Annotated in this window: 93 protein-coding genes, 1 pseudogene and 1 riboswitch (2 of these 95 running past the window's edge); of the genes and pseudogenes, 27 read left to right on the top strand and 67 right to left on the bottom strand. The window is 72.0% G+C overall.

The features are described from left to right. The 15 genes from KV381_RS27215 to KV381_RS27150 all read right to left on the bottom strand — a co-directional run. Positions 1-2,285, bottom strand: the 5' portion of a protein-coding gene (locus tag KV381_RS27215; protein WP_218786606.1) for a glycoside hydrolase family 3 N-terminal domain-containing protein. Its footprint begins 817 nt before the window's first position; the window shows 2,285 of its 3,102 coding nt (coding positions 1-2,285); the start codon lies at positions 2,283-2,285; its stop codon lies beyond the left edge, outside the window. Between the two features lie 65 nt (positions 2,286-2,350). Beyond that, entirely contained in the window at positions 2,351-3,766 is a 1,416-nt protein-coding gene (locus KV381_RS27210) for a GH1 family beta-glucosidase (RefSeq protein WP_218786605.1), read from the bottom strand. A gap of 32 nt (positions 3,767-3,798) precedes the next feature. Beyond that, entirely contained in the window at positions 3,799-4,785 is a 987-nt protein-coding gene (locus KV381_RS27205; protein WP_030078892.1) for an ABC transporter ATP-binding protein, read from the bottom strand. Then, on the bottom strand, positions 4,782-5,786 hold the full coding sequence (locus KV381_RS27200) for an ABC transporter permease (protein WP_030078894.1): 1,005 nt from the start codon (positions 5,784-5,786) through the stop codon (positions 4,782-4,784). Before KV381_RS27200 ends, KV381_RS27205 begins: the two co-directional genes overlap by 4 nt. 6 nt (positions 5,787-5,792) lie before the next feature. Then, positions 5,793-6,773, bottom strand: coding sequence for an ABC transporter permease (locus KV381_RS27195; protein WP_030078896.1), 981 nt, complete (start codon positions 6,771-6,773; stop codon positions 5,793-5,795). Continuing rightward, positions 6,770-7,900: an ABC transporter ATP-binding protein gene (locus tag KV381_RS27190; RefSeq protein WP_256995161.1), complete on the bottom strand. Its 1,131-nt coding sequence runs from the start codon at positions 7,898-7,900 to the stop codon at positions 6,770-6,772. Before KV381_RS27190 ends, KV381_RS27195 begins: the two co-directional genes overlap by 4 nt. Before the next feature lie 37 nt (positions 7,901-7,937). Continuing rightward, the gene (locus KV381_RS27185) at positions 7,938-9,617 is read right to left on the bottom strand and encodes an ABC transporter substrate-binding protein (protein WP_030078900.1); all 1,680 of its coding nucleotides are present in this window, start codon (positions 9,615-9,617) and stop codon (positions 7,938-7,940) included. A gap of 90 nt (positions 9,618-9,707) precedes the next feature. After that, positions 9,708-10,682: a LacI family DNA-binding transcriptional regulator gene (locus tag KV381_RS27180; RefSeq protein WP_030078902.1), complete on the bottom strand. Its 975-nt coding sequence runs from the start codon at positions 10,680-10,682 to the stop codon at positions 9,708-9,710. A gap of 309 nt (positions 10,683-10,991) precedes the next feature. Continuing rightward, positions 10,992-12,599, bottom strand: a complete 1,608-nt coding sequence (gene cimA / locus KV381_RS27175) for a citramalate synthase (RefSeq protein WP_086779947.1) — start codon at positions 12,597-12,599, stop codon at positions 10,992-10,994. A 329-nt stretch (positions 12,600-12,928) separates the two neighbouring features. Then, the gene (locus KV381_RS27170; protein ID WP_218786604.1) at positions 12,929-13,567 is read right to left on the bottom strand and encodes a TetR/AcrR family transcriptional regulator; all 639 of its coding nucleotides are present in this window, start codon (positions 13,565-13,567) and stop codon (positions 12,929-12,931) included. After that, positions 13,564-14,607, bottom strand: a complete 1,044-nt coding sequence (locus tag KV381_RS27165) for an agmatine/peptidylarginine deiminase (RefSeq protein ID WP_218786603.1) — start codon at positions 14,605-14,607, stop codon at positions 13,564-13,566. The genes KV381_RS27170 and KV381_RS27165 overlap by 4 nt, the downstream gene beginning before the upstream one ends. Positions 14,608-14,779: 172 nt before the next feature. After that, a complete protein-coding gene (locus KV381_RS27160) occupies positions 14,780-15,883 on the bottom strand; it encodes a branched-chain amino acid aminotransferase (RefSeq protein WP_218786602.1) in 1,104 nt (367 codons plus the stop codon). 255 nt (positions 15,884-16,138) lie between these two features. Next, positions 16,139-17,182: a 3-isopropylmalate dehydrogenase gene (locus tag KV381_RS27155; protein WP_218786601.1), complete on the bottom strand. Its 1,044-nt coding sequence runs from the start codon at positions 17,180-17,182 to the stop codon at positions 16,139-16,141. Between the two features lie 115 nt (positions 17,183-17,297). After that, positions 17,298-17,426 (bottom strand): hypothetical protein, encoded by a 129-nt coding sequence (locus KV381_RS36695; RefSeq protein WP_086779275.1) that lies wholly within the window; start codon positions 17,424-17,426, stop codon positions 17,298-17,300. A gap of 233 nt (positions 17,427-17,659) precedes the next feature. Further along, positions 17,660-18,577 (bottom strand): LysR family transcriptional regulator, encoded by a 918-nt coding sequence (locus tag KV381_RS27150; protein ID WP_218786600.1) that lies wholly within the window; start codon positions 18,575-18,577, stop codon positions 17,660-17,662. A gap of 137 nt (positions 18,578-18,714) precedes the next feature. On the opposite strand from KV381_RS27150, the gene KV381_RS27145 reads away from it, so the two are divergent. After that, entirely contained in the window at positions 18,715-19,728 is a 1,014-nt protein-coding gene (locus tag KV381_RS27145; protein WP_030078917.1) for an NADP-dependent oxidoreductase, read from the top strand. A gap of 83 nt (positions 19,729-19,811) precedes the next feature. Here the strand turns inward: KV381_RS27145 and KV381_RS27140 are convergent, their stop codons facing one another. The 4 genes from KV381_RS27140 to KV381_RS27125 all read right to left on the bottom strand — a co-directional run bounded on the left by KV381_RS27140 (position 19,812) and on the right by KV381_RS27125 (position 24,436). Beyond that, positions 19,812-20,363, bottom strand: coding sequence for a GNAT family N-acetyltransferase (locus KV381_RS27140; RefSeq protein WP_030632746.1), 552 nt, complete (start codon positions 20,361-20,363; stop codon positions 19,812-19,814). Positions 20,364-20,524: 161 nt separating this feature from the next. Next, positions 20,525-21,589, bottom strand: coding sequence for a S1 family peptidase (locus KV381_RS27135; RefSeq protein ID WP_218786599.1), 1,065 nt, complete (start codon positions 21,587-21,589; stop codon positions 20,525-20,527). A gap of 235 nt (positions 21,590-21,824) precedes the next feature. Further along, positions 21,825-23,456: an L-glutamate gamma-semialdehyde dehydrogenase gene (pruA, locus tag KV381_RS27130; protein ID WP_218786598.1), complete on the bottom strand. Its 1,632-nt coding sequence runs from the start codon at positions 23,454-23,456 to the stop codon at positions 21,825-21,827. Positions 23,457-23,509: 53 nt separating this feature from the next. Further along, positions 23,510-24,436 carry a proline dehydrogenase family protein gene (locus KV381_RS27125; protein WP_218786597.1) on the bottom strand — a complete coding sequence of 309 codons (927 nt, stop codon included), beginning with the start codon at positions 24,434-24,436 and terminating at the stop codon, positions 23,510-23,512. 191 nt (positions 24,437-24,627) lie between these two features. On the opposite strand from KV381_RS27125, the gene KV381_RS27120 reads away from it, so the two are divergent. Next, complete coding sequence (locus KV381_RS27120) at positions 24,628-25,776, top strand: CdaR family transcriptional regulator (RefSeq protein WP_030078928.1); 1,149 nt, start codon at positions 24,628-24,630, stop codon at positions 25,774-25,776. A 15-nt stretch (positions 25,777-25,791) separates the two neighbouring features. On the opposite strand, the gene KV381_RS27115 is transcribed toward KV381_RS27120, so the two are convergent. Continuing rightward, on the bottom strand, positions 25,792-26,574 hold the full coding sequence (locus KV381_RS27115) for an isoprenyl transferase (RefSeq protein WP_030078930.1): 783 nt from the start codon (positions 26,572-26,574) through the stop codon (positions 25,792-25,794). Between the two features lie 305 nt (positions 26,575-26,879). Between KV381_RS27115 and KV381_RS27110 the strand changes: the two genes are divergently transcribed. Beyond that, positions 26,880-28,586 (top strand): SpoIIE family protein phosphatase, encoded by a 1,707-nt coding sequence (locus tag KV381_RS27110; protein WP_256995253.1) that lies wholly within the window; start codon positions 26,880-26,882, stop codon positions 28,584-28,586. On the opposite strand, the gene KV381_RS27105 is transcribed toward KV381_RS27110, so the two are convergent. The 9 genes from KV381_RS27105 to KV381_RS27065 all read right to left on the bottom strand — a co-directional run bounded on the left by KV381_RS27105 (position 28,540) and on the right by KV381_RS27065 (position 42,357). Then, the gene (locus KV381_RS27105; RefSeq protein ID WP_030078934.1) at positions 28,540-29,067 is read right to left on the bottom strand and encodes a hypothetical protein; all 528 of its coding nucleotides are present in this window, start codon (positions 29,065-29,067) and stop codon (positions 28,540-28,542) included. The genes KV381_RS27110 and KV381_RS27105 overlap by 47 nt on opposite strands. Further along, positions 29,064-29,762: a hypothetical protein gene (locus tag KV381_RS27100; RefSeq protein ID WP_218786595.1), complete on the bottom strand. Its 699-nt coding sequence runs from the start codon at positions 29,760-29,762 to the stop codon at positions 29,064-29,066. The genes KV381_RS27105 and KV381_RS27100 overlap by 4 nt, the downstream gene beginning before the upstream one ends. Positions 29,763-29,852: 90 nt before the next feature. Then, positions 29,853-32,357 (bottom strand): Tox-REase-5 domain-containing protein, encoded by a 2,505-nt coding sequence (locus tag KV381_RS27095; RefSeq protein WP_030632741.1) that lies wholly within the window; start codon positions 32,355-32,357, stop codon positions 29,853-29,855. A gap of 188 nt (positions 32,358-32,545) precedes the next feature. Next, a complete protein-coding gene (serA, locus tag KV381_RS27090) occupies positions 32,546-34,138 on the bottom strand; it encodes a phosphoglycerate dehydrogenase (RefSeq protein WP_030632739.1) in 1,593 nt (530 codons plus the stop codon). A 294-nt stretch (positions 34,139-34,432) separates the two neighbouring features. Beyond that, entirely contained in the window at positions 34,433-35,434 is a 1,002-nt protein-coding gene (gene ilvC, locus KV381_RS27085; protein ID WP_030078942.1) for a ketol-acid reductoisomerase, read from the bottom strand. A 118-nt stretch (positions 35,435-35,552) separates the two neighbouring features. Continuing rightward, positions 35,553-36,080 (bottom strand): acetolactate synthase small subunit, encoded by a 528-nt coding sequence (gene ilvN, locus KV381_RS27080; protein WP_006127785.1) that lies wholly within the window; start codon positions 36,078-36,080, stop codon positions 35,553-35,555. A 23-nt stretch (positions 36,081-36,103) separates the two neighbouring features. After that, positions 36,104-37,960 carry an acetolactate synthase large subunit gene (locus KV381_RS27075; protein WP_103536721.1) on the bottom strand — a complete coding sequence of 619 codons (1,857 nt, stop codon included), beginning with the start codon at positions 37,958-37,960 and terminating at the stop codon, positions 36,104-36,106. 218 nt (positions 37,961-38,178) lie between these two features. Next, the gene (locus tag KV381_RS27070) at positions 38,179-41,001 is read right to left on the bottom strand and encodes a bifunctional diguanylate cyclase/phosphodiesterase (RefSeq protein ID WP_218787309.1); all 2,823 of its coding nucleotides are present in this window, start codon (positions 40,999-41,001) and stop codon (positions 38,179-38,181) included. 408 nt (positions 41,002-41,409) lie between these two features. Further along, entirely contained in the window at positions 41,410-42,357 is a 948-nt protein-coding gene (locus KV381_RS27065) for a 2-hydroxyacid dehydrogenase (protein ID WP_030632730.1), read from the bottom strand. Between the two features lie 238 nt (positions 42,358-42,595). Here KV381_RS27065 and KV381_RS27060 point away from each other — a divergent pair, with 238 nt between their 5' ends. Beyond that, positions 42,596-43,477: an acetylxylan esterase gene (locus tag KV381_RS27060; protein ID WP_249627921.1), complete on the top strand. Its 882-nt coding sequence runs from the start codon at positions 42,596-42,598 to the stop codon at positions 43,475-43,477. Between the two features lie 24 nt (positions 43,478-43,501). Continuing rightward, positions 43,502-45,007, top strand: a complete 1,506-nt coding sequence (locus KV381_RS27055) for a carboxylesterase/lipase family protein (RefSeq protein WP_218786594.1) — start codon at positions 43,502-43,504, stop codon at positions 45,005-45,007. Between the two features lie 9 nt (positions 45,008-45,016). On the opposite strand, the gene KV381_RS27050 is transcribed toward KV381_RS27055, so the two are convergent. After that, complete coding sequence (locus KV381_RS27050; protein WP_103536778.1) at positions 45,017-46,135, bottom strand: CdaR family transcriptional regulator; 1,119 nt, start codon at positions 46,133-46,135, stop codon at positions 45,017-45,019. 234 nt (positions 46,136-46,369) lie between these two features. Here KV381_RS27050 and KV381_RS27045 point away from each other — a divergent pair, with 234 nt between their 5' ends. The 3 genes from KV381_RS27045 (at position 46,370) to KV381_RS27035 (ending at position 49,018) form a co-directional block, all read left to right on the top strand. Then, positions 46,370-47,326 carry an aldo/keto reductase gene (locus tag KV381_RS27045; RefSeq protein ID WP_030078958.1) on the top strand — a complete coding sequence of 319 codons (957 nt, stop codon included), beginning with the start codon at positions 46,370-46,372 and terminating at the stop codon, positions 47,324-47,326. A gap of 139 nt (positions 47,327-47,465) precedes the next feature. Then, the gene (locus KV381_RS27040; RefSeq protein ID WP_256995160.1) at positions 47,466-48,677 is read left to right on the top strand and encodes a sorbosone dehydrogenase family protein; all 1,212 of its coding nucleotides are present in this window, start codon (positions 47,466-47,468) and stop codon (positions 48,675-48,677) included. A gap of 38 nt (positions 48,678-48,715) precedes the next feature. Beyond that, complete coding sequence (locus KV381_RS27035; RefSeq protein ID WP_098026720.1) at positions 48,716-49,018, top strand: DUF6191 domain-containing protein; 303 nt, start codon at positions 48,716-48,718, stop codon at positions 49,016-49,018. Between the two features lie 27 nt (positions 49,019-49,045). On the opposite strand, the pseudogene KV381_RS27030 reads toward KV381_RS27035, so the two are convergent. The 16 genes and pseudogenes from KV381_RS27030 to KV381_RS26955 all read right to left on the bottom strand — a co-directional run bounded on the left by KV381_RS27030 (position 49,046) and on the right by KV381_RS26955 (position 70,872). Then, positions 49,046-52,196 (bottom strand): annotated as a pseudogene (locus KV381_RS27030) (AAA family ATPase). Positions 52,197-52,249: 53 nt separating this feature from the next. Then, on the bottom strand, positions 52,250-52,426 hold the full coding sequence (locus KV381_RS27025; protein ID WP_218786593.1) for a hypothetical protein: 177 nt from the start codon (positions 52,424-52,426) through the stop codon (positions 52,250-52,252). A 223-nt stretch (positions 52,427-52,649) separates the two neighbouring features. Beyond that, on the bottom strand, positions 52,650-53,408 hold the full coding sequence (locus KV381_RS27020) for a hypothetical protein (protein ID WP_218786592.1): 759 nt from the start codon (positions 53,406-53,408) through the stop codon (positions 52,650-52,652). A 59-nt stretch (positions 53,409-53,467) separates the two neighbouring features. After that, positions 53,468-54,025, bottom strand: a complete 558-nt coding sequence (locus KV381_RS27015; RefSeq protein ID WP_030078968.1) for a GNAT family N-acetyltransferase — start codon at positions 54,023-54,025, stop codon at positions 53,468-53,470. Then, positions 54,003-56,243, bottom strand: a complete 2,241-nt coding sequence (locus KV381_RS27010) for an MMPL family transporter (protein ID WP_030078970.1) — start codon at positions 56,241-56,243, stop codon at positions 54,003-54,005. Before KV381_RS27010 ends, KV381_RS27015 begins: the two co-directional genes overlap by 23 nt. Before the next feature lie 190 nt (positions 56,244-56,433). Then, entirely contained in the window at positions 56,434-58,536 is a 2,103-nt protein-coding gene (locus tag KV381_RS27005; RefSeq protein WP_030078972.1) for a phosphocholine-specific phospholipase C, read from the bottom strand. A gap of 134 nt (positions 58,537-58,670) precedes the next feature. Beyond that, on the bottom strand, positions 58,671-59,930 hold the full coding sequence (locus KV381_RS27000; RefSeq protein ID WP_030632713.1) for an SLC13 family permease: 1,260 nt from the start codon (positions 59,928-59,930) through the stop codon (positions 58,671-58,673). Positions 59,931-60,008: 78 nt separating this feature from the next. Further along, the gene (gene gatB / locus KV381_RS26995; RefSeq protein ID WP_218786591.1) at positions 60,009-61,517 is read right to left on the bottom strand and encodes an Asp-tRNA(Asn)/Glu-tRNA(Gln) amidotransferase subunit GatB; all 1,509 of its coding nucleotides are present in this window, start codon (positions 61,515-61,517) and stop codon (positions 60,009-60,011) included. Positions 61,518-61,533: 16 nt separating this feature from the next. After that, positions 61,534-61,767, bottom strand: a complete 234-nt coding sequence (locus tag KV381_RS26990) for a hypothetical protein (RefSeq protein ID WP_030078978.1) — start codon at positions 61,765-61,767, stop codon at positions 61,534-61,536. 5 nt (positions 61,768-61,772) lie between these two features. After that, a complete protein-coding gene (gene gatA, locus KV381_RS26985; RefSeq protein ID WP_218786590.1) occupies positions 61,773-63,275 on the bottom strand; it encodes an Asp-tRNA(Asn)/Glu-tRNA(Gln) amidotransferase subunit GatA in 1,503 nt (500 codons plus the stop codon). 5 nt (positions 63,276-63,280) lie between these two features. Beyond that, positions 63,281-63,577, bottom strand: a complete 297-nt coding sequence (gatC, locus tag KV381_RS26980) for an Asp-tRNA(Asn)/Glu-tRNA(Gln) amidotransferase subunit GatC (RefSeq protein WP_003966094.1) — start codon at positions 63,575-63,577, stop codon at positions 63,281-63,283. A gap of 116 nt (positions 63,578-63,693) precedes the next feature. Continuing rightward, the gene (locus KV381_RS26975) at positions 63,694-65,862 is read right to left on the bottom strand and encodes a bifunctional diguanylate cyclase/phosphodiesterase (RefSeq protein ID WP_030078987.1); all 2,169 of its coding nucleotides are present in this window, start codon (positions 65,860-65,862) and stop codon (positions 63,694-63,696) included. A gap of 360 nt (positions 65,863-66,222) precedes the next feature. Further along, positions 66,223-68,454 (bottom strand): NAD-dependent DNA ligase LigA, encoded by a 2,232-nt coding sequence (gene ligA / locus KV381_RS26970; protein ID WP_218786589.1) that lies wholly within the window; start codon positions 68,452-68,454, stop codon positions 66,223-66,225. 32 nt (positions 68,455-68,486) lie between these two features. Beyond that, positions 68,487-69,515, bottom strand: coding sequence for a methionine synthase (locus KV381_RS26965; protein ID WP_086779092.1), 1,029 nt, complete (start codon positions 69,513-69,515; stop codon positions 68,487-68,489). Positions 69,516-69,559: 44 nt separating this feature from the next. Then, positions 69,560-70,249 (bottom strand): SDR family oxidoreductase, encoded by a 690-nt coding sequence (locus KV381_RS26960; RefSeq protein ID WP_098026586.1) that lies wholly within the window; start codon positions 70,247-70,249, stop codon positions 69,560-69,562. An 83-nt stretch (positions 70,250-70,332) separates the two neighbouring features. Then, positions 70,333-70,872, bottom strand: a complete 540-nt coding sequence (locus KV381_RS26955; protein WP_193462449.1) for a TIGR00730 family Rossman fold protein — start codon at positions 70,870-70,872, stop codon at positions 70,333-70,335. A gap of 132 nt (positions 70,873-71,004) precedes the next feature. On the opposite strand from KV381_RS26955, the gene KV381_RS26950 reads away from it, so the two are divergent. Together KV381_RS26950 and KV381_RS26945 are read left to right on the top strand one after the other, a co-directional pair. Next, positions 71,005-71,340, top strand: a complete 336-nt coding sequence (locus tag KV381_RS26950; protein WP_030078998.1) for a DUF427 domain-containing protein — start codon at positions 71,005-71,007, stop codon at positions 71,338-71,340. Between the two features lie 75 nt (positions 71,341-71,415). After that, complete coding sequence (locus KV381_RS26945; protein WP_030078999.1) at positions 71,416-72,219, top strand: alpha/beta fold hydrolase; 804 nt, start codon at positions 71,416-71,418, stop codon at positions 72,217-72,219. 69 nt (positions 72,220-72,288) lie between these two features. Here the strand turns inward: KV381_RS26945 and mnmA are convergent, their stop codons facing one another. Next, positions 72,289-73,425 carry a tRNA 2-thiouridine(34) synthase MnmA gene (mnmA, locus tag KV381_RS26940; RefSeq protein WP_030632699.1) on the bottom strand — a complete coding sequence of 379 codons (1,137 nt, stop codon included), beginning with the start codon at positions 73,423-73,425 and terminating at the stop codon, positions 72,289-72,291. Positions 73,426-73,486: 61 nt separating this feature from the next. Here mnmA and KV381_RS26935 point away from each other — a divergent pair, with 61 nt between their 5' ends. Continuing rightward, positions 73,487-74,245, top strand: a complete 759-nt coding sequence (locus tag KV381_RS26935; protein ID WP_218786588.1) for an N-acetylmuramoyl-L-alanine amidase — start codon at positions 73,487-73,489, stop codon at positions 74,243-74,245. A 6-nt stretch (positions 74,246-74,251) separates the two neighbouring features. Here the strand turns inward: KV381_RS26935 and KV381_RS26930 are convergent, their stop codons facing one another. The 3 genes from KV381_RS26930 to KV381_RS26920 form a co-directional block, all read right to left on the bottom strand. Then, entirely contained in the window at positions 74,252-75,421 is a 1,170-nt protein-coding gene (locus KV381_RS26930) for a cysteine desulfurase family protein (RefSeq protein ID WP_030079002.1), read from the bottom strand. Positions 75,422-75,597: 176 nt separating this feature from the next. Continuing rightward, positions 75,598-75,969, bottom strand: a complete 372-nt coding sequence (locus KV381_RS26925) for a hypothetical protein (protein WP_030632695.1) — start codon at positions 75,967-75,969, stop codon at positions 75,598-75,600. 68 nt (positions 75,970-76,037) lie between these two features. Then, entirely contained in the window at positions 76,038-76,193 is a 156-nt protein-coding gene (locus KV381_RS26920; RefSeq protein ID WP_218786587.1) for a hypothetical protein, read from the bottom strand. Between the two features lie 138 nt (positions 76,194-76,331). On the opposite strand from KV381_RS26920, the gene KV381_RS26915 reads away from it, so the two are divergent. From KV381_RS26915 to KV381_RS26905, 3 genes are all read left to right on the top strand, one after another. Continuing rightward, positions 76,332-76,958 (top strand): TetR family transcriptional regulator, encoded by a 627-nt coding sequence (locus tag KV381_RS26915; protein WP_086779090.1) that lies wholly within the window; start codon positions 76,332-76,334, stop codon positions 76,956-76,958. A 104-nt stretch (positions 76,959-77,062) separates the two neighbouring features. Beyond that, a complete protein-coding gene (locus KV381_RS26910; protein WP_030632686.1) occupies positions 77,063-77,947 on the top strand; it encodes a DUF2268 domain-containing protein in 885 nt (294 codons plus the stop codon). 29 nt (positions 77,948-77,976) lie between these two features. Beyond that, positions 77,977-78,810, top strand: coding sequence for a MerR family transcriptional regulator (locus KV381_RS26905; RefSeq protein ID WP_218786586.1), 834 nt, complete (start codon positions 77,977-77,979; stop codon positions 78,808-78,810). Between the two features lie 228 nt (positions 78,811-79,038). Here KV381_RS26905 and KV381_RS26900 read toward each other — a convergent pair whose 3' ends face one another. From KV381_RS26900 to KV381_RS26870, 7 genes are all read right to left on the bottom strand, one after another. Beyond that, the gene (locus tag KV381_RS26900; RefSeq protein ID WP_030632683.1) at positions 79,039-79,920 is read right to left on the bottom strand and encodes a thioesterase family protein; all 882 of its coding nucleotides are present in this window, start codon (positions 79,918-79,920) and stop codon (positions 79,039-79,041) included. A gap of 95 nt (positions 79,921-80,015) precedes the next feature. After that, positions 80,016-80,687, bottom strand: coding sequence for a trimeric intracellular cation channel family protein (locus KV381_RS26895; RefSeq protein ID WP_030079015.1), 672 nt, complete (start codon positions 80,685-80,687; stop codon positions 80,016-80,018). An 18-nt stretch (positions 80,688-80,705) separates the two neighbouring features. Continuing rightward, positions 80,706-81,920: an ABC transporter ATP-binding protein gene (locus KV381_RS26890; protein ID WP_030632681.1), complete on the bottom strand. Its 1,215-nt coding sequence runs from the start codon at positions 81,918-81,920 to the stop codon at positions 80,706-80,708. Further along, complete coding sequence (locus KV381_RS26885; RefSeq protein WP_030632680.1) at positions 81,917-82,909, bottom strand: ABC transporter ATP-binding protein; 993 nt, start codon at positions 82,907-82,909, stop codon at positions 81,917-81,919. The genes KV381_RS26890 and KV381_RS26885 overlap by 4 nt, the downstream gene beginning before the upstream one ends. A 6-nt stretch (positions 82,910-82,915) precedes the next feature. Beyond that, complete coding sequence (locus tag KV381_RS26880; protein WP_032790142.1) at positions 82,916-83,878, bottom strand: ABC transporter permease; 963 nt, start codon at positions 83,876-83,878, stop codon at positions 82,916-82,918. 1 nt (position 83,879) lies between these two features. Continuing rightward, on the bottom strand, positions 83,880-84,884 hold the full coding sequence (locus KV381_RS26875) for an ABC transporter permease (protein ID WP_030079026.1): 1,005 nt from the start codon (positions 84,882-84,884) through the stop codon (positions 83,880-83,882). 85 nt (positions 84,885-84,969) lie between these two features. Beyond that, positions 84,970-86,640, bottom strand: coding sequence for an ABC transporter substrate-binding protein (locus KV381_RS26870; protein WP_030079027.1), 1,671 nt, complete (start codon positions 86,638-86,640; stop codon positions 84,970-84,972). Positions 86,641-86,964: 324 nt separating this feature from the next. Between KV381_RS26870 and KV381_RS26865 the strand changes: the two genes are divergently transcribed. Further along, positions 86,965-87,381: a hypothetical protein gene (locus tag KV381_RS26865; RefSeq protein WP_158688289.1), complete on the top strand. Its 417-nt coding sequence runs from the start codon at positions 86,965-86,967 to the stop codon at positions 87,379-87,381. Positions 87,382-87,406: 25 nt separating this feature from the next. On the opposite strand, the gene KV381_RS26860 is transcribed toward KV381_RS26865, so the two are convergent. The 3 genes from KV381_RS26860 to KV381_RS26850 all read right to left on the bottom strand — a co-directional run bounded on the left by KV381_RS26860 (position 87,407) and on the right by KV381_RS26850 (position 89,899). Then, positions 87,407-88,195 carry an enhanced serine sensitivity protein SseB C-terminal domain-containing protein gene (locus KV381_RS26860; protein ID WP_030079031.1) on the bottom strand — a complete coding sequence of 263 codons (789 nt, stop codon included), beginning with the start codon at positions 88,193-88,195 and terminating at the stop codon, positions 87,407-87,409. A gap of 167 nt (positions 88,196-88,362) precedes the next feature. Then, positions 88,363-89,133 (bottom strand): enhanced serine sensitivity protein SseB, encoded by a 771-nt coding sequence (locus KV381_RS26855; RefSeq protein ID WP_030632662.1) that lies wholly within the window; start codon positions 89,131-89,133, stop codon positions 88,363-88,365. 73 nt (positions 89,134-89,206) lie between these two features. After that, positions 89,207-89,899: an AAA family ATPase gene (locus KV381_RS26850; protein ID WP_030079035.1), complete on the bottom strand. Its 693-nt coding sequence runs from the start codon at positions 89,897-89,899 to the stop codon at positions 89,207-89,209. Positions 89,900-90,061: 162 nt separating this feature from the next. Further along, positions 90,062-90,159, top strand: a riboswitch (glycine riboswitch). Between the two features lie 176 nt (positions 90,160-90,335). Here KV381_RS26850 and gcvT point away from each other — a divergent pair. The 6 genes from gcvT (at position 90,336) to KV381_RS26820 (ending at position 98,887) form a co-directional block, all read left to right on the top strand. Beyond that, the gene (gcvT, locus tag KV381_RS26845; RefSeq protein ID WP_218786585.1) at positions 90,336-91,451 is read left to right on the top strand and encodes a glycine cleavage system aminomethyltransferase GcvT; all 1,116 of its coding nucleotides are present in this window, start codon (positions 90,336-90,338) and stop codon (positions 91,449-91,451) included. Positions 91,452-91,583: 132 nt separating this feature from the next. After that, complete coding sequence (gcvH, locus tag KV381_RS26840; protein WP_030079040.1) at positions 91,584-91,961, top strand: glycine cleavage system protein GcvH; 378 nt, start codon at positions 91,584-91,586, stop codon at positions 91,959-91,961. 19 nt (positions 91,962-91,980) lie between these two features. Beyond that, on the top strand, positions 91,981-93,240 hold the full coding sequence (gene glyA, locus KV381_RS26835) for a serine hydroxymethyltransferase (RefSeq protein WP_030632655.1): 1,260 nt from the start codon (positions 91,981-91,983) through the stop codon (positions 93,238-93,240). Between the two features lie 186 nt (positions 93,241-93,426). Then, positions 93,427-94,812, top strand: a complete 1,386-nt coding sequence (locus KV381_RS26830) for an L-serine ammonia-lyase (protein ID WP_030079043.1) — start codon at positions 93,427-93,429, stop codon at positions 94,810-94,812. A 411-nt stretch (positions 94,813-95,223) separates the two neighbouring features. After that, positions 95,224-95,619 (top strand): hypothetical protein, encoded by a 396-nt coding sequence (locus KV381_RS26825; RefSeq protein WP_030079045.1) that lies wholly within the window; start codon positions 95,224-95,226, stop codon positions 95,617-95,619. Between the two features lie 457 nt (positions 95,620-96,076). Continuing rightward, positions 96,077-98,887: a LuxR family transcriptional regulator gene (locus KV381_RS26820; RefSeq protein WP_218786584.1), complete on the top strand. Its 2,811-nt coding sequence runs from the start codon at positions 96,077-96,079 to the stop codon at positions 98,885-98,887. Here KV381_RS26820 and KV381_RS26815 read toward each other — a convergent pair. Further along, positions 98,875-99,204, bottom strand: coding sequence for a hypothetical protein (locus KV381_RS26815; RefSeq protein ID WP_030079049.1), 330 nt, complete (start codon positions 99,202-99,204; stop codon positions 98,875-98,877). The two genes, KV381_RS26820 and KV381_RS26815, sit on opposite strands and share 13 nt — an antisense overlap. Positions 99,205-99,352: 148 nt before the next feature. Between KV381_RS26815 and KV381_RS26810 the strand changes: the two genes are divergently transcribed. The 5 genes from KV381_RS26810 (at position 99,353) to KV381_RS26790 (ending at position 105,495) form a co-directional block, all read left to right on the top strand. Further along, complete coding sequence (locus tag KV381_RS26810; protein WP_143665566.1) at positions 99,353-99,550, top strand: hypothetical protein; 198 nt, start codon at positions 99,353-99,355, stop codon at positions 99,548-99,550. A gap of 80 nt (positions 99,551-99,630) precedes the next feature. Further along, positions 99,631-101,211, top strand: coding sequence for an ABC transporter substrate-binding protein (locus tag KV381_RS26805; RefSeq protein WP_218787306.1), 1,581 nt, complete (start codon positions 99,631-99,633; stop codon positions 101,209-101,211). A gap of 268 nt (positions 101,212-101,479) precedes the next feature. After that, complete coding sequence (locus tag KV381_RS26800; protein ID WP_247595083.1) at positions 101,480-102,601, top strand: S1 family peptidase; 1,122 nt, start codon at positions 101,480-101,482, stop codon at positions 102,599-102,601. Positions 102,602-102,749: 148 nt separating this feature from the next. Beyond that, entirely contained in the window at positions 102,750-104,189 is a 1,440-nt protein-coding gene (locus KV381_RS26795) for a basic amino acid/polyamine antiporter (protein WP_218786583.1), read from the top strand. 49 nt (positions 104,190-104,238) lie between these two features. After that, positions 104,239-105,495, top strand: coding sequence for an arginine deiminase (locus tag KV381_RS26790; RefSeq protein WP_218786582.1), 1,257 nt, complete (start codon positions 104,239-104,241; stop codon positions 105,493-105,495). Between the two features lie 27 nt (positions 105,496-105,522). Here the strand turns inward: KV381_RS26790 and KV381_RS26785 are convergent, their stop codons facing one another. The 6 genes from KV381_RS26785 to KV381_RS26760 form a co-directional block, all read right to left on the bottom strand. Continuing rightward, positions 105,523-107,193: an MDR family MFS transporter gene (locus KV381_RS26785; protein WP_063751836.1), complete on the bottom strand. Its 1,671-nt coding sequence runs from the start codon at positions 107,191-107,193 to the stop codon at positions 105,523-105,525. 169 nt (positions 107,194-107,362) lie between these two features. After that, positions 107,363-107,539 (bottom strand): hypothetical protein, encoded by a 177-nt coding sequence (locus KV381_RS26780; RefSeq protein WP_181007996.1) that lies wholly within the window; start codon positions 107,537-107,539, stop codon positions 107,363-107,365. After that, positions 107,503-109,626 (bottom strand): ATP-binding protein, encoded by a 2,124-nt coding sequence (locus KV381_RS26775; protein ID WP_030632632.1) that lies wholly within the window; start codon positions 109,624-109,626, stop codon positions 107,503-107,505. Before KV381_RS26775 ends, KV381_RS26780 begins: the two co-directional genes overlap by 37 nt. Further along, on the bottom strand, positions 109,623-110,333 hold the full coding sequence (locus KV381_RS26770) for a DUF4255 domain-containing protein (RefSeq protein WP_218786581.1): 711 nt from the start codon (positions 110,331-110,333) through the stop codon (positions 109,623-109,625). Before KV381_RS26770 ends, KV381_RS26775 begins: the two co-directional genes overlap by 4 nt. Continuing rightward, on the bottom strand, positions 110,330-113,581 hold the full coding sequence (locus KV381_RS26765; RefSeq protein ID WP_256995158.1) for a hypothetical protein: 3,252 nt from the start codon (positions 113,579-113,581) through the stop codon (positions 110,330-110,332). Before KV381_RS26765 ends, KV381_RS26770 begins: the two co-directional genes overlap by 4 nt. Before the next feature lie 207 nt (positions 113,582-113,788). Beyond that, positions 113,789-114,550, bottom strand: a complete 762-nt coding sequence (locus KV381_RS26760; RefSeq protein WP_030079068.1) for a LuxR C-terminal-related transcriptional regulator — start codon at positions 114,548-114,550, stop codon at positions 113,789-113,791. A gap of 250 nt (positions 114,551-114,800) precedes the next feature. On the opposite strand from KV381_RS26760, the gene KV381_RS26755 reads away from it, so the two are divergent. Continuing rightward, positions 114,801-115,343 carry the start of a hydrolytic protein gene (locus KV381_RS26755; protein ID WP_218787304.1) on the top strand. The gene runs 753 nt beyond the window's last position, so 543 of the gene's 1,296 nt are visible here — the first part of the coding sequence; the start codon lies at positions 114,801-114,803; its stop codon lies beyond the right edge, outside the window.

The following is a 115,343-nucleotide window of genomic DNA, read 5'->3' as shown; positions in this document are numbered from 1 at the left end:
TACACCTTCTGGTCCGGCTTGAGCGGCAGGACGGCCCCGTCGTTCTTCAGGAGCACCTGCGACTTCGCGGCCGCCTCACGGGCCACCGCACGGTGCTCGGCCGAGCCGACCTTGTCCAGGTGGGTGGTGTCCGCGTACGGCTTCTCGAAGAGGCCCAGGCGGAACTTCTGGGTGAGGATGCGGGCGACCGCGTCGTCGATCCGGGCCTCGCTGATCCGGCCCGCCGCCACCTCGTCCTTCAGCGTCTTCGTGAAGTCCTGGTACGCGGTCGGGACCATGATCATGTCGAGTCCGGCGTTGATCGACGTACGGACGTCGCTCGGGTAGTCGCCGGGGATCTGGTCGATGGCCTGCCAGTCGCTGATGACGAAGCCCTCGAAGCCCATCCGGTCCTTGAGGACCCCGTTGATCATCTCGGCGTTGGCGTGCATCTTCACCGGGCCCTGGTCGTCGCCCAGGATGTCGAGCGAGGAGTACGAGGGCATGACCGTGCCGACGCCCCGCTTCACCGACTCGGCGAACGGCGAGAGGTGTACCGCCTCCAGCTCCTGGCGGGTGACCTTGGTGATGCCCTGGTCGGTCGTGTACGAGCCGGTGGTGGCGGAGCCGTACTCGGTGCCGCCGTCGCCGACGAAGTGCTTGGCGCTGCCGAGCACCTTGTCGTTGCGGTGCAGGTCCTTGCCGGAGGGGCTGCCCTGCATGCCCTGGATGACCGTCTCCATGGCCTCGACCAGGGCCGGGTCCTCGCCGAAGGCCTCGTAGGAGCGGCCCCAGCGTTCGTCGCGGGTGACGCAGACGCACGGCGCGAAGTCCCACGGGACGCCGGTGGCGCGTACTTCCTTGGCGGTGACCGCGCCGGTCCGCTCGGCGCTCTTCGGGTCGCGGCCCGCGCCGATCCCGATGTTGTGCGGCATGATCGTCGCGCCGACGACGTTGTTGTGGCCGTGCACCGCGTCCACGCCGTAGATCAGCGGGATCTGGAAGCGGGTGGCCTGGGCGCGCAGCTGGTAGGAGTCGACCATCTTGGCCCAGGCGGCCGCGGTGTTGGGCGTGGGGACCGAGCCGCCGCCGGAGAGCAGCGAGCCGAGGTCGTAGGCGGCGATGTCACCGGGGGTGCGGAGCGCGTTGCGTTCGGCCTGGGTCATCTGGCCGGCCTTCTCGGCGGGCGAGAGGCGTCCCAGCAGGTCCGCGACGCGCTGCTTCACCGGCAACTTGGCGTTCTGGTACGGGAGTCCATGGGCGTCGATGACGACCTGCGGGTTCTCCCGGGGGGCCTTCGCGCCGGTGACGGTCAGCTCCAGCGGGATCGTCTTCGCCTCGGCGGGCTTCGACGCCTTCGCCGTGCGGACGGTGACCTTGTGGGTGGTGCCGGAGGCGGTGCCCGCGGGGAAGGTGTGGCTGCCGGTGACCGGGGTGTAGTCCTTCCCGGCCTCCGCCGTGCCGCCCTTGGTGGCGTACGCGACGGTCACCGGCTCCTCGGTGGGGACGGAGCCGGTGGTGGCGACGGAGAGCGTCAGCTCGGCGGTGGCGCCGTTCTTCACGGGGCGTACGGCCGTGTCGGTGATCACGCTCGCGGTGAGCGCCGGGTCCGCCTTGCCGTACAACTCGACGGCGTCCAGCGCGAATTCGCCGGGTCCGCCGCCGGGCAGGGTGAGGGCGTAGCCCCACACCTCGTTCAGGCCGAGGACCTGGTCGATGCCGCCGACGGGCTGGTAGTCGGCGCGGTAGACGAAGTCCGCGAACGGGATCTCGACCAGGTGCCAGCCCTCCCAGTCGTCGGTGAAGGAGGTGGTCCACAGCTCGGACGCGCCGCCGTTCGCACCGCCGTCCTTGATCTCGAAGTTGATCTTCTTGCCGGAGCCGGGCGGCAGCGGCGCGGTGTTCTGGCCGTACCACCAGAAGCGGATGCCCTGGTGGGCAGTCCAGTTCTGCGGCGGGGTGTCCACGGCGAACTCGTGGCTGAACCCGCCGTACGCGCTGATGTCGTACGAGCCTTCGAGGACCTTCTCGCCCTCGGGGGCGTCGGCGCGCTCGGCCAGCTTCAGCTGCGGGTGGTCGTCCGCGTCGCCGCCCCAGGTGAAGATCGCGTCGGCGGGCGGGTTGTTGCCGAGCGGCACCTCGCCCTCGAAGCGGTCGACGAGGACGGGGGCGGGTTCGTCGGCGGCCGCCGCGGGGCCGGTGGCCGAGCCGGCGAGCAGGGTGGCCAGCACGGCCGCGGCGGCGAAGGCGGCCGTCGCGGGTCTGGCTCTGCCCTTACGGGGGCGGAGGTGCGGGGTACGCGTCATCTGAGAGCGCTCTCATCTCGGGTCGGGGTTGCCTGACGTACGGGCGGATCAAGGGTGTCGGGAAGTTACGCGGTGTCGGCGTCGCGGGTGAGGCGGATCGTGTCGCGGTACCACTTGGCGCTGTCCTTCAGCGTGCGGAGCTGGGTGTCGTAGTCGACGCGGACGATGCCGAACCGCTTGTCGTAGCCGTAGGCCCACTCGAAGTTGTCCATCAGCGACCAGGCGAAGTAGCCCCGGACGTCGGCCCCTCGGTCGCGGGCGGCGACGACGGCGGCTATGTGGTCGGCGAGATAGGCCGTGCGGTCGGCGTCGGGGACCGAGCCGTCGGCGGCGACGGTGTCGTCGAAGGCCGCGCCGTTCTCCGTGATGACGGTCGGAAGGGCGTAGTCGCGCTCCAACCGCACCAGCAGGTCGGTGAGTTCGGTCGGGGTGATCTCCCAGTCCATCGCGGTGCGCGGCAGATCGCGGTCAACGGCCCGGACGACCGGCAGGCCCTCGGCGTCGAGCGGCGAGCCGTCCTCGGTGACGCCGGAGAACTGCATGCCCCGGTAGAAGTTGACGCCGAGGACGTCGAGCGGGGCGGCGATGGCGGCCAGATCGCCTTCCCTGACCGGGAGTTCGATGTGCTGGGCGGCCAGGTCGGCGACGATGTCCTCGGGGTAGCGGCCGTGGACGAGCGGGTCGAGATAGAGCCGGGTGCCCATGCCGTCGGCGCGGCGGCACGCCTCGCGGTCGGCCTCGCTGTCGGTCTCGGGGGTGGCGGTGCCGAGGTTCAGGGTGATGCCCAGCTCCAGCGGGTCGCTCCCGGCCGCGTCCCGCAGCGCGCCGGCGGCGAGACCGTGGCCCAGGAGCAGATGGTGGACGGCGGTCATGGCGTCGCCCAGGTCGCGGCGGCCCGGGGCGTGCAGCCCGTAGGCGTAACCGAGCATCGCCGAGCACCAGGGCTCGTTGAGCGTGGTCCAGTGCTCGACGCGGTCGCCGAGGGCCTCGTGGGCGAGAGCGGCGTACTCCGCGAAGCGCAGGGCGGTGTCCCGCGCGGGCCAGCCGCCCGCGTCCTCCAGCTCCTGCGGCAGGTCCCAGTGGTAGAGCGTGATCCACGGGGTGACGCCACGCCCCTGGAGCTCGTCGACCAGCCGCTTGTAGAAGTCCAGCCCCTTCTGGTTCGCCGGACCCCGCCCGCCCGGCTGGATGCGCGGCCAGGCGAGCGAGAAGCGGTACGTGTCGACGCCGAGGCCCGCGATCAGCTCCACGTCCTCGGGCATCCGGTGGTAGTGGTCGCAGGCCACGTCGCCGTGCTCACCGCCCTCCACGGCCCCGGGCACCCGGCAGAAGGTGTCCCAGATGGACGGGGTGCGGCCGTCCTCGGCGGCCGCGCCCTCGATCTGGTACGAGGAGGTGGCGACGCCCCAGCGGAAATCGGCCGGGAGTCCGCGTACCGGGGCCGGACGAAGAATGCGCTGCGGGGTGGTGGCGAGGTTCATCGGTCTCCGTACGTAGGAGGGGAAGGACCTGGTCAGACGTGCAGATGGCAGGCGACCTCGCGGCCGGGTTCGCCGGTCGGCGGGGCCAGCGGCGGGACCTCGGCGGCGCACGGGGCGAAGGCCTTGCCGCAGCGCGGGTGGAAGGCGCAGCCGGTGGGCATCGCGGAGAGGTGGGGCGGGGAGCCGGGGATGCCGGTCAGTTCGCGGCGGGGGCCGTGGAGCGCGGGGAAGGAGTGCAGGAGCCCGTCGCTGTAGGGGTGGCGGGGGTCGCGGTAGATCTCCGCCGCGCCCGCCTGCTCCACGATGCGGCCTCCGTACATGATCGCGATCCGGTCCGAGAATTCGATCAGGAGCGAGATGTCGTGGGTGATGAACACGACCGAGAAGTTGAGCTGTTCCCTCAACTGGACGAGCCGTCGCAGGATCTGTCGCTGCATCACCACGTCGAGCGCGGTGGTCGGCTCGTCCATGATGACGATCTCGGGTTCCAGGGCGAGCGCCATGGCGATCATCACGCGCTGTCGCATGCCGCCGGAGAGCTGGTGCGGGTAGGCGGCGAGCCGGTCGGCGCTGATGCCGACGAGCTCCAGCAACTCCTGTGCTCGCTCGGTGCGTTGGCGCTTCTTCAGTTCGGGGCGGTGGGCGGCGAGTACGTCGGTGAGCTGACTGTGGACGGTGTGCACCGGGTTGAGGGAGTTCATCGCCCCCTGGAAGACGATGGACAGCTCCTGCCAGCGGAAGGCGCGCAGCTGGTCCGGTGCGAGGGAGAGGATGTCGACCCGGTCGCCGCCGGGCCGGTGGTAGTGGACCTCTCCCCCGGTGATGACGCCGGGCGGTGACAGCAGCCGGGTCACCGCGTAGGCGAGGGTCGACTTGCCCGAGCCCGACTCCCCTGCCAGGCCGAGGACTTCGCCGCGGTGGAGGGTGAGGTCGATGTCGCGCAGGGCGTGGACGGCGCTCGCGTCGGTGCCGTAGTCGACGTTCAGTCCGCTGATGGTCAGGACCGGCTCGGCGCTCATGTGCGCGGCTCCTTGCTGCTCTGCCCGGGACGGCCCGTGCCGGGGGTCTTCCGGGCCACGGGGGTGAAGCCGACGCGCATCTTCACCTTCCGGGAGGATCCGGTGGCGGTGCGCAGGCGGGGGTTGACGAACTCGTCGATGCCGAAGTTGATGAGGGCGAGCGCGGTGCCCAGCAGGGCGATGCAGAGGCCGGCCGGGACGAACCACCACCAGGCTCCCTGGGCGAGGGCCTGGTTGGACTGGGCCCAGAAGAGCACGGTGCCCCAGTTCCAGTGGGAGATGTCGGCGACGCCGATGAAGGCGAGGGTGATCTCGGTGAGGACCGCGAAGATGACCGTGCCGACGAAGCCGGAGGCGATGACGGCGGTGAGGTTCGGCAGGATCTCGAAGAGAATGATCCGCGGGGTGGACTCGCCGGTGGCGCGGGCGGCCTCCACGTAGTCGCGGCGGCGCAGCGACAGGGTCTGGGCGCGCAGGATCCGCGAGCCCCAGGCCCAGGACGTCAGGGCGATGGCGACGGCGATGACGATGTCGCCGGTGTCGGGGACGAAGCTCGCGACGATGATGATCAGCGGGAGTCCGGGCAGCACCAGGAAGATGTTGGAGAGCGCGGAGAGGATCTCGTCGACGGCCCCGCCGAGGAATCCGGCGCTGACCCCGATCAGGACGGACAGGGCGGTCGCGATGACGGCGGCGAGCAGGCCGACGACGAGGACGCCCCGGGTGCCGACGAGGATCTGCGAGAAGACGTCCTGCCCGGTGTGCGTGGTGCCGAACCAGTGGTCGCCGGAGGGCGGCTGGAGCAGCTGGTCGCTCATGGCGTCGGGGTCGTACGGGGCGAGCCACGGTCCCGCGACGGCCAGCAGGACGAAGAACGCCAGCAGGATCAGGCCGGTGCGGGTCTTCCCGCCGCGCAGGAACCGGAGCCGGGCCCGGCGGGTGGGGGCCGCGGGTGGAGGTGCGCCGTCCAGGACGGCGACGTCGGTGGCGGTGATGGACACGGGGCCCTACGCCTCCTTCCGGGTGCGGGGGTCGAGGGCGGCGTAGACGAGGTCGGCGAGCAGGTTCGCGGCGAGGACGGAGAGCGTGATGATCAGGAAGACGCCCTGCATCAGCGGGTAGTCCTTGCCGCCGACGGCCTGGAGCAGCTGGAAGCCGATGCCCGGGTAGGTGAAGACCATCTCGACGAGGAGGGTGCCGCCGACGATGAAGCCGAGGGAGAGGGCGAAGCCGGAGATGTTGGGGAGGACGGCGTTGCGGGCCGCGTAGCCGAACATCACGCGCCGCTCGGACAGGCCCTTGGCCTGCGCGACCATCACGTAGTCCTCGGAGGAGACGGTGACCATCATGTTGCGCATGCCGAGGATCCAGCCGGCCACCGCGCTGAGGACGATCGTCACGCCGGGCAGGACCGCGTGGTAGAGGGCGCTGGAGATGAACGGCCAGTCGAAGGCCGGGACGAGCGCGTTGTCGTAGCCGCCGGAGTTCGGGAACAGCGACCACTTCTCGGCGAAGAGCGCGATGGCGACGAGGCCCAGCCAGAAGTACGGGATGGAGGAGATGAAGGTGGTGACCGGCAGCAGCCCGTCCAGCCAGGAGCCGCGCTTCCAGCCGCTGTAGACGCCGATGCCGGTGCCGAGGACGAAGCTGATGAGCGTGGTCGTGCCGACCAGGGCCAGGGTCCAGGGCAGCGACTGGCCGATGACCTCGCTGACCGGGGTGGGGAAGAAGGTGAAGGAGAGGCCGAGGTCGCCGTCGAGGAGGTGGGCCCAGTAGTCGGTGTACTGCTGCCACATCGACTGCTGCTCGTCGAGGCCGAACAGGGCCTTGAGCGAGTCGATGGCCTTGGTGTCGAGCTGCCCCTGGTAGCGGCTGAGCAGGGCCTGGACCGGGTCGCCGGGCATCAGCCGGGGGATGAGGAAGTTGATGGTGATCGCGGCCCAGGCGGTGACGGCGTAGAAGGCGAGGCGCTGGAGGAGGTACTTCACCGGGAGACCTCCTCGGCGCTCGCGCCCGCGGCGGCCCGGGGGTCCGCGCCCGCCGTGGCCCGGGTGTCCGGGTCCGTCGCGGTCCGGCGGTCCGTGCCCTCGTAGAGCCAGCAGGCCGCCCACTGTCCGTCGGGCAGGTCGAAGCGCGGCGGCAGTTCGGTGCGGCAGCGCTCCATCGCCTTGGGGCAGCGGGGGTGGAAGCGGCAGCCGGCGGGCGGGGTGATCAGCGAGGGCGGTTCGCCGGTGCCGGTCTCCTCCTGTTCCGCCTCGGCGGCGATCCGGTCCGGGTCGGGTGCGGAGGCGATGAGGAGCTGGGTGTAGGGGTGGGCGGGGTGCTGGGTGACCGTCTCGCTGTCGCCGCCCTCGACGATCCGGCCCGCGTACATCACGAGGGTGGTGTCGGCGAAGTAGCGGGCGGAGGCGATGTCGTGGGTGATGTAGAGGATCGCCAGGTGGAGGCGTTCCTTGAGGTCGCGGAGCAGGTTGAGGACGCCGAGCCGGATCGATACGTCGAGCATGGAGACGGGTTCGTCGGCGAGGAGGACCTGCGGGTCCGCGCCGAGCGCCCGGGCGATGGCGACGCGCTGGCGCTGCCCGCCGGAGAGCTCGTGCGGGAACTTGTCCAGGAACTGCTGGGGCGGGGTCAGTTGGACCCGGTCCAGCAGGGCGGCCAGGTTCTCCGCCAGCTCGGCGTCGCCGTTGCCCGCCCGGCCGTGGATCTTCAGGGCGCGGGTGAGGTGGTAGCGCACGGTGTGCACCGGGTTCAGCGAGGCGAAGGGGTCCTGGAAGATCAGCTGGACCCGGCGTACGTAACGGCGGAAGGACCGGCCACGACCGGCCACCACCGGCTCGCCGCCCAGCCGTATCTCGCCCGAGGTGAGCGGATAGAGCTGGGCCAGCAGCCGGGCGACGGTGGACTTGCCCGAGCCGGACTCCCCCACCAGGGCCGTGACGGTGCCGCGTCTCAGCCGGAGCGAGACGTCGTCGACGGCGTGGACGCTGCGGCGCTCGCGGGCGAACAGGTCGCGGGCGGTGCGGCGCAGGGGAAAGTGTTTGGTGACTCCGCGCGCTTCGAGCACCACATCGGTGCCGTCGGGCGCGGTCTCGGGCTGTTCGCTCGTGGTCATGGCCGGTTCTTTCCGTCCTTCCCGTCGTTCCCCGTGCCTACTTGGAGGCTGGCTTGAGGTTGAGCACGATCTCCAGGGCGGTGGGCTGGGTGTGCTGCGGCGGGGCGTACGGGTTGGCCTCGGTGGGCCAGCCGATCCAGTTCTTCGTGGAGTACTCGGCTCCGATGGGCGCGGCGGCCGTCGGGATGACCGGGGCCTCCTCGACGAAGATCTTCTGGAGGGTGTTGAGCGCCTTGGTGCGGTCCGCGTCCCCGGTGGCGTTGGCGTACTCCTTGAGCGCGGCAGTGGCCTCGGGGCTCTTGAAGCGCCCGAAGTTGCCCGTCTGGGAACTCTTGCCGATGGGCTGGAGGATCGCCCCGTCCATGATGTTCTGGTACATGTCGTAGGGGGTCGCGCCGCTGTTGGTCCAGTGCAGGGTGGCGTCGAAGTTGCCGTTGGCGACGTCCGCGCCCCAGGCCTCGGCGGTCTGCGTCTTGACCTTGGCCTCGATGCCGAGTTCCTTGATGTTGTCCTTGATGATCGCGAGCCCGGTGATGTAGTCGTTCCAGCCGGCCGGGTCGGTGAAGGTCAGCTTCACCGGCTTGCCGGACGGGTCCTTGAGCACCCCGCCGCTCAGGGTGAACCCGGCCTCGCTGAGCACCTTCTTGGCTCCGGCGACATCGGGCTTGGTGGTGGCGTCCTGGTATTCGGGCGCGAGGAAGGGCTCACCGGCGGGCAGCGGGATGCCGGTCGGGTTGGTGATCTCCGGGTAGAGCGTGGCCTGGGCCTGGATGTGGATGGCCTTGCGGTCGACGACCATCGCCATCGCCTTGCGCAGCGCCGGGTTGTCGAAGGGCTTGCGGGCGGTGTTGAACCAGAGGCCGTGGATGCCGAGGCCGGAGGGGAACCAGAGCTGGTGGTTCTTGGGGTCCTTGTCGATGAAGAGCTGCTTGTGGTTCGGCATGAAGACGAAGGACCACTCGACCTTGCCGGTGGCCAGCGCGGTGGTGGCGGCGCTGTTGTCGTTGTACGCGGTGTAGCGCAGCTCCTTGACCTTGGTGGTGCCGTTCCAGTAGCTGGGCGTGGCGGTCAGGGTGGTGGTCTGCGGGGTGAACGTCTTGAGCTTGTACGGTCCGGAGCCGACCGGGGTGCGGTTGGGCCAGGTCTCCGGGTTGTCGACCTTCTCCCAGATGTGCTTGGGCACGACGAAGGTCTGGATGATCTTGTTCTGGTTGACGAACTGGGACTCCTTGAAGGTCAGGACGACCTTCTTGCCCTCCACGGCGATCCCGTCGAAGGGGATGCCGTTCCCGTTGAGCGCCGGGTGCTTCTTGAGGAGGTTGAAGGTGAACTCCACGTCGGCGGCGGTCAGGGGCTTGCCGTCGGCCCACTTCGCCCGGTCGTCGAGGGTGAAGGTGACCTTGGTGAAGTTGTCCTCCCAGGCCCATTCGGTGGCGAGCCAGGGGTCGGCCTTCTCGGTGGGCTTGATCATGTTCGTCATGGCCAGCGGCTCGTAGATCATGTAGCGGTAGCCGAGGACCGCGCCCGCCGAGGTGTTGAGGAACGGGTTGCTGTTGTTCGTCTGCGGTCCGTCCGGCTTGCCCAGGGTCAGCACGCCGCTCGCGGCGCCGCCCCCCTTGTTGGCGCCCGAGTTGGCGTTCGAGCAACCGGCGGCGAGCGCGACCACGACGGTGGCTGCGGCGACCGCTCTGAGGGTGGTGCGACGGCGTACGGACATGGCGTCTCCAGGAAGGGGCTGCCGGGGTCGGGAGAGCCCGGCGGGCGGAAGGGTGCGAAGAGAGCGGGGCGCGGCCGTGCGGCCGGGTCCTCAGGGCGCCGAGTGGCGCACGACCAGTTCGGTGGGCAGCACGGCCGGTCCGTCCGGTACGGGCGTGCCGCCGAGGTGGGAGAGCAGCATCCGGGCCGCCGTCTCGCCCATCCGGCGGGTGGGCTGGCGCACGGTGGTGAGGGGCGGTTCGGTGTGTTCGGCCATCGGGATGTCGTCGAAGCCGACGACGGCGATGTCGTCCGGGACCCGGCGTCCGGCGGCCCGCAGGGAACGGAGCACACCGGCCGCGCTGATGTCGTTGTGCGCGAAGACGGAGTCGAACGCGACGCCCCGTGCGAGGAGTTCCTCGACGGCGAGCCGGCCGCCGCGTTCGGTGAAGTCGCCTTCGACGACCAGATCGGTGGGCAGGACCGAACGGAATCCGGCTGTCCGGTCCCGTACGCAGCCGAAGTGCTGGGGGCCGGTCAGGATCAGGGGCCGGGAGCGTCCGGCGGCGTGCAGGTGGCGGGCCGCGGACGCGCCTCCCTCGTGGTTGGTGGTCACGACGGAGGGGAATTCGGGGTGATGGCCGCGATCGTCGATGAGCACGATCGGCAGGCCGTCGCGGTGCAGTTCGGTGAGGTGGCCGAGGGTGTTCTCGGGCTCCACGACGACGAGCCCGTCGAAGGCGCGCGCGGACACCTGGCTGGTGAAGCGCTGGACGGACTCGGCCCCGCGGTTGCAGGTGAAGAGCAGCAGCCCGTAGTCGGCGGCCTCGACGGTGTCGACGACGCCCTGGAGCAGTTCGCCCATCCACGGCCAGGTCAGCGAGGGCACGAGCATGCCGACCGTACGGCTGGAGCCGCGGGCGAGGCCGACGGCTCCGGAGCTGGGTACGTAGCCGAGCTGTGCGATCACTTCACGAACACGGGCGGCCGTGGAACGGTCCACCTCGCCCTTGGTGTTGATGACCCGTGACACGGTCGTCTTGCTGACGCCGGCCTCGCGGGCGACATCGGCGATGGTGACACGCATCTGGGCCTCCGTTGGACCAGGCAAGGGCAAGGAACAAGCAGGTGGGAGCAGGGTGCGAGCAGGGTGGGGCAGCGCGGCGGGCAGCGATGCGACACCGCGGCCGACGCGTTCGGTACCGGTTCCGGAACCGGTACCGGCGTTGCGGCTGGAGTTAACCGCGCCGATACGGGGCCGTCAATACTTCACGTCGAGATTGGTCCGGACCCATCGGCCCACCAGGCAGGACGCATTGTGCATTCACCTCTTGAACGCAGAAGAGCCACCGCCCGGTGACGGGCGGCGGCTCTCGTGTGCTGCGGTGCCGGCGGGCTACTCGGTGGGCTCGACGCCCGCGCGCAGCAGACCGTAGGTGTACGCGTCCTCCAGCGCCTGCCAGGAGGCGGCGATGACGTTCTCGGCGACCCCCACGGTCGCCCAGTCGCCGGTGCCGTCGCCGGTGGTGATGAGCACCCGGGTGGTGGATTCGGTGCCGGTGCGGCCCTCCAGGATGCGGACCTTGTAGTCGACCAGCTCCAGCTTGGCGAGCTGCGGGTAGATCCGCTCCAGGGCGACGCGCAGGGCCCGGTCCAGCGCGTTGACCGGGCCGTTGCCCTCGGCGGTCGCGACGATCCGCTCGCCCTTGGCCCAGAGCTTCACGGTGGCCTCGTTGGCATGGGTGCCGTCGGGGCGGTCCTCGACGATCGCCCGCCAGGACTCCGTACGGAAGTAGCGCCGGGCCCGGCCCTCGACCTCGCCGCGCAGCAGCAGTTCGAAGGAGGCGTCGGCGGCCTCGTAGGTGTAGCCCTTCAGTTCGCGTTCCTTGACCCGCTCGACGACCCGGCCGACCAGGGCGCGGTCGTCGCCGAGGTCGACGCCCAGCTCCTTGCCCTTCAGCTCGATGGAGGCGCGGCCGGCCATGTCGGAGACCAGCATCCGCATGGTGTTGCCGACCAGCTCCGGGTCGATGTGCTGGTAGAGGTCGGGGTCGACCTTGATCGCGGAGGCGTGGAGCCCGGCCTTGTGGGCGAAGGCCGAGACGCCCACGTACGGCTGATGGGTGGAGGGGGTGAGGTTGACGACCTCGGCGATGGCGTGCGAGATCCGGGTCATCTCGGCGAGCGCACCCTCGGGCAGCACCTTCATGCCGTACTTGAGTTCCAGGGCTGCGACGACGGGGAAGAGGTTGGCGTTGCCGACCCGCTCGCCGTAGCCGTTGGCCGTGCACTGGACGTGGGTGGCGCCGGCGTCCACGGCGGCCAGCGTGTTGGCGACGGCGCAGCCGGTGTCGTCCTGGGCGTGGATGCCGAGCCGGGCGCCGGTGTCGGCGAGGACGGTGGAGACGACGGCCTGGACCTGGGCGGGCAGCATGCCGCCGTTGGTGTCGCAGAGGATGACGACCTCGGCGCCCGCCTCGTACGCGGTGCGGACCACGGATTTCGCGTACGCGGCGTTGGCGCGGTAGCCGTCGAAGAAGTGCTCGCAGTCCACGAAGACGCGGCGGCCCTGTTCGCGCAGGTGGGCCACGGTGTCGCGGACCATCTCCAGGTTCTCGTCCAGGGTGGTGCGCAGGGCGAGCTCGACATGGCGGTCGTGCGCCTTGGCCACCAGGGTGATCACCGGGGCGCCGGAGGTCAGGAGCGCCTTGACCTGGGGGTCCTCGGCCGCGCTGCCGCCGGCTCTGCGGGTCGCGCCGAACGCCACGAGCTGGGCGTTCTCGAAGGTGATCTCCTGCTGGGCACGGGCGAAGAACTCGGTGTCACGCGGGTTGGCCCCCGGCCAGCCGCCCTCGATGTACCCCACACCGAAGGTGTCCAGATGACGGGCGATGGTCAGCTTGTCGGCGACCGTCAGGTTGATGCCCTCACGCTGAGCACCGTCGCGCAGTGTGGTGTCGAAGACATGGAAACTGTCGTCGGTGGCGTTGGCCTTGGTGGTCATGCTGATCTGGCTCCTGTCGGATGAGTGGATCCGGACGATCGGGTTCCACTTGCCCCCATCATCCCGCGTGCTCCGTCCGGCCCGGGTACGGGCCGGAAAACGAAAAAACCCCTCGCGGGTGCGAGAGGTCTGCGCGCGGGTCTGGGGCACGGTGGCCGTGCCGTACGGGGTGGTACGGGACGGTCACTGCGGACCGGCGCGCCTGCTGCCAATAATCATGACGAACGAGGACACGGCAGAAGTCTCGCACAGTGACGCGCCCGTGACGCCGGGCGTCTCAGGATGCGGTCGTGACGCCGGTCGCATCTCCTCCGCCGCCGCGCGGCGGATCACGCGGTCGTCCACGCGGGGCCCGGCGTCAGCGTCTCGTCGAGGAACTCCGCCACCTGCGCCAGCACCTGCTCGCGGCCCGTTCCCGGGATCCCGACCGTGACGTGGATGCTGAACCCGTCGAGCAGCGCCCGCAGCCGGGCGGCGAACCGGTCGGCGTCCACGGGCCGGAACTCGCCGCGCGACATCCCCTCGGCGAGCAGCGCCACCAGGTCGCGGTGCCAGGCCCCCTCGATCGCGGCCTGCCGGGCGCGGGCGTCCTCGTCGGCGTTCTGCGAGCGGCCCCAGACCTCCAGCCAGAGCGTCCAGTGGGGGTCGCGGTGGCCGGCGGGCAGATAGAGACCGATGTACGCGTCCAGCCGCTCCCGGGCGGATCCGGCCCCGGAACCGGGCTCGGCCAGCAGGGCACGCCGCTCGGCCCCGAGGCGGTCCTCGCTCCACTCCAGGGTCCGGAGCAGCAGTTCGTCCTTGGTGCGGAAGTAGTAGAGCAGGTGCCCGCTGCTCATCCCCACCTCGCGCCCGAGCCCGGCCATGGTCAGCCCGTCGAGCCCGCGCTCGGCGATGGTGGCCATGGCGGCGGCGAGGACGTCCGCGCGGGGCGGTGCGGCGTGGTGGGTGCGGCGGGGGGCGGGGGTCATGGGTTCGCTCGTACCTTCGGCTGCTGCTGGGTGATGCAGTGGATGCCTCCACCGCCGGCGAAGATCGTACGGGCGTCGACGAGGGTCACCGTACGGTCCGGGAACAGGCCCCGGAAGATCGCGGCGGCCTCCTCGTCGCGCGGGTCGTCGAAGGCGCAGAGGACCACGCCGTCGTTGCAGAGGTAGTGGTTGATGTAGGAGTGGTCGACCCACTCGCCGTCCTCGTCGCGCAGCACGGTGGGCGCGGGCACCTCGACGACCTCCAGGGCGCGGCCCCGGGCGTCGGTGGCGGCGCGCAGCACGGCCAGCAGCTCCCGGGTGACCTCGTGGTCGGGGTGGGCCGGGTCGGGCTGGACGTGGGCGAGGACGGTGCCCGGGCGGGCGAAGGCGGCGACGATGTCGACATGGCCGAGCGTGCCGTACGTCCCGTAGTCGCCGGTCAGCCCGCGCGGCAGCCAGATGGCCTTCTCGGTGCCGAGGCGGGCGTGGATCTCCGCCTCGACCTGCTCCTTGCTCCAGCCGGGGTTGCGCTCCTCGCCGAGCTGGACGGTCTCGGTGAGCAGGACGGTGCCTTCGCCGTCGACGTGGATCGCGCCGCCCTCGTTGACGAGCGGGGAGCTGTGGGCGGGGACGCCGGTCAGCTCGGCGACGGCCCGGGCGATGTGCCGGTCCTGCTCCCAGCGGGCCCAGCCCTGGGCGCCCCAGCCGTTGAACGTCCAGTCGACGGCGGCCAGCGTGCGGCCGTCGGTGACGAAGGTGGGGCCGATGTCCCGCATCCAGGCGTCGTCGAGAGGCCGCACGACCAGCTCCACCTCCGGCCCGAGCAGCGCGGCGGCCCCCTCCTCCTGCCCGGGCCCGACGACCATCGTGACCGGCTCGAAGCGACGCACGGCCCGGGCGACGGCGGCCCAGGCACGACGGGCCTCGGCCAGCTCGGCGTCGGAGGCGAAGGTGGGGTTGGGCCCGGGCCACGCCATCCAGGTGCGCTCGTGCGGGGCCCACTCGGGGGGCATGCGGAAGGGGGCGGGGGTGGGCGGCATGGGGGCTCCTGGTCGGGGTGATTAGAGTGCCACTCTAACCAGACGACTGGGCCACACCAAAGCAACGTGGTGTTTCGTTCGAGCAGCGCTCTAAGCTTCGCGTACGGAAAAGGCCGCACCGGCGAGCAGCCGGGTGCGGCCTTGTCCTGGGTCCGGACCCTTTGCGGGATGCCTAGCCGAGCGGGTGCATCCAGCCGTGGGTGTCCGCGACGACGCCGCGCTGGATGTCGAGAAGGCGCTCCCGCAGCTTCATGGTGACCTCGCCGGGCTCGCCGCCGCTCTGGGTCCACTCGCCGCCCTCCGACTTCACCAGGCCGACCGGGGTGATGACGGCGGCGGTGCCGCAGGCGAAGACCTCCACGAGGGTGCCCTTAGCGGTGTCGTCGCGCCACTGGTCGATGGAGACCCGGCCCTCCTCGGAGCCGTAACCGAGGTCGCGGGCGACCTTGAGGAGGGAGTCGCGGGTGACGCCGGCGAGGAGGGAACCGGTGAGGGCGGGCGTGATGATCTTCTTCGTGCCGTCCTCCTGGGCGTACACGAAGTAGAGGTTCATGCCGCCGAGCTCCTCGACCCACTTGTGCTCGACCGCGTCGAGGTAGGCGACCTGGGCGCAGCCGTGCTCGGCGGCCTCGGCCTGGGCGAGGAGGGAGGCCGCGTAGTTGCCGCCGGTCTTGGCGTCGCCCATGCCGCCGGGGACGGCGCGGACGCGGTTCTCGGAGAGCCAGATGGAGACCGGCTTCACTCCACCCGGGAAGTAGGCGCCGGCGGGCGAGGCGATGACCAGGAAGAGGTACTCGTTGGCCGGCTTCACGCCGAGGCCGACCTCGGTGGCGATCATGAACGGGCGCAGGTAGAGCGACTCCTCGCCGCCGTGCGCCGGGACCCACGCCTTGTCCTGCTGGACCAGCGCGTCGCAGGCCGCGATGAACGTCTCGACGGGCAGCTCGGGCATGGCGAGGCGGGCGGCCGAGCGCTGGAAGCGGCGGGCGTTGGCGTCGGGGCGGAAGGAGGCGACCGTGCCGTCGGGCTGCCGGTAGGCCTTCAGCCCCTCGAAGATCTCCTGCGCGTAGTGCAGGGTCATGTTGGCCGGGTCCAGCGACAGCGGGCCGTAGGGGACCAGCTCGGCGTCGTGCCAGCCGCGGCCCTCGGTCCAGCGGATGGTCACCATGTGGTCGGTGAAGTGCCGGCCGAATCCGGGGTTGGCCAGGATCGCCTCGCGCTCCGCGTCGGACAGCGGGTTCGAGGAGGGCTTGAGCTCGATCGTGGGCGTCGTCATGAGTGCGTGTCCTTCACCGGTTTTGTGTGTGATGGACCGCGCTCACGCCCGTCTCTGCCCGACGTTTTCGGTCAGGTCCTAGGACGTCCGAGCTTTACCGCGAGCCACGGCCCCGCGTTCGATTATCACTTGCGGGGGGCCGTGCACGAAATGGGGTGAATGCGGTCCAGGGGTCGATGGTGGCACCCGGGGGCCGCACAGGAGAAGCCGCCGGGCGCTGATGCGACCCGGCGGCTTCGAAGTGGAGTCGTCGGGTCAGCTCGCTACGCGTACCGCGAGAGCGTCGCCGATCTCGTCGGTCGTCCGCGTGGCAGCACCGTCGCGCTCCGCGAGATCGGCGGAGACGGCGTCCTCGATGCGCGCGGCCTCGGTCTCGTAGCCGAGGTGGCGCAGCAGGAGGGCGACGGAGAGAACCGTGGCGGTCGGGTCGGCCTTGCCCTGCCCCGCGATGTCGGGGGCGGAGCCGTGGACCGGCTCGAACATCGACGGGAACGCGCCCGTCGGGTTGATGTTGCCGGAGGCGGCCAGGCCGATTCCGCCGGTCACGGCGGCGGCGAGGTCGGTGAGGATGTCACCGAAGAGGTTGTCGGTGACGATGACGTCGAAGCGCTCCGGCTGAGTGACGAAGAAGATCGTCGCGGCGTCGACGTGCAGATAGTCGGTGGAGACCTGCGGGTACTCGGCGGCGACCTTGTCGAAGGTGTTCTTCCAGAGGTGGCCGGCGTAGACGAGGACGTTGTTCTTGTGGACCAGCGTCAGCTTCTTGCGGGGCCGGGCGGCCGCGCGCTCGAAGGCGTCCCGGACCACGCGCTCGACGCCGTACGCCGTGTTGACGCTGACCTCGGTGGCGACCTCGGCGGGGGTGCCGGTGCGCAGCGAGCCGCCATTGCCGGTGTACGGGCCCTCGGTGCCCTCGCGCACGACGACGAAGTCGATGTCGGGGCGGCCGGCGAGCGGGGTCGCGGTGTTCGGGAAGAGCTTGGAGGGGCGGAGGTTGATGAAGTGGTCGAAGGCGAAACGCAGCTTCAGCAGCAGCCCCCGCTCCAGGACGCCGGACGGCACGGACGGGTCGCCGATCGCGCCGAGCAGGATCGCGTCGTGGTCCTTAAGGGCTTCCAGCTCCGCGTCCGGGAGGGTGTCACCGGTGCGGTGCCAGCGCTGGGCGCCGAGGTCGTACTCCTTGGTCTCCAGCTTCACATCCTGCGGGAGGACAGCGTTGAGGACCTTGAGGCCCTGGGCCACCACTTCCTGGCCGATTCCGTCACCGGGGATCACTGCGAGATCGATGCTGCGAGACATGCCGGAAGCCTAACGGTGCGTCCCACCCCATGACATCCGACGTCCACCATTCGGACGGAACGCAAGGGTGTTCGGTGTACGGGCGGGCGGAGCGTGGGGTGGGAGGGGTGGCGGCTCAGTGGCCGGTCGAGCCGCCGTTGTCGCGGCGGTCGAGGGCGCGCTGGAGAGCGGCGGCGGCGTTCTTGCGGTCCGACTCCGACGGACGGGGAGTGTGGCGGACGCGGCGTGCGGTGGAGGTGGCCATGATGGATCGACTCCTTGAGATCGCGGGGATGTCGGGACCGGGCGCCGGGGAAACGGCGCGGCACGGTGCCGAGGGATCAGGATCGGATTTCGAGGCGCCGGAAGGAGCGGGGAGCGTACGCCGCAGGGGTTACCTGCTTCGGGGCGCGCGCCCGCAACCGCCACAGTCGCTCGATCGAGCGATTCGTTCGGCTCCTACAAAGCTAGGACAGTCGGGCCGCTCTGTCTCCACAGTTAGTCGGACTTCCTACTATCTGAGACGGCCGACTCCACGCGGTCCGCCCGCAGCTCCCGGATCAGCGCCCGCACCGCGAGCGATCGTGCCTGCTCAGGGGTGGTGACATAGCCGATCGAGCGGGTGGGGCGGTCGGGTCCGAGAGCGGTGATCTCCGTTCCGGCGGGTGCTCCGTACAGGGACAGACCGGGCATGATCGCCATGCCGAGGCCGCGCGAGACCATCGAGAGCACCGCCCCGTCGTCCTCGGCCTCGACCGTCGCCCGGGGGATCCACTCCTGGGCCGCCCACCAGTCGCGGGTGTACGAGGTGCAGTTCTCGACCCAGTCGACCAGCGGCAGGGTGCGGGGCGCCGCGTGTCCGGCCGGGTGCACCAGGGAGTACTCCTCCTCCAGCAGGACGCCGCCGACCAGCCCCTGCGGCACCGGCGAGGTGGTCCCGAGCGTCGCGACGGCCAGGTCCGCCCGCCCGTCCAGCACCTCGCCCGCCGTGCCCCGGCCCACCTCGCGGACCATCCGGACCACCGGTTCGATCCCCGGATGGCGGGCGGTGAGGCGCTCCAGCGCCGGCGGCAGCAGATACAGGGCGGCACTGCGGAAGGCGGCGATCCGCAGCGGACCGCTCATCGTGTCCGCGCCGCCGGCCCCGGCGGCCACCCCCCGGGCCTCGGCTCCCAGCACATCGAGCAGCCTGAGGATGCGCCGGGCGTGCCCGGCGACCACGTCACCGGCGGCGGTGGGCACGGCGCCGAGGCGTCCGCGCTCGAAGAGCACCGCGCCGACCTTGCGCTCACTGGCGCGTACGGAGTGGGAGACGGCGGACTGCGTCATACCGAGGGTCCGGGCGGCGGCGGAGAATCCGCGGGCGTCGGCGACGGCGGCGATGACGCGGAGTTCCTGCGGCAGGAGATCGGTCACCGCTCCGCCCGCCCCGCGTCCCGTACCTCTGGTGATCCCGCCCCCGGGCCCCCCGCATGAATGCTGTTCATGGAAAGGATTGTTCCATCGACGACGCCCCCTGTCCGGCCGTCGCGTTCCCTCCTACCGTCGTCGGCATGACGACACAGCGCACCGCACGCGCCTTCCAACTCGCCGCCCGCCCGCACGGTTTCCCGACCGCCGACCTCTTCACCGTCGAGGAGTCGCCCGTACCGGAACCGGCTCCGGGCACGGCCGTGGTGGAGAACGTCTACCTCTCGGTGGACCCGTACCACCGCGAGCTGATGGACGAGGGCGGCTGGGAGCTGGGCGTCCCGCTGGAGGGCCGTGCCATCGGCCGCGTGACGGCATCGCGCGCCCCCGGCCTCACGGAGGGCGACCTCGTCTTCCACCGTGCGGGGTGGCGGACCCACGCCGTGGTGACGCCCGGCGAGGGCGGCGTGCGGACGGTGCCCTCGTACGACGGGGTCCCGCTCGCCGCCCATCTCTCGATCCTCGGCGGCACCGGGCTCACCGCCTATGTGGCGCTCACCCGGACGCTGGAGTTCCGGGCCGGTCAGGACCTTTTCGTCTCGGCGGCGGCGGGCGGGGTCGGCACGGCGGTGGCGCGGATCGCGCGGCTGCTGGGCGCCGGACGTCTGATCGGCAGTGCGGGAACGCCCGAGAAGGTCGCCCGGCTGACCGGGGAGCTCGGCTTCGACGCGGCCTTCGACTACCACGACGGACCGGTCGGCGAACTGCTGGCGAAGGCCGCCCCGGACGGCATCGACGCCTATGTCGACAACGTCGGCGGGGACCATCTGGAGGGCGCGATCTCGGTCCTCCGCGACCACGGCCGGATCGCCTGGGTCGGCGCGATCTCGCAGTACCACTCCGCGCACGAGCCGCCCGCCGCTCCGCGCAACCTGTTCGACATCGTGGGGAAGAGCCTGCGCCTGGAAGGGGTGCTGGTGCGCGACTACGGTTACGCGCAGGCGGAGTTGGAGGCGCTGCTGGTGCCGCATCTGCAGAGCGGGCTGATCGCGCCGGACGTCACGGTCGTGGACGGCTTCGACCGGACGGTGGACGGGTTCTTCGGCATGCTGCGGGGCGAGAACACCGGCAAGATGCTGATCAAGATCGCCGACTGACGCACCGGCAGGGCTCGTCGGACCGGCGCCGCCGCCGCATCAGGTCGCGGTCACCATCACGTCGCCGTTGCGCCAGGTAGCCGTCACATCAGGTCGCCGTTGCGCCAGTCGAAGTGGAGCGGGTGGCCGGGCGCCGGCAGCGGGTGCCCGGCCGCCGGGCGTACGTAGGTGCTGCCCTCCTCCTCGGGCAGCGCCACGGGTCCGTCCGGCCCGAGGGCCCCGAGCCGGCCCGGCCACACCTGCCAGCCGCGCGCCGTGTAGAGCGCCGCGCCCGCGTCGGACGCGGAGAGCGCGCCGAAGTCGTAGGCCGCGTCGATCACCCGCTCCAGCGCGGCCATCACCTGGTGGCCGAGGCCCTCGCGGCGGCGGTCGGCGCGGACGGCCACGCCCTCGACGTATCCGGCCCGGTAGGAGCGCTTGCCGTGCAGCACCCGGCGCTGGACGACCGAGCCGTGGGCGATCGGGCGGCCCTCCGCGTCGCGGATCAGGGCGTGGACGCCACCGAGGGCGTGCTCCCAGTCGTGGTCGTCGAAGGCGCCCTCGAAGGCGGTGTCGAGCAGATCGCGGATCCGGGCCCGTTCGGCGGGGGCGAGCTCGGAGGTGTGGGCGATGTGCACTGCGGGAGGCGGGACCATGGCGTCAGCCTTCCAGCCCGCTCTCCCGCCCGACAGCGAATTACGCCGCCGCACGCGCGGACCCGCCCGGACCGGGGTGCGCGGCGGTCCGGGCGGGCGTCGGGCTCGTACGGCCGGATGGGCCGGATGGGCCGGATAGGCCGCCTAGGGGATCAGGGGGCTCAGTACACCGTCACGCCGTACGCCGAGAGCGCCTCGGTGACCGGCTGGTGGATGGCCGAGCCCGCCGTGCCCGAGCAGCCGGAGCTGCCGGAGTGGATGCCGAGGGCGACGGATCCGGCGAAGTGGGCGCCGCCGCTGTCGCCGCCGGCCGAGCAGGCGGTGGTGCGGACCATGTTGTAGACGGGCCCGTCGCCGTAGTTGACGGTGACGTTGACGGCGGTGACGGTGCCGCTGGTCACCTTGGTGGTGGAGCCGCTCTTCTGGATCGCCTGGCCGACGACGGCGTTGGCCGCGGAGGTGATGTCGCGGCTGGAGCCGTTGTAGAGGTCGACCGTTCCGGCGGGCGAGGAGCCGTCGGTGTAGCGGACGATGCCGTAGTCGTTGGTCGGGAAGCTGGTGCCCTCCCGGACGCCGATGACCGAACCGCCGGAGCTGGCTGACCAGTTGGCGGAGATGTTGGTGCAGTGCCCGGCGGTCACGAAGTAACGGGCCCCGCCCTTGGTGACGTTGAAGGCGGCCGAGCAGCGGCTGCCGCCGCCGTAGATCGCGCCGCCGCCGAGCACCTCGCGGCGGAACTCACCGGGGACGCGCTTGATGTCGACCGCGCCGTCGAGCCGTTCGGCGACGGCTTCGAGGCGGGCCAGGTCCCGTGCGGAGACGGAGGAGTCGGCCTCGACGGCGACCCGGTTGGTGCGCGGGTCGATGCCCCAGGAGGTGCCGGTGATCTTCGCCTCGGCCTCCAGGGTCGCCATCGCGGCGTCGAGCTGGGCGGCGCTGCGGGCCACCCGGCGGACGGTGGCTCCGGTGGCGCGGGCCTGCTCCTCGGCCCGGTCGGTGGTGACGGTGACGACCAGCTTCCCGGTCTTCGCGTCGAGGTAGGTTCCGGCGGTGGCGGCGCCGAGGGAGCGTTCCACTTTGGCGTCGAGCGCGTACGCGGACGGGGCGGGGATCGCCGAGGGCGCGGCGGGGGTGTCGGCGGCGGTGGAGGGGGCGGCTCCGAGGCCGAGGGCGCCGGCGACGAGCAGCAGGGAAACGCCCAGGCGCGCGCGGGAGTTGCGTCTCATGGGGGAGCTCCTTCTGGGGTGACGTGTGGGGACGTACCGAGAAGGAATTTGACATGCCCATTACCTAAACCACAAGACCGCGTGACCCGGGACCGCGCCGGCGGCCCCGTACCCGGGCGCACATGGAAACCGCCCCCCGGCCGGCAGGGGGGCCGGTCGGGGGGCGGTGCTCTGAGAGGGCTCCCGCAGGGGAGCCCGGGTCCGGGGCGCCGTGCTGCGGCGCCCCGGGAGGGCGTCAGCCCTGGTGGGGGTAGGTGTAGTCGGTCGGCGGGACCAGCGTCTCCTTGATGGCCCGGGTCAGGGTCCAGCGCTGGAGGTTCTGCGGGGCGCCCGCCTTGTCGTTGGTGCCGGAGGCACGGCCGCCGCCGAAGGGCTGCTGGCCGACGACGGCGCCGGTCGACTTGTCGTTGATGTAGAAGTTGCCCGCGGCGTAGCGGAGCTTGTCCATCGTGTACGCGGCGGCCGCACGGTCGCCCGCGATGACCGAGCCGGTCAGCGCGTAGTCGGAGACCGACTCCATCTGCTCCAGCATGGCGTCGTACTTCTCGTCCTCGTACACGTGGATCGCGAGGATCGGGCCGAAGTACTCGGTCGTGAAGACCTCGTTCTCGGGGTCGGAGCAGACGATGACGGTCGGGCGGACGAAGTAGCCCACCGAGTCGTCGTAGGTGCCGCCCGCGATGATCGTGCAGGTCGGGTCGGACGTGGCGCGGTCGATCGCGGCCTTGTTCTTGGCGAACGAGCGCTCGTCGATGACGGCACCGATGAAGTTCGACAGGTCGGTGACGTCACCCATCGTGATGGAGTCGACCTCGGCCGCGAACTCCTCCTTGAAGCCGGAGTTCCAGATGGAGGCCGGGACGTACGCCCGCGAGGACGCCGAGCACTTCTGGCCCTGGAACTCGAAGGAACCGCGGGTCAGCGCGGTCTTCAGGATCGCGCGGTCGGCGCTGGGGTGCGCGACGACGAAGTCCTTGCCGCCGGTCTCGCCGACGAGCCGCGGGTAGGTGCGGTAGTTGGCGATGTTGTTGCCGACCGTCTTCCACAGGTGCTGGAAGGTGGGGGTCGAGCCGGTGAAGTGGATACCGGCCAGGTCGCGGTGGTTCAGCGCCACCTCGGAGACGGCGATGCCGTCGCCGGTGACCAGGTTGATGACGCCCTTGGGCAGACCGGCCTCCTCCAGGAGCTGCATCAGCAGCACGGCGGCGTGGGTCTGCGTCGGGGACGGCTTCCACACCACGACGTTGCCCATGAGGGCCGGAGCGGTGGGGAGGTTGCCCGCGATGGCCGTGAAGTTGAACGGCGTGATCGCGTAGACGAAGCCCTCCAGCGGGCGGTGGTCCATGCGGTTCCACACGCCCGGGGAGTTGGCCGGGGGCTGCTCGGCGAGGATCTGGCGCGCGTAGTGCACGTTGAAGCGCCAGAAGTCGATGAGCTCGCAGGGGGTGTCGATCTCGGCCTGCTGGGCGGTCTTGGACTGGCCGAGCATGGTGGAGGCGGCCAGCGTCTCGCGCCAGGGGCCCGACAGCAGCTCGGCGGCGCGCAGGATGATCGCCGCGCGGTCGTCGAAGGACATCGCGCGCCAGGCCGGAGCGGCGGCGAGGGCCGCGTCGATGGCGTCCTGGGCGTCCTGCTCGGTGGCGCCGGCGAAGGTGCCGATGACGGCCTTGTGGTTGTGCGGCTGTACGACGTTGACCCGCTCGCCGCCACCCATCCGCTTCTCGCCGCCGATGGTCATCGGCAGGTCGATCGGGTTGTCGGCGAGCTCCTTGAGCTTCACCTCCAGGCGGGCGCGCTCCGGGGAGCCCGGGGCGTAGGAGTGGACCGGCTCGTTGACCGGCGCGGGGACCTGGGTGACGGCGTCCATGATTGCCTTGTCTCCTTGGTGTCGGCGGGGGTGTGGGTCAGCCCGGGGGCTGCTCAGCCCTTGGTGAGGATCGAGCGGCCGAAGAACAGCAGGTTGGCCGGCTTCTCCGCGAGGCGGCGCATGAAGTATCCGTACCAGTCGGTGCCGTACGCCGTGTAGACGCGCATCCGGTGGCCCTCGGCCGCGAGCCGGATGTGCTCGTCGCTGCGGATGCCGTACAGCATCTGGAACTCGTACTCGTCCAGTTTGCGCCCGGCCTGGCGGCCCAGCTCCTGGGCGATGGCGATGAGACGGGGATCGTGCGACCCGATCATCGGGTAGCCCTCGCCCTCCATCAGGATCCGGGTGATCCGGACGTACGCCTTGTCGATCTCGGCCTTGTCCTGGTAGGCGACGGAGGCGGGCTCCTTGTAGGCGCCCTTCACGATGCGTACGCGGCTGCCGGCCTCGGCCAGGCGGCGGGCGTCGTCCTCGGTGCGGAAGAGGTAGGACTGGATGACGCAGCCGGTCTGCGGGAAGTCCTTCCGCAGCTCCTCGTGGATGGCGAACATCGAGTCGAGGGTGGTGTGGTCCTCGGCGTCCAGGGTGACCGTGGTGCCGATGGCGGCGGCGGCCTCGACGACCGGGCGCACGTTGGCGAGGGCCAGCTCGTGGCCGCCCTCCAGCGCTTGGCCGAACATCGACAGCTTGACGGACATCTCGGCGCGGGGGCCCAGGTCCAGGACCTTCAGGCGCTCGACGAGCTCCAGGTAGGCGTCGCGGGCGGCCTCGGCCTGCGCGGGGGTGGTGATGTCCTCGCCGACGACGTCGAGCGTGACCTCCAGGCCCTTGTCCGCGGCGTCCTCGACGATCGGCACGACCTGGTCGACGGTCTCCCCGGCGATGAAGCGGTCGACGACCTGCTTGGTGCCGGGCGCGGCCGAGATGAACCGGCGCATCTTGTCGCTGCGCGATGCGGCGAGAATCACGGGACCCAGCACGGGGCACCTCCACGAATGTACGGACGAAGGGCCGTAACGGTGCGAACGTGAACGGACCGGTACGGCACGGATAACCACCGTGAAATCTAGGGACCGCTCCGATCCTGTGCCATCGACACCTGTCACGCATCCGTGGCCGCCATCTCAGACATCTGTCTGAAGAAGGACGCGAACGGGTGCAGAATGGCGGAGTGACAGGCGATTACCAGGAACTGGTCGACGAGATCTCGGCCCTCCTCGACGCTCCGGCCACCCTGGAGAACCGGGACTTCGGCCTGGTCGCCTTCGGAGCCCACGACAGCGACGACGACACCGCGATGGACCCGGTCCGCACCCGCTCGATCCTGACCCGGCGCTCCACACCGGCCGTGCGCGCCTGGTTCGAGGGGTTCGGCATCACCCGGGCGACCGGCCCCGTCCGGATCCCCGCCGCCCCGGAGGCCGGGGTGTTCCGGGACCGCATCTGTCTTCCCGTACGCCATCGGGGCGTCGTCCTCGGGTACGTCTGGCTGCTCGACGCGGACCCGGGCCCGACCGACGAGCAGCTGGCCGCCGCGATGGAGGTCGCCGCCCGGATCGGGGCGCTGCTCTCCGACGAGGTGCGGGCGGGCGCGGACCTCTCACGGGAGTTCGGCGCGGTGCTCACGGCGGGTCCGGGCCGGCAGCACGACACCGCCGTCGCCGCGCTGGGCGAGGCCCTGGGCCGGGACGCGGAGGGGCTGCACACGGTGGTGTGCGTGACCCCGTGGGCGGACGACACGCCTTCGGTACGAGGAGTGGCCTCGACGGCCGCGCTGGCGACCGTCACCGCGCCGGGGGCCGCCGGGCCCCGGTCGCTGGCCGCGCTCGTCCGGCTGCGCTCGCCGGACCGCCTCGACCCGGCCCTGAGCGCCGCGGACCGGCTGCGCACCGGCGCCGGACCGGCCGCCACCGGGGGGATCGCCGCGCCGCGCCGGGGTCTGGAGGAGCTGACGGTCTCCTGGCGCGAGGCCACGGCGGCAGCCCGCGCGGCCCGCGCCGAGACCCGCTTCGGCCCGGTGGCCCGCTGGTCGGCGATCGGCCCGTACCGCCTGCTGACCGCCCTCCCGGGCACCGGCAGCGACCCCGGGGACCCGGCGGTCGCCTCGCTGCTGACCCCGCTGCACCGGGAGCTGGCGCACACCGCCGAGGTGTTCCTGGACTGCGCGGGCCAGGCGAGCCGGACGGCCGCCGCGCTGGGCATCCACCGCCAGACGCTCTACTACCGGCTCTCGCGGATCCAGCAGATCACCGGCCTGGATCTCAACGACGGCGAGGACCGGCTGCTGCTGCACATGGCGGTGAAGCGGGCGCGGCTGTAGCCGGTCCGGCGGCGCTCACTTGCCGAAGCGGCGTTCCCGGTTGGCGTACGAGCGCAGCGCGCGCAGGAAGTCCACGTGCCGGAAGGCCGGCCAGTAGCAGTCCACCCAGTGCATCTCGGCGTAAGCGGACTGCCAGAGCAGGAAGCCGGACAGCCGCTGCTCGCCGGAGGTGCGGATGATGAAGTCGGTGTGGTCGGCCACGGGTGAGTAGAGGTGGCGGGAGATGTCGTCGATCCCGAACCGGGCGACCAGCTCGGCCGGGTCGCCGCCGGCCGCGATGTGCTCCTCGAAGGCGCTCTTCACGGCGTCGACGATCTCGCGCCGGCCGCCGTAGCCGACCGCCACGTCCACCTTGAGGCCGCCGCGGCCGGTCGTGGCGGCGGTGGCCTCCTTGAGCACCCGGGCGCTGGTGCCGGGCAGCATGTCCAGCGAGCCGATCGCCCGGACCTCCCAGTCCCGGCCCTCGGCGGTGATGTCCCGGACGGTCTCCTCGATGACCTCGATCAGCGGGCCGAGCTCCTCGGCGGGGCGGCCCAGGTTGTCGTCGGAGAGCATGAAGAGGGTCACGTGCTCGATCCCGGCGGCCGTGCACCAGCCCAGGAACGTGGTCACCTTGGCGCCGCCCGCCCGGTAGCCCTCCCGGACGTCCGTGTGCCCGGCCTTGCGGGCCCAGCGCCGGTTGCCGTCGACCATGATCCCGACGTGCTGGGGGCGCGGCAGGCCCACCAGTCCGGCGGCGAGCCGGCGCTCGTACACCGCTTCGATGGGCCTTCGGAGGAACAGGGGGAGCAGCTTCATGAACCCTCTCCAGCACGGGACACCGGCACGGGACGGCGCCACGGGGCAGCGGCACGGGACAGCGGATGTCGACGGACCTTATCAGCGGCTCCGGAGCAAGGCGTCGGATCGTCCCGGACCGGGGCTTCCGGAGGCCGGACCGGCTCTGCGCGGGCACAATCGAAGTGCTGCTCAGAACGCCCCCGCGCGAGAAGGGGTACCACGTGGACCACCGTCCCGGCGGGCCGGGCACGCCGCTGCGTGCCGTACTCGCCCGGCTGCCCGTCCCACGGACCCTCCGGCGCGCCGTGGGCGCGGCCACGGCGATGAGCGGCACCCGCCGCCTGGAATGGCTCAACGCGGCGGGCGACCACATCGGTACCACGCTCGACCTGGACCGGACCGCCCAGGAACTGGCGGACTACGCCGTACCGAAACTGGCCGACGCGGCCGCGGTCGACCTGCTGGAATCGATCCTGCGCGGAGGCGAGGGGGAACGGAGCGGATCGGCCGAGGCGCCCCTGACCCGGGCCATGGCCGTGGCACACATCGACGAACTCGGGAACCTCGAACCGGACCCGGTGGGGGAGCTGACCACCTCCCACCCCTCCAAAGTGGCCCATCAGTGCCTGATCACGCGCCGGCCGGCGCTGGTGAGACGCATCGCCCCGCACCAGTACGAGTACATCGCCCCCACCTCGCACGCCGCCCTCGTCCTGCGCCGCGCGGGAGTGCACAGCTACCTGGCGCTGCCCCTCGTCTCCCGGGGCGTCCTGCTGGGACTCGTCGACTTCCTCCGGTCCGGGGACCGGCCGCCGTTCTCGCACGCCGACGTGGCCCTGGCGTGCGAACTGGCGGCGAAGGCCGCGGTGTTCGTGGACAACGCCCGCCTGTACGGGCGTGAGCGCGCGGCCGTCGTCACGCTGCAACGCGCCCTGCTCCCCCGCGCCGCCCCCTCCACACCGGGCCTCCAGGTCGTGTCGGGCTACCGGCCCGCCGTCGACCCCGGCGGTGTGGGCGGCGACTGGTTCGACGTGGTGGCCCTGCCGAGCGGACGCAGCGCCCTGGTCGTGGGAGATGTGATGGGCCATGGGCTGGCGGCCGCGGCGACCATGGGCCGGCTGCGCTCCGTCGCCCGTACCCTCCTGGGTCTGGACATCTCACCGGAACGCGTACTGGCCCGGCTCGACCTGGCCGCCCGCGACCTGGAGGAGGACCAGGTCGCCACCTGCCTGTGCGCCGTCTACGACCACGCCGAGCGGACGTACCGGCTGGCCAGCGCGGGGCACCCGCCGCCCCTGACGATCGACGCCGCCGGTCGTGCCGCCTTCCTGGACGTGCCCCCGGGCGCCCCCCTGGGCGCGGGGGTCATCCCCTACGACGAGGTGACGGCAAAGGTGCCGGAAGGCGGCCGCATCGTGATGTACACCGATGGGCTGATCAAGAACCGGCACGAGGACGTCGATGTTCTGCTGGAACGCCTGCGTGCGGCGGTCGACGGCCCGCCGGCCGCTCTCGCGGACAGCTGCGAGGCGGTATGGACCGGGACCGACAGCTGCGGTGGCGGGCGATTCGACGACGCCGTCGTGCTCATGGCCGAGAGCCTGTCGCAGTCCGACGCGGAAGTCGTCGTCTGGTCGCTCCCGTCCGACGGGTCGGCCGCCGGAGCCGCGCGCCGTCTGGTCCGCGCCCAGCTGGAACGCTGGTCGCTCACCGAACTGATGGACGTCACCGAACTGGTCGTGAGCGAGCTCGTCGGCAACGCCCTGCGCTACGGCGGTGGGCCGAGCGGGCTGCGCCTGCTGCGCCACGACCGGCTGTGCGTCGAGGTCTCGGACATCGGGCCGGATCTGCCCCAGATCCAGCACGCCCCCCTCAGCGCCGAGGGCGGCCGCGGTCTCCAGCTGATCAACATGCTCTGCCGCCGGTGGGGCTCCTGCCGGACACCCGACGGAAAGGTCGTCTGGGCCGAGCAGGATCTGCCCTCTACGACGGCGAACCCTCATCACGCGCCGCCACGGCCCGGTCGCTGACCAGCGCCGCCAGCACCAGCGGCTGGTCACCGTCGCTCCGTCCGAGGGTCAGGGCGAGCCGACGGCCGGTGGCGCCCACCGGGCCCCACACCACCAGGTCCCCGTACAGGTCCTGCCGGAACAGGGCCTCGAACAGCGGGTCCACCGCCGAGCCGCCCTGCCACCGGAGCAACGGCACATGCAGGGGGACCTCGGTGTGCGGGCCCCATCGGTGGCCCAACTCCACCGCCAGGGACATCAGGCGGGCCTCGGCCGCCTCCTCCGCGTCGCTCCACTCGGGGGCGTACACACCGGTCATCGGGTCGCCCTCCCAGAGCGGGACGATACGGAAGCCGGGCCCCTGGGTGGCGGTCCACTCGCCGGTCGCCGGGTCGCCCGCCGCGGTCGTGGGGCCGGTGAGCGGCAGGGGCACGGTGAGGAGGTCCTCGACCTCGGTCAACGCCCGCCCGAGGTCGAAGGACTCCCCCGCCCGGGCGGTCACAGCACCGCCCGGTCCATCGGGCGGGGCAGCGGGGCCAGCGCCCCCGCCTCGCGCAGCCGCTCGTACACCCGCACCACCGTCGCGCTGTCGCCCGGGGCCGCGATGCTCAGCAACTCCCCGCCGCCGGGCAGGGGTTCGCGGACCGTCTCCAGGTCGCCGGGGACGAGGGCGGCGCGGGCCGGGGAGAGATAGCCGGTCCGGCCGACGACCGGGTCGCCGACGGAGTACCCGGCGTCGTCCTCCAGCGCGTCCAGCACGTCGTCGTCGCTCACATCGCCGAAGTCCGGTTCCCACACCCGGGCGACGAGGGACAGCAGCGCCTCCTCGGGCACCACGGCCTCGTCCGGGGCGTGCAGGGTGATCGCGAGCGACTGGAGCAGGAACTCCGGTGCTCCCCCGGCCAGTCCGCTGACCTCCGCCTGCCAGCCGCGCGCCCCGGTGCCGACGAGCCGCAGCCCGGTGCCGGTCAGATCCGACCAGTCGGCCGCGCTCTGGGCGGTGCGGAGCGCGGCGAGCAGGGTGTCGCCGTCGGCGGTGAAGGCGGTGGCGGGCCCGTTCCCGTGGACCTGGCCCCAGACGTCGGCCGCCTGCGGGACCAGTTCGGCGAGTCCGTCGAGGGTCCGCCGCCACCGGTCGGCCAGCGCCTCGGCCGGCTCCGGCCTGGGACCCCAGAAGCCCCGCACTACACGTCGCATGCTCGTCTCTCCTCCGTCGCCCGGCCCGCTGCACCCGCGGTCCCCCGGCCGGACGGCGGCCGGGATCACCACGCGTTGCAGGCTACTCGGCTACTCGTCGAAGGCTCCCGGTTTCCTCGTGCTGTCGTTCGGCTTCGTCGGGCTGTGGACCACCTTGACGGGCAGCCCCTCGTCACGGAACGCCTTGCGCGCGGCCTTGGCCACGTCCGGGTCGGAGAAGTGCCACTCCACGGTCCGGCCGCCGGACGCCTCCACCTGGGCGCGGGCCTCGGTGACGAACTTGTCCTTGCCGGACGGGGTGAGGGTGCCGCTGTCGGTCTTGGACAGATAGCTGCCGTACCCGTTCTTGGCCTCCAGGAACGTCTGCCGGGAGGAGTCCCATCCGTCGTACTCCACCGCCGGCTTGCCCTCGCGCGGATGCGGAACGACGTACTCCTGGCCCCGGTTGGTGCCGGTGACCTGCTCCTGGTAGCGGAGCCAGGACTCGTTCTTCCAGTTCGGCGCGGGGTTGCGGTCCCGGCTCGCCCAGTAGCCGTCGCCCGCGTCGGCGTCCCCGAGCGTACGGTCCTTGAGGTCGTCGGCCCAGGACGGCGGGTTGTAGTTGCGCGGGTCGGAGGTGTCGTTGCGCTGCGCCTCGGGGTACTTCTTCTTGTCCAGCTCCGCCTTGCGCGCCCGCTCCGGCTCCTCCAGCCGCTTCTGCTCCAGGTGGGCGGCCCGCTCCGCCGCCCGCGCCTCGGCGGCGGCCGCCTTGGCCGCCTCGTCGCAGCCGCCCTCGGCGAGGATCACCCGGGCCGGGGAACCGGCCGCCAGCACACCGGTGCCCGCGCCCGGCACACCGCCGGCGCCGCCGGAGCCGTACCGCACGAGCGGCGGCCCGCCCGCGATGGCGCAGCCGGTCCGGCGCGCCGCGTCCTCGGCGGTGTCCGCCGCCTCGTCGGCCTCCTTCGCCGCTTTCCGTACGCCGTCGAGGTCGCCGGCCTCCGCGGCCTTGCGGGCCCGGCGGGCCGCCGCGCCCGCGTCGTCGGCGGCGCGGCCCACGGCTCCGGCGACCTTGCCCAGCACCCCGAGCTTGCCGACCTTGCCGACGACCTTCCCGACGTTGTAGCCGGGGATGAAGATCGATCCGACGTTCCAGATCACATCGGTGACGGCCCGGGTCTTCTCGCCGTTGTTCCAGCGCTCGCGGACCTCGTCCCCGACGAAGATGTCGTCGCCCACGGAGACCACGGTGTTGACGGAGGCCCCGCCCCAGTCCAGGAGAGCGCCCAGGTAGTCGCCGTCGGCCCACTTGTCGCCCGCGCCCGAGGAGTCCTTGACCCACTGGTCGCCGAGCTGCTTGCCGTAGTCGACCAGCCCCGACCAGGTCTCCGGCTTGAACAGGTCGATGATCCCGGAGATGTCGCCCCAGATCCCGTCGACCACGAGGCCCTTGAAGACCTGCGTCGTACGGTCCCAGGCGCAGCCGAAGAAGCCCCAGCCGCCGCAGTCCTCCTTCTCCTCGGCCTGCTCGCCGCCCTCACCGTCACCGTCGTCGGACGCCTGTACGTCGTAGGCGGCCTCGGGCTCCTCGTTGTCCTCGGGGAAGGTGTCCTCGCCGGTGCCGGGGCGGTCGGCGTCGTCGGGTCCGCCGGTGCCGCCGCTCGTCGTGGTGGAGCCGGGGCCGCCGGAACTCTCGCCTCCGGTGGCGCCTTCCGTGCCGCCGGTGCCTTCCGTGCCGCCGGCGCCTTCCGTACCACCGGTGCCGCCGGGCCCTCCTGTGCCGCCCGTGCTGCCCGTGCCGCCTGTGGCGTCGCCGCCGGTCGTGCCGCCGGTCGTCGTCGAGCCGCCGTCGGCTCCCCCGTCCGTACCGCCGTCCGCGCTCCCCGACGTACCGCCGTCCGTTCCCCCGCCGTCCGTGCCGCCACCGTCCGTGCCGCCGCCCGGCTGTTCGCCCGCCTCGACGGAGCCGCTGCCCGGCGAGACCGGGCAGGAGCTGCCGGTCAGCGAGCAGATCGCGGACTGGAGGCCCTCGGTGATCCGGCCGCCGAGGCCGCCCACGGTCAGGGCCGCGATCAGCGCGACGACGATCAGGACCAGGCCCAGGTACTCCAGCGCGGTCTGGCCCCGGTCCCGCTTCCAGGTGATCATGTGCGGGAGCGAGAACTTCGGCGGCCGGCCGCGCTCGCCGGGCGGCAGCCGGAACCACTCCCGGCTCCCCCGGCGGTTGACCAGGACGAGGATCAGGACCGGCAGGACCAGCTGCGTCAGTCCGTCCGGCGAGCCGTCGCCGAGGTTGGCGAGACCGCCGAGAATCAGCCAGATCTGGACGGCGACGATGCCCCACCGCACCCGTGCGCCACCGGTCCGCACATGCCGGGCCAGCAGCGCCGCGAGCACCCCGGGCGCGGAGGCGTACAGCAGGATGCCGAGCACCTCGGCGCCCATCGCGTCCACCGCGAGCGCCGAGCCGGACAGGCCGATCGCGCCCAGCACCGTGGCGCCGAAGAGGACGAGGAGAGCCACCCGGACCGCGGTGAGCGGGCCCGGAAGGTCACGCCGCGGGGCGACGGCCGGGGCCGGGCCTCCCGCTACGGGTATGCCACCGACAGCAGACATACGCGATCCGACCCCCGGTGCCCATGAGTGACATGACAACCGGTCACCCTAGGGTCGGGCGCCCCTTCACGTCGTGGGCCCCAGGGCCCAACCCCGGGCCCACCCGGACGGGTTGACCCGCGGCGGAACGACGGCTGCCGGGCGCCCCGGTGGAGGGGCGCCCGGCAGCCGGGGTCGTGCGGGGCGGGTCAGTCGGTGAGGTTCACCGAGCGGGCCGAGGACGCGCCGATCTCCTCGGCAATCTCGGTCAGCACCGGCTGCGGGACCGTCTCGTCGACGGTGAGGACGACCAGCGCCTCGCCGCCCTCCGCGGCCCGGGACACCTGCATGCCCGCGATGTTCAGCCCGGCCTCGCCGAGGATCTTGCCGACCGCGCCCACCACACCGGGACGGTCCTGGTAGCGCAGGACGACCATGTGGTCGGCGAGCGCCAGATCGACGTCGTGCTCACCGATGGCGACGATCTTCTGGAGGTGCTTCGGGCCGGCCAGCGTGCCGGAGACCGCGACCTCCTGGCCGTCGGAGAGCGTGCCGCGCACGGTGACCACATTGCGGTGGTCCGGCGACTCGGAGCTGGTGGTGAGGCGGACCTCGACACCGCGCTCCTGCGCGAACAGCGGGGCGTTGACGTAGGAGACGGTCTCGTCGACGACGTCCTCGAAGACGCCCTTGAGGGCCGAGAGCTCCAGCACCTTGACGTCGTGCTGGGTGATCTCGCCGTACACCTCGACGTCGAGCCGGGCCGCGACCTCGCCCGCGAGCGCGGTGAAGATCCGGCCGAGCTTCTCGGCGAGCGGCAGACCGGGGCGTACGTCCTCGGCGATGACGCCGCCCTGGACGTTGACCGCGTCCGGGACCAGCTCACCGGCGAGCGCGAGGCGCACCGACTTGGCGACCGCGATGCCCGCCTTCTCCTGCGCCTCGTCGGTGGAGGCGCCGAGGTGCGGGGTGCAGACGACCTGGTCGAACTGGAAGAGCGGGGAGTCCGTGCAGGGCTCCTTCGCGTACACGTCGAGGCCGGCGCCGGCGACGCGGCCCTCCTTCAGTGCGGAGTACAGCGCCTCCTCGTCGACGATCCCGCCGCGCGCGGCGTTGACGATGCGGACCGAGGGCTTCACCTTGTGCAGCGCCTCGTCGCCGATGAGACCGAGGGTCTCGGGGGTCTTGGGCAGGTGCACGGTGATGAAGTCGGCGACCTCCAGCAGCTCGTCCAGGCTGAGGAGCTTGACGCCCATCTGCGCGGCGCGGGCCGGCTGGACGTAGGGGTCGTAGGCGACGACCTTCATGCCGAAGGCCGACATGCGCTGGGCGACCAGGACGCCGATGCGGCCGAGGCCGACGACGCCGAGGACCTTCTCGCTGAGCTCGACGCCGGTGTACTTGGAGCGCTTCCACTCACCGTTCTTGAGCGCGGTGTTGGCCTGCGGGATGTTGCGCGCGGTGGCCACCAGCAGACCGCAGGCCAGCTCGGCGGCGGTGACGATGTTGGAGGTCGGGGCGTTGACGACCATCACGCCGGCCTTGGTGGCCGAGGAGACGTCGACGTTGTCCAGGCCGACGCCCGCGCGGGCCACGACCCGGAGTTTCCCGGCGGCGGCGATGGCCTCGGCGTCGACCTTGGTGGCGGAGCGCACCAGGATCGCGTCGACGTCGGCGATGGCGGGGAGCAGCTCGGCGCGGTCCGCGCCGTTGCAGTGCCGGATCTCGAAATCCGGACCCAGAGCGTCGACCGTGGCGGGCGACAGCTCTTCAGCGATGAGTACGACAGGCTTCGAGCTCACGTGAGTCCTCACAAGTCCAGTGCGGACGGCCGTCCCGACGGCCGCAGGCGGTGGAGGGGCTAGCCGCGTGGTAGACGCACGACACTGTGGGCCCTGACGCGTGTATGTGTTGAGAAGTGTAGTCATGCGGCGGGCTTCGTACTGCGCCCCGGTGGAAGGATCACCCGCACGAGGGTGGACGTCGTGGACACCCGTACGGAACAGCCCCTCCGGACCCCCGTACGGAGCGACTCCTCCGGCTGCTACGGAGCGGGGCGGGTCCTGTGGCCAGGACCCGCCCCGCTCCCCCGAGGCCTAGGCCTCTTCGTCGTTCACCCAGCTCATGAGCTTGCGCAGCTCACGGCCCGTGGTCTCCAGCAGGTGGTCGCTGTCGGCCTTCTTGTACTCGTTGTACTTGGGCAGACCGTTGTGGTACTCGGCCATCCAGTTCTTGGCGAAGGTGCCGTCCTGGATCTCGGCGAGGACCTTCTTCATCTCGGCCTTGGTGGCGTCGGTGATGATCCGCGGGCCGGTGACGTAGTCGCCCCACTCGGCGGTCTCCGAGATGGACCAGCGCATCTTCTCCAGGCCGCCCTCGTACATGAGGTCGACGATGAGCTTCAGCTCGTGCAGGCACTCGAAGTACGCGATCTCCGGCTGGTAGCCGGCCTCGGTCAGCGTCTCGAAACCGGCCTTGACCAGGGCGGCGGTGCCACCGCAGAGGACGGCCTGCTCACCGAACAGGTCGGTCTCGGTCTCCTCGGTGAAGGTGGTCTTGATGACGCCGGCGCGGGTGCCGCCGATGCCCTTGGCGTACGAGAGGGCGAGCTCCAGGCCCTTGCCCGAGGCGTCCTGCTCGACGGCCACGATGCACGGAACGCCGCGGCCCTCCTCGTACTGGCGGCGGACCAGGTGGCCGGGGCCCTTGGGGGCGACCATGCAGACGTCGACGTTGGCCGGCGGCTTGATGAAGCCGAAGCGGATGTTCAGGCCGTGGCCGAAGAACAGCGCGTCGCCGTCCTTGAGGTTGTCCTTGACGGACTCCTCGTAGACCTGCGCCTGGATCGGGTCCGGGACGAGGATCATGATGACGTCGGCCTCGGCGGCGGCCTCGGACGGGGTCACCACGCGCAGGCCCTGCTCCTCGGCCTTGGCCTTGGACTTCGAGCCCTCGTGCAGACCGACGCGGACGTCGACGCCGGAGTCACGGAGCGACAGCGCGTGGGCGTGGCCCTGGCTGCCGTAACCGAGAACCGCGACCTTGCGGCCCTGGATGATGGACAGGTCGGCATCGTCGTCGTAGAACAGCTCGGCCACTGGGTCTTCTCCTTGGTGTGCAGGTGTTGCGTCCCACCGTACGGCGGGGTGCGTCGTATGCGTTGTCGGGTCTCGCCATGCGAGCGGAGCGCGTGACTCCGCCCGGGGGTCCGTCGGCTCAGGCCGAGCGGTCGAGGGCGCGCAGGGACCGGTCGGTGATCGAGCGCGCGCCGCGCCCTATGGCGATGGTGCCGGACTGGACGAGCTCCTTGATGCCGTACTGCTCCAGCATCTTGAGCATCGCCTCCAGCTTGTCGGCCCCTCCGGTCGCCTCGATCGTGACGGCCTCCGGGGAGACGTCGACGGTCTTGGCGCGGAACAGCTGGACGATCTCGACGATCTGGGAGCGGGTCTCGCTGTCGGCGCGGACCTTCACCAGGACGAGCTCCCGCTGGATCGCAGCGGACGGCTCGAGTTCGACGATCTTCAGGACGTTGACCAGCTTGTTGAGCTGCTTGGTCACCTGCTCCAGGGGCAGGCCCTCGACATTCACGACGATGGTGATGCGGGAGATGTCGGGGTGCTCGGTGGTACCGACCGCGAGCGAGTCGATGTTGAAGCCGCGTCGGGAGAACAGGGCGGTGATCCGGGCGAGGACACCGGGCTTGTTCTCGACCAGGACGGAGAGCGTGTGCTTTTCGGACATGGGAGTCGTTCTCTCTCTGTCTCTCAGTCGTCTTCGTTGTCGCCGAAGTCGGGGCGGACGCCGCGGGCGGCCTGGACCTCGTCGTTGGAGGTGCCGGCGGCGACCATCGGCCAGACCATGGCGTCCTCGTGGACGATGAAGTCGATGACGACGGGGCGGTCGTTGATGGAGTTGGCCTCTTCGATGACCTTGTCCAGGTCGGCCGGGTCCTCGCAGCGGATGGCGTAGCAGCCCATGGCCTCGGACAGCTTGACGAAGTCCGGGACGCGGGTGCCCTTGGCGGCGTTGCCTTCCGTGTCCGCGCCGGAGTGCAGCACGGTGTTGGAGTAGCGCTGGTTGTAGAAGAGGGTCTGCCACTGGCGGACCATCCCGAGGGCGCCGTTGTTGATGACGGCGACCTTGATCGGGATGTTGTTGAGCGCGCAGGTGGTCAGTTCCTGGTTGGTCATCTGGAAGCAGCCGTCGCCGTCGATGGCCCAGACCGTGCGGTCGGGCATGCCGGCCTTGGCGCCCATCGCGGCCGGGACCGCGTAGCCCATCGTTCCGGCGCCGCCGCTGTTGAGCCAGGTGGCGGGCTGCTCGTAGTCGATGAAGTGGGAGGCCCACATCTGGTGCTGGCCGACGCCCGCGGCGAAGATCGTGCCCTCGGGGGCGAGCTTGCCGATGCGCTGGATGACCTGCTGCGGCGAGAGGCTGCCGTCCTCGGGCAGGTCGTAGCCCAGGGGGTAGGTGTCGCGCCAGCGGTTGAGGTCCTTCCACCACGCGGTGTAGTCGCCGGTGTGGCCCTCGGTGTGCTCCGCCTGGACGGCCTGGACCAGGTCGGCCAGGACCTCGCGGGCGTCTCCGACGATCGGCACGTCGGCGGTGCGGTTCTTGCCGATCTCGGCCGGGTCGATGTCGGCGTGGACGATCTTGGCGTACGGGGCGAAGCTGTCCAGCTTGCCGGTGACGCGGTCGTCGAAGCGGGCTCCGAGGGCGACGATCAGGTCGGCCTTCTGCAGCGCGGTGACGGCGGTGACCGCACCGTGCATGCCCGGCATTCCCACGTGCAGCGGGTGGCTGTCGGGGAAGGCGCCGAGCGCCATCAGGGTGGTGGTGACGGGCGCTCCGGTCAGCTCCGCGAGGACCTTCAGCTCGGCGGTGGCGCCGGCCTTCAGGACACCGCCGCCGACGTACAGCACGGGCCGCTTGGACTGGGTGATCAGCTTGGCGGCCTCGCGGATCTGCTTGGCGTGCGGCTTGGTCACCGGGCGGTAGCCGGGCAGGTCCTGGGTGGGCGGCCAGCTGAAGGTGGTCTTCGCCTGGAGGGCGTCCTTGGCGATGTCGACGAGGACCGGTCCGGGGCGGCCGGTGGAGGCGATGTGGAAGGCCTCGGCGATGGTGTGCGGGATGTCCTCGGCCTTGGTGACCAGGAAGTTGTGCTTGGTGATCGGCATCGTGATGCCGCAGATGTCGGCTTCCTGGAAGGCGTCGGTGCCGATCGCCTTGGAGGCGACCTGGCCGGTGATCGCGACGAGCGGCACGGAGTCCATGTGCGCGTCGGCGATCGGGGTGACCAGGTTGGTGGCGCCGGGGCCGGAGGTGGCCATGCAGACGCCGACCTTGCCGGTGGCCTGTGCGTACCCGGTGGCGGCGTGACCGGCGCCCTGCTCGTGGCGGACCAGGACGTGGCGGACCCGGGTGGAGTCCATCATCGGGTCGTAGGCGGGGAGGATCGCACCGCCGGGAATGCCGAATACCGTGTCGGCGCCGACTTCCTCGAGAGAACGGATGAGGGACTGCGCGCCCGTGACGTGCTCAACGGTGACGGACGGCTGTCCGCCGGTACGGGCGCGCGGCTGCGGGTGGTGGGCCCCGGTGGCCTGCTCGGTCATCGGCATTCTCTTCTCGAAGCTGAGGGTTTTCGCGGGTGTTTTGCAGCGGTTTGAGCGGTGTCAGTGCAACAAAAAACCCCTCGTGCCGTGAGGCAAGCGAGGGGAGCGCGCCGGGTGCGGTCCGCAGAGTGTCGTGGAGTGACTCTGCTTCAGCCGACGCGCTTTCCAAGTACGAGAATTCGGGTGCGCATGGCATTGACCCTCTCTCCGGCACGCATGACGTGTCAAGTGGGTGGGACGGGCGTCTCAGTATGTGATCCGGTGAGCAGCGGGATCGAGCCGCCCGCCATCACCGGCCGGGGGCTCGGAATGCCCGGTACGGGGAACTCCCCGCGGACCAGGGCGCGTCGCAGCCGGTACTCGTCGAGCGGTCCGGAGAAGGCCATCCCCTGGCCGTGGGTACACCCCATGGCGCGCAGGGCGAGGACCTGCTCGGGCACGTCGACGCCGTCGGCGACGGACTGGAGGCCGAGATCGCAGGCGATCCGCAGGAGACCGCTGGTGATCTTGTGCAGCCGGGCCGATTCGACGACGCCCTCGACCAGATTCCGGTCGAGCTTCAGTACGTCGATGGGGAGCCGGCGCAGGGCGTTGATCGCCGCGAAGCCGCTGCCGAAGCCGTCGAGCGCGATCCGTACGCCGAGCCGGCGCAGGGCCACCAGGCGCTGCTCCAGGGCGTCGAAGGAGACCCGGGGGTCGCTGTCGGCCACCTCGATCATCAGGGCGCCCGAGGGCAGCCCGTGGCGCGTCAGCAGCGCCTCGATGGAGCCGGGGGGCGGGCCGGCGTCCAGCAGCCGGGCGGCGGAGAGCCGGACGGAGACGGCGACGGGGTGTCCGGCCCTGGCCCGGTCGGCGGCCTGTTTCACGGCCTCCTCCAGGAGCCAGCGGCCGAGCTCCGCGGTGCGGTCGTCGTCGCCGGTGACCCGCAGGAACTCGGCGGGGGTGAACAGGATGCCCTGGGCGGAGCGCCAGCGGGCCTGGGCGGCGACGGCGGCGACGGAGCCGCTGGCGAGGTGGACGACGGGCTGATGGAGCAGGGCGAACTCGCCGTCGCGCAGGGCGGTGCGCAGCCGGGCGGCCAGCTCGGAGCGGCGTACGACGTCGGCCTGCATCTGCGGGGCGTAGAGCTCGACCCGGTCCTTGCCGCCGGCCTTGGCGCGGTACATCGCGAGGTCGGCGTTGCGCATGAGGTCGGTGGGGCTGATGGCGGGCTCGGCGAAGGCCACCCCGATGGAGGCGGCCACCCGGACCTCGCTGGGGCCGATCCGGTAGGGCTGGGAGAGGGTGAGCCGCAGCCGGTCGGCGATCTCGTGGACCTGGTATTCGCGGGCGCCCTGGTCGCGGGTGCCGTCGCCCATGATGAGCGCGGCGAACTCGTCGCCGCCGAGTCTCGCCGCGGTGTCGCCGGCCCGGACGGAGTCCTGGAGGCGGCGGCCCGCCTGGATGAGCAGCTCGTCGCCCGCCTGGTGGCCGATGGTGTCGTTGACCTGCTTGAAGCCGTCGAGGTCGATGAAGAGGACGGCGGTGCCGGGGTCGCCCGAGCGGCGGCCGCCGAGCGCCTGGCGGACCCGGGCGGTGAACAGGGCCCGGTTGGGCAGGTCGGTGAGCGGGTCGTGCTCGGCGTTGTGCTGCAACTGGGCCTGGAGCCTGACCCGTTCGGTGACATCCCGGCTGTTGAGGAGGAGGCCGCCCTGGTGGCGGTTGACGGTGGACTCGACGTTGAGCCAGTCGCCCGTGCCGGAGCGGAAGCGGCACTCGATCCGGGTGGTGGGCTCCTCGTGCGGCGGGCCGGCGAGGAAGCGGCGCAGCTCGTGGACGACCCGGCCGAGGTCGTCGGGATGGATGATCGAGGACAGCTCGGAGCCGACGAGATCCTCCGCCTCGCGCCCGTAGACCCCGGCGGCGGCGGGGCTGACGTAGCGCAGGGTGCCGCTGGGCGCGGCGATCATGATGACGTCGCTGGATCCCTGCACCAGGGAGCGGAAGTGGTTCTCCTTCTGGGCCAGTTCCTGGGTGAGGGAGATGTTGTCGAGGAGCATGATGCCCTGCCGGACGACCAGCGCCAGGACGACGGTGCACGCGGTGAAGATGACGACCCGGTCCACCCGGCGGCCCTCGACCACGTTGTACAGGATGCCCAACGTGCAGACGGCGGCGGCGAGATACGGCGTCAGCGCGGCCAGCGAGCCGGCGATGGGCCGGCTGGCGATGGCGCGCGGGGGCCCGGGGCGGGCGGGCTGCCGGTCGGCGCGCCGGGCGCCCCACGGGGCGTAGGCGAGGAGCAGCGACCCGGCGAACCAGCCGGCGTCGAGGAGTTGGCCCGAGTGGTAGGTGGAGCGCAGCAGCGGCGAGGTGAACACCGCGTCGCTGAGCACGGTGAGGGCCAGGGCGGCGATGGCGGTGTTGACCGCGGAGCGGTTCACTCCGGCCCGGCGGAAGTGCAGGGCGAGCACCATCGAGACCAGCACGATGTCGAGCAGCGGATAGGCCAGCGAGAGGGCCGCGGGCGCCACGGTGGTGTCCTGGAAGCCCGCCAGGTGTGTGGTGTGCGCGAGGGCCAGGCTCCAGGCGAGCGTCAGCAGCGAGCCGCCGATCAGCCAGGCGTCCAGGGCCAGACACACCCAGCCGGCGCGGGTGACGGGCCGTTTGGCGAGCACCAGCAGTCCGACGATGGCGGGCGGCGCGAAGCAGAGGAAGAAGACGTCGGCGAGGGAGGGCGTGGGCACGGGGACGCCGAGGATCACCTCGTACCAGCCCCAGACGGCGTTTCCGCAGGCCGCCATGAGAGAGGAGAGCGAGAACAGCAGCCAGGCGGGCCGCAGCCGGCCCGCGCCCGTCCGCGCGTAGAGGAAACAGGAGACCGCGGCGATCAGCGCCGCCGCCGCGAGACCGAAGTCGCCCATGAAGACGGCGACCTGCGGCGAGCCCCAGCCGACGGCGGCGCCCACCGAATACGCCGCGCAGACGAAGCCCAGCAGGATCCGGGACCGCATCCCTGTGGAGCCGGAGGCGGACCGCGAGGCGAGCAGGGCCCCCAGCGCGCTCACCGGAGGGCTCCCCGCCCCGGGCCCGCCGGGCAGGTGCGGCCCGGGGCCCGGAGCCTCGCGGGGCGCCCTCGGCGCCGCTCGCTCCGGCTCGGCCCGGGCGGCGTCGGCGATGCCGGTCCGGGGCAGGAATCCGGCCATCCGCGGGTGCTGTGCTCCGTCGTCGCGGACGGCAGCGGCCGTCCGCCCGTCCGCTTCGGATCGTCTCTCCATGGCCAGCACATCGCCCGTCGCCCCCTCGCGTTCCGGTGCTCCCCCCGCGCCGTCCCTTCCACGGCGCAGCCCCCCGGATCGGACGATACACCAGATCCGTCACTCAGGGCCATAGATTCTCTACGCTCCGTGACGAAAGGCGAGGTGAGCGGCACTGCGTGCATCCGGACCACCCCGTAGCGTGGCCGCCTCGGCGGCTCAGCCGGTGGTGCGTACCACGTTGCGCACCGGCTCTCCGGCGGCGAACCGGGTGAGCTGCGCGGCCAGCAGTCGCTTGGCGCGCGGTTCGAACGCCGAGGTGCTGCCGCCCACATGGGGCGTGATCAAGACATGCGGAGCATGCCAGAGAGGATGGCCGGCGGGCAGGGGTTCCGGGTCGGTCACGTCGAGTGCGGCCCGCAGCCGTCCGGATTCCAGTTCGGACAACAGGGCCTTGGTGTCGACGACTCCGCCGCGCGCGACGTTGACGAGGAGCGCGCCGTCGCGCATCGCGGCGAGGAAGTCGGCGTCCACCAGCCCCTGCGTGGACGGGTTCAGCGGGGTGGAGAGGATCACGATGTCCGCCTCGGGCAGCAGGGCGGGCAGATCGTCGAGCGTGTGTACGGGGCCGCGTGCGGTGGTCCGCGCGGAGCGCGCGACGCGCGCCACCCGCGCGCACTCGAACGGGACGAGCCGGTCCTCGATGGCCGATCCGATGGAACCGTAGCCCACGATGAGAACGGACTTGTCGGCGAGCGCGGGGTAGAAGCCGGACCGCCACTCCTCCTTGTCCTGTCCGTGGACGAACCCGGGGAAGCCGCGCAGGGAGGCGAGGACGAGCGCGATCGTCAGCTCGGCGGTGGACGCCTCGTGGACCCCCTTGGCGTTGCAGAGGCGTACGCCGGCGGGCAGCACGCCGAGGCCCGGCTCCACATGGTCGATGCCGGCGGAGAGCGTCTGCACCACCTGGACGGCGCCCATCGCGGCGAGCGGGCGCACCGCGATCTCGGGGCCCTTCATGTAGGGCACGACGTAGTAGGCGCAGTCGGCCGGGTCCGCGGGATAGTCCGGTTCGCCGTCCCAGAAGAGGTAGTTGAGGCCATCGGGCAGCCCGTCGATCTCCTCGGCCGGGAAGGGCAGCCACACATCGGCAGTCGTCGCAGTCATGGTCAGGAGGCTATGCGACGGGTGTGCGAACACTCCAGGACGGCGGCCCGGACTCCGGGGCCGTCGGCGCGGGTCCACCGTGCGCGGAGCCGGTCTCTCGGCAGGTTGCACAAACTCCGCCGTCGGTGATTGCCGCGATTGCGCAGAGACGGCCACCCGCCACTCGCCCAGGATGTGCGGTCGGACACCGATGTGACCCGGACGCGTCACCCGGTCCACCCCGACGTCAGGAGTCGCCGTGCTGTGGAGAAGGAAACTGCTCGTCCCGTTGGCCGCGCTCGCCCTGGCCCTGACCGCGTCGACCGGCGCGGGCACCGCGGTGGCGGCCCCGGACACCCCCGTGGCCGCCGCCGCGCCCACCGCTTCGGCCGCCGCCGACTTCGGCGCCCCCGGCCCGTACGCCACCGCGGTGGAGGTCGGCGCGATCACCACCCTGTACTACCCGCGCGACATCGCCGACAGCGACCGCCGTCACCCGGTGATCGTGTGGGGCAACGGCACCGGCGGCGTCCCCCTCGTCTACCGGGAGCTGCTGCTCCACTGGGCAGGGCAGGGCTTCATCGTCGCCGCCGCGAACACCCCGCAGTCCAACCTCGGCATCTCCATGCGTGCGGGCATCGACCTGCTCACCGGCCGGAACGCCGACCCGGGCAGTGTCTTCTTCGACCGCGTCGACCTGGAGCACATCGGCGCCTCGGGGCACTCGCAGGGCGGCGCGGCCGCCATCGTCGTCGGCGCGGATCCCCGTATCGACGCCATCCTGCCGATCCAGCCCGGTCCGCTGGCGAACATCAACGCGGTGCACGTGCCCGCGCTGCTGCTGGCCGGCCAGCAGGACAGCATCGTCTTCCCCGCCCTCGTCCGGGCCTTCTACCACGCCGCCGACCATATTCCGGCCCTCTACGGCGAGTTGCGCGGCGCCGACCACTTCACGGTCGTCGGCGACCCCGGTCCGTTCGCCGCGCCGACCACCGCCTGGTTCCGTGCCCACCTCATGGGCGACCAGGAGGCCCGCGCCCAGTTCTTCGGACCCGGCTGCGGCATCTGCGCCGACACCGCCACCTGGTCCGACGTCCGCCGGAACAGCCTGGCCCTGAGCCTCCCGGCCACCACTCCGTAACCCGCCCCGACCGATCGGACCGGCATGGACATCATCGCGACGACGCGCCACGGGAAGGTACGCGGCCGCGTCGACCGGGGCATCGCCTCCTACCGGGGAATCCCGTACGCCGCCGCGCCCTTCGGGGTCCACCGGTTCCGCGCCCCCGCCCCCCTCGAGCCCTGGGAGGGGGTGCGCGACGCGCTGGAGTTCGGGCCGACCGCGCCGCAACGCCCCTACCGGCCGCCGCTGGACCGGCTGATCCCCGAGGTGGACGTCCCCGGGGACGAGTGCCTCAACCTCAACGTCTGGGCGCCCGAGCGGGCCGCCGGACCTCTGCCGGTGCTGGTGTGGATCCACGGAGGCTCCCTGCGGAACGGTTCCGCCGCCATGCCCCTGTACGACGGCGAGGCCTTCGCGCGCGACGGTGTGGTCCTCGTATCGGTCAACTACCGGCTCGGGGTCGAAGGGTTCGGCGTCTTCCCCGACGCGCCCGACAACCGGGGGCTGCTGGACCAGATCGCCGCCCTGACCTGGGTGCGGGACAACATCGCGGGGTTCGGCGGAGACCCCGCGCGCGTCACGGTGTGCGGCGAGTCCGCCGGAGCCATCAGCATCGCCGCCCTGCTGACCAGCCCTCGGGCGGCCGGTCTGTTCCACCGGGCGGTCCTGCAGAGCGGCGCGCCGCACACCGTGCCGCGCGACCGGGGCGCGCGGACCGTGCGCGCGATGGCGAAGGCGCTGCGGGCGCCGGCCACCGCGGAGGCGTTCGCCGCGGTGGACCGCGCACGGCTGCTGGACGCCCAGCACGAGGTGGCCGGCCGGGCCGACCCGATCAGCGGTGGTCCCGGCTTCCACATCGTGGTCGACGACGACGTGGTGCCGGCCGATCCGCCGCCGCCCTCGGTCGATCTGCTGCTGGGCTGCAACCGGGAGGAGTACCGGCTGTGGTTCGTGCCGAGCGGGGCGCTGGACCGTGTCAACGGACTCACGCTGCGGCTGGCCCTGCTGAAGTTCCGGATCCCCGGCCGGGTGGCGCGGCTGTACCGGGCGGGCCGGCCGGGCGCGAAGCCGGGGGTGATCCTCGGTGAGATGGCCACCGACCTGCTGCTCCGGGGGCCGCTCAACCGGCTGGCGGACTCCCGGCTGCCGGGCGCCGGGCTCCCGGGCTCCGGGCACTCCGGTGCCGGGACCGGCGGCTCCCCGGCGGCCGCTTCCCCGCCCGGCGGCCCCGCGGTCTCCGGTTCCCGGCCCGCGCGGACGTTCTTCTACGAGTTCGCCTGGCGCTCGCCGGTCCTGGAGCTGGGCGCCTGTCATGCGCTGGAGATCGGTTTCGTCTTCGACAACCTCCGGTACGGCGAGGCGCTGACCGGCCCGGACGCCCCGCAGCCGCTGGCCGACGCCATGCACCGGGCCTGGGTCGGCTTCGCCGCCACGGGCGACCCCGGCTGGGCCACCTGGGACGGCAGACGGCCGGTCAGGGTCTTCGACCACCCCGGTACGTCCACGGTGCTCGCGCCGCGCCAGGAGGAGCTGCGGGCCTGGCTGTAGCGGCGAACGTCAGACGCCCCCCAGGGCCCGGGCGACCAGCGCGGCCTGGAGCAGCCGCGCGTCGGCGGGCACGTTCGGGTCGAGACCGGTCAGGGTGCTCACCCGGTGCAGCCGGTAGTCCAGCGTGTTGCGGTGGACGCACAGCTCCGCGGCGCTCCGGCTGCGGTGGTGCCCGTGGTCGACGAAGACCCGCAGCGTCTCCAGCAGGTACGGATGGTCGTCCAGCGGGTCGAGCTTGGCGGCCAGCCGCCGCAACGCCTCGCCGGGACGCGCGAGCTGGTACTCCAGGAGCACGTCGTCGAGCCGGTACAGCCCCGGCGGGCGGCCCAGCCGCCGGACGAGTTCGCGTACGCGCCCGGCCTCCTTCGCCGCCGCCGGAACGGCCTCCGGCCCGGCGGCCGGGGAAGCGGCCGCGCACACCCGCTGCCCGATGTCCTTCCCGAGCGCGTCCGGCAGGCCGGAGAGGTCACGGCCGCCCGGCAGCAGCGCGATGCCGGCGACATGGTCCATCAGCACCGGGACGCCCACGTGGGCCTCGATCGACGACTGCACCAGCCGGGCCGGCGGATGCGACGCGAAGGCCAGGGCGAGCACCTCGTGGCCCCCGGTCACCGTGACCCCCGCGGCCTCCGCCAGTTCCTCGTACGGCCGGCCGGCCAGCAGCGCGGTCAGCAGCGCCCGCCGCACCCGCTTGTCCTCGCTGTGGATGTCCTCCTGGGCCGTGCGGTGCGCGAGCACGACGGCGGGCATCGCCGCGTGCAGACAGGCCAGCAGCGTGGCTCCGGCTCCGGTCAGCTCCTCGGGCTCCGCCGTCTCGGCCAGCGTCTGCCACCAGACCTCCGCGCCGACGAGGTAGGCGGCGATCACCGCCTCCAGCGGCACCCGCTCCTCGGCCCGGCGCCCCGACCACTCGATGAGCCGGGTCAGCTCGCCCGGGCTCAGCACGCCGTCCTGGCGCAGCGCCCGCAGCAGCAGATCGTTCACGGCCGTGACCGAGCGGGTGACCTCGCCCTCCAGCGTGTGGCGCGGCAACTCCCCGTAGAACGGGATCTCCGCCGTGCACCGGGCGACCACGGCAGCGGTGAGGTCACCGCTGCGAGCAGCCATCCGTGCGTGTAGGGCGGGCATCGGCGTATCGTCACATCGCCCAAACGCTTCCGTCAATCACTCCCCGAACTCCCCCGACAGGGACCTGCGTCGTGGATCGGACGGGCGTGGCCGTCCGGGTCCGGGACCGCGTTTCCCGCGCCGTTCCCGGAGGAGCCGCCCGTGGACCGCGGCGGAGGGGAACGGCGGAACGGCGCGTCCAGGAAAGGGTTCGGGGAGTTGGAGAGCAGGACAATCGGGGCGGCGGGGCTTGCCGTGGGCACGGTCGGTCTCGGCTGTATGCCGATGAGCTGGGGTTACAGCGCGTCGCAGCAGCTCGGCGACCGTTCGGTGCGGACGGTGCACGCGGCTCTGGACGCGGGCGTCCGGCTGCTCGACACCGCGGACATGTACGGCCCGTTCACCAATGAGCTGCTGGTGGGGCGGGCGTTGAAGGGCCGCCGCGGGGAGGCGTTCATCTCCACCAAGTGCGGGCTGCTGGTGGGCGATCAGCACATCGTCGCCAACGGCCGCCCCGGGTACGTCCGCCGGGCCTGCGACGCCTCGCTGCGGCGGCTCCAGACCGATGTGATCGACCTCTACCAGCTGCACCGGGCCGACCCCGAGGTGCCGGTGGAGGAGACCTGGGGTGCGCTGGCGGAGCTGGTGACCGCGGGCAAGGTGCGCTCGCTCGGACTGTGTGCGGTGGGGGCGCGGGCCCCGCGCCGTTCGGGCGAGGGGCCGCATGAGGGAACGATCCGCCAACTGGAGCGGATCCAGCAGGTCTTCCCGGTCAGCGCCGTGGAGGCGGAGCTGTCGGTGTGGTCGCGCGAGGCGCTGGCGGAGCTGCTGCCGTGGTGTGTGGCGCGCGGGGTCGGGCTGCTGGCCGCGATGCCGTTGGGCAGCGGCTATCTGACCGGGACGCTGAAGCCTGGCCAGGGTTTCGAGCCGGAGGATCTGCGGGCCAGGCATCCACGGTTCACAGCGGAGGTGATGGCGGCGAACCAGCCGGTGGTGGCCGGTCTGCGGCGGGTCGCGGAGCGTCGGGGGGCGACCGTGGCCCAGGTGGCGCTGGCGTGGGTGCTGCGTCAGGGCCCGCATGTGGTGCCGGTGCCGGGGGCGAAGCGGGAGCGGTGGGCGGTGGAGAACGCCGGGGCGGCACGGGTGGTCCTGGACGACCGGGACCTGGCGGAGATCGACGCCCTGCCCGCCGCCCGCGAATCGTGGGACTGATCGGGGCGGGTCCGGTGGACCGGGCGTCTCGGCCCGGACGGCGGGAGAATGGGCGGATCGGGAACTCCTGGGCCGGCCGAGGTGGAGGAACAGGGTGCGGGAGCAGGTAGTCGGGCAAGCGTCGAAAGGAATCGGTTCCGTGCGTGGTGCTCAGTTCGGACCTGTGCAGCCCCGGGCGATGCGCAGGGGGGTGGTGGCGGCGCTGGCGTCGGCCGCCCTGCTGCTGTCGGCCGCGTGTTCCGCCGACGGGGACGGGGGTGCGTCCGGGCGGCCCGCGGGTTCCCCGACCGCCTCGGAGGGCTCCGCTCCGCCGGCCTCGCCGAGCCGCTCGGCCGATCTGCCGCCCGCGAAGGGGTCGGAGAAGGTTCTCTCGACGCTGACCGAGGAGCTGAAGTCGCCCTGGGGTCTGGCCGCGCTGCCGGGCGGTGATCTGCTGGTGTCCTCGCGGGACGAGGGCACGGTCCACCGGATCGACGGCGAGAGCGGGAAGCAGACGCTGCTGGGCTCGGTGCCCGGGGTGGCCCCGGCCGGCGAGGGCGGGCTGCTCGGGCTCGCCGTCTCCTCCACGTTCGGCGCGGACCAGCTGGTGTACGCCTACTTCACCACCACGTCCGACAACCGGATCGTCCGCATGAGCTACGACGAGAAGCGCCCGGCGGGGCAGCAGCTCGGCGCTCCGGACACCGTCCTGCGCGGCATCCCCAAGGGCAGCATCCACAACGGCGGCCGGATCGCCTTCGGCCCGGACAAGATGCTGTACGCGGGCACGGGCGAGACCGGGGACACCGGGCTGGCCCAGGACAAGGAGTCGCTGGCGGGCAAGATCCTGCGGATGACCCCCGACGGCGAGCCGGTGCACGGCAATCCGGAGGCGGACTCGGTGGTGTATTCGTACGGGCACCGCAATGTGCAGGGGCTCGCCTGGGACAAGGAGAAGCGGCTGTGGGCCGCCGAGTTCGGCCAGAACACCTGGGACGAGCTGAATCTGATCGAGCCCGGCGGCAACTACGGCTGGCCCGAGGTCGAGGGCGAGGAGGGCGAGGACGGGTTCATCGACCCGGTGGCGCAGTGGAAGACCTCGGAGGCCTCCCCCAGCGGGATCGCGTACGCGGAGGGCTCGATCTGGATGGCCGGGCTGCGCGGTGAGCGGCTGTGGCGGATTCCGCTGTCGGGCGAGAAGGCGGCGGAACCTTATGCCGACCCCCAGTCGTTCCTGGAGGAGAAGCACGGCCGCCTGCGCACTGTGGTGAGTGCGGGGAGCGACCGCTTGTGGCTGGTCACCAGCAACACGGACGGACGGGGCACGCCGAAGCCCGGGGACGACAGGGTCCTCCTGGTGGAAGTGGAGTAGCCGCTCGCCCGCGAGGCATGTCGGAGGGAGCACGGCCGGTGTTCAATTTCTTCGAGGAGCTCTTCGCCCCGGGACGCAAACATGTCTCCGACGAGCAGAAGCGGCTGGAGTTGAGCCGGGTGGATCTCGGCATCGGCGATCCGAACCGGGGGCCGATAGACCTGACCTCCGGGAAGGTGACCGTGCGCGCCCCGGTGCTGGACGGTGCCGCCGAGCCGGAGCACCGGAACGGGCGTATGCGGCCGGTCGCGCCCGAGCAGGACGCCGTGCTCGACCGGCCCCGGGCCGGGAAGCCGGTGAGCGGGCCGGAGCGCCGGGCCGAGGAGGATCCCGAGGGCTAGGGTGTTTCCGGCGGATCTTGACCGGGTTTACGCGGTCGGGTAGAGGCGCAGGCGGTGGGCGAGGGCGGCCGCCTCGCCCCGGCTGGAGACGCCGAGCTTGGCCAGGATGTTGGAGACGTGCACACTCGCGGTCTTCGGCGAGATGAACAGCTCCTCGGCGATCCTGCGGTTGGTGTGCCCCGCCGCGACCAGCCGGTGCACGTCCTGCTCGCGCGGGGTCAGCCCGAAGGACGCCACGGCGGCGACGGCCGGGTCCTGTTCCTCGCCCGGCGCCGGTTCCCGGCCCTCTCCGCCCGGCTCGGCGGCCAGGACGGCCGGGTGGATCCCGCTGTCGTCGCCGGGCGCCGTGCCGGGGCCGTCCAGGGTGATGCGGGCCCGGGCCGCCAGTTGTACGACCGCCTCGGCGAGCGGGCGGGCGCCGAGCCGGCGGGCGGCCTCCAGGGAGCGGTGCAGCAGGGCGGTGGCGGTGGCCCGGTCACCGGGGGCGATGAGCAGCGACTCCGCCCAGCGGCGGTGGATCTGGGCCAGTTGGTACGGGCGGCACAGCGGGCCGAAGGCCTCGGCGGCGCGGGCCCAGTGGCCGGGGGTGTCCGTGCCCTCCGCCCGGGCCAGCTCCGCCTCGATGAAGACGCCGTAGGCCACCCATACGGGAACGAGCATCGGGAGGTTCTTCAGGCACCGGCGGATCAGGGCGAGCAGCCTCGGCCGGTCCGGTTCGGCGGCGGGCAGTCCGCGGGCGTCCGCCTCGATCATGGCGGCGGTCTGGAGCAGCGGCAGGGCGTAGCGCTGGGTGCCGGGCGGGAAGCCGGCCCCGGCCAGCTCCTCGAACGCGGTCCGGGCCTCGGCGAGCCTGCCCTGGAGGGCGGCCAGCACCATGCCGTGCCGGACGGGGTCGATCACGTGCTGGTGCTGCGGATCGCGGTGCCCGAACAGCTTGTGCACCTGGGCGAGCAGCTCCTCGCCCTCGGCGAAATCACCGCGGGAGACGGCCAGTTCGGTACGGCGCAGCGCGGCGAGGCCCTTGCCCCTGGAGCCCAGCGCCAGCCGGGCGGAGGACGCGGCGGCGGCCTCGCTCTGGGACCAGTGGCCGAGGGAGAACAGGGACTGCGACTGGTTGGCGTACACCCAGGCCCCGGAGTCGGCCAGGCCGTGGCTGTGGCAGATCTCGATGCCGTGGTCGGCGGCGGCGACGGCCTCCAGCGAGCGGCCCATCGCTTCGAGCGAGGAGGGCAGGTTGACGCTGACCCGGCCGAGGAGGTTCATCAGGTGCAGTTGCTCGGCGCGGTCCCGGACGGCGTACATCTCGGCGAGGCCGTCCTCGACGCCGCCCGCGTCAGCGGTGAGCCAGCCCCGGGTGAGACGGGCGTGCAACTCGATGTACTCGTCGCCGACGAGCCGGGCGTACTCCACCGCGCGGTCGCTGTCGGCCAGCGCCTCCGATCCCGGCCGGTGCAGCGCCTTCCAACTGGCCACGTTGGTCAGGACGTCGGCCTGTACGGCGGACGGCGGCAGTCCGCGTACCCGTTCCTGCGCGGTGGCCAGCTCCTCCCAGCCGTCCCCCTTGTCGAGGGACTGCGCCAGCCGGCTGCGCTGCACCAGGAACCAGGCCTCGCGCAGCGGGTCGGACTCGGAGGCCAGGACCCGCATGGCCTTCTTGGAGATGGCCAGGGCGCGGGTGCGGTCGCCGCCGAAGTGGGCGGCGACGGTGGCCTCGGCCATCACGTCCAGGTAGCGCAGCGGGGTGTTCTCCGGGTCGCACGCGGAGGCCGGGTAGACCTCCGCGTAGTCGAAGGGGCGCAGGGTGGCGCGTACCGCGTCGGGAACGTCGTCCCACAGCTCCATCGCCCGCTCCAGGAGCCGCAGTTGCTCGGAGTAGGCGTAGCGGCGGCGGGCTTCGACGGCGGCCCGGAGGACGGCGGGCAGGGCCTTGGGGGCGTCGTGGGCGGCGTACCAGTAGCTGGCGAGGCGGGTGGCGCGTTCGTCGTCCCGTACGAGGGAGGGGTCGGCCTCCAGGGCTTCGGCGTAGCGGCGGTTGACGCGGGTGCGTTCGCCGGGCAGCAGGTCGTCGCTGACGGCCTCGCGGACCAGCGAGTGCCGGAAGCGGTAGCCGTCGCTGTCGGGTGCGGGTTGCAGCAGGTTGGCGCCGACGGCCGCGCGCAGGGCCTCGTCGAGCTCGTCCTCGCCGAGTCCGGCGACGGCGGCGAGCAGTTCGTGTTCGACGAACGAGCCCCCCCTCGGCGACCAGTCTGGCGATCCGCTGGGCGTGCTCGGGCAGCGCCTCCACGCGGACGAGCAGGAGGTCGCGGAGCGATTCGGTCAGCCCGGAGCTGTCACCGCAGCACTCCAGGGAGCGGGCGAGCTCCTCGACGAAGAAGGCGTTGCCGTCGGAGCGGTCGAAGATCTCGTCGACGAGTGCGGCCTCGGGCGTCGCGGCGAGGATGCCGGCGAGCTGGTGGCCGACCTCGTCGTGGCTGAACCGGTCGAGTTCGACGCGGGTGACGGTGCGCAGCCGGTCCAGCTCGGCGAGGAGCGGGCGCAGCGGGTGGCGGCGGTGGATGTCGTCGGCACGGTAGGTGCCGACGACCATGAGGCGGCCGGTGCTCAGGGTGCGGAAGAGATAGGCGAGCAGATGCCGGGTGGAGGTGTCGGCCCAGTGGAGGTCCTCCAGGACGAGGACGACCGCCCGGTCGGCGGAGATCCGCTCCAGCAGCCGGACGGTGAGTTCGAAGAGGCGGGCGGTGCTGTGCTCGTCGGTCGCGTCCCGGTGGACCTCGCCCAGCTCGGGCAGCAGGCGGGCCAGTTCGCCCTCCTGCCCGGCGACGGCGGCGGCCATCTCCTCGGGCAGGGCCCGGCGCAGGGCGCGCAGGGCGGTCGGGAAGGGGGCGAACGGCAGTCCGTCGGCCCCGATCTCGACGCAGGAGCCGACGGCCACCACGGCGTCGCGCCGCTCGGCCGCCGTGACGAACTGCTCGACCAGCCGGGTCTTGCCGACGCCCGCCTCGCCGCCGATCAGCAGCGCCTGGGGGTCGCCGGACGCTGCCCGCCCGAGCGCCTCGGTGAGCGAGGCGAGCTCCTCGGCGCGCCCGACGAACACGGGGCTCACTGACCTGGTCTCCACGCCGCCGAGCATCGCATACGCGTGCGAGGCGGCGGGATGTTTTTCGCCGACGGTGATCATGCTCCGGGCGCGGTCCGGTCCCGGCTCGGCGGTCGTCCCGGGCCCGGACACGGTCAGGCGGCCGGGGCGAAGCGGGTGGGGTCGGCCTCCATCACCTTCCCTCCCGGATCGCCGCGTCCGGTACGGCGGGCGGCGCGGCGGAGGCGGCGGGCCCGGCCGGTCTCGCGCTCGGCGTCGGCCCGGCGGATCAGCTCGGCCGAGGTGTGGCGGTAGAGCTCGTACGCGTACATGAGGTACTCCCCGATTCCTGGTCGTGGCAGCGGACCGGAGGGGTGCCCGGCCGGTCGGCCGGGGCCCTGTGTTCGCCGTGTGTCCACTGTCGTCGGCCAGGAGGGGGTGCCGCATCGGGCGAGTTCCGCATCTTCGCGGCGGTGGGGGCCTTAGGCGGGCTCACCCCGTGTCCGAGGGATGAGCGGGGGCCTTAGACGTGTGCCGTACGGGGCGCGGCCCGGGTCAGCCGGCGGCCGGAGTGCCCGCGGTGGGCAGCGCGACGAAGAGGTCGAAGTACATGCCCACGGAGATCAGGACGCCGAGCGCGCCGAGGGCGACACCGGCCAGCGCGACCGCGCGGACCCAGCCGGGCTGCGGCTTCTCGGAGGGGACGCCGAAGGCGGGGCGGACCAGGACGAAGACGCCGACGAGCAGGGCCAGGACGGCGAAGACGCCGTTGACCAGGGCGGTGGTGTGCCAGGCGTCGCCGTAGATCTCGGAGATCTGCTGGGCCGCGCTGCCGCCGCCGGAGGTCTTGATCTGGCCGATGAGCGTCTCGCGCTCGGCGGCGACCCGGCCGGTCCACGCGCCGGTCAGGGCGACGACGCCCAGGGCGGCGGAGACGACGGCGGCCGCGCCCGCGCCGACGCCGCGCCGGGCCTCGGTGAAGGGGTCGGGCTCCAGGTCCTCGTCGGCGTCGTCGGCCTCGGCGGTCCGGTCGGCCCGGTCGGTCCCGTCGGCGACGTCGTCGGAGGCCGTCGTGGCGTCGGCCGCGCCGGACGGCGTACCGGTGGCGTCCTTCGCGAGCGGGTCCTTCGCCGTGGCGTCCTGGCCGGTCGTGTCCGGCCCGGTCGTGTCCGGCCCGGTCGTGTCCGGCCCGGTCGCGTCCTGTCCGGTCGCGTCCTCCGTAACGGCGTCGGCGGTGCCCTCGGCGGGGTCGGTCGTCCCGGCGGGCGGGGTGGTCGGGGACGGGGTCGTCGTCCTGGAGGGGGTGGTGTTCATGCGCCGCACGCTAGGGGGCCCGGATGAGAGCCCCCTTAACGCCGGGCGTGCGCCGGGCCTCAGCGCCCCGCGCGGGCCTTCCACTCCGGGGCGAGGACGGACCAGATCTCCGAGTCGTGGCGCTCCCCCCGGTAGAAGTAGCTCTGCCGGAGCACCCCGTCCCGGGTCATCCCGAGCCGCTTCGCCACCGCGATCGACCGGGTGTTCCCGGGAGAGGCGTCCCACTCCACGCGGTGCATGCCGCGTTCGTACACCGCCCAGTCGATCAGCCGCTCGGCGGCGCGGGTGATCAGCCCGCGGCCCTGGGCGGCGGGCTCCAGCCAGACGCCGACCTCGCAGTTGCCCCGTTCGGCGTCGAAGGACGGGAAGAGGACGCCGCCGACGAGAGTGCCCGCCAGCCAGATCCCGTACAGCCGTCCGGTGTCCGCCGCCTGCTTGTCCGCGTACTTCTGGAGCAGGGCGCGCGCCGAGTCCAGGTCGGTGGCGTACGAGGCGAACGGGATCCACGGGTCGAGCAGTTCCCGGGCCCGGTCCATGTGGGCCAGGAACTCCACGGCCTGCCAGGGCTCCAGCGGGCGCAGCTCCGCCGTCTCGTCACCCAGCGATATGGCGAACATCGTGCTCCTCCTCGGTGTGCGCGGCGCCCTCCTCCGTGGCGCGCGCCCCCGGGATCTTCGCATGGAGCGGTACGCAGTCGGGCGGCTCGATGCTGATCCTGGGCAGCCGTCGCTCCAGCCAGCCCGGCAGCCACCAGTTCGCCCCGCCGAGCATGTGCATCAGGGCGGGCACCAGCAGGGTGCGCAGGACGAAGGCGTCCAGCGCCACGGCGGTGGCGAGCGCGATGCCGAACATCGCGATGACCCGGTCGCCGCTGAGCACGAAGGCGAGGAAGACGGAGATCATGATCACGGCGGCGGAGTTGATCACCCGGCCGGTCTCGGCGAGGCCGACCCGGACGGCCCGTCGGTTGTCGCCGGTCTCCAGCCACTCCTCGTACATCCGTCCGACCAGGAAGACCTGGTAGTCCATGGAGAGGCCGAAGAGGACCGAGACCATGATCACGGGCAGGAAGGGTTCGATGGGCCCGGCGCTGCCGAGGCCGAGCAGTTCGCTGCCCCAGCCCCACTGGAAGACGGCCACGACGACGCCGAAGGAGGAGGCGACGGCGGCGACGTTCATCACGGCGGCCTTGAGCGGGATGCCGATGGAGCGGAAGGCCAGGAGCAGCAGCAGGCAGCCGAGTCCGATGACCACGCCGACGAAGAGCGGCAGCTTGCCGACGATGATCTCGGCGAAGTCGTCGTAGCTCGCCGTCACCCCGCCGACATGGGCCTCCAGCGAGGTCGTGTCCTGGACCGGCGGGAGCACGTCGGCGCGGATCCGGTCGACCAGCTCGCTGGTGTCCTGCGACTGCGGTGACGAGTCGGGTACGACGGTGAGGAAGGCGGTGTCGCCGCCCGCGTTGTAGGTGACCGGGCTGACGGAGGCGACGCCCTCGGTGGAGCGCAGCGTCTCGGGCAGCGAGTCCAGCGCCAGCCGGTCGTCCGCGCCGTCGAGCTGGGCGGCGATGGTGAGGGGGCCGTTGACGCCGGGCCCGAAGCCGTCGGCGAGCAGGTCGTAGGCCTGCCGGGTGGTGGCCGTGGCCGGGTTGTTGCCCTGGTCGGAGGTGCCCAGGTGGAGGCCGAGGGCGGGCAGCGCGAGCACCACCATGACGATCGCCGCGACGCCGCCGAGCAGCTTGGGGTGGCGCTCGACGAAGGCGGACCAGCGGGCGGCGAAGCCGGTGGGCAGTTCGGGCCGGGGTCCGTGTTCGGCGAGCTGTCGCCGCTCGCGGCGGCTGAGCGCCCGCATCCCGATGCGGGAGAGCAGCGCGGGCAGCAGGGTGACGGAGGCCATCACGGTGAGGACGACGGTGAGCGAGGCGGCGATGGCGACGCCGTTGAGGAAGCTCAGCCGCAGGATCAGCATGCCGAGGAGCGCGATGCAGACGGTGGCCCCGGCGAAGACGACCGCGCGCCCGGTGGTCGTGACGGCGTTCTCGGCCGCTTCGTCGACCGACATCCCGCGCCGGAGTCCTCTGCGGTGTCTGGTGACGATGAACAGGGCGTAGTCGATGCCCACGCCGAGCCCGATGAGCATGCCGAGCATCGGGGCGAAGTCGGCGACGGTCATCACCTGGCCGAGCAGCACGATGCCCGCGTAGGCGGTGCCGACGGAGACCAGGGCGGTGGCGATGGGCAGCAGACTGGCGGCGAGCGAGCCGAAGGCGAGGAAGAGCACGACGGCCGCGACGACGACGCCGATGCCCTCGGCGAGGTGGACGGAGGGCGCTTCGGTGAGGGCGACGGCGGTGCCGCCCAGCTCGACCTGGAGCCCGTCGGCCTCGGCGGCCTTCGCGGTGTCGACGAGGGCCTGTGCCTGGGCGGCGGGGATCTCGTCGGCGGGCTTGTCGAAGGTGACCGTGGCGTAGGCGGTGTGGCCGTCCTCGCTGATCTGCCCGGAACCGGCGGCTCCGTAGGGGCCGGTGACCCCGCCCACGCCGGGCAGGCCCTCGATCGCGTGGAGCGTGTGGGTCATGGTCTGCTCGACGTCGGCGGCGCGGACCGTGGAGCCGGTGGTGTGCCAGACGACGGTGTCGGTGTCGCCGCCGAGGTCGGTGAAGCCGCGCGAGAGGAGTTCGGTGGCCCGGCCGGATTCCGTGCCGGGGACCTCGTAGTCGTTGGAGTAGGCCGAACCCACGAAACCCGCCGCGGCGGTGGTTCCGCCGAGGGCGGCGAGCCAGATGAGGACGGCGACGAGGCGGTGCCTGATGCACCAGCGGGCGATGGCAGCCAACGGATGAGCTCCCTGCGGGTTCGTGGACCTTTACCCGCAGATAACGTGATCTGCCCGCAAACGTCTCATGACCTGAGACCGTCACTCTGTCAGCAGAACGTGATCCTTTGTCCGTTTCGTGGCCATGGTCACAGGGCTTGATCTGTTCCCTACACGGGCTGGATCAAGCCCTGTGACCCCTCGGATCCGGTCAGCCGGAGACGCTGGCGCGGCCGTTCTCGATGTGCCCCATGAGCCGTCGCCGGAAGCCGTCCTCGCCGTCGACGGTGACCTCGATGTCGTACCAGCCGTGGGCGTCGGCCGCCGAGTGCACGAGCGACCGGCCGCGGCCCGGCTTGACCGTGACCCGGCGGGTCCAGTCCCGTACGTCGTCCTCGTCGACGTAGCCGAGCGGCCGCACCAGGAAGGTCAGGGGCCGGCGGCCGGTGTTGCGCAGGGTGAGGTGGATGTCGCGGTCGCGGTGGTCGATGCGGCCGGCGACCTCCGCTCCCCCGTCGGCCGGTCCGGCGAACTCGCGCCGGAAGCCGTTCGGCCCGGTGACCGTGAAGCGGTACGCCTCACCGGTCAGCGGCACGGTCCAGTGCGCGCTGCCCCGGACGTCCTTGTGCTGCGGGGCCGGGAACTCGCCCGCGTACGGGTACAGCGCGAAGTGCGCCGAGGACCGGCCGGTGTTGTCGAGCTCCACCCGCAGCGCGTCGCCCGACCGCCGAGCGTGGGCGTCCGGCCGGTAGGGCAGCGGGCGCGCCGGGCGTGCGCCGGGCTCCTGCTCGGGCAGCTGCTGGACCGCCGGCGGCTTCGGCTGCCAGCGTCCGCTGACCGGCGGGATCGCGCCGGGCTGCTCCACGGCGGGCTGCCGCCGGGCCCGGGTGAAGTCGAAGGCGGAGGTGAGGTCGCCGGTGACACGACGCCGCCAGTCGCTGATGTTGGGCTCCTTCACCCCGGTCCAGCGCTCCAGGAAGCGGATGACGGAGGTGTGGTCGAAGACCTCGGAGCAGACGTATCCGCCGACGGTCCACGGCGAGACGACCAGCAGCGGCACCCGGATCCCGAGGCCGGTGGGCCGGCCCTCCCACTGCTCGTCGGTGACCTCGGGGGGTGCGACGGGCGGCGGGACGTGGTCGAAGAAGCCGTCGTTCTCGTCGTAGTTGATCAGTACGGCGGTGTGCCGCCAGACGTCCGGGTGCTTGCCGAGCGCGTCGAGGATCTTGTAGACGATGGTGGCGCTGTGCACCGGCGACGAGGTGCTCGGGTGCTCGGAGTCGATCGCCGAGGGCACCAGGTAGGAGACCTCCGGCAGCGTCCCGGCCGCCACGTCCTTGGCGAACTCGTCCGCCAGCGTTCCGGTGGGCACCCGGCGCAGCGCCCTCTCGAACAGGCTGCGCTCCTGTTGCGTGAGGGTGGCGACGCCCTCCTCCAGCAGCCCGAGGAGCCGGGTGCGCTCGGCCTCGGAGGCGCCGCGGACCTTGGCGTAGAAGGACTCCATGTAGGTGTGGCCGCCGGTCTTGGCCAGTGCCTTGCGGGCGACCGCCTTGAAGGTGGCGTAGAACTCGATCTGGTTGTCGGTGAAGTTCTCCCACTCGGTGTACGTGCGCCAGCTGCGCCCGGCCTTCTCCAGCCGCTCGGCGTAGGTGGACCAGTCGTAGCCGGGGTGGGTGCCCTCGCTGTAGGCGTCGTTGCCGACGGCCCGTTTCCCGTTCGCCTCGAAGCCGGTCTTTCCGCTCCAGAGGTGGTTGCGGTTGGGGCTGGTGGAGGTGTGGATCGAGGAGTGGTAGGCGTCGCAGACGGTGAAGGTGTCGGCCAGCTCGTAGTGGAGCGGGATGTCACGGCGGTCGTAGTACGCCATCGTGGCCGCGGTCTTCGCGCTGATCCAGCCGTTCATCCAGCCGCCGGCCCAGGCTTTCGCGCCGCCGTTCCAGGAGTGGTCGAGGGCGCCGATGTACTGGAGGTCCTTCTTCTGCTCCTCGGCCGCGCCGCGCACCGGGAAGGGCAGCACGGTGGAGCCGGCCGCGTCGGGCTGCTCGAACACCGTGGAGCCGGTGGGCAGCTCGATGGCGTTACGGTCGCCGAAGCCGCGGACGCCGCGCAGGGTGCCGAAGTAGTGGTCGAAGGACCGGTTCTCCTGCATCAGGATCACCACATGCTTGATCGACCCGAGCCCGCCGGACCCCGCGTGGGCGGGCTGCGCGGCGATGGCGGCCTGGAGCGACGGCGGCAGGAACGATCCGGCCGCAGCGGCGCCGAGTGCGCCGCCGCCCAGCGCGAAGAGCCGTCGCCGTGACATGTCCGTGGTCAAAGGAGCCTCCTGGTTCCGGTGGTTACAGCCGGGAAGCTAGTCAGACCGGGTGGCGTCGGGAAGGACTGCGTACGGCCCGGTGGTGAACGTCCAAGAGGTCCCACCCGAAAGTCCAACCCGCGGTGACGGCGTCCTCACACCCCGATGAGGTGCAGCGACCCCCACAGTGCGAGGGTCGCGGCGAGCAGCGTCGCCGGTACGGTCGCGAGGCCGAGGCGGGTGAAGCGGCCCAGCTCCGGGGCGTCCCCGTGGGCGTGCAGGATGCGCCGCCACAGGAGCGTGGCCAGCGAGCCGACGTAGGTGAGGTTCGGCCCGAGGTTCACCCCGATCAGGGCGGCGAGCAGCGGTCCGGGCCCGGCCGGCGCGACGATCGGCAGCAGGGCGAGGATCGCGGGCAGGTTGTTGATCAGGTTGGCGAGCAGGGCCGCGACCACGGCGACGCCGAGCAGGGCGGGCAGGGTGTGGCCGTCGGGCAGCAGGGCGGCGATGCCGTCGCCGAGGCCGTTGTCGACGACCGCCTTGACGACGACGCCGAGCGCGAGGACGAAGAGGCAGAACAGCGGGTTGGCCGAGCGGACGACGGCGAGCGGTGTGGTCTCCCGCTTGGCGAGCGCCCGTACGGCGAGCACCAGGGCCCCGGCCAGCGCCGCCCACAGCGGCTCGGCCCCCTCGAACGAGGTCACGACGAACCCGGCGAGGGTCAGCGCCAGCACGACGAGCGTGAAAACGGGCACGGGGGTGCGCTCCGCCTCGGGATCCGGCGCGTGCGCCCCGGCGGCCAGGTCGTCCCGGAAGGCCCGGCGGAAGACGGCGTACTCGACGGCGATGGCGGCGAGCCAGGGCAGCGCCATCAGCGCGGCGAACCGGGTGAAGGAGAGACCGCTCGCGGTGAACGCCAGGAGATTGGTGAGGTTGGAGACGGGGAGCAGGAGCGAGGCGGAGTTGGCCAGGTGCGCGCAGGCGTAGACGTACGGGCGGGGCCGCGCGCCGACCCGGGCGGCGGTGGCGAGGACGACCGGGGTGAGCAGGACGACGGTGGCGTCCAGGCTGAGGACGGCGGTGACGATCGAGGCGACGACGAAGACCCCGCCGAGCAGGGGCCGGGTCTGCCCGTGACAGGCGCGGGCGACCCAGTCACCGGCGGCCCGGAACAGCCCTTCGTCGGCGCAGAGCTGCGCCAGCACCAGGATCGCGGCGAGGAAGCCGACCACCGGCAGCAGCTCGCCGACCTGCTCCCGCGCCTCGGGCCAGGAGACCGCACCGACCACCACGACCAGCACGGCGGCGGGCACGGCGACGGTCGCCTCCGGCAGGCCCCGGGGGCGTACGACGGCGAAGGCGAGGACGCCCAGCAGCAGGGCGAAGGAGACGAGCTCGGCGGTGACGGTGTTCAGGGGTTCTCTCCGGACGGGTGGAGGGGCGGTGCCCCCGTGTCACGGGTGCACCGCCCCTCCGGGTGGTGATCGGGGTGATCAGCCCTCGACGCCGAGCTTCTCCAGGATCAGCTCGCGCACGCGCCCCGCGTCGGCCTGACCGCGGGTGGCCTTCATGACCGCGCCGACGAGCGCGCCCGCCGCCGCGACCTTGCCGCCGCGGATCTTGTCCGCGATGGCCGCGTTGCCCGCGATGGCCTCGTCCACGGCCGTGGACAGCGCGCCCTCGTCCGAGACGACCTTCAGGCCGCGCTTCTCCACGACGGTGTCCGGGTCGCCCTCGCCCGCGAGGACGCCCTCGATGACCTGGCGGGCCAGCTTGTCGTTGAGGTCGCCCTTGGCGACGAGTGCGGCCACCCGGGCGACCTGCGCCGGGGTGATCGGCAGCTCGTCCAGACCGCGGCCGGTCTCGTTGGCGTTACGGGCCAGCTCGCCCATCCACCACTTGCGGGCCTGGTCCGCGGGGGCGCCCGCCTCGATCGTGGCGACGATCAGGTCGACCGCGCCCGCGTTGAGGATGGACTGCATGTCGTGCTCGGAGACGCCCCACTCCTCCTTGAGCCGCGCCCGGCGCAGCCGGGGCAGCTCGGGGAGGCCCTTGCGGAGCTCCTCGACCCACTCGCGGGCCGGCGCCACGGGCACCAGGTCCGGCTCGGGGAAGTAGCGGTAGTCCTCGGCGTTGTCCTTGATGCGGCCGGCCGTGGTGGAGCCGTCCTCCTCGTGGAAGTGCCGGGTCTCCTGCACGATCGTGCCGCCCGAGGACAGCACGGCGGCGTGCCGCTGGATCTCGAAGCGGGCGGCCCGCTCGACGGAACGCAGCGAGTTCACGTTCTTCGTCTCGGAGCGGGTGCCGAACTCCTCGCGACCGTGCGGGCGCAGCGACAGGTTCACGTCGCAGCGCATCTGGCCCATCTCCATGCGCGCCTCGGAGACCCCGAGCGCCTTGATCAGCTCGCGGAGCTCGGCGACGTACGCCTTGGCGACCTCCGGCGCGCGGGCGCCCGCGCCCTCGATCGGCTTGGTGACGATCTCGATGAGCGGGATGCCGGCCCGGTTGTAGTCGAGCAGGGAGTGGGACGCGCCGTGGATACGGCCGGTGGCGCCGCCGACGTGCGTCGACTTGCCGGTGTCCTCCTCCATGTGGGCGCGCTCGATCTGCACCCGGAAGATCTCGCCGTCCTCCAGCTGGACGTCCAGATAGCCGTCGAAGGCGATCGGCTCGTCGTACTGGGAGGTCTGGAAGTTCTTCGGCATGTCCGGATAGAAGTAGTTCTTCCGGGCGAAGCGGCACCAGTCGGCGATCTCGCAGTGGAGCGCGAGACCGATCTTGATGGCCGACTCCACGCCGATCTCGTTGACGACCGGCAGCGCGCCGGGCAGTCCGAGACAGACCGGGCAGGTCTGGGAGTTGGCGTCCTGCTTCAGCTCCGTGGAGCAGCCGCAGAACATCTTGGTCTTGGTGCCGAGCTCGACATGGACTTCGAGGCCCATGACGGGGTCGTAGGACGCGAGCGCGTCCTCGTACGACACCAGGTCAGTGACAGTCACGGTGAAACTTTCCCTCTCAGCCCAGCAGGACGTCGTCGTCGCCGAGACGCTTCAGTTCGCGATAGAGGATCGCGAGTCCGGTGACGATGGCGGCCGCGGAGACGGCAGCGTCGACGAGGCGCAGGATGTCGTTGTCGTTGCGGGCGAGCTTCGCCTGCTTGACGACACTGATGGCGCCGAACGCGGTACTGCCCATCGCGATGTACGCGCCCGTCTTGGACTTCTTGAAGTTCTTGGCCTTCTTTGCCATGGCACTCACAGCGACGGAGCCTCCTCAAGCAGCGGATGCCCCCACTTTTCCACGAACGCGGCCTCGACGGCCGCTCCGACCTTGTAGAGCCGGTCGTCCTTCATGGCGGGGGCGATGATCTGCAGTCCGACCGGCAGACCGTCCTCCGGGGCCAGGCCGCAGGGCAGCGACATGGCGGAGTTGCCGGCCAGGTTGGTGGGGATGGTGCACAGGTCCGCGAGGTACATCGCCATCGGGTCGTCGGCGCGCTCGCCGATCGGGAAGGCGGTGGTCGGGGTCGTCGGCGAGACGATCACGTCGACCTGCTCGAAGGCCTTCGCGAAGTCCTGGGTGATGAGGGTGCGGACCTTCTGGGCGGAGCCGTAGTACGCGTCGTAGTAGCCGGAGCTGAGCGCGTACGTACCCAGGATGATGCGGCGCTTGACCTCGTCGCCGAAGCCGGCCTCGCGGGTGAGGGCGGTGACGTCCTCGGCCGACTTCGTGCCGTCGTCGCCGACCCGCAGGCCGTAGCGCATGGCGTCGAAGCGGGCCAGGTTGGAGGAGCACTCGGACGGCGCGATCAGGTAGTACGCGGAGAGCGCCAGGTCGAAGGACGGGCAGTCCAGCTCGACGATGTCCGCGCCCAGCGACTTCAGCAGCTCGACCGACTCGTCGAAGCGCTGGAGCACACCGGTCTGGTAGCCCTCGCCGCGGAACTGCTTGACGACGCCGACGCGCATGCCCTGGACGGAGCCGTTGCGGGCGGCCTCGACGACCGGCGGGACCGGGGCGTCGATGGACGTCGAGTCCATCGGGTCGTGCCCGGCGATGGCCTCGTGCAGCAGCGCCGCGTCCAGGACCGTACGGGCGCAGGGCCCGCCCTGGTCGAGGGAGGACGAGAAGGCGACCATGCCGTAGCGGGAGACGCCGCCGTAGGTGGGCTTGACGCCGACCGTGCCGGTGACGGCGGCGGGCTGGCGGATGGAGCCGCCGGTGTCCGTGCCGATGGCGAGCGGGGCCTCGTAGGAGGCGAGGGCGGCGGAGGAGCCGCCGCCGGAGCCGCCGGGGATGCGGGTGAGGTCCCAGGGGTTGCCGGTGGGGCCGTAGGCGCTGTTCTCGGTGGAGGACCCCATGGCGAACTCGTCCATGTTGGTCTTGCCGAGGATGACGACGTCGGCGTCGCGCAGCTTCCGCGTGAGCGTGGCGTCGTACGGCGGGACCCAGCCCTCAAGGATCTTGGAACCGACGGTGGTCGGCATGTCCTTGGTGGTGAAGATGTCCTTCAGCGCGAGCGGGACGCCGGCCAGCGGGCCGAGCTTCTCGCCCGCCTCGCGCTTGGCGTCCACGGCACGGGCCTGGGCGAGCGCGCCCTCGCGGTCGATGTGCAGGAAGGCGTGGACCTTCTCGTCGACCGCGTCGATCCGGGCCAGGTGGGCCTCGGTGACCTCGACGGCGGTCAGCTCGCCGGAGGCGATCTTCCCGGCGATCTCGGCCGCGGTGAGCTTGATGATGGTGCTGATGTCCGTCATGGCGATTAGTCCTCCCCCAGGATCTGCGGCACCTTGAAACGCTGCTGCTCCTGGGCCGGGGCGCCGGAGAGCGCCTGCGCGGGGGTGAGCGACGGACGGACCTCGTCCGCGCGCATGACGTTGGTCAGCGGCAGCGGGTGGGAGGTCGGCGGTACGTCTTGGTCGGCGACCTCGGAGACGCGGGCGACCGCGCCGATGATGTCGTCGAGCTGACCGGCGAAGTGATCGAGCTCTTCGCCCTTCAGCTCCAGACGCGCCAGCCGGGCGAGGTGGGCGACCTCCTCGCGCGTGATGCCAGGCATGCAGCGATCCTCAGGGGTTGGTGTGTGGTTTTGAGCCCAATCCTATGGGGTCCTTCGACGCCGGGTGCCCCGGCCCGATGGGGCTACGCCTGTGCGGGCTCCGCTCCCGGGGATCTTCAGGGGGTGTCGGTCTCCGCGGCGCTGTTCACCGCGCCGTTCAGCGACCCGTTCATCGAGCCGGTGGCCGAGGCCGTCGCGGACCCCGCGGCGGCCGCCGCCTGGGCCTTCAGCTCGGCGGGCCTGCGCCAGCCGTGCTCGCCGCGCGCCCGCAGCCAGGCCGTCGTCTCCTGCGGCGGCATCGCGGCCGCCACCAGCCAGCCCTGCACCGCGTCGCACCGGAGGTCCCGCAACCGCTCCCAGGTCTCGTCGTCCTCGACACCTTCGGCGACGACGACCAGGCCGAGCGAGTGGGCCAGGTCGATGGTGCAGCGGACGATCTCCGCGTCCTCGTGGTCGACGGCGAGACGGGCCACGAAGGACCGGTCGATCTTCAGTTCGCTGACCGGAAGCCTGCGCAGGTGGACGAGGGAGGAGTAGCCGGTGCCGAAGTCGTCGAGGGACATCTTCACGCCGTGCGCGGTGAGCCCGGCCAGGGTATCGGCGGCGCGCTGCGGATCCTCCAGCAGCACATGCTCGGTGATCTCCAGTTGGAGCGCTCCCGCGGGCACGCCGTGGCGGGCCAGGCGGGCCGCGACGCCTCCCGCGAAGCCGGGGGTGTGGACGTCGCGCGGGGAGACGTTGACCGCGACGGGGACGCACAGGCCCTGTGCCCGCCAGCGGGCCACCTGGGCGAGCGCCGTCTCCAGGACGTACTCCGTGAGGTGCGGCATCAGGCCGGAGGACTCGGCGATGGCGATGAACTCGTCCGGGGGAACCCGGCCGCGCTCCGGGTGCACCCAGCGCACCAGCGCCTCCAGACCGGCGACCTGCCCGTCGAAGCGGACCTTGGGCTGGTAGTGCAGCTCGACCTCGCCCGCGTCCAGCGCCCGGCGCAGATCGCCGAGGAGCCCGAGCCGGTCGGGGGTGTTGCTGTCGCGCTTGGACTCGTAGACCTCCACGCCCGTGCGGTCCCGCTTGGCCTGGTACATCGCGACGTCCGCCCGGCGCAGCAGGCCCTCGGCGTCCAGGGCGTGGTCGGGGTAGACCGCGACCCCGGCGCTGGCCTCCAGGACGAGGGTCAGCCCGTCCAGGTCGAGCGGCGAGGACAGCTCGGCGACCAGATGGCGGGCGACCTGCTGGGCGCTGGTGGTGGAGTCGGTGTGCGGCAGCAGGACGGCGAACTCGTCGCCGCCGAGCCTGGCCGCCTCCGCACCGCGCGGCAGGGCGAGCCGCAGCCGCTCCGCTATCTGCAGCAGCAGCCGGTCGCCGGCCAGGTGGCCCAGGGTGTCGTTGACCGCGCGGAAGCGGTCCAGGTCGATGAGGACCAGGGCGGAACGGGTGCCGATGGACTCCGCGTCCTCCAGCGCCGACCAGGTGCGCTCCAGCAGCCACTGGCGGTTGGGCAGCCCGGTCAGCGGGTCGCGCAGCTGCTCCTCGGCGCGGGCGCGGGCGATCCAGAGCGTGGAGTCCAAAGCGATCAGCGGCACCGCGAAGAGCGGCAGCAGCACGGGCATGGACATCGCGACGGCGCAGATCAGCGGGGCGAGCCCGAGGAGCGCGACGGCGACGAGGCCCTGCCGGAGCATCGCGGTCCGGGCGATGGTGGGGAGCCCGCCGTTGTGCGGTGCCTGGGCGTACCACAGCAGGACCCGGGTGACGAGCAGATACGTGGACGCCGTCAGGAGCAGTTCCGGGACGGCCGCGATGCCCCAGTCGAGTGGCTGCCAGGGCTCCTCGACGGTGGGCACCTCGCCGAAGGCGGCCAGCACCAGGGCGGCCGCGCCGATGCCCAGCATGTCGACGCCGCCGTGCAACAGCCCCTGCCACCAGCGGTGCCGGCGGGCGGTCCCGACGAGCACCACGACGGCGAGGCTGACCAGCACGGCCGGCAGCCAGCCGTACAGCAGCAGCACCGCGAGGGTGAGGGCGGCCCCGGAGCCCGTGCCGCCCCACCAGCGGTCACGGCCGAGCGCCACCAGATGGCCGACGATGATGCCGGTGAGCACGGCCAGCGACCAGCCCACCGCCCCGTCCGGGAAGAGCGCGTGGCCCTGCTGGACGGTCCGGTAGGACCCGACCGCCAGCAGTAACGCGGCGATCCCCACGACGGCGGCGCCCACGGGGGGCGTGAGGCCGACGAAACCTTGCAGGCGCGACACCGGTGCGGCGCTCTCGGTCGGTTTCATTCCGTCCCTCTCACAGCCGGCGGTGCCGATGTCCCTCGGTGGCGCCCGCTCCCGTGGCGTCACGGCCCGGTCGAGCAGCCGTGCACGGCGGGCGCACCTCTCAACAGTAGGCCGCGAAAGGCTTCCAGGGGCAGCGCTCTACAGCTCTTGCCCGAATGCGAGCCGACCACCCGTCACCATCTGCTAATGGCCCGAACGGGTGGTGCGCCAGGGCCATTCGGGGAACGGCCGACCCTTCTTCACCCCTCTGCCCCGTTTCCTTCCCCGCCCGGGCCACGCCACGCCGGAGCAGCGTCTCGAAGGCGTCTCGATCCGGAGAACAGCGAGTGACGCGCGGCCCGGCGGTCGGTCACTCCGCGTCTACTCCGCGCTGTCCGCCGGGGCCGCCGCGGGCTCGGATTCCGGTACGGGAAGGGCTGCCTCCCGGGCGCGTTCGGGTCCCTCTTCGAGCAGGATCGCGAATCCGTCCTCGTCGAGCACGGGCACCTTCAGCTGCATCGCCTTGTCGTACTTGGAGCCGGGGTTGTCGCCGACGACGACGAAGGCGGTCTTCTTCGACACCGATCCGGCGACCTTCGCGCCGAGCGCCTGGAGCGCCTCCTTGGCGCCGTCGCGGGTGTGCCCGGCGAGGGTGCCGGTGACGACGACGGTGTGTCCTTCGAGGGGGCGGGGGCCCTCGTCCTCGTCGGAGCCCTCGTCCACCATCCGCACCCCGGCCTCGCGCCACTTGCGCAGGATCTCGCGGTGCCAGTCCTCGGCGAACCACTGCTTGACGGAGGCGGCGATGGTCGGCCCGACGCCGTCGGCGGCGGCCAGCTCCTCCTCGCTCGCCTCGTCGATCCGGTCGACGGAGCGGAACTGACGGGCCAGCTCCTGGGCGGCGACCGGACCCACGTGCCGGATGGAGAGCCCGGTGAGGATCCGGGCGAGGGGGGCGTCCTTGGCGGCGGCGATGCCCTCCAGCATGGCGACGGCGTTCTTCTTGGGCTCGCCCTGCTGGTTGGCGAAGACCGTCGCGATCTTCTCCTCGCCGGTCTTCGGGTCGCGCTTGGGCAGCCCGCTGTCCTGGTCCAGGACGTACGCCCGGATCGGCAGCAGCTGCTCGACGGTGAGCGAGAACAGATCGCTCTCGTCCTTGAGGACCGGCTCGGCGGGCTCCAGCGGCCGGGTCAGCGCGGCGGCGGCCACATAGCCGAAGTGGTCGATGTCCAGGCACTTGCGCCCGGCGAGGTAGAAGACCCGCTCGCGCAACTGGGCGGGGCAGGTGCGGGCGTTGGGGCAGCGGAGGTCGATGTCGCCCTCCTTCATGGGGCGCAGCTCCGTCCCGCACTCGGGGCAGTGGGTCGGCATCTCGAAGGCCTTCTCGGTGCCGTCGCGCAGATCGACGACGGGGCCGAGGATCTCCGGGATGACCTCGCCGGCCTTGCGCAGGACGACGGTGTCGCCGATGAGGACGCCCTTGGCCTTGACCACGTTCTGGTTGTGCAGGGTGGCGAACTCGACCTCGGAACCGGCTACTTCGACCGGCTCGACCTGGGCGTACGGGGTGACGCGGCCGGTGCGGCCGACACCGACGCGGATGTTGACCAGCTTGGTGTTGACCTCTTCGGGGGCGTACTTCCAGGCGATGGCCCAGCGCGGGGCGCGCGAGGTGGAGCCCAGCCGCCCCTGGAGCGGGATCTCGTCGAGCTTGACGACGACGCCGTCGATCTCGTGCTCCACGGAGTGCCGGTGGTCGCCGTAGTACGCGATGAACTCCCGTACGCCTGCGAGGGAGTCGACGACCTTGTTGTGGCGGGCGGTGGGCAGGCCCCAGGAGTGCAGGAGGTCGTACGCCTGGGAGAGGCGGTCGATGCTCAGGCCCTCGTGGGCGCCGATGCCGTGGACCACCATGTGGAGCGGGCGGGCGGCGGTGACCTTGGGGTCCTTCTGGCGCAGCGAACCGGCCGCCGCGTTACGGGGGTTGGCGAAGGGCTTGTCGTCGGCGGCGACCAGCCGGGCGTTGAGCTCCTCGAAGTCCTCCATGGGGAAGAAGACCTCGCCGCGGATCTCGACGAGCGCCGGGATGTCCTCGCCCTTCAGGCGGTGCGGGATCTCGGCGATCGTGCGGACGTTGGGGGTGATGTCCTCGCCGGTGCGGCCGTCGCCGCGGGTCGCCGCCCGGGTGAGCCGGCCGTGCTCGTAGGTGAGGTTGACGGCGAGGCCGTCGATCTTCAGTTCGCACAGGAAGTGGTGGTCGGGGGTGCCGACGTCCTTGGCGACGCGCTCGGCCCAGGCGGCCAGCTCGTCGGCGTCGAAGGCGTTGTCCAGCGAGAGCATGCGCTCGCGGTGCTCGACGGAGGTGAACTCCGTGACATAGGGCCCCGCGACCTTCTGGGTCGGCGAGTCCGGGGTGCGGAGCTGGGGATACTCCTCCTCGAGGGCCTCCAGCGAACGCATCAGCCGGTCGAACTCGGCGTCGCTGACGACCGGCTGGTCCTTCACGTAATACCGGAAGCGGTGCTCCTCGATCTGCTCGGCCAGCAGCGCGTGGGTCTCCCGCACGCCCGCCGGGACCGAACTCTCCTGCTCCACCCGCTGTTCGCCCGCCATCGTCCCGTCCTCCTGTGTACCCGTCGTCCCCGTCACTCAGGGTTGTCCGCGAGCGACCTCGCCGCCCGGGCGCTGTGGGCGAGCGCGGTACGGGCGTACGCGGGCGACGCACCCGCGAGACCGCACGACGGGGTGATCGTGACGGACTCGGCGAGAGTCCCCGGATTCAGCCCCAGCCTGCTCCACAGCGTCCTGACTCCCCTGACGCTACCGCCCGGGTCCGACAATCCCTCCGAAGCCGCGTCCGTGGAGGGCACCACGCCGAGGAAGAGCTGGGTGGAGCCCTCGACGGCTTCCCCGATCGCCTCCTCCTCACGCTCGGTGAGCAAGGAGAAGTCGAAGGAGATGCCGTGGGCCCCGGCCCGGCGCAGCAGTGCGAACGGCACTTCGGGGGCGCAGGAGTGGACGAGCGTCGTGCCGTCCTCGCCCGCCGCCGCGAGGACGTCGCGCAGGGCCGACTCGACGATCTGGCGGTCGACGGCGCGGTAGGTGCGGTAGCCGCTGGCGGAGCGGATCCGGCCCAGCAGGACGGCGGTCAGGGAGGGTTCGTCGAGCTGGAGGACGACCTTCGCCCCGGGCATCCGGCGGCGGACCTCCGCGAGGTGGGCGCGGAGTCCTTCGGCCAGGGATCCGGCGAGGTCGCGGCAGGCGCCCGGGTCGGCCAGCATGGCTTCGCCGCCGCGCAGTTCCAGGGCGGCGGCGAGCGTCCAGGGCCCGACGGCCTGGACCTTGAGCAGCCCCTCGTACCCCTGGGTGAACTCCTCCAGGGCATCCAGGTCCTCCCCCAGCCAGGAGCGGGCGCGGCGGGTGTCACGGCCGGGGCGGTCGCTGATCCGCCAGCCGCTCGGCTCGACGTGTCCGTACATCTCGACGAGCATGCCGATGGTCCGGCCGATCATGTCGGCGCCGGGCCCGCGCGCGGGCAGTTCCGCCAGGTACGGCATGCCCTGGCCGTCGGCGAAGGAGCCGGTGACGGTCTTCGCCGCCTCCCTCGCGTCTCCCCCGGGCATCGACCCGATGCCGGTCGCCGGACACCCGCTGAACTTGCTCTTCTCGCTCACCCGGGAAGCCTACGGTCACCGGCGGGTCCGCTGCTCCCCAGGGCTCAGCGGCCGGGGCGGACGGTGAGGTCGTTGACCTCGGCGTCGCGCGGCAGGTCGAGCGCCATGAGGATCGTGGTCGCCACCGACTCGGGGTCGATCCACCGGGCGGCGTCGTACTCCTTGCCCTCCTGCTGGTGGACCTTGGCCTGCATCGGGCTGGCGGTGCGGCCCGGGTAGACGGTGGTGACGCGCACACCGTTGGCGTGCTCCTCGTGGCGCAGCGAGTCGGCGAGCGCCTTGAGGCCGTGCTTGCTCGCGGCGTACGCGCTCCACCCGGCGTGGGCGTTGAGCCCGGCGCCGGAGTTCACGAAGAGGACGTGGCCCTGGGCGGCGCGGAGCTGCGGGATGAGGAGGCGGGTGATCTCGGCGGGGGCGATCAGGTTGGCGTTGAGCTGGAAGTGCCAGGCCTTGGGCGTGAGCTCGCCGACCTCGCCGAGTTCGACGACGCCCGCGATGTGCAGCAGGGTGTCGATCCGCTCGGGCATGGTCTGCTGGCCGAACGCCCAGGACAGCCGGTCCGGGTTGCCGAGGTCGCCGACGAGGGTGCGCGCGCCCGGGTAGCGGTCGGCGAACTCCTTGGCGCGGCCCGCGTCACGGGCGAGCAGGACCAGGTCGTCGCCGCGCTCCAGGAGACGGCGGGCGACAGCGGCGCCGATGCCGGATCCGGCGCCGGTGATGAGGTGAGTAGCCATGGGGCGATCCTAGGTCCGGCTCTCCTGCCGGCGTCCGGCGGTCTCCTCCGGGTGGGCGAGCGCCGGTCCCGGATCCGGGCCGCTCACCGAAGTCCCGCGGACTCCTCCAGGTAGGCCAGCGCGCCGACGCCGTCCTTGGCGAAGAAGACCAGGTCGGTCAGGGGCAGCGGCAGGAAACCCTCGTCCTCCATGCGCTGGAACTGCTGGCGCAGGCCGTCGTAGAAGCCCGCCGTGTTCAGCAGGACGACCGGCTTGGTGTGCTTGCCGTGCTTCTTCAGCTCCAGGATCTCTGTGGCCTCGTCGAGCGTCCCGGTCCCGCCGACCATGATCACGACGGCGTCGGCCTTCGCCAGGAGGAGCGCCTTGCGCTCGGCGAGATCGCGGGCGATGACCATCTCGTCGGCGTTGGTCCGGGCCTTCGCGGCGAGGAAGTCGACCGAGACGCCCACGAGCCGTCCGCCCGCCGACTGCACGCCGTCCGCGACGACCTTCATCAGCCCGCTCTCCGATCCGCCCCAGACGAGGGTGTGGCCGCCCCTGCCGAGCAGCTCGGCGAACTCCCGGGCGGGCACGGTGTAGCGGTCGTCGAGGTCGGCGGCGGAGAGGAAGACGCAGATGTTCATGGGGCAACCGTACGACCCGCCTCGGACACTCCCCCGTTCCGGGGACGGATCGGCAGACACGATCGGCGTACGGAATCGGCGTACGGGATCGGCTACGGGAAGAAGACGGCCCCGTACGCCGCTGAAACAGGCATGACTGCCACCCGAGGACACCGCATCACCGTCGAGCAGGGCACCGAGCACGTCCGGGCGGTGCACGAGGGCCGGGTGCTGGCCGAGAGCCGCCGCCCGCTCGTGCTCCGCGAGACCGGCTGTCCGGTCCGCTACTACCTGCCGCCCGAGGACGTCCGTACCGAGCTGCTCTCCCCGTCGGACACCTCCACCCACTGCCCGTTCAAGGGGGACGCCTCCTACTGGTCGCTGCCCGGGGCCGCCGATCTCGTCTGGGCCTATCCGGACCCGAAGCCCGAAGTCGCCGCGATCAAGGACCACTTCTGCTTCTACGCCACGGAGACGGTCGCCGGCTGACCCGCTCCGGGCGGTCCGCGGAAGTTTTTTCCGGCGGAGCGATGAGTTTCGCGGACCGCCCCGGTCTCCTCTCCCATGGACAGGATTCTCTCCGCCGACGGCACGCCGATCGCCTACCGCCGCCAGGGCGAGGGCCCGCCGCTGGTGCTGGTCGGCGGGGCGCTGAGCACCGCCGCGACCGAGGCGCCGCTGGCCGCCCTGCTTGCGCCGCGTTTCACGGTGCTCACCTACGACCGCCGGGGCCGGGGCGCGAGCGGGGCCGCCGGGCGCTGCACCGTGGCGCGCGAGGTCGAGGACCTGGCCGCCGTCGTCGGCGCGGCCGGGACGGGCGCGGCGGTCTTCGGGATGTCGTCCGGCGGGGCGCTGGCGCTGGAGGCGGCGGCGGCCGGGCTCCCGGTGGGGCTGCTCGCCGTGTACGAGCCGCCCTACACGCCGGGCGCGTCCGGCCTGCTGTTCAAGGCCCGCTGCACGGCCCGGCTGCAACGGCTGCTGGCGGCCGGGGACCGGGCCGGCGCGGTGGAGCTGTTCCTGTCCCTGACGGGCGTCGCGGCGGAGACGGCCGCCCTGATGCGGCGCACCCCGGCGTGGGCGGAGCTGGAGGCGATGGCGCACACCCTGGCGTACGACGACGCGCTGCTGGGCGACGGATCCGTCCCGGCCGAGCGGTTCGGGGCGGTCACCGCCCGGACGCTGGTGATCTGCGGCGGCTTCAGCAGCGCCCCGGCCCGCGCGGCGACCCGCACCCTGGCCGAGGCCCTGCCGCGCGGCCGGCACCGCACGCTGACGGGCCAGATGCGCGAGGTGGCGCCCCAGGTGATCGCGCCGGTGCTGACGGACTTCTTCGCCAGGGACGTGTACGCGTACCGACAGGCGTCGTGAGCCGACTGTGGGCCGAGCGCCGTGACCCGGCTGTGGGCCCGAGCGTCGTGAGCCGCCCGCGGACCGGGCTCAGCCGCCCGCGGCCACCCGTTCGCGTCGGACGGTCGTGGCGATGGTGGCCGAGCCGACCACGCGGGTGCCGTCGTACAGGACGACCGCCTGGCCGGGGGCCACGCCCCGGACCGGCTCGGTGAAGGTGACGTTCAGCTCGGAGCCGTCGACCAGCTCGGCCGTGACCTCGGTCTCGCCGCCGTGGGCGCGCAGCTGGGCGGTGTACGTGCCCGGCCCGGACGGAGGCGTTCCGCACCAGCGGGGCTTGATGGCGGTCAGCGAGGTCACGTCGAGGGCCTCGACGGGGCCGACGGTGACGGTGTTGTTCACCGGGGAGATGTCGAGGACGTAGCGCGGCTTGCCGTCGGGGGCCGGGTGGCCGATCTTCAGGCCCTTGCGCTGGCCGATGGTGAAGCCGAAGGCGCCCTCGTGGGTGCCCAGCTTCGTACCGGACTCGTCGAGGATGTCGCCCTCGGCCGGGCCGCCCAGGCGGTTCGCGAGGAAGCCCTGGGTGTCGCCGTCGGCGATGAAGCAGATGTCGTGGCTGTCGGGCTTCTTGGCGACGGCCAGGCCCCGGCGCTCGGCCTCGGCGCGGATCTCGTCCTTGGTGGTGAGGGTGTCGCCGAGCGGGAACATGGCGTGGGCGAGCTGCTTCTCGTCCAGGACGCCGAGCACATAGCTCTGGTCCTTGGCCATGTCGGAGGCGCGGTGCAGCTCACGGCTGCCGTCCTCGGTGAGCACGACGGTGGCGTAGTGGCCGGTGCAGACGGCGTCGAAGCCGAGGGCGAGGGCCTTGTCGAGGAGCGCGGCGAACTTGATCTTCTCGTTGCAGCGCAGGCAGGGGTTGGGCGTGCGCCCGGCCTCGTACTCCGCGACGAAGTCCTCGACGACGTCCTCACGGAAGCGTTCCGCCAGGTCCCAGACGTAGAACGGGATACCGATGACGTCGGCCGCGCGGCGGGCGTCGCGGGAGTCCTCGATGGTGCAACAGCCGCGCGCCCCGGTCCGGAAGGACTGGGGATTCGCGGACAGGGCGAGGTGGACACCGGTCACGTCGTGGCCCGCCTCGGCGGCACGGGCCGCGGCGACGGCGGAGTCCACGCCGCCCGACATCGCGGCGAGGACACGCAGGGGGCGCTGGGAAGTCTGAGTCATAGCCTCTCCAGGGTACGGGTCCGCGGGAACCGAACGCTCGCGGATATGCGTTGACGACCACATGGGCAACAACGGGAGCACCCGGGCCGCGCGCAAGCCTTCGGGGAAGCCTTCGCGGAAGAAAGCTGACGGCGTCAGCCGGCGCGCGCTGCTGATCGGCGGCGGTGCGGTGGTGGCCGCCGGCACGGTCGCCGTGCTCGCGCGCGACCAGGTGAAGCGGCTGTGGTGGCAGGTGCCGGGCATCGAGAAGCCGCGGAAGCCGGGCGAGCTGGATTACGCGGGGGCGACCTGGGTGGCCGCGTCGGAGGCGAACTGGCGGCGTGCGGACCGGCCGGACGACTTCCCGATCGACCGCGTGATCATCCATGTCACCCAGGGCAGCTTCGACAGCGCGGTGAAGGTGTTCCAGGACCCCGCCCACCAGGCCGCGACCCACTACATCGTGGGGCAGGACGGGCGGGTGGTGCAGATGATCCGCGAGCTGGACGTGGCGTACCAGGCGGGCAACCGCTCCTTCAACGAGCGGGCCGTCGGCATCGAGCACGAGGGGTTCGTGGACCGGCCGAAGGACCTCACCAAGGCGATGTACGAGTCCTCGGCGCGGCTCACGGCGTCGATCTGCGCCCGGCACGGCATACCCATCGACCGCAAGCACATCATCGGGCACGTGGAAGTGCCGGGCACCGACCACACCGATCCGGGTCCGCACTGGGACTGGGACCGGTACATGGAGCTGGTGCGCCGGGCCGCGACCGCGCCGCCCTCCCCCACGCCCGCCTCCTCGGCCTCCGCCTCCGCTTCCGCGAAGGCCTCCGGGTGACGGCTCTCAGCTGAGTCCGGCGGTCCTCGCCCGCTCGACCGCCGGGCCGATCGCCTCGGCGAGCGCCTTGACGTCCTCCTCGGTGGAGGTGTGGCCGAGCGAGAAGCGCAGGGTGCCCCGGGCCAGGTCCGGGTCGGTGCCGGTGGCGAGCAGGACGTGGCTGGGCTGGGCGATCCCGGCGGTGCAGGCGGAGCCGGTGGAGCACTCGATGCCCTGGGCGTCCAGCAGCAGCAGGAGGGAGTCGCCCTCGCAGCCCGGGAAGCTGAAGTGCGCGTTGGCCGGGAGGCGTCCGGCCGGATCCGGGTCGCCGCCGAGCACGGCGTCCGGCACGGCCCGGCGTACGGCGTCCACCAGGTCGTCGCGCAGCGAGCCCACGCGGCGGGCGAACTGCTCGCGCCGCTCGGCCGCCAGCCGCCCGGCGACCGCGAACGAGGCGACGGCGGGCACGTCCAGGGTGCCGGAGCGCACATGCCGCTCCTGGCCGCCGCCGTGCAGCACGGGCACGGGGGTGTGGTCGCGGCCCAGCAGCAGCGCGCCGATACCGAACGGGCCGCCGATCTTGTGCCCGCTGACCGTCATCGCGGCCAGTCCGGAGCGGGCGAAGTCGACCTCCAGCTGACCGAAGGCCTGCACCGCGTCGGCGTGCATGGGGATGGCGAACTCGGCTGCCACCTCCGCCAGTTCACGGACCGGCATGATGGTGCCGATCTCGTTGTTGGCCCACATGACCGTGATCATCGCGACGTCGTCGGGGTTGCGGAGGACGGCCTCGCGCAGATCTTCGGGGTGCACCCGGCCGTAGCGGTCGACCGGGAGGTAGTCGACGGTCGCACCCTCGTGCTCGGCCAGCCAGTCGACGGCGTCCAGGACGGCGTGGTGTTCGACAGGGCCGGCGAGGACCCGGGTACGGCGGGGGTCGGCGTCGCGGCGGGACCAGTAGAGGCCCTTCACGGCGAGGTTGTCGGCCTCCGTGCCGCCGGAGGTGAGGACGACTTCGCTGGGGCGTGCGCCGAGGGCGTCGGCGAGGGCCTCTCTGGACTCCTCGACGGTACGGCGGGCCCGGCGTCCGGCGGCGTGCAGCGAGGACGCGTTGCCGGTGACGGAGAGCTGGGCGGTCATCGCCCCGATCGCTTCGGGAAGCATCGGAGTGGTCGCGGCGTGGTCGAGGTAAGCCATGGTGGGGCCGATTCTACGAGCCCCGGGTGGGGCGCATGCCGGGCGCGTCACGGCCAGGTGCCCGCGCACGCCCGTACGGGACGCGGCGGACCGGCTCGACGACCGGCCGGGCCCCCGGTCCGGAGCCCGATCCGGCACGGGGTGAGCGGCTCGCGGGGCCGCTCCGGGGGTGCGGGTCAGCCGCCGAGGCTCCAGGCGACCGTGCCGTTGGCGGTGACCAGGACGGCGAGCACGGCGAGGTCGGCGACGCCCAGGGCGAGGCCGAGCCAGGCGCGTCCCCGGCGGCGGGTGCGGCGGGCCAGGGCCAGCAGCGCCATCACGATCGCGGTGGGCCCGAGCAGGATGTTGAATACCAGCAGTCCGACGAGGCCGAGGACGAAGGAGGCGACGGCGAGACCGTCCGCCTCCCGGCCGGCGGCCCGGCGCGGAGCGGAGTCGGGGCGGGAGTCGGAGCCGGGGGTCTTCCGCGGCGCCGCGCCCGTGTCGACGACGTCCTTGCCGTGGGCGGCGTCCGTGCGGCGGGTGCGGTCGATGAGGGTGAGGGTCATGGTGCGAGCTCCTTCGGATCGTTTCGGGAAACGGCAGGCTCGGCGGGTGCGGGTGCGGGTGCGGCGGGTCAGTGGGTGCGGCGCGACGCGCGCTCGCGTACGGCGAAGATCAGCAGCCAGCAGCCGATCACGGCCGCGGCGGCCAGGGCCAGCGGCAGCGGGATATGGGCGACCGCCCCGAGGACGATCCCCAGCAGGAGCAGCGCGGCGACGAGGACGAGCACGGCGGAACCTCTCTGTGCGACGACGCATTCCGTCCGGGGACGAGCCGGACAGCATTCGGAGTACGAGTGTTCACTGACTTGGAAGTCTAAACCCCCGACCCCTTCCTCGACTCGGAGAACGGTTGTTTACTGAATGGCATGAGTCACACCTCCGTCGGAATCCGCCAGACCCAGAAGCTCAGAACCCGCCAGGCCCTCCTGGACGCCGCCCTCGTCCTGCTGGAGCACCAGAGCCTGAGCAGCCTGGGTCTGCGGGAGGTCACCCGGGCCGCCGGGGTCACCCCGACGGCTTTCTACCGGCACTTCGAGGACACCGCCGCACTCGGCGTCGCCCTGGTCGAGGAGACCCTGGGCAGCCTGCACGGACTGATCGCGGCGGTGCTGGTGGAGACGGGCGACAGCGAGCAGCGGCTGGACCGCAGCGTGGAGGTGATAGCGCGTCATGTCGGCGCGCAGCCCGCCCACTTCCGGTTCATCGCCCGGGAGCAGCACGGCGGGGTCGGCCCGGTGCGTGAGGCCATCGCGGCCCAGCTGCGGCGGTTCGCGGAGGAGGTGGCCTGTGCGCTCGGCCAGGAGCCGGGGGCGGCCGGGTGGAGCGAGGAAGATCTGCTGATGCTCGGCGGCCTCTATGTGGACCACATGGTGATCACCACGTCGACCCTGCTGGAGGCCGGGCCCGAGGGCGAGGAGGAGGTCGTCCGGGTGGCACGGCGTCGGCTGCGGCTGGTCTCCATCGGCCGCGAACACTGGCTGGACGAAAGCTGACCGCGACGCCCCCGACGACCGTCGGCCGTCCTCGGCCGCCCTCGGTGGCCGTTGGCGGGCGGCCCTTGACCCTCCCGCGACAGGAGGCTCTACGGTCCCCCGGTATGAAGATCGTCGTCCATGACACCGCCTCCGCCCTGCTCGGCCTCCTCCGCCGCCCCGTGGCCCAACGGCCCGACGCCCTCCGTGAGATGTACGCCCCGTTGCAGGAGGTGATGTCCTCGGTGGGGGTCGGAGACCTGGTCGAGACGCACCGCGCGGGCAGCGGTTTCCCGCTCGACCGGGACGACCCGCGCCTCCTGCCCGCCCTGGAGCGGATGCGCGAGGCCCGGGTGTGGCAGCGGATCGAGGACTCGCTCGCCGCCGCACAGGAGCGGCTGGGCGCTGCGGCGCCCGGGGCGCGGACCGCCGGCACCGTGCAGGTGGTCCTGGCGCTCGGCGACCCGGACGACCCGCTGCTCAGCCTGAACCAGGGGTACTTCGGCCTCGGCGGCATCCCGGGCGCGATCCTGCTGATGATGTGGCCCACCGAGACCGGCCTGGCCAAGATCGGACACGCCGCCGCCCACGAGCTGCACCACAACGTCCGCTACGCCAACGTGACCTGGGACCCGATGGCGGTCACGGTCGGCGAGCAGGTCGTGGCCGAGGGGCTGGCCGAGGCGTTCGTGCGGGAGCTGGCGGGCGAGGCCGCCATGGGGCCCTGGGCGACGTCCCTGCACGGCCCGGAGCTGGACGAGGTCTGCGCGAAGGTGGCGGCCGGGATCGATGTGGCGGGTATGGCGCACCTGTCTCCGTACGTGTTCGGCGACCGCACCGCCCGTCGGCTGGGGCAGGAGCCGGTCGGGCTGCCGGACTTCGCCGGGTACGCGGCCGGGCTGCGCTTCGTGGACGCGCACCTCGCGGCCACCGGGCTGACCGCCGCCGCGAGCGTGGCCCTGCCCGCACGGGAGATCCTGGCCGCCGCCGGCGTGCCGACCGCCGCGTGACCCGGCTCCGGCTGCGGGAGACTGGGCCGGTGAGCAACGAGGAGCGCCGCCCCGGGAAGCCGCCCGCCGGCGGTCCGGCCGACGGGCTGACCGTCGGGCGGACCGCCGCGCTCGTCGGGGTCAGCGTGAAGACGCTGCACCACTGGGACACGATCGGTCTCGTGCGGCCGGGCGGGCGCACCCGGTCCGGCTACCGGGTGTACGGGGACGACGACGTCGCCCGGCTCCACCGGGTCCTCGTCTACCGGGAGATCGGCATCCCGCTCGCCGCGATCGGGCGGCTCCTGGACGACCCGGAGGTCGACGCGCGCGAGCATCTGCGCCGGCAGCGGGGGCAGCTCGTCGACCGGATCTCCCGGCTGGAGCGGATGATCGGGGCGGTGGACCGGATGCTGCTGGAGTCGAGGCCCGGAATCCGGCTGACGCCCGAGGAGCAGGTGGAGATCTTCGGGGCGGACTGGCAGCCCGGCTGGGCCGAGGAGGCCGAGGAGCGCTGGGGCGGCACGGACCAGTGGGCGCAGTACACGGAGCGGGCGGCCGGGATGAGCGCCGAGGACTGGAAGGACGTGGCGGCGGCCACCGAGGCGCTGACCGCCGACCTCGCCGAGGCCTGCCGCACCGGCGTCGCCGCCGGCTCGGACCCGGCGAACGCCCTCGCGGAGCGGCACCGGGCGCAGATCTCGACGTACTTCGACTGCACGCACGCCATGCAGGTCTGCATCGGCCGGACGTATGTCACCGACCCCGGGTACGCCGCGTACTACGACGCGATCGCCCCCGGGCTCAACGACTGGCTGTGCGCGGTGATCGCCGCGAACGCCCGGGCCCACGGCGTCGATCCGGAGTCCGCGAGCTGGGAGTGAAGGCGGCGGGCCGGGTCAGCCGTCGGCCGCGCACATCTCGACGACCCGGGCGGCGGCATCGGCCAGCAGGGTGCGGGCCTCGGGCGGGTCGACGACCTCCACGGCCGCCCCGAAGGCCAGCAGGGACCGCGCCCCGGGTCTGGAGCAGCAGGAGGACGGAGAACAGCCGGTCGGATTTCACCGCTCCATGACGGCCGGATCCCCGGTTGCCGCGACTCCGCGCCGCGGCTACTTCTCGCGCGGGGCCTTGGCCAGCTGACGGGACTGGGCGACGAGGCGGTCGGCGCTGTCCCAGACCTCGGCGTCCTCCTCCAGGAAGCCGCCCGCGAGATTCCGGGTGGTGATGGCGACGCGCAGCGGGCCCGGGGCGGGGCGGCAGCGGATATGGGTGGTCAGCTCGACGGTGGGGGTCCAGCCGGTCAGGCCCAGCTCGAAGGAGGTCGGCGGCAGGGCGTCCACGGTGAGCAGCAGCGACAGCGGGTCCGGGTCGCGGCCGTCGGCCAGGCCGAACCAGCCGCGCATCTCGCCCTTGCCGGACGGGGCACCGATCGCCCAGCCGACGGTCGCCGGGTCGAGTTTGATGTCGAGGCGGTCGGTGATGGCGGAGCTGCCGGGGATCCTGGGCGCGCCGTCGCTCGGGCCGAGGCAGTGGTCGCGGTCGGGCATGGCGGGCGGCAGGGCCGTCGTGCGGACGTCGTCGGGGAGCGTGTCCAGGTCGCCGTAGGTGGCGAGCACCCGGATGCGCTCGACCTCGCTGCCGTCCTCGTCGTACTGGAAGAGGGAGGCCTGACCCGTGGAGAGGGTGCGGCCGGTGCGGACGATCTGGGTCCGGATCACCGCGGGGCCGGGCACGGAGGCGGTGAGGTAGTGCGCCGAGACGGAGAACGGGTCGGAGTGCGGCAGGGCCTCGCCGAGCGCGCGGCCGAGCAGGGCGAGCAGATAGCCGCCGTTGACGGCGTGGATGATGGTCCAGCCCGCGGAGAGCTCGGCGTCGTAGACGCCCTCCTCGCGCAGGATGACCGCGGTGTCCCGGTCGAACTCGCTGTCGCCGATGGTCGCCGGTGCGGTCCGCGCCGCTCCGGTCACTGCCTCAGTCGCTGCCTGTGCCATGGCATGCACGGTACATCCATTGCATTACTGAGCGGTAGCTTTTTCGTTGCCGAATCATGGCGGACGGATCGCGGCCCAAGACACCCCCTAGGGCCCTAGGTCGCGGCCGAGCCTTCCTCGGCCCGCGCCGACGACCGGTTGTACGCGCGCGGCGCCCGCCAGTGGAAGCGCAGCGCCAGCAGCCGCAGGACGAACGCGGCGATCACCGCCAAGCCGCTGGTCAGGGCGTTGAGGGTGTCGAAGCGGATGCACAGGACCACCATGGTCGCGCCGACGATCGCGGGCACCGCGTACAGGTCGCGGTCCCAGCGCAGCAGCGAGGGCACCTCGTTGGCCAGGACGTCGCGCAGCACACCGCCGCCGACCGCCGTGGCCAGGCCCAGCGCCGCCGACGCGGTGAGCCCGAGGCCGTACTCGTACGCCTTCACCGTGCCGGTCACACAGAACAGGCCGAGCCCCGCCGCGTCGAAGACGTTGACGCCGACCTGGATGCGTTCCACGTGCGGGTGGAGGAAGAAGACCAGCACGGCGGCGAAGAGCGGGGTGATGAAGTAGCCGAGGTCGGTGAAGGCGGCGGGCGGGATCGCGCCGATCATCACATCGCGGAACAGCCCTCCGCCCAGCGCTGTCACCTCCGCGAGGACCGCGATGCCGAAGACATCGAAGTTCTTGCGGACGGCGAGCAGGGCGCCCGAGATCGCGAAGACGAAGATCCCGACGAGATCGAGCGCATGCTGGACGGAGGGCGTGAACAGTTCGGTGAGCACCGGGCAATTGTGCCGGTACTAGACCTTGGGGCTGCCCTCCGCCTTCTCCGCGGCGTCGGCGTCGGCCTGAGCCGGCACGGCCGCGGGCTCCTCCGACTCCTTCTCGTCGGCCTTGTCGGCCTCGCCGGCCTTGTCGGCCTCCGGGACCACCGTGTCGCCCTCCGAGACCTCCACCGCCTCGGCCGCCACCGTCTCCGTCCCCGTGACCGCCTCGATGCCGGTCGCCAGGGTCTGCTTCACCGTGCCGGCCTCGATCTCGGCCGTGAAGTGGCAGGCCACCTTGTGCCCGTCGCCGGTGTCCAGCAGCGGCGGGCGCTCCGTGGCGCACTTGGTCTCCTGCACCCACGGGCAGCGGGTGTGGAAGCGGCAGCCGGCCGGCGGGTTCGCCGGGGAGGGCAGGTCGCCGTGGAGCAGGATCCGCTCGCGGCGGTCCTCCACCTCCGGGTCGGGCACCGGGACCGCCGACATCAGCGCCTTGGTGTACGGGTGCCGGGGCCCCGCGTACAGCGCGTCGCTCGGGGCCTCCTCGACGAGCCCGCCGAGGTACATCACCCCGATGACGTCCGAGATGTGCCGGACCACCGCGAGGTCGTGCGCGATGACCAGGTAGGTCAGGCCGAGGGACTCCTGGAGCTCCTCCAGCAGGTTGATGACCTGCGCCTGGACCGAGACGTCGAGCGCGGAGACCGGCTCGTCGCAGATGATCACGTCCGGCTCCAGGACCAGCGCGCGGGCGATGCCGATGCGCTGGCGCTGACCGCCGGAGAACTCGTGCGGGTAGCGGGACATCGCGTTGGACGGCAGGCCGACCTTGGCGAGGATGTCCTTGATCTTCTCCCGGCGCTCCGCCGCGTCCTTGCCGATGCCGTGGGCGGCCATGCCCTCGGCCAGGATGGACTCGATGTTCTGCCGGGGGTTGAGGCTGCCCAGCGGGTCCTGGAAGACCATCTGGAGGCGGCGGCGGAAGGCCCGCATCTCCTCGCCCGGCAGCTTCGCCAGATCGGTGCCGTCGAAGACGACCCCGCCGTCGGTGATGTCGTTCAGCCGCAGGACCGCCCGGCCGAGCGTCGTCTTGCCGCAGCCCGACTCGCCGACCAGGCCGTACGTCTGACCGGCCTCGATGGACAGCGAGACGCCGTCGACCGCGTAGACGTGGCCCACCGTACGGTCGAAGAAGAGGCCCTTCTTGACCGGGAAGTGGACTTTGACGTCGTCCAGTTCGAGAAGGCTCATGCCGGGACCTCCGCCTTGGGCAGGACCGGGTTGACGCAGCGCACCTGGTGTCCGGCCGTGCGTGGTTCGGTCAGTTCGGGGGTGCCGGTGAGGCACTCCATCGTGTAGTGGTCGCACCGGGGTGCGAACGCGCAGCCGTCGGCCCAGGCGATCTTGTCGTTGATGGAGCCGCGGATCGGGTTGAGCGGCTCGCCGCGCGGTGCGTCGAGGCGCGGGATGGAGCCGAGCAGCCCGTGCGCGTACGGGTGGGTGGGGTGGGCGAACAGCTCGCGGCGGCCCGCCGATTCCACCGCCCGGCCGGCGTAGAGGACGTTGACCTCGTCGCAGAGGCCGGCGACGACACCGAGGTCGTGCGTGATCATCAGCAGGGCGGTGCCCTCCTGGTCGACCAGCTCCTTCAGGAGCTCCAGGATCTGCGCCTGGATGGTCACGTCCAGCGCGGTCGTCGGCTCGTCGGCGATCAGCAGCCGGGGGGCGCAGGCGACCGCCATGGCGATCAGCGCGCGCTGGCGCATACCGCCGGAGAGCTGGTGCGGGTACTCCTTGAGCCGCCGGTCCGGGTCGGGGATGCCGACCCGGTCGAGCAGGGACGCGGCCTCCTTGCGGGCCTTCTCGCCCTTCAGCCCGCGGTGGCGCTGGAGGATCTCGGTGACCTGGATCCCGATGGGGACCACCGGGTTCAGCGAGGAGAGCGGGTCCTGGAAGATCATCGCCAGCTGGCTGCCGCGCATGTCGCGGAGCTTGCGCTCGCTCATGGTCAGCAGGTTCTGGCCGTCGAACTCGGCACGGCCGCCGATCCTCGCGCCCTTGCGGGGCAGCAGCCCCATCAGAGCGAGCGAGGTGACGGACTTGCCGCAGCCCGACTCGCCGACCAGGCCCACGACCTGGCCCTGGTCGACCTCGAAGGAGACGCCGTCCACGGCCGTGGCGTCCTTGCGGCCGCGGGCGGTGAAGGTGACGCTGAGTTCCTCAACGGAGAGCAGTGACATGGGACTTCAGCCTCGCAACTTCGGGTCGAGGGCCTCGCGCATGGACTCGCCGAGCAGGGTGAAGCCGAGGGCGGTGATGATGATCCCGACGGCCGGGTAGGCGGCCATCATCGGCTCGTTGTCGAAGAAGCGCTGCGCCTGGGAGAGCATCACGCCCCACTCGGGAACGGCCGGGTCGGGGTTGCCCAGGCCCAGGTAGGACAGGGCCGCGGCCTCGATGATCGCGGTGGCCAGGCTCAGGGTGGCCTGGACGATCACGGGGCTCAGCGAGTTCGGCAGGATCTGCGTGAGCACGATCCGCTTGCGCCGGATGCCGACCGCCTTCGCGGCGAGCACGTAGTCCGCGCCGCCCTGGACCAGCATCGAACCGCGCAGCAGGCGGGCGAAGATGGGGATCTGGACGACACCCACGGCGATCATCACGGTGGTCAGCGACTGGCCGAGGACCGCGGCGATGGAGACCGCGAGCAGCAGCGAGGGCAGCGACAGCATGATGTCGGTGAAGCGCATGATGACGGTGTCGACGCGCTGGCCGACCTTGCCGCCGAGGGTGGCGGCGGCTCCGGAGAGCACACCGACGAGCGCGCCGACGATCAGGCCGATGAGCATGGAGACGACACCGACGAGCAGCGTCTGCCGGGCTCCGACGAGCCAGCGGGAGAACATGTCGCGGCCCAGGTGGTCCAGGCCGAACCAGTTCTCGCCGCGCATGCCGACGAACTTGCCCTGGTTGGGGAAGACCTCACTGCGCCAGTTCTGCGCGGTGGGCCCGTGCGGGGCGACCCAGGGGCCGACGATCGCGACGAGGACGAACACGGCGATGATCGCCGCGCCGATGATCGCCATCTTGCTGGAGCGCATCCTGCGGAACGCCTCGCGCCACAGGCTGGTGCCGGTGACGGTCTCGGTGCTCTGGGTCAGCTCCGCGAGGCGGTCGATCTTGTCTGCTTTGTTGGTCATGATCGTCACGTCAGTGCACCCGCACTCTCGGGTCGATGATGCTGTACGCCAGGTCGACCAGGAGGTTGATGAGCACGTACACCATCGCGATGAAGAGAATGAATCCGACGAGGACCGGGTAGTCACGGCCGTCGATGGCGGTACGGATGAAGGAGCCGATGCCGCCGAAGTCGAAGACGGACTCGGTGAGCACCGCTCCGGAGAGCAGGCTGCCGGTCAGCAGGCCGACCGCGGTGATCACGGGCAGCAGCGCGTTGCGCAGCACGTGGCGGCCGCGCACGGTCTTCTTGTCCAGGCCCTTGGACTCGGCGGTGCGGATGTAATCCTCGCCGAGCACCTCCAGGACGCTGGCGCGGGTCATCCGGACGATCACGGCGAGCGGGATCGAGGCCAGCGCGACGGCGGGCAGGATCAAGTGCATGATCGCGTCCCAGCTGGCGTCGAACTCGCCGGTCAACAACCCGTCCAGTACGGAGAATCCGGTGATGTCGGTGGCGTTGAGTCCGGTGGTCAGCCGGCCCTGGCTCGGGAACCAGCCCAGTTCCACGGAGAAGATCCCGCGCAGCAGCATGGCCAGGAAGAAGACCGGGATGCAGATGCCGAGGAGGGATCCGGAGACGGAGGCGACGTCCAGCCATCCGCCGCGGTGCTTGGCCGCCAGGTAGCCCATCGGGATGCCCACGACCACGGCGATCAGGATGGCGGCGACGCTGAGCTCCACGGTGGCCGGGAAGCGCAGGGTGAATTCGTCCCACACCGGCTGGCCGGTCTGGGTGGAGGTTCCAAGGTCGAGCTCGAAGATGCGCTTGAGGAACCGCCAGTACTGGACGTGGACCGGCTCGTCGAGCCCGAGTGCCCGGTTGATTCTCGCTACTTCGGCTTCGGTGGCCCGCTCGCCCAGGATCGCTGAGGCGGGTCCGCCGGGCAGTCGGTTCAGCCAGAGGAACAGCAGGACCGACAGGCCGAGCAGGGTGGGAATGAGCTGGAGAAGTCTTCTTACGACGAGTCGCAGCACCCCGCATGCCCCTTTCTCACGTGCGTCGAAGCAGGACCGCCCGGCCACCTGGTTGCTGTGGCCGGGCGGACCCGCTGGTGTGCGATTACTTGAAGGAGACCTCGGCGAAGTTCTCCTGCGTCAGCGGGGAGACCTTCGGCGGGTTGACGTTCTTCGCGAACGCGATGGCCGGGGGCGACGAGGAGATCGGCACGCCCGGGACGTACTCCGCGATGACCTCGTTGGCCTTCTTGTACGCCTCGGTGCGGCCGGCCGGGTCGGTGACCTTGGAAGCGGCGTTCACGGCGTCGAAGACCTTCTGGTCCTTGAAGCCCCACTGCTTGTCCGGTCCGGCGAACCAGGTGCCGATGAAGTTGTAACCGTCGTTGAAGTCACCGGTCCAGCCGAGCATGTGCAGGGCGCAGGAGCCCGCCTCGGTGGCGTCCAGGTAGTCCGGGGCCCACTTCATCGCCTTCGGCTTGATGGTGATGCCGGCCTTCTCCAGGTCGGCCTTCATCAGCTCGAACATGTCCTGCGGGGCAGGCATGTACGGGCGGGTGACCTCGGTCGGGTAGCAGAAGTCGATGGAGAGCTTCTCCTCGCCGGCCTGCTTGAGGAGGTCCTTCGCCTTGGCGGTGTCGAACGGGTACGTCTTCACCTTGTCCGAGTAGCCGGCGACCGTGTCGGGCATGAACTGGGTCGCGACCTTGCCGCCCTCGGGCAGCTGGGTGTTGACGAGGTTCTCGCGGTCGATGGCGTGCGTGATCGCCTGGCGGACCTCGGGCTTCTTCAGCGCCGGGTTGGCCGACTGGCTCATGCCGACGTAGAAGATGTTGAAGACGTCACGGGTCGGAACCTCGTAACCCTCCTTCTCCAGCGTCGTCACATCGGCCGGCGCGACCAGGTCGTAGCCGTCGATGTCACCGGCCTGGAGCGCCTGGCGGCGGGTCTCCTCGGTGGAGATGGTGCGGAAGACCAGGTTCTTCACCTTGGCCTTGTCGCCCCAGTAGTCGTCGAAGCGCTCCAGGGAGACTTCCTTGTTCCCCTTGTTCCACTTCACGATCTTGTACGGGCCGGTGCCGGCGACCGTGCCGGCCTCCTGGCTGTACTTCGGGTACGTGATCGCGTCGCCCTTGGCGGTCGCGTTCTGCTTCGCGTACTCCTTGAGGGCCTTCGGCGAGTGGATCGCCAGGGCCTGCAGCGAGAAGCCGCCCGGGAGGTTCGCCGAGGGCTCGTTGACCTCGATGACCGCCGTGTTGTCGTCCTTGGCGGTGCAGGACTTGTAGTTCGCCTTGGGCGTCTCGGGGTCCTCGTTCTTCGCGAACCCGCCCATGATGGTCTGCCAGTAGTAGGAGACCGCGCTGGACTGGTACGTGCCCGTCCAGTTGAACCAGTAGTCGTAGTTCGCGCAGACCGCGGCGGCGTTGAACGCCTCGCCGTCGTGGAACTTCACGCCCTTGCGCAGGTTGAACGTCCAGACCTTGCCGGCCGGGTCGCTGTCCCACGTCTCGGCGAGGCCGCCGACGAGCTTGCTCCCACCGGGCTCGTGCTCCAGGAGCGCCTCGAACGCCTGGCGGGTGACGCGGAACGTCTCGCCGTCGCTCGCGAGGGCCGGGTCGAGGGAACCGGGGTCACCGGCTCCGGCGAAGACGAAGGTGTCCTTGTCGCCCCCCTTGGAGCCGCCTTCGTCCCGCTCGCTGGAACAGCCCGTGGCGATCAGACCGACAGCGACCGCTGTCGTGATCGCCCGGACAGCCCGGGACTTGAATATTCGCATGGGTCCACCCCTGGTTCGCCATGTGGTGAGGTTTGATGGCCGCACACTACAGACGGTGCCCGCCGCAAGAGAACAGTCCGGATAGCGGTGAGACCTAGTCGAGACCCGGACAGTTAACAAACCGTCCAGTTCCGGGACATCCTCCCGGGGGAAGTTAACAAGCCGGACATCGAGGGGTGTTCGACGGAGGGTGACCGAGGACGGAGATGGCGGGCGCCAGGATACGGAGACGGCGGGCGCGCGGGTACGGAGACGACGGGCGCGCCCGACCGCCCGGCCGCTCGCCCTGGTCCGGGGCCGGCCCGCCTGCGCTAGCTTCGCCTCATGCTTCCGCTCATCAGTTCACACGCCCAGGTGTACGACAGGGAGTTCCGCAGGCGCGGAGTGCGCGAACAGGGGTGGGGCCGGGGAATGGTGGCCGTGGCCGTCCTCATCTGGCTCTGGCTGGCCTACCAGCTCTTCTTCTCGTTCACCATCGAGTACGGCGTGCGCTCCGAGACCATCGCGTGCGATTCCCGCGCCTTCCACCGTGACGCTTCCTCCGACGAGGCGTCGCACTCCGAGACCGAGCGCAGACTCTGCGCCGCCGAACGCGACTGGGGGCCGATGCTCGCCGCTTTCCTGCTCTCCCTCCCCCTCGCCACGGTCGGCGCCGCGCTGTACGCCTCGGGCACATCCGCGCTGCGAACCGCCGACTACGCCGCTCAGGTCACCCGTCTGAACGCCGTCGAGGAGGCCTGAAGCGCGGCCGGCCGGGCCTTCGGGCTCAGCGGGGCTGGGGCGGGTAGCCGTATCCGGGGGCGGCGAGGGGCGGCGGGCCGGCGGGGGCGTGGGCCTCGCGGTCGTAGAAGGGGCGGGCGTTCGCGCGCAGCCACATGCCGACCGGGTCGTACTCGTCGGACAGGGCGACGGTGGAGACGGGCAGCCCGTCGGGGACCGCCGCGACCGACTGCCGCATCATCTCGCGCACCGATTCGACGGCGGCGCGGCCGGTGTCGTAGAGGTCCAGGCCGATCGCGAGATACGGGACGCCGACCGCCGGGTGCACCCAGGCGCGGCGCAGCGAGCGGATCGCGGGGGTGCGGTGGGCGTTCTGGGTGAGCAGGGCGTAGAACTGCGGGAGCTCGATGGCGGGTTCGGAGAGCCGGAGCGGCCCGGCGGGCAGCCGGTCCAGGCCGGTGGCGATGCGCCGCAGGTCGAGCCAGGGGATGCCGACGCCGCCGCCGGGGGCGTGCGGGTTGAGCCAGATGCCCCAGCGGTCGGGGAAGAGGGCGCGGGCGATGTCGCGTCCGGTGACCAGCTCGTGCGAACGGTTCCAGCCACTGGCGGAGAGCTCCTGGGCGGAGGTGACGCAGGGCGCGTACCCCAGGCCCTCGATCTCCATGTTGCCGTACTGGGCGTCGGGCGAGCCCGCCGTGCCGTGCCAGAGCAGCATCCAGATCCGGCCCTCGGCGACCGCCGCGAGCAGCGCCTCGTAGGTGTCGTAACGCCCGGGGGTCACCTGGCGCAGCATGTGCTCGACCTTCCCGGCCGCCGCGGTGCCTGACGCACTCACCCTGGGTCCCGCCCCTCGTCGATCCATCGCGTTCGCGCCACCGCTCCCGGGCACACGGGAGCGACCACGCCATCAAACCAGCTTATGCGCCACTTCTGACACCGACTTGACGCCACGGTCCGGCGGCACCCGGTCCGGTCGCCTTCGGCGGGCCTCGTACCGGTGGATCAGTGGCCCTCGCGCCGGTAGAACGGGCGTACCTTCTCCCGCATCCAGTCGCCGACGAGGTCCTGGGCCACATCCAGCAGGACCAGGTTGACCGGCCAGGGCACCTGGACCCGGCCGAGCGCCCGGCCGATGGCGTCCATGGGGGCGCTCTGGCCCGCGCCGTCCCAGGTGGCGAACTCGACGCCGACGAAGAGGACCGGGTCGCCGCCCTCGATGCTGGCCAGCGACCGGCGGGCGGTGCTCACCACGCCGGTGGCCTCGAACTCCTCGGACACGGCGGTGAGGAAGTCGACCGGGTCGTGCTGCCAGTCCGGTTCGTACAGTTTGACCCGGCCGCCGGTGGCGGGCCCGTCCAGGGCGGTGCGCCCGGCCCGGCAGAGCTCGGCGACGGCGGGCGGCGGAAGCGGTATGCCGACCGCGCCGCCGGGGTTCACCGCGATGCCGACCTGCGGGGGCAGGCCCCGGGCGAAGTCGCGGGCGGGCGCGACGGCGAAGGACATATGGCTGCCGACGCAGCTGAGGAACTGGGCCTCGGAGCTGAAGACGGGGACGAAGGCCGCGCCGTCGATCTCCATCATCGGCAGGTCGAGGTCCGCGCTCGCGGGGCTGCCGCCGCCCGGCAGCGGCACCCAGACGGAGCTGCGGCCGAGCACCTCGACGAGGCGGCCGCCCGCGTCCGGGACGCCGAGCGAGGCCGTCAGCACCTCTTCGAGCTCGTTGGCGGGCCAGCCCTGCTGGGGGTGCGCCGGTGCGGGTGCCGGAATGTCCACTGCCTCTGTGCCCTCTCTCGACCCTCGGCCGTCGCGCGCGGCGGCCGTCGTGCTCAGGCCAGCACCCTAACCTTCAGCGGCTCGCGGGGGCCTCGGCCTCCGTGAAGGAGATCCGTCCGAGCGCCCCCGCCGCCGGCCGGTCCAGCAGCACCGCTGAGGCACAGCCGGCGGGCAGCAGCCCTTGCTCGGTGTCGCGGAGCAGCCGGGCCACCGCGTTCCGGTGGCGGGCGAAGGCGTAGCCGGAGACCCCTCGGCCGCGCTCCCGCTGCCCCTGCCGGGCCACCTCGGGCGTCACGTCGAGCAGGATCAGATGAAGGGCGCGGCCCCGGCTCACCGCGTGCCGGGCGAGCCAGCCGCGTACCCAGGTCTGGGTGCCGCAGTCGTGCACGACGACGGATTCACCGGAGCGCAGGGCGTTCCAGAGGCCGAGGTAGTGCGCGGCGCGCACCAGGGGGCGGTAGAGGGCGTAGGGGAGTAAGCGGGGCAGCGCGGCGGCCCAGCTGTCGCGGGTGTTCTGGGAGTCGATGGCGCGGCCGCGCACGGCCCGCCGGATGAGGGTCGACTTCCCGCTGCCGGGGAGCCCGGAGACGACCACGACGTCACCGGCGGTGAAATCGAGGCAGTACGGGGCGCGGCCGGTGCGCCCGCGCAGGTCACGTACCACCGGCGCACCCCGTGTGAGCTGCTCTCTTACGGGTGCGCCGGGTTGTGCGGGCATCGCGTCGTGCGCGACCCCCGCGGTCGGTACCGACCGCTGCAACGTCATCGCCCATCCCCCTGCCGTCGGGTCACCCACGCCTGCTCCTGAAGTGTAAAGAAAAGGCAATACGGCACAACCGACCTCGCCGTCTTCCCCCGAGTGGGGACCGGGCCCCCACTCTCCCCCGATGCGTGCGATGATGACCCCGCAAACTGCATACCGGCCGTTCGAATCCGCGCGGGAGAGTTCCGGCCACAGTGTGAGCCGGGCGCCGAAGGAGCAAGATCCTCCCTTGAATCTCTCAGGCCCCGTACCGCGTGGATGAGGCAGATCTGAAAAGCGAGCCGCCCTGCGGCTCCACCCAAGGTGCAAGCCGAGCCCTGTGAACAGGGGCGCCCCCAGGGGCATACCCCGTCAGGGGCTATCGGCGAACCTCTCAGGTTCCGATGACAGATGGGGAGGATTTTCCGTCCTGACGTCGTCATGCCCTGGAGCCGTATCCATGAGCACTGCCCCCCGTCTCACCGCCCTCGACGCGCTGCACCGCTCGCTCGGCGCCACCATGACCGACTTCGCGGGCTGGGACATGCCGCTGCGGTACGCCAGCGAGCGCGACGAGCACAACGCCGTACGCACCCGGGCCGGGCTCTTCGACCTGTCCCACATGGGCGAGATCACCGTCACCGGCCCCGAGGCCGCGGCCTTCCTGAGCTACGCGCTGGTGGGCAACATCGCCACCGTCGGCAACGGCCGGGCCCGCTACACGATGATCGTCCAGGAGGACGGCGGGATCGTCGACGACCTGATCGTCTACCGCCTCGGCGAGACGGAATACATGGTCGTCGCCAACGCGGGCAACGCCCAGATCGTGCTGGACGCGCTGACCGAGCGCGTCGGCGGCTTCGACGCCCAGGTGCGCGACAACCGGGACGCGTACGCGCTGCTCGCGGTCCAGGGCCCGGAGTCGCCCGCCATCATGAAGGCCGTCACCGACGCCGACCTGGACGGGCTGAAGTACTACGCGGGCCTGCCGGGCACGGTCGCCGGGGTTCCGGCGCTCATCGCCCGTACCGGGTACACCGGCGAGGACGGGTTCGAGCTGTTCGTCGCGCCCGAGCACGCCGAGGCCCTGTGGCAGGCGCTGACCGAGGCCGGCGCGCCGCACGGCCTGATCCCGTGCGGGCTCTCCTGCCGGGACACGCTGCGCCTGGAGGCGGGCATGCCGCTGTACGGGCACGAGCTGACGACCGCGCTGACCCCGTTCGACGCGGGCCTGGGCCGGGTCGTGAAGTTCGAGAAGGAGGGCGACTTCGTCGGCCGCGAGGCGTTGCAGGCCGCCGCCGAGCGCGCCGAGACCGCCCCGCCGCGCAAGCTGGTCGGCCTGATCGCCGAGGGCCGCCGGGTCCCGCGCGCGGGCTTCCCGGTCGTGGCCGACGGCAAGGTGATCGGCGAGGTCACCTCCGGCGCCCCCTCCCCGACCCTGGGCAAGCCGATCGCCATGGCCTACGTGGACGCGGCCTTCGCCGCCCCGGGCACCGAGGGCGTGGGCGTGGACATCCGGGGCACGCACGAGCCGTACGAGGTCGTCGCGCTGCCGTTCTACAAGCGCCAGAAGTGATATCCCGGAGGGAACGGTGCATTCCGGGCCCTCCTCACCGGCGCGCGGGCGTCACAGAAGTGACGTACCTCCGTCTCACACCGTAAGACCACCGTTCATCAGCACTCCCCCGCGTACAGGAGAATTCAGGTCATGAGCAACCCCCAGCAGCTGCGGTACAGCAAGGAGCACGAGTGGCTGTCGGCCGTCGAGGACGGCGTGGCCACGATCGGCATCACGGAGTTCGCGGCCAACGCGCTCGGCGACGTCGTCTTCGCGCAGCTCCCGGAGGTCGGTGACACGGTGACCGCGGGCGAGACCTGCGGTGAGCTGGAGTCGACCAAGTCCGTCAGCGATCTGTACTCGCCGGTGACCGGTGAGGTGACGGCGGCCAACCAGGACGTCGTGGACGACCCCTCGCTGGTGAACTCCGCTCCCTTCGAGGGCGGCTGGCTGTTCAAGGTGCGCGTCGCGGAGGAGCCGGCCGATCTGCTCTCCGCCGACGAGTACACCGCGTTCTCCGGCAACTGAGACCTTAAGGGACCCCCTGATGTCGCTTCTGAACTCCTCCCTCCACGAGCTGGACCCGGACGTCGCCGCCGCCGTCGACGCCGAGCTCCACCGTCAGCAGTCCACCCTCGAAATGATCGCCTCGGAGAACTTCGCTCCGGTCGCCGTCATGGAGGCGCAGGGCTCCGTCCTCACCAACAAGTACGCCGAGGGCTACCCCGGCCGCCGCTACTACGGCGGCTGTGAGCACGTCGACGTCGTCGAGCAGATCGCGATCGACCGGATCAAGGCCCTGTTCGGCGCCGAGGCCGCGAACGTCCAGCCGCACTCCGGTGCGCAGGCGAACGCCGCCGCGATGTTCGCGCTGCTGAAGCCGGGCGACACGATCATGGGCCTGAACCTGGCCCACGGCGGTCACCTGACCCACGGCATGAAGATCAACTTCTCCGGCAAGCTCTACAACGTGGTCCCGTACCACGTCGACGAGAGCGGCACCGTGGACATGGAGGAGGTCGAGCGCCTCGCCAAGGAGTCCCAGCCGAAGCTGATCGTGGCCGGCTGGTCCGCCTACCCGCGCCAGCTGGACTTCGCCGCCTTCCGCCGCATCGCGGACGAGGTCGGCGCGTACCTCATGGTCGACATGGCGCACTTCGCGGGCCTGGTCGCGGCCGGGCTGCACCCCAACCCGGTGCCGCACGCCCACGTCGTCACCACCACCACGCACAAGACCCTCGGCGGTCCGCGCGGTGGCGTGATCCTCTCCACCCAGGAGCTCGCCAAGAAGATCAACTCGGCGGTCTTCCCGGGCCAGCAGGGCGGCCCGCTGGAGCACGTGATCGCGGCCAAGGCGGTCTCGTTCAAGATCGCGGCGGGCGAGGAGTTCAAGGAGCGCCAGCAGCGCACCCTGGACGGCGCGCGGATCCTGGCCGAGCGCCTGGTCCAGCCGGACGTCACCGAGGTGGGCGTCTCCGTCCTCTCCGGCGGCACCGACGTGCACCTGGTCCTGGTCGACCTGCGCAACTCCGAGCTGGACGGCCAGCAGGCCGAGGACCGGCTGCACGAGCTGGGCATCACGGTCAACCGGAACGCCATCCCGAACGACCCGCGCCCCCCGATGGTCACCTCGGGTCTGCGGATCGGCACCCCGGCGCTGGCCACCCGCGGCTTCGGCGCCGAGGACTTCACCGAGGTCGCGGAGATCATCGCCGCCGCCCTGAAGCCGTCCTACGACGCGGACGACCTCAAGGCCCGCGTGGTGGCGCTGGCCGAGAAGTTCCCGCTGTACCCCGGCCTGAAGTAGCACCTGGCCTGCGGTTCTGCACGTTCGGGCGGGGCACCGCGCACACTGAACAGAGTGAGCGCGGTGCCCCGATCCGTGTCCCCGATGATCCTTCTTGTTCCGCTCGCCCCGCTTATTCCGCTCGCCCCGCTTGTCCCGCACCACCCAGGCAGACAACGGCGTCTTCCAACCCCAAGGAGTACTCCCGTGGCCATCTCGGTCTTCGACCTCTTCTCGGTCGGCATCGGCCCGTCCAGCTCCCACACGGTGGGCCCGATGCGTGCCGCCCGGATGTTCGCGCGCCGCCTGAAGAACGAGGGCCTGCTCGCGCACACCGCGTCGATACGGGCCGAGCTGTACGGCTCCCTCGGCGCGACCGGACACGGGCACGGCACGCCCAAGGCGGTCCTGCTCGGCCTGGAGGGCGAGTCGCCCCAGACCGTCGACGTGGAGACGGCCGACGCCCGGGTCGAGGCGATCCGCTCCACCGGCCGGATCAACCTCCTCGGCATGCACGAGATCCCGTTCGCCTTCGACGACGACCTGATCCTGCACCGCCGCAAGGCGCTCCCGTACCACGCCAACGGCATGACGATCCTCGCGTACGACACCGAGGGCGCCCCGGTCCTGGAGAAGACGTACTACTCGGTCGGCGGCGGCTTCGTCGTCGACGAGGACGCGGTGGCCGGCGAGAACCCGATCGTCCCGGACGACACCGTCCTGCGGCACCCCTTCCGCACCGGCGACGAGCTGCTGCGCCTGTCCCGCGAGACCGGCCTGTCCATCTCCTCGATGATGCTGGAGAACGAGCTGGCCTGGCGCACCGAGGCGGAGATCCGCGCCGGACTGCTGGACATCTGGCGGGTCATGCAGGCCTGCGTCTCGCGCGGCATGTCGCGCGAGGGCATCCTGCCCGGCGGCCTCAAGGTCCGCCGCCGCGCCGCGAACTCGGCCCGCCAGCTGCGCGCCGAGGGCGACCCGCAGGCCCACGCGATGGAGTGGATCACCCTCTACGCGATGGCGGTCAACGAGGAGAACGCGGCGGGCGGCCGCGTCGTCACAGCCCCTACCAACGGCGCCGCGGGCATCATCCCCGCCGTTCTGCACTACTACATGAACTTCGCGGCGAGCGGCTGCACCGAGACCGAGAAGGAGGACAGCGTCGTACGCTTCCTCCTCGCGGCCGGGGCGATCGGCATGCTGTTCAAGGAGAACGCCTCGATCTCCGGCGCCGAGGTCGGCTGCCAGGGCGAGGTCGGCTCGGCGTGCTCGATGGCGGCCGGAGCCCTGGCCGAGGTCCTCGGCGGCTCCCCCGAGCAGGTGGAGAACGCCGCCGAGATCGGCATGGAGCACAACCTGGGCCTCACCTGCGACCCGGTCGGCGGCCTCGTGCAGATCCCCTGCATCGAGCGCAACGGCATGGCGGCGGTGAAGGCGGTCACCGCGGCGCGGATGGCGCTGCGGGGCGACGGCAGCCACAAGGTCTCCCTCGACAAGGTCATCAAGACCATGAAGGAGACCGGGGCGGACATGAGCGTGAAGTACAAGGAGACGGCGCGGGGCGGGCTCGCGGTGAACATCATCGAGTGCTAGGCCGATGGGCCCTGACCAACGTGTTCGCATCATTCAGCGCGGCTGAGCGCCGCGGACCTGTGGCGTACCGGAACACGCTTCCGGCGTGGAATTCCACCGAAGCCGCCCGGTCGGACTCTGCGCTCGATCGCCTGTCTGTTCGGCCACCACGGATTCGCTTTCGGTACGGCTGCACAAGGCCGGACGCTCCCGCCCTGCCCCGCCATGCCGCAGCTCTGACCTGCCACAACCAGCTTGTGGAGCACGCCATATGAGGCACCGCCCATGCCTCCCCTCACACACGGGGTGATGCCACTCACACACCGACGGATTCGCTGGCCGGGCCAGCCCTTGGCTGGAATCGTCTGCTTGCGCTGCTCCGGTGTGGTTCCGTGCCGCAGAAAGTGGTCCGCCGGAGAACAAGGAGGATCTATGTCTGTACTGGGTCGTGCGGCCGTGGCCGCTGTGAGCGCTGTCGCGCTGGTCGGGATGATGGCCTCGCCTGCTTCCGCAGCGGACAAGACGCTCTCGCTCGGCGCCGCCGGCTACATGAAGTTCATCGACAAGGGAGACATCTTCAAGGTCTGCGACACCAGGGCGGAGGGGTCCGGTGTCTACGGCACCCTCTGGTACGACTCGTTCGTCACCACCGGCGGCTACAAGCGGGTCTTCAACCTGTCGGACGGCGGAGACAAAGGCTGCGGCAGGAAGGTTCACGACATCGGCAACGGTGGCCACTACGTCATGACCGTTTGTCCCGGAAGGTATCCGACGAACCCGTGGGATCTCGAAGGTTCCTGCACCCACTCCGGCGGGTTCAACGAGTAGACACCGAGAGGGGTGAACCGGTAGCAGGGTCACCCCTCCGTCTGCCGCCGGCGCCGCCTCGCGGCGGACGTGCGGGGCTGAGCGCGGAGACCGGGTGCCGGGTATTGATCAGGTATCCGTGAATCCGCCTCCTCGGATGTATCCGGAGCACAGGGGTGGCTTAGCTTCGGGCCGCGGTGACCGGGCTTACGGAGGGAACCTGCGCGCGTCGTCCTTCGGGGTCCCAGCCGGAAGGGCACTGCGCCCTGTGTGTGGCAGTCGGCCGGGCGTGCTCCGCTGCGCGCCGTTCCGTCGAAGGGCCCTCCGTACGCCCGGCACCGGCGCCCTCCCCCGTGCACGGAACGTGACCGCGGGCGACCGTCCGTGAAGAGGTGCGTCCGTTGCCGTTCGCCCAGAATGGGCCTGGGCGCACTGCGGTGGGCCGGGCCCCGGGACGACGGAGAGCGAGGGTGGCGACGTGATCGCGACGTGTGGTTCTGCCCGGCGGTCCCTCGCCCGCGCCTTCGCCGACCCGGACGCCGGGCCGATGCTGTTGTACGTCGAGGGCGCCGCCGGACTGGGCAAGACGCATCTGCTGAGCGAGCTGGCCGGCCTGCCCGAGGCCCCGGATGCGGCCCGCCTGTGGTGGCGGTGCGGAGCCGGGGACGGACAGCAGGTGGCGGACGAGCCCTGGGGGAAGCCGGCCCTGCTGCTGGTGGACGACGTCCACCGGGCGGACGAGGACGAGCTGCGGCGGCTGCGGCGGGTGCTGGAAGGGCTGGAGCCGGGTTCGGCGGCCGCGGTGGCCTATCGCCCCGAGGAGCTTCCCGTTCCCGGTCTGCCGCTGGGCGGTTCGGCGATGGCCTATCCCTTCCGGCTGACGGTGCTGACGCACCGGCTGGCGCCCTGGGACGAGGAACGGGTCCGGCGGGCGGCCGCGGACGTCCTGGGCGAGAGCGGCGGTACGGCCGAGGCCGTGGGCACGCTGCACGAGCGCACCGGTGGGGTTCCCCGGGCGGTCGTCGATCTGCTGGCCCTGCTGCGGGAACAGCGGCCGGCCTTCACCGGCACGGCCGCCGAGGTGGCCGCGGCCGGGGTGCCCACCCGCCTGGCGGAGCTGGTGCTCAGCCGCACGTACGCGTTGTCCCCGGCGCACCGGCCGCTGGTCTGGGCGGCCGCCGTCCTCGACGGGCCCGCCGCCCGGGACGAGCTGATCGCGGTGTCGGGGCTCGGGGCCGTGCCCGGGAGCGACGCGCTGCTGCGGGCCCTGGAGAGCGCGGCCCTGGCGGAGCCGGGCGAGGGACGCTACGGCTTCGCCGTCCCGCTGGCGGCCGCCGCCGTACGGGACACCGTGCCCGGGCCCGTACGGCAGGATCTGCACCGGCGGGCGGCCGGTGTGCTCAGCCGCAGGCAGCCGGTGGCCTGGACCGCCGTGGGCGAGCACCACCGGGCGGCCGGTGACGACCGTCGGTGGCTCAGGGCGGTGGAGAAGGCGGCCGAGTCGGCGGCGGCGTCCGGCCGGCACCAGGAGGCGATCGTCCTCCTGGAGCGGACGCTCGCCGCCCCCGGCATCCCGCCGCAGGCCCGGGCCCGGCTGGCGCCGCTGCTGGCCCGTAACGCGGTGACCGGGCTGCGCTCGGACCAGACCGTGGAGGTGCTCGCGCAGATCGTGCAGGACGGGGACCTTCCCCCGGCCGTACGCGGTGAGCTGCGGCTCGACCTGGGGCTGATGCTCTCCAACCAGATGGGCCGGTTCGCCGACGGCTGGCGGGTGCTGGAGATCGCCGCCGCCGAGCTGCGCGAGGTACGGTCCGTGCTGGCCGCCCGCGCCATGGCGGCCCTGGTCACCCCGTACTGGCCGGGCGCCTCCCTCGACGTCCACCGGGGGTGGCTGATCAAGGCCGTGGCCGCGGCGGACGACAGCGGGGACGAGGCCATGCGCACCGCCGTCCTCGCCAACCAGGTGGGTCTCGCCATGAGTTGGGCCGATCCCGAGGCATGGGACCTGGTGGAGCGGCTGCCCGTGCAGAGCACGGACCCCGCGTGCGTCCGGCAGGCGGCGCGCGGTCTGTGCAACGCCGCGGACTCCGCCGTCTGGCTCGGCTTCTACCGGCGCGTGGACGGTCTGCTGGCCGAGGGCCGTGAGCTGGCCACGCGCAGCGGCGCACCGTACACCGAGCACAGCGCGTCGGGGACCCGGCTGCTCCAGGAGTGGTGGACCGGCCAGTGGCTGGGCCTGGCACGGAGGTGCGAGGAGTTCATCGCCGACACCGCGGACATGCCGTTCCTCGCCTCCGACGCCTACGTCGTACGCGGCTTGCTGGCCGTCGCCCAGGGGGACTGGGGGGAGGCCCGGTCCTGGCTGTCCCAGCGCGGGACGTTCGGGACGGAGAATCTGCCGGTGCCGCTGGGCGCGACCGCGGCCGGCGCGGTGATCCGGCTGACGCTGGCCCGCCAGGAGGTGGCGGACGCGGCGGAACAGGCGCGGGCCGCGTGGACGGTGGTGGCCGAGAAGGGGGTGTGGCCCTGGGCGGCGGAGCTCGCGCCGTGGGCCGTGGAGGCGCTGGCGCGGGCGGGCGACACCACCGGCGCGCAGGCCATGGTCCGCGACTTCGCCCAGGGTCTCGGGGCGGCGGACGCGCCCGCCGCCAGGGCCGCGCTGGTCTGGAGCCGGGCCGTCCTCGCCGAGAACGAGGCACTGGCCCAGGGGAAGCCGAGGGGTCTGCTGGCGGCCGCGGAGGCGTACCGGAAGGCGGCGGCGGCCTATGCGGAGCTGCCCCGCCCCTACAGTCAGGCGCTGACCACGGAGTGCGCCGGACGCTGCGTGCTCGCGGCGGACGCCGTGGGCGAGGCGGGTGGGGCCGACGGTACGCAAGCGTCCGAAGGCGCGGCGGACGGCGCGGGAGCCCACGGCTCCGGAGCGTCAGCGGCGGGCGGCTCCGCCGCCCCGGCCGGCGACCGCGCTTCCACCGCGTCCGCCATCGCCGAACTGGAGTCCTGCGCCCAGCACTTCACCGACCTGGGCGCGGTCTGGGACGCGACCCGGGCCAGAGCCCTGCTGCGGACCCGGCAGCCGGCCAAGAAGGGCCGCCCGCCCGGACGCCCGTCGCACTCCGACCAGCTGTCCCCCCGGGAGGCGGAGGTCGCCCAGCTCGCGTCCTCCGGACTGACCAACCGGGAGATCGCCGCGACCCTGCATCTCTCCCCGCGGACCGTGGAGCAGCACATCGCCGGTGCCATGCGGAAGACCGGCGCGCTCTCCCGCCGCGATCTCGTTCACCGGCTCTGACGAGGACGAGGCCCCACCGGCAGAAAGGACCGGCCGGCCCAGAAGCTCCGGTCGTGCTCCCATACGGCCACGGTCGCGGCCGTCCAGTCGAACACCCAGCCGGACCGCACCCCGCGCGCTCCCCAGCCGTCCGGACGCCGGCGCGGGATGGCGAAGCCCGCCTTCTGTGCGGCGACCGCCGCGTCGCACGCCTCGCGTGCGATGCGCAGCGCGTCCGACTCGGTCTCCGCGCACCCGGTGAAGACGTGCAGGCCGCACCGCTCGGGCTGCAGAGCGTTCCGGGTGGGGACATTGACCTGGAAGTACAGCTCGCCCATGACGCCATCTCCTCGGTGTCGCGGTTTCCTGCCCTACCGGCGCGGGCTGCGACGGATGCTCGCCGGCGGGGCTTGTCTCCCTCGCGCCGGATCCACCACTGGCAGGTTCTCCCACCGTACGAGGTGCGCCCGGTCCTCAATATCCGGAATGACCCGATCACCTATACGTATCTCGCGCGCGTCCCGTACGTACCCCGGCATTCCACGGGCGGTCCCGGCCGCGCTCGCCGTGCATCCGGGCGACGGAGCCCGGCGTGAGCGGACGGACGGGGAGCCCGCCGCCTCCGCCCGGGCCCACCCCCGTACCGGAGCGGGCGGGACGGGGCGTACGACGCCGTATCCGTGATTCCCGGCTACGGATAAAAACGCCCACGCCCGGTCACTAGGTTCCCCCCACCGACGCACGACATCGCCATGCCCATGAGCATGCCCATGACCAAGGGACCCATGAGCACCTCCATGAAATTCATCCGCCCCGGAATCGTGGCAGGATCCTTCGCCCTGCTGTTGGCCGGTGGCTGCCAGTTATCTCCGGCCGAGACCGCCGACGAGAAGCCGATCACCATCGGGACGTCCAGTGTTCTGGCGGGACTGGACCCCGCCGGGGTGTACGACGCCGGCTCCTGGGCGGTCTTCACGAACATCTATCAGAACCTGCTCACCTTCGAGCCGGGGTCGCCCACCCCGAAACCCGACGCGGCCGAATCCTGCGCCTTCACCTCCGCCGCACTCACCACGTATCGGTGCGAGCTCCGTGACGGCCTCACGTTCTCCAACGGGAACCCCCTCACGGCGGCGGCGGTGGAGCGATCCTTCGAACGTATTCTGCGCATCCGCGATCCGCTGGGGCCGGGACCGCTGTTCGCGAACCTTCTCTCCGTGGACGCCAAGGGTTCGCTGGTGACCTTCCATCTCGCGACCGCGGACGCCACCTGGCCGTCGAAAATCGCCACGGGCGCCGGGTCCATCGTCGACCCGGCGGAATTCCCGTCGCACCGACTGCGGGAGGAGAAGAGCGCATCGGGGTCGGGGCCCTATGTCATCGCGTCCTACACGGCGGGAAAGTCCATCACCCTGAAACCGAACGCCGATTACCGAGGCGCCGTGACCAAGCGGGGAGTCGCGATCGAAGTCCATTACTTCGAGACCTCGCAGAACGTCGAGGAGGCCTGGAACGCCCGGACGGTCGACATCGCCTACGCGGGACTTCCGGCCGCCACCCTCGCCGGGATCGACCCCGGCGACACGGACGTACGGCTCTCCGCCGGAGACAGCGCCGAGGCGCACTATCTCGTGCTCAACATGCGCTCACCGCAGCGGCCGTTGGGGCAGCCCGCGACCCGCAGAGCCCTGGCCGCGCTCGTCGACCGCGGGCATCTGGCGAGCGAGGTGTTCGAGCACACGGTGACGCCGCTGTACTCGCTCGTCCCGCAGGGCGTCGTCGGACACAGCACGGCGTTCTTCGACCGCTACCCGGAGGCGGATCCCGCGTACGCGGCCGAGCGCCTGCGATCCGCCGGTGTCACCACTCCGGTGCGCATCAGACTCGGCCACCAGACCGGTATCGCCGCCGTCGAGGCACGCGAGCTGAAGGAACAGTGGGAGAAGGACGGGCTGTTCCGGGTCGAGCTGGTCGAGGAGCGCGATTTCACCACGTATCAGAAGCGCTGCCTCAAGGGTGAGTTCGACGTCCACCTCTATCAGTGGATACCTGATTTCCCGGACGCGGACACCTTTGTCCAGCCGCTGGTGGGGACCGGCAACGTCCTGGGCAACGGCTATGCGTCGGCCGAGGTCGACCACGCCATCAGGGACACCCAGCGGTTCACCGACCGCAGCAAGGCCATGCAGCGGTTCCGGGCGGTCCAGGACACGATCGCGAAGGACGCTCCCCTGATCCCCGTCTGGCACAAACAGCGCCAAGTGGTGACGCGTTCCACCGTTCTGGGCGGGCATCTCCTGGCCGAGGACGCGATCTGGCGGCTGTGGGAACTCCGGCGGCTCTGAGCCCCAGGGGGGCCGGTCCGGATGCCCGCGCTTTATCTGCGTATCCGTGAATGCGCCGATCCGGGTATCCCGCCGGACGCCGGGCCTCAATAGTTCGGCTCGCGGCGAGTTCCGAACTCGCCGTCGGCCAGGGCCCGGCGCTTCACCCCCCATACGGGTCTCCGGCCGTCATCCGGAAGGAATCAGCGTGCGCAACAACACACGTAAGTACGGCCTTGCCGCCGCGGGCGTCCTGCTCTCGGCCGCCACGGTTCTGGGAACCCAGACCATGGCCCAGGCGCAGGACGGGGCGACCACTCCCCGCTACCAGCCCGAGATGGTCCGGGCGTTGGCCGCTTCGCTCGGTGTGAGCGAGCGGGCGGCGGTCGACCGGCTGGACCGGCAGGACGCCCAGCAGGCCGCCCTCGCCGACCTGCACAAGCGCGGGATATCCGGCGACGGGGCGTTCTTCGACGCCTCGGGCCGGCTGACCGTCAACGCCGGCGACCGGGCCGAGGCGGCCCGGATCGAGAAAGCCGGGCTCGACGCCCGGGTGCCCGCCAGAGGCCAGGCCGCACTCGACCGGATCAAGGCCGAGCTGGACCGCCTCGCCACCGGGAGGACTCCCTCCGGCGTGGTCGCCTGGTCCGTGGACCTGCCCGCCGACCAGGTGACCGTGAAGGTCAACAACGACCGGGGCGCCGCCGCCAGGGCCTTCCTCGCCAAGGCCGCCGAGCACGGCTCCGCCGTCCGGATCGTGCGGGGCCAGGAGAAGCTGGAGGCCAAGGCCGCCATCTACCCCGGCAGCAAGATGACGTTCAACAACACCACCCAGTGGTGCTCCGTCGGCTACGGCGCCCGTGACAGCTCCGGCAAGCAGTATCTGGTGACCGCCGGGCACTGCGTCACGAACACCCTGCGCTACGACGGTGCGGCGTTCGCCCAGGGCTACAGGACCCGGTACGCGCTCGGCACCCGCAGCGTCGACATGGGCATCCTGACCATCAACTCCGGCCACTCGATCACCACCAGCGTCGGCACCTGGGGCAACAGCAGCCCGGTCGCCGTCCGGGGCGGCACCCGCGCCTCGTCCGGCGCCGCGGTCTGCAAGTCCGGCGCCACCACCGGCTGGACCTGCGGCACGATCGGCTCGTACAACAACACCGTCACCTACGTCGACCTCAACGGCGGCCCCGACACGGTCGTCAGCGGCCTCGCCACCTCCAGCGTCTGCGTGGAGGGCGGCGACAGCGGTGGCGCGTACATCTCCGGCAACCAGGCCCAGGGCATGACCTCCGGCGGCCCGACCAACCAGAAGTGCACCGGCGGGGTCAACTCGCGCGGCTCCTCCTACTTCCAGCCGCTCGACGACGCCCTCCGCTACTACGGGCTGACGCTCAACACCAACTAGCCACACCCGTAACGGAACCGGCCGGGGGCCGCTCGCGCGACCGGCGAGCGGCCCCCGGTCGCGCCACCACCCCCCATTCCGGGACAAAACGCCCGACATGTTGCTAGCTTTCCCTGGTTGGCCGATGACCGCATCGACGAGGGAACCCATGAGCCATGCCGAGGCCCCGCCGCGACCGGCCGCCAAACTGACGCTCCTGACCCTGACCGCGATGGTGGTCGGCTCGATGGTCGGGGCCGGAGTCTTCTCGCTGCCGCGGCGGTTCGCGCAGGAGACCGGGGTCGCGGGGGCCCTGATCGCCTGGGCGGTCGCCGGGACGGGCATGCTGATGCTCGCCTTCGTCTTCCAGGCGCTCGCCGTGCGGCGGCCGGACCTGGACGCCGGGGTCTACGCGTACGCGAAGGCGGGGTTCGGCGAATATCTCGGGTTCTTCTCCGCCTTCGGCTACTGGGCCAGCGCCTGCGTCGGCAACGTCACCTACTGGGTGCTCATCATGTCGACGGTCGGCGCGGTGGCGCCCGCGCTGGGCGACGGCGACACGGTGACGGCGGTGGTCGTCTCCTCGGTGGGACTGTGGGGGTTCTTCCTGCTGATCCGGCGGGGCGTGAAGGAGGCGGCGGCGATCAACCGGATCGTCACCGTCGCCAAGATCGTGCCGATCCTCTTCTTCGTCGTGCTGGCGCTCTTCTACGTCGAACCCTCCGTCTTCGCCGACAACTTCAGCGGGACCGCCGAGGCCGGCACCCTCTTCGACCAGGTCCGGGGCACCATGCTCGCGACCGTCTTCGTCTTCCTCGGCGTCGAAGGGGCCAGCGTGTACTCGCGGCACGCCAAGCGCCGCGAGGACGTCGGCCGGGCCACCGTCCTGGGCTTCCTGAGCGTGTTCGCCGTCTTCGCCTCCGTCACGATCGTCAGTTACGGACTGCTGCCGATGGCCGAGATCGCCGAGCTGCGGCAGCCCTCGATGGCCGAGGTGCTGGAGTCGGCCGTCGGGACGTGGGGCAAGGTCTTCATCAGCGTCGGCCTCATCGTCTCCGTGCTCGGGGCCTATCTGGCCTGGACCCTGATGGCCGCCGAGGTCCTCTTCGTCGCCGCCCGGGACAAGGACATGCCGCGCTTCCTGGGGCAGTCGACGGCGGCGGACGTCCCCGAGAACGCCCTGCTCCTGACCACCTGCCTGAGCCAGATCGTGCTCGTCGTGACGCTCTTCTCCGACGACGCGTTCACCTTCGCCCTCGATCTGACCAGCGCACTGAGCCTGATCCCGTTCCTGCTGGCCGCCGGCTTCGCGGTGAAGGTCGCGGCCCGGCCGGGGCGCTGGGGCGCGGTGGGGCGCTCCACCCGGCGCGAGCTGGTCGTCGCCGTCGTGGCGACGCTCTACACCGCGTTCCTGCTGTACGCGGCCGGGCCGAAGTTCGTCCTCGTCTCGCTCATCCTCTACGCCCCGGCGACCTTCCTCTTCGTCAAGTCCCGCAGGGAGCAGCGGCGCAGGCTCTTCTCCCCCGGCGAGGCGGTCGTCTGCGCGGTGTCGGTCATCGGCGCGGCGGTCGGGATCGCGGCCCTGGCCGCCGGCTGGATCGAACTCTGAGCGCCCGCACCTCACCGCCCCGTCTCCCCCACCGAGTGAAAGGCCCACCGTGACATCCACCGCCCCCGCCTCCGCCCTCGGCGTCCACTCCGAAGTGGGGCGGCTGCGCAAGGTCCTGGTCTGCGCCCCCGGCATGGCCCACCGCCGGCTGACCCCGACCAACTCCGACGACCTGCTGTTCGACGACGTGATGTGGGTGGAGAACGCCCAGCGGGACCACGCCGACTTCGTCGCCCAGCTCACCGAGCGGGGGGTGGAGGTGGTCGAACTGCACGCGCTGCTCGCCGCGACCATGGCGATCCCGGAGGCCAGGTCCTGGCTGCTCGACCGGAAGATCGACGCGAACGAGGTGGGCCTCGGCCTGGTCGACGACACCCGCGCCTTCCTCGACACCCTGACGCCACGCCGGCTGGCCGACCACCTCATCGGCGGTCTCGCCATCGCCGACCTCCCGGAGGAGTTCCGCTCGGCGTACGTGGGTCTGGCCCGGGAGGGCACGGGGGCGCGGGAGTACCTGATGCCGCCGCTGCCCAACACCCTCTACACCCGGGACACCACCTGCTGGCTCTACGGCGGGGTGACGCTGAACCCGCTCTACTGGCCCGCCCGGCACGACGAGACCCTGCTGATGAAGGCGGTCTACACCTTCCACCCCGACTTCCGGGGCTCCACCGTCTGGTGGGGCGACCCCGAGAAGGACTGGGGCCGGGCGACGTTCGAGGGCGGGGACATCATGCCGGTCGGCAACGGCGTGGTCCTCATGGGCATGAGCGAACGGACCTCCCGCCAGGCGATCACCCAGGTCGCCGCCGCGCTGTTCGCGCAGGGGGCGGCCGAGCACGTCATCGTCGCCGGCATGCCGAAGCTGCGCTCGGCGATGCACCTCGACACGGTGTTCACCTTCGCGGACCGGGACATCGTCACGCTGTACCCGCGCATCATGGACGACGTCCACACGTTCTCGCTGCGGCCCTCCGACCGGGCGCCCGGGATCGCGATCACCGACGAGGGCGCCACGCCGTTCACCAAGGTCGTGGCCCGCGCGCTGGGCCTGCCCCAGCTGCGGGTGATCGAGACGGGCGGCGACGTCTACGCCTCGGAGCGCCAGCAGTGGGACAGCGGCAACAACGCGGTGGCCCTGGAGCCGGGGGTCGTCTTCACCTACGACCGGAACACCCAGACGAACGCGCTGCTGCGGCGGGCCGGCGTGGAGGTCATCACGATCGTCGGCGCGGAGCTGGGGCGGGGCCGGGGCGGCGGGCACTGCATGACCTGCCCGCTGATCCGCGACGCGGTGGCGTTCTGAGGGGTACGGGGGCGGGCCGGGCGCGCGTCACTCCGCGGCCGCGGTCCTCTCGCCCGCCTCGTCGCTCTCCTCGTCCGGCTCCTTCGGCTCTCTCTTCTCCTTGATGGTGAGCGATACGAGCACCGCGAGGAGACCGAGAGCCCCCAGGGCGAGGAAGACGGTGTTGATACTGCTCCCCATGCCCTCCAGGATCGGGCGCGCGACTCTGGGGTCGAGCGTGCCGAGCACCGACGTGTTGTCGAGGTCGATGCCCTCGGTGCCGTCGAGCAGCCCGTCGAGGACCTTCTGGTCGGCGGCGCTGGACCGCACGGCCGGGTCGTTGATCGCCGACCGCAGCTCGGGCGAGTTCCGTACCGAGGCGAAGGAGTCGATGATCCGGCCGGCGGCGATGCCGAACATGACCGAGAGGAAGACCGCCGTGCCGGAGATGGCGCCGAGCTGCCGCGAGAAGCTGTACAGCCCGCTGGCGACGCCCATGTCCTTGCGGGGAACGCTGTTCTGCAGGGCCGTGAGGACCGTCTGCATGAAGACGCCGAGCCCCAGGCCCATCGCGACGGCCAGGGCGCCCATGATCCAGAGCGGGGTGTCCACCCCGACCGTGCTGAGCACCAGATAGGTGACGCTGAGCATGGTCAGGCCGCCGGCCAGCATGAACTTGTAGCGCTCGGTCCTGGCGACGACGGGTCCGGCGAACTTGGCTCCCACGGTGGTCGCGATCGACTGCGGCAGCAGGAGCAGGCCCGCGGTGGTGGGTGAGAGGCCCTGCACGATCTGGAGGTGGAGCGGCAGGAACGTCATGGAGGTGAAGGCGCCGATGCCTCCGATGAAGTTCACCACGTTCACCCGCGTGAACGCGCTGTTCCTGAAGAGCCGGGGCGGCATCAGCGCCTCGTCGCCCATCCTGCGCTCCACGAGCAGGAACCAGACCGCACCGGCCGCGCCCAGCGCGAACAGCGTCAGCGAGAGCGGCGAGGCCCAGCCCCATTCCTTGCCCTGTTCGGCGACCAGCAACAACGGCACCAGGGCGATGACCAGCGAGGTGGCGCCCCAGTAGTCGACGCGCTGGGGGACCCGGACGCTCTTCAGGGTGAACAGCTTGCCGACGACGACCAGGGTGATCAGGCCGATCGGCAGGTTGACGAGGAAGATCCAGCGCCATCCCTCGATGCCCAGGAAGCTGTCCGAACCGGCGAAGAGCCCGCCCACGGCCGGGCCCAGGACGCTCGCGACGCCGTAGACCGCGCCGAAGTTCGCCTGGTAGCGCACCCGCTGGTCCGGCGGCAGCATGTCGGCGAGCACGGCCAGGGCGACCGACGCCAGCCCACCGCCGCCCAGTCCCTGGATGCCTCGGTACAGGGCGAGTTCGTACATCGACTGGGACGTCGCGCAGAGCAACGACCCCAGCAGGAAGAGCGCGATGGCCACCATGTACAGCCGCTTGCGGCCGAAGATGTCGGAGAGTTTTCCGTAGAGCGGCAGCGACATGGTCGCGGTGATCAGATAGCCGGTGGTGGCCCAGGCCTGCAGGGTCTGTCCGTGCAGGCTGTCGGCGACCGTCCGCATCGCGGTGGCCATGATCATGCCGTCGAGCGCGGACATGAAGACCGCGAGCAGCAGCCCGGTCACCACCAGGGTGACGGTCCGCCGGCTCAGCTCGGGGTACTGCGGTTCCTCGTCCGCCGCGACTGCCTCAGCCATGGCTGGTACGTCCCTTCTCGCTTCGCGCCATGATGGTCAGAACACCGGCCGGGGCTGCGGCACCGTACGGTCGCGGTCGGTGTGCCGGGTCGCCATGGTGCGCTCCTCCGGTCGGTCGGCCATGGGCCGGCATCCGGTGACCATTGGGCCACCTCAACCGAACTTGAGGTCAAGTCGCGATACGGGCTCCGGGGGCGCGCAGGGCCTCCTCGCCGGCCAGGGCGCGCGCGGCGCCCGGGAAGCCTCCCGCGGTCTCCCCGGACACGGCCGCGGGCCTGCGGACGATCCGGTCGGCGTCGACGGTCTCGGCTACCGTCCGCCCCGCGCCCGCTCCTTCGCCAGCCACGGGCCGAACTCGCTCTCCAGCACCAGCCGTCCCAGCTTGCGGTACTCCTGGAGCACCGCCGTGACCAGCTGGTCCATGTCCAGCGGCGTCCCCGACTCGGCCGCGAGGTAGGCGGCGGTCACCGCGCAGGCCCGGATCGAGCCGCCGGCCAGCTCGAAGCGGTTCGCGCAGAACTCCAGGTCGAGCGCGGGGTCGCGCGGGATGGCCGGGCCCAGGCAGCGGTCCCACAGGGCCAGGCGCTGTTCGGCGTCGGGCATCGGGAACTCGGCGATCACATCGAGGCGGCGGGTGAACGCCTCGTCGAGGTTGGCCCGCAGATTGGTGGTGAGCACGGCGATGCCGTCGAAGGACTCCATGCGCTGGAGGAGGTAGGCCGACTCCACATTGGCGTGCTTGTCGTGCGCGTCCTTGACCTGGGACCGCTTGCCGAAGATCGCGTCGGCCTCGTCGAACAGCAGGATGCCGTTGACGTCGGACGCCTCGACGAAGATCCGCTCCAGGTTCTTCTCGGTCTCCCCGATGTACTTGTCCACCACCGTGGACAGGTCCACCACGTAGAGCTCCATGCCCAGTTCGGCGGCGATCACCTCGGCGGACATGGTCTTGCCGGTGCCGGACTCCCCGGCGAACAGGGCGATGACGCCCCGGCCCCGGCCGCCGCCCGGCCGCATCCGCCACCGCCCGAGCACCGTCTCGCGGTGGCGGGCGCGCAGGGCGAGTTCGGAGAGCTGGGTGCGGGTCGGCGGGGGCAGCACCAGGTCGTCCCAGCCGACGGCGGGTTCGATGCGGCGGGCGAGCCGTTCCAGGCCCGCGCCGTTCTGGGCGCGGACCGCCGTGCGCAGGTCCTCCGGGGTCACCGGCCGGGGCCCGAGGACGGCGAGCCGGGACGCGACGGTGGCGGCCCTGCGCAGCTGGCCGGAGTCGAGCCGGTAGGCGGCGGCCGCCTCGATCAGGGCGTCGTCGGCGGTCGCGTGCGCGGCGGACAGGCCGACGGCCCGGCCCGCCTCGGCGAGCGCGCGCCGCCACTGCCGGGCCACGCCGTCGGGTCCGGGCGGCAGGACGGTGACGGGCACCGGGCTCTCCGCCGTCCACAGCGGGTCCCAGTTCTTCCTGCCGTACGCGATGAGGGGTGTGGTGTCGAGCGCCGCGCAGAGCGAGGCGAGCACCCGGGCGCCCTCGGGGCGTTCGGGGGCGAGCGTTTCGAGCGGGCCGAGGACCACTCCGGCCCGGCCGAGGCGGGCCTCGGTCGCCAACGCCCGGACGAGCGGGGCCGGTTCGGCGGCGGTGGCGAGCGCCGCGAGGTCGACGACCAGCGGGCGCCGGCCGGCGGCGTGCAGTGCCTCGACCGCGAGGCCGCGCGGGTCGCCGCCCCGGTCGAGGAGGTGCACCAGACCGCTGCCGGTACCGAGGGCGGCCGCGATCCGGGGGACCTCGGGTCGCTCGTCCGGTTCCGTCGGGGGCGTGGCCTCCCGGACCAGCCCGCGCAGCCGGCCGTCGGTCTCGTCGTCGCCGAGGAGATGCGCGGCGACCCGGTCCGGTACGCGCAACAGCCGCGAGAGCAGGGGCCGTTCGGGGTCGGTGATCTCCAGCAGACCGCCCGCGACGAGCGGGGCGGCGGGCGAGAACCGGAAGCGTCCGGAGCCCGCCGCGGGCAGTCCGCAGAGCTCCAGGGCCAGACCGATGGTGGTCCGGCGCCGGGTGAGGTCGTCGTTGAGGTAGCCGTACAGCCGCTCGAACCGGGGGTCGATGTCCGGGGCCAGGGCCACCAGCAGGAGTTCGACGTCCAGCGGCACGAGGCCGAACCGCTCGGCCAGTTGACCGAGCCGGCTCCCGGCCGGGGTGTCCGCCGGGCCGCCGTCCTCGTACGGCGGTACGGGCGCGAACGCGTCGCGGGTCTCCAGGATCCGGGCCGCGGCCTCGGGGGTGAGGTACTGCCCCCGGTAGGGGTCGTCCGGGTCCGGGTCGACGGACCGGCGGGCCGCGACGGCTTCCCGGACCCGCTGCTCGATCCGGCCGAGCCGCTCCCAGACCTCCCCGATCTCGGTCAACGGGCTCTGTTCGTACGCCTGTTGTGGTGCCAGGGTCATCGTGCCGCGTTCCCCCGCCTGCGCCGGCCGGGCGGCAGTCGCCGTTCACGGGGTGCGGCGAAGCCCGCCGCGCCGGGGTCGGACGCCCCGTCGTAGCGCAGTCGGCGGCCGGGGCCGCCGTCGTCGCCGTGGTCGTTCAGGTGCGGTGCCGCCTTCATCACGAGTCCTTCGGTGACCGGCGGGCCCGCGGGGGTGCGTTCGCCGGCCAGCGGTGCGACGACCCGGAGGTCGATCGCGGCCTTCAGCTCGCCGCCGAGCGCGGACCAGACGTCCGAGACGGACGGCCCGCCGGCGCCGGGCCCGGCCGCCTCCAGCTCCACGGTCAGCCCGAGTTCGGCGAGGCTGCCGGTGTGCAGCCGGGCGGGCAGCACATCGGAGCGGACAAGGGTGCGCAACACCTCGGAGAGCAGCCGGTGTTCGTCCTGCGGGCGGTTGGTCCAGGCGGTGACCAGATAGGTCAGCTCGAACCAGCGCGGCGGGGTCCGCCAGCCGGTGACCACACCCTCCCCGTCGTGCACCTCGGCCGTACCGGTGCGCCGTCTGCCCGCGTCCTCGCGGATGCCGTGCAGGAAGACGCTGACGGTCGGGGCGTTGCGGCGGGCGGACCAGTCCTTCGTCGGGGCGTCGAAGACCAGCTCGACGCCGCTGTCCTCCAGACCGGCCTCGGCCAGCAGCAGCCGCAGCCCCTCGTCGACCTCGTGGATCATCGGCGGATCACCTCGTCGGGCGGGGTGATGGTGCCGAGCACCACGAGGAAGTCCGTCTTCACGGGGCTGAACCCGGGGCCCTTCGCGGTGATGTCGCGCGGCCCGGTCTCGTCCTTGGCCAGGATGAGGAGCTGGGCGATGAACGTGCCGTCGCCCAACGGCCGGGTCGGGGCGGCCGCCGCGGTGATCCCGGGCTTCCAGCTGAGGGTGACGGGCGCGCCGGGCGGGAAGTCCTTGCCGCGTACGGAGGTGACGAAGCCGGGCTTGCCGACCTTGGGCACCGCGACGATGCGGGGCTGGAGGATGCGCAGCGGGATCCGGGAGACGTTGTCGCGGAGGTTCGCGTCGGTGCCCGTGGTGGTGAGCGACGCGGTGATCGTCGTACGGAGCGCCCTGTCGGGCGAGAGGACGACGCTGACCACGGTGGACGCGCCCGGTGCCAGGTCGGGAAGCGTGCAGGTGCCGCCGGTGCAGCCCGCGGGGGACGGTCCGGCGGGGATGTTCGCGGGCAGTCCGAGCTTCAGCCGGAGTCCGGTGGCGAGCGCGTTCCTGCCGTTGCGCACGGTGTACGTGACGACGACCTTGCCGCCGACGTAACCGGGGCTGGGCTGGGCCCGCACGGTGACGCCGGGCCCGGCCTCGGGCGCGGGCGGCGGAGGCGCGGGGGCCGGCGGCGGGGGCGGCGTGGTCGTCGGCGGCACGGAGGTCGTCGGGGTGGGCGTGGGGTCGGGGGGCGTCGGGGTCGGGGCGGGCGTCGTGGGCGTGGGGCTCGGGGTCGGCGGCGGCACGTCCTCGACCGGGACGATCGTGCCGGTGGCGTTGTCCGTGGGGTTGGGGTCGAGGACGGCCCCGGTGACGGACCAGTTGATCCGCTGGTCGCCGATGGTCACGCCGGTCAGCCGGGCGGTGACGGTCACGTCGGTGCCGGGCGGGACGATGCCGAGGTCGCACTGGGGCGTTCCGGCGGCGCAGGTTCCGGCGTCGGTGGTCAGCTCCTCCAGCCGTACGCCGGGCGGGGCGTCGACGGTGAGGGTGGTGCCGGGCGAGGGCGAGGGGCCCCGGTTGGTGACGGTGATCGTCACCTCGGTGGAGGAGCCGACCTCCACCGCGGGGACGGTGGGCGGTGCGGTCAGCGCCAGATCGACCGACTGCTGGAAGGCGGGCTCCTTCTGCCGTCCGTCGTGCGTGTTGTCGACGGGGGCCTGGTCGCCGGAGGCGATGTCGAGTACGGAGAGCTGCTCCATGGAGTTCGGTGCGAGCTCCCGGCGCGAGGTGAACAGCAGCTTGGAGCCGTCGGGCGACCAGGCCACGTCACGGGGCTGGTGGGGGCCGGTCGCGGTGGTGTCGGGGATCGGCAGGTCGCAGCCGGCGGGGTTGTCCTTCTGGACGGAGGGCAGCACGACCCGGCAGCCGCCGCCGCGCAGCGGCTTGATGAGGACGCCGGCCTGCTCGTTGACCCGGCCGCCGCCGTCCTTGCGGTTGAACGCCACCTTCAGACCGTCCGGGGAGAACGCCGGACTGTCGTCGATGACTTCGCAGTCGCCGGGGCAGATGGTGGCGCTCAGGTCCCGCTGCCGGTCGAGGTCGGCCACCGGCACGACCCAGATGTGCTTGTTGCCGCCGTTGCCGTTGATGACCTCCTTGCGCGTGAAGGCGAGGTTCACGCCGTCGGAGGACCAGGTCGGCTGGGCGTCGTCGCCCGCCTGGCGGCCCTCGGGCGGGCGGATCTCGTCGAGGATCGCGCCGGTGGCGACGTCGGCGATGAGGATCCGGCCCGGCCCCGACGCGTCCCCGACGCCGCCGGGCGAGGTACGGGTGAACGCGAGCTTGGTGCCGTCGGGCGAGAAGGTGGGGTCGGTGTCCCAGTCGTTCGGGCCGCGCCCGGCGAGCGGCAGCACCGCCGCGTTCGTCCCGTCGGCGTCGGCCATCCAGATCCGCTCGATCCGCCCGGCGTCGGAGTCCTCGAAGCGGGTGACGACGATGCGCCGGCCGTCGGGGGTGTAGTTCTGCCGCTCGTGCCACGGGTCGTACCCGTCGGCCGGCCGGAACAGAGGGTTCACGGCGGGGTCCTCGTTCGTGCGGGCCGCCGGGTCCTCCTTGAGGATGGTGAGGTGCAGGTCGCGCGGGTCGGAGCCGTCCTGCCGGACGTCCTGGAGCGTCACGATGTGGGCCGCCGACAGCAGGCCGTCCGGCTTCGTGGTGATCCGGGGCACGATGACGGTCCCGGCGGGCGGGAACCAGGTGGGCGGTCCCACCTCGCGGTTCTCGTTGACCAGTTGGTCCGGCGGCTCGTCGCCCTCGAAGGCGGTCACCCGGTAGACATGGTCGAAGTCGTCGCAGCCGCAGGTGTGGTACGGGCTGAGGAAGACGATGTCGTTGCCGTCGGGCAGCCAGGACGCCGAGCGGGTGCCCCATGCGGCGTGCGCGCCGGCCAGCAGCGGCCGGTCGGTCCCGATGCCCTGGGTGGCGCGGAGTTCGGTGCCGTCGTCGACGTCCGGGTCGGGGTTCGTGGTGAGCGTGTACGCGACGAGGCCCCGGCGGGCCTGGTCGTCGACCGGGTTCCAGGACGGCTCGGTGGCGTCACCGGCCGGGCCGTCGCTGATCCGGGTCTGCGGACCGCCGTCGACGGCCCGCTCGTATATCTGCCACCCCCGTGCGGCGTCGCCGTCGCAGGCGTACGCGATCCTCGTGCCGTCCGGCGACCAGGTCGGGGACTCCTCGTTGTCGGCGGTGTCGGTGAGCCGGCGCAGGTCCGTGCCGTCGACGCCGACCGACCACAGGTCGCGCTGGACCGTGCCACCGGGCCCGGGCTCGGCCGAGTCGAAGACCACGGTCCGGCCGTCCGGGGAGAGTTCGGGGTGGGCGGCGTCCCGGTCGGTGGTGAGCCGGAGCACCGACCCGTCCGCGCCGCGCACGTACACCTGGGGCCTGGCGCTGTCGCGGAGGCTGGTGAAGACCAGGACGTCACCGCGGGCGGAGGGGTCCTGGTCGTAGTGGGCGGGCCCGTCGCCGAACAGCGGATCGGTGGTGTCCTCGTCGTTCGCCCGCCCCAGGCTGCGGTGCTCGGTACCGGCGAAGGCGATACGCCCCGCCTGGAGCGGATCCGCGTCCACCGGGGCGGCGACGGCCTGGCCCGCACCGTGCGGGGCGGCGGCCGAGCCGACCAGCAGCAGGGGCGCCAACAGCACCACCGCACCGGTCAGTCGGCCCAGCCGGGAATGCTTTGCCGGGCCAGCAGTGCCGGTCACGGCCCACCTCACAGTCTGTCGATGACTCTCCACCGGCCAGCCTCACCCGCGCGCGGGTCCGAAGAACAGGCCGCGAGTACCCGGGGCGGGGGAAGGGACCGCTGCCCTTTGCGGCGGCGGGGCCCCGTTCCCGGGGAAACAGCCGCGGGGACGGGGCGGCCCGGCCACCTGCCGCCCGGGCCGCCCCGCTCCCGCCCGGGCCGCCCCTCAGATCAGCCCGTGCCGCATCGCATAGCCCACCGCGTGGGCCCGGTTGCGCAGTTCGAGGCGGGTCGCGACCTCGTGGAGCACGTTCTTGACGGTGCGTTCGGAGTACGAGGTCTTCTGGGCGATCTCCGCGGTGTCACAGCCCTCCGAGACCAGCCGGATCATCTCCGCCTCCCGCGCGGTGAGCGTGGAGAGCGTGAGCCCGCGCGGGTCGAGGACCGTCCGCTGGAGGGAGCTGACGTGGTCGAGGAGCTTGCCGAGGAGATCGCCCGGGAGCACGCCCTCGCCGTTGGCCATCGCCCGGACCAGGTGGACGAGCCGGTCCTGGTCGGCCTCGCCGCGCCGGAGGACGGCGGCGACGCCGCACTCGATCATGGTCTGGAGGGCGCCCGACTCGAAGAAGCCCACGACCAGTCCGGTGCGGGTGGCGGTGTTGCGCTGGAGGCGGTGGAGCAGCTGGACGGTGGGCTCGTCCACCATGTCCACCACGACCAGGGAGACCTGGGCGCGGTCCGCCTCGTCCTCCGGCAGCAGTTCTATCTCGGGCCGCACCCGCAGTTGGTGGATCATGCCGGTCTGCAGGATCAGGTCCTCCGCGTACACCGCCACGGAGACCCTGCCGCCGGGCGCTCCCCCGGAGGCGGGCGTGCGGCGGCCCGAGGCGTCGGGCCTGCGGTAGTGCCCGCGCGTGGCCGTGCTGCCGGCTGTGCCGTTCACCGTGGTGCTCGTCGTGCTGTTCGTCGTGTCCGTGATCGTCGTCATCGTTCCGTGCCCGTCTTCCTCAGGTACTTCAGCCCGATATGCCTGCTGGCGCTGTCCGCCGGTCCTCGTATCGCCTCCGCCGGCCGCGGCAGGGCGCGCGGGCGCGCGGTGGGGGCGCGGGGACACCGTGCCGGTGGGCCCTCGGGGCACCACCCCTGCCCGCTTGTTGCCCTCGCGTCTCTGCTGCCGAGCGGTGCGGGCGGCCTACCGTCGCAGAGTGACCACATCTGCCGAACTCGAAAGCCGCACGGTGACGGTGTCGCCTGGCGGTACCGCGACGACCACCCTGACCGTGCGCAACGACGGCGACATCGTCGAGGCCTACACACTCGAAGTGGTCGGCGACTGTGCCGCCTGGAGCACGGTCGAGCCGGCACGTGTGTCGCTGTACCCGGGCACCTCCGAGACGGTGACCCTCACCTTCGCCCCGCCGCGCTCCCACGAGGTCCGGGCGGGCGAAACCCCCCTGGCCGTACGGGTGCTGCCCGCGGAGCGGCCCGAGTCGGTGGTGGTTCCGGAGTCCACGGTGACCGTGGAGCCCTTCCACGAGCTCCGTACGGAGCTGGAACCGCGCCGCCGCCGGGGCTGGTTGGGCGCCCGCTTCCGTACCGCCGTGCAGAACAAGGGGAACACCCCGGTCGACGTGGCCCTCGCGGCCAAGCAGGCGGGCGAGGATCTGCGGCTGGCCTTCACGCCGGACAAGAAGCGGCTGGAGCCGGGCGAGTCGGCGGAGGTCCGGCTGAAGGTCCGGGCCCGCAAGCTGATCTGGTTCGGCGAACCCGTCACCTGGCCG

The sequence above is a fragment of the Streptomyces sp. WY228 genome (genome assembly GCF_019287315.1).
Taxonomy (GTDB): Bacteria; Actinomycetota; Actinomycetes; order Streptomycetales; family Streptomycetaceae; genus Streptomyces; species Streptomyces caviscabies.
The sequence above is the reverse complement of the archived record's forward strand: the minus strand, read 5'-3'. Positions and strand labels throughout refer to the sequence as shown.

Bases quoted from the DNA above. Each gene is read 5' to 3' on its own strand.
- KV381_RS27055 (WP_218786594.1), top strand. From the start codon at position 43,502: ATGGACATCATCGCGACGACGCGCCACGGGAAGGTACGCGGCCGCGTC.
- KV381_RS26900 (WP_030632683.1), bottom strand. From the start codon at position 79,920: ATGGCACAGGCAGCGACTGAGGCAGTGACCGGAGCGGCGCGGACCGCA.
- KV381_RS26795 (WP_218786583.1), top strand. From the start codon at position 102,750: ATGAGCCATGCCGAGGCCCCGCCGCGACCGGCCGCCAAACTGACGCTC.
- KV381_RS26815 (WP_030079049.1), bottom strand. From the start codon at position 99,204: ATGGGCGAGCTGTACTTCCAGGTCAATGTCCCCACCCGGAACGCTCTG.
- KV381_RS27100 (WP_218786595.1), bottom strand. From the start codon at position 29,762: ATGCGACGTGTAGTGCGGGGCTTCTGGGGTCCCAGGCCGGAGCCGGCC.
- KV381_RS26910 (WP_030632686.1), top strand. From the start codon at position 77,063: ATGAAGATCGTCGTCCATGACACCGCCTCCGCCCTGCTCGGCCTCCTC.
- KV381_RS26825 (WP_030079045.1), top strand. From the start codon at position 95,224: ATGTCTGTACTGGGTCGTGCGGCCGTGGCCGCTGTGAGCGCTGTCGCG.
- KV381_RS27155 (WP_218786601.1), bottom strand. From the start codon at position 17,182: ATGTCTCGCAGCATCGATCTCGCAGTGATCCCCGGTGACGGAATCGGC.
- KV381_RS26770 (WP_218786581.1), bottom strand. From the start codon at position 110,333: ATGATCCACGAGGTCGACGAGGGGCTGCGGCTGCTGCTGGCCGAGGCC.
- KV381_RS26870 (WP_030079027.1), bottom strand. From the start codon at position 86,640: ATGCGAATATTCAAGTCCCGGGCTGTCCGGGCGATCACGACAGCGGTC.
- KV381_RS27115 (WP_030078930.1), bottom strand. From the start codon at position 26,574: ATGAAGCTGCTCCCCCTGTTCCTCCGAAGGCCCATCGAAGCGGTGTAC.
- KV381_RS27205 (WP_030078892.1), bottom strand. From the start codon at position 4,785: ATGAGCGCCGAGCCGGTCCTGACCATCAGCGGACTGAACGTCGACTAC.
- KV381_RS27170 (WP_218786604.1), bottom strand. From the start codon at position 13,567: ATGACCCCCGCCCCCCGCCGCACCCACCACGCCGCACCGCCCCGCGCG.
- KV381_RS26945 (WP_030078999.1), top strand. From the start codon at position 71,416: ATGGACAGGATTCTCTCCGCCGACGGCACGCCGATCGCCTACCGCCGC.
- KV381_RS27095 (WP_030632741.1), bottom strand. From the start codon at position 32,357: ATGTCTGCTGTCGGTGGCATACCCGTAGCGGGAGGCCCGGCCCCGGCC.
- KV381_RS26885 (WP_030632680.1), bottom strand. From the start codon at position 82,909: ATGTCACTGCTCTCCGTTGAGGAACTCAGCGTCACCTTCACCGCCCGC.
- KV381_RS26775 (WP_030632632.1), bottom strand. From the start codon at position 109,626: ATGACCCTGGCACCACAACAGGCGTACGAACAGAGCCCGTTGACCGAG.
- KV381_RS26925 (WP_030632695.1), bottom strand. From the start codon at position 75,969: ATGACCCTCACCCTCATCGACCGCACCCGCCGCACGGACGCCGCCCAC.
- gatA (WP_218786590.1), bottom strand. From the start codon at position 63,275: ATGACGGACATCAGCACCATCATCAAGCTCACCGCGGCCGAGATCGCC.
- glyA (WP_030632655.1), top strand. From the start codon at position 91,981: ATGTCGCTTCTGAACTCCTCCCTCCACGAGCTGGACCCGGACGTCGCC.
- KV381_RS26800 (WP_247595083.1), top strand. From the start codon at position 101,480: ATGGCCCAGGCGCAGGACGGGGCGACCACTCCCCGCTACCAGCCCGAG.
- ilvN (WP_006127785.1), bottom strand. From the start codon at position 36,080: ATGTCCGAAAAGCACACGCTCTCCGTCCTGGTCGAGAACAAGCCCGGT.
- KV381_RS27140 (WP_030632746.1), bottom strand. From the start codon at position 20,363: ATGGTCCCGCCTCCCGCAGTGCACATCGCCCACACCTCCGAGCTCGCC.
- KV381_RS36695 (WP_086779275.1), bottom strand. From the start codon at position 17,426: ATGGCCACCTCCACCGCACGCCGCGTCCGCCACACTCCCCGTCCGTCG.
- gcvT (WP_218786585.1), top strand. From the start codon at position 90,336: ATGAGCACTGCCCCCCGTCTCACCGCCCTCGACGCGCTGCACCGCTCG.
- KV381_RS27185 (WP_030078900.1), bottom strand. From the start codon at position 9,617: ATGTCCGTACGCCGTCGCACCACCCTCAGAGCGGTCGCCGCAGCCACC.
- KV381_RS27110 (WP_256995253.1), top strand. From the start codon at position 26,880: ATGAGCGGCACCCGCCGCCTGGAATGGCTCAACGCGGCGGGCGACCAC.
- KV381_RS27135 (WP_218786599.1), bottom strand. From the start codon at position 21,589: ATGAGACGCAACTCCCGCGCGCGCCTGGGCGTTTCCCTGCTGCTCGTC.
- KV381_RS27210 (WP_218786605.1), bottom strand. From the start codon at position 3,766: ATGAACCTCGCCACCACCCCGCAGCGCATTCTTCGTCCGGCCCCGGTA.
- KV381_RS26890 (WP_030632681.1), bottom strand. From the start codon at position 81,920: ATGAGCCTTCTCGAACTGGACGACGTCAAAGTCCACTTCCCGGTCAAG.
- KV381_RS26850 (WP_030079035.1), bottom strand. From the start codon at position 89,899: ATGACGTTGCAGCGGTCGGTACCGACCGCGGGGGTCGCGCACGACGCG.
- KV381_RS26785 (WP_063751836.1), bottom strand. From the start codon at position 107,193: ATGGCTGAGGCAGTCGCGGCGGACGAGGAACCGCAGTACCCCGAGCTG.
- KV381_RS26935 (WP_218786588.1), top strand. From the start codon at position 73,487: ATGGGCAACAACGGGAGCACCCGGGCCGCGCGCAAGCCTTCGGGGAAG.
- KV381_RS26990 (WP_030078978.1), bottom strand. From the start codon at position 61,767: ATGGCAAAGAAGGCCAAGAACTTCAAGAAGTCCAAGACGGGCGCGTAC.
- KV381_RS26805 (WP_218787306.1), top strand. From the start codon at position 99,631: ATGCCCATGACCAAGGGACCCATGAGCACCTCCATGAAATTCATCCGC.
- ligA (WP_218786589.1), bottom strand. From the start codon at position 68,454: ATGGCGGGCGAACAGCGGGTGGAGCAGGAGAGTTCGGTCCCGGCGGGC.
- KV381_RS27050 (WP_103536778.1), bottom strand. From the start codon at position 46,135: ATGCCCGCCCTACACGCACGGATGGCTGCTCGCAGCGGTGACCTCACC.
- KV381_RS27020 (WP_218786592.1), bottom strand. From the start codon at position 53,408: ATGAACACCACCCCCTCCAGGACGACGACCCCGTCCCCGACCACCCCG.
- KV381_RS26975 (WP_030078987.1), bottom strand. From the start codon at position 65,862: ATGAAACCGACCGAGAGCGCCGCACCGGTGTCGCGCCTGCAAGGTTTC.
- KV381_RS27075 (WP_103536721.1), bottom strand. From the start codon at position 37,960: ATGCCGATGACCGAGCAGGCCACCGGGGCCCACCACCCGCAGCCGCGC.
- KV381_RS27165 (WP_218786603.1), bottom strand. From the start codon at position 14,607: ATGCCGCCCACCCCCGCCCCCTTCCGCATGCCCCCCGAGTGGGCCCCG.
- KV381_RS27180 (WP_030078902.1), bottom strand. From the start codon at position 10,682: ATGCGTGTCACCATCGCCGATGTCGCCCGCGAGGCCGGCGTCAGCAAG.
- KV381_RS26930 (WP_030079002.1), bottom strand. From the start codon at position 75,421: ATGGCTTACCTCGACCACGCCGCGACCACTCCGATGCTTCCCGAAGCG.
- KV381_RS26865 (WP_158688289.1), top strand. From the start codon at position 86,965: ATGCTTCCGCTCATCAGTTCACACGCCCAGGTGTACGACAGGGAGTTC.
- gatC (WP_003966094.1), bottom strand. From the start codon at position 63,577: ATGCCTGGCATCACGCGCGAGGAGGTCGCCCACCTCGCCCGGCTGGCG.
- KV381_RS27160 (WP_218786602.1), bottom strand. From the start codon at position 15,883: ATGACGACGCCCACGATCGAGCTCAAGCCCTCCTCGAACCCGCTGTCC.
- gcvH (WP_030079040.1), top strand. From the start codon at position 91,584: ATGAGCAACCCCCAGCAGCTGCGGTACAGCAAGGAGCACGAGTGGCTG.
- KV381_RS26915 (WP_086779090.1), top strand. From the start codon at position 76,332: ATGAGTCACACCTCCGTCGGAATCCGCCAGACCCAGAAGCTCAGAACC.
- pruA (WP_218786598.1), bottom strand. From the start codon at position 23,456: ATGGACGCCGTCACCCAGGTCCCCGCGCCGGTCAACGAGCCGGTCCAC.
- KV381_RS27025 (WP_218786593.1), bottom strand. From the start codon at position 52,426: ATGTACGCGTACGAGCTCTACCGCCACACCTCGGCCGAGCTGATCCGC.
- KV381_RS27145 (WP_030078917.1), top strand. From the start codon at position 18,715: ATGACGACACAGCGCACCGCACGCGCCTTCCAACTCGCCGCCCGCCCG.
- KV381_RS26950 (WP_030078998.1), top strand. From the start codon at position 71,005: ATGACTGCCACCCGAGGACACCGCATCACCGTCGAGCAGGGCACCGAG.
- KV381_RS26955 (WP_193462449.1), bottom strand. From the start codon at position 70,872: ATGAACATCTGCGTCTTCCTCTCCGCCGCCGACCTCGACGACCGCTAC.
- KV381_RS26760 (WP_030079068.1), bottom strand. From the start codon at position 114,550: ATGACGACGATCACGGACACGACGAACAGCACGACGAGCACCACGGTG.
- KV381_RS26960 (WP_098026586.1), bottom strand. From the start codon at position 70,249: ATGGCTACTCACCTCATCACCGGCGCCGGATCCGGCATCGGCGCCGCT.
- KV381_RS27065 (WP_030632730.1), bottom strand. From the start codon at position 42,357: ATGACTGCGACGACTGCCGATGTGTGGCTGCCCTTCCCGGCCGAGGAG.
- mnmA (WP_030632699.1), bottom strand. From the start codon at position 73,425: ATGACTCAGACTTCCCAGCGCCCCCTGCGTGTCCTCGCCGCGATGTCG.
- KV381_RS27190 (WP_256995161.1), bottom strand. From the start codon at position 7,900: ATGACCACGAGCGAACAGCCCGAGACCGCGCCCGACGGCACCGATGTG.
- KV381_RS27015 (WP_030078968.1), bottom strand. From the start codon at position 54,025: ATGTTCGCCATATCGCTGGGTGACGAGACGGCGGAGCTGCGCCCGCTG.
- cimA (WP_086779947.1), bottom strand. From the start codon at position 12,599: ATGACCACCAAGGCCAACGCCACCGACGACAGTTTCCATGTCTTCGAC.
- KV381_RS26810 (WP_143665566.1), top strand. From the start codon at position 99,353: ATGACCCGATCACCTATACGTATCTCGCGCGCGTCCCGTACGTACCCC.